The following is a 92,209-nucleotide window of genomic DNA, read 5'->3' as shown; positions in this document are numbered from 1 at the left end:
CTATTTCGAAGAGGAGGCCGTGATCAGCTACACGCATTACCTCGCCGAAATCGACGAAGGCCGCTCGCCCAACGTGCCGGCGCCTGAAATCGCCAGGCGATACTGGGGCTTGGCCGACGATGCCACACTTCGCGACGTGGTGCTTGTTGTCCGGGCAGACGAAGCGCACCACCGCGACGTCAACCATGGTTTCGCAAATGAAATCGCCGGTTTGCCACACGGTGCCGTTGCCCCGTGTCCGCCGCACGAAACGCTGGAACCGGCCTGGAAGAAGGCTGCCTGAATACGGGAGGGCGGCGGCCTCTGTCCGCCATCCACCGCCTTGGACATTGTCCATGATCCGACCGCGAATCCTTCTTGTCGACGATGATCCCGGTGTACGGGCCGCGATCACGTTTGCTCTCGAAGTGGAAGGGTTCGACGTAGAGGGTTACCCAAACGCCGAGGCGGCGCTGGCGGCGCCGCACCGACGCATCGTCTGCGCCGTACTGGATCAGCGCCTGCCCGGGATGGACGGCCTTTCCCTGCTGGCACGCCTGCGCGACAGCGAACCATCTCTCCCGGCAATCATCATTACCAGTAACACATCAAAGAGAGTTCGCGCAGAAATCGCCGCGAAGAACACCATCCTCGTCGAGAAGCCGCTGTTGCGCCATGCCATTGTCGACGTGATCCGGCACATTGCCGCGGAGATCGATTAACCTGTGTCCACGAATGACTGGTCTCGGCGTGGCCGGACATTCCCAAGAGCGGCGGCAGCTGGCAGCTTTGTCCCAAGCGCAGAGAGGATAGCCCCTCGCCGAGGCGAGGGGCCAATAGACTCAGATCTCAGTGTTCTCAGCAAGGGCAAGCGCGTCCTCCACGTCAATCCCGAGATAGCGCACCGTGTTCTCGATCTTGCTGTGACCGAGAAGGATCTGGACGGCGCGAAGGTTGCCGGTCGCCCTGTAGATGATCGACGCCTTCGTTCGGCGAAGTGAGTGCGTGCCATACTCGCTGCGCATCAGACCTACCCCAGTCACCCATTCATCCACGAGTCTGGCATACTGGCGGGTGCTCAGATGGTTGCTGCGATCAACTCGGCTCGGAAACACGTAATCGTCCACCGTTCCGCCTCGCCGATCGAGCCACGCCAACAGACTGGCACGAGCATCGGGGAGCAGCTCGAATTGAACGGGCCGACCTGTCTTCTGCTGCATGACGATTGCGCGGGTTCGGATCTGCCCGCCACTAACCAGGTCGCCGATCTTCACCTGAACGAGGTCGCAGCCGCGCAGCTTACTGTCGATTGCGAGATCGAACAGCGCTCGATCTCGCAATCGGCGGCGCTGATTGAGGTAGAACCGGATTTCCCAAATTTGCTTTGGTTTCAGGGCCCGCTTCGCGCCGACAGTTCTTCCCGCATTCCAGACCGGGCGCTTGACGGCGGTGGGTTCGGTTTCAAGCATTTCCATGATCATTCTCCGATGGCCGGAGTGGCCAACTGAAGAACGCATCGGAGCGGATGAAAGGTGATGCCCCGAGGCACCTGCCGACCAGCTCAAGACATTCAGCGTCGTTAATGTGAGCGGCGGCTCCTGCTGAAACTCGCCCTTCGTGTCGCGCAAACCAGCCGGTCGGCTTTGCGCCCTGGAGGCAGCCATTCGCGCAGAGCACTTAGTTCTTCAAAGCAGCGTTTATTCAGTCGGTTGGGCGCGGCAACTCGATCCGGAATCTAAGCCGTACAGCTCAGCTTTCCCCGCTTATCAGGAGCAGAAATTCATAATTAAGTCCTAACCGTTGGGTTTCGGATTCTTAGTCATTGAGCCACTTTGCATAAGCTCTGATGTCGATCATCGGGACCGTGGCCAGACCCTGCAGCCGCGCGATCAGTTCCAGCAGGAACGCCGTCGCGGGCTTGCCCTGATCGTTGATCACATGGCAGCCAGCGTCGTCGCAGGCGAACCAGCCGTGGGCGGCGACGCAGCCGATATCGATCCGACTATCGTCATCGGCATCCGCCAGAGCCTTGGCGAGGCTGGATCCCAAGGGCGGCGACCAAGTGCTTTCGAATGTCAGCAATCCACCGATGATGGGCTGAAGAGGCTTTGGCGGCGAACTCCCGCCGATGTGCGGTACGGGGAGGCTTGTCCGCTTCAACCCTCGCACGGATGCGATCTTCTTCGCGGCATAACCGACCTGTGCCGCATCGATCTCCTGCTTCGCTTCGAACACGGCATAGACGCTCTCGGCCGGGATGATGATCTGATTGTCCATCTCGAAGATCAACGGTGAATATTGCCGGTCGTACACCACGACGTCGAGCTGGTCGCTGAAGCGGCCTTCGCTGTCGCAGACGAACGCTTTTGCGACTTTGTAGCGCTGCGGAAGATAGCCGGCCAAAAGTTGCGCCCAGATACTCTCGGCGACGTCGCCCTTGGCAACGGGATGACCCATCGTGCGTCGGGCGCGAGCAAGCTGCTCCGTCACCGATGAATGCAGATCCGCCAGCAGCGCCTCAAGGGACCAGCTCGTCATTTGACCACCTCGCCCCAGGTCTTCGCCTTAAGCGTTTCGCTTGCGGCGCGGGCAATCGCCGTTTTGCCGCTTTCTGAAAGGTCGTCGGAGATGATGTTGTTGGTGTTGGCCGGATCGACGGCGCGGGCGTTCTCGAAGCAGTTCGACAGATAAGTCAGGGCCGTCCAGACCCGATCCGAAAAGCCGGGCTGGGTGTTTCCACTAAGGGCGGCGATCACCGATAGCTCCAGATAGAAGGACGGGAAGTCCAAGCCGCGCTGATTGCGCCAGAGTTTGATGACGCGGATTTCGTTCTGCCGTCCGGAGCGCTGAACCGCGGCGATATGAGTACCGATATTGGTCTTGGTCCATGTCTGCGCGCGATTTCGCCAGAGGCTATGATCGTTGGAATTGGCCTGCTGCTGCTTGCCCGGGACCAGATCGACCTTGAAGCTCCCGACCTTCAAGCCGATCGACACGTTCTGCTTTCTCGGTGCGTATCCCGACTGCTGAAGCTGGTTGAACAGCGTGTCGTAGATATCCTTCAAGGTGGCGGTGGTGTCGGACCGCAGCGAAAGGAAGAGGTCGATGTCGGTTCCGCTGGCGTTCGCCGTGCCCTTGGCGAACGAACCGCTAGGATGGACGCCGACAAGTAGATCGCCGGCCCATACGCGCAGCCGCGGCATCAGGGTGACAGCCACCTGTCGCAACGGCGAGCTGGCACTGGCGTCGACGGTTTCCCTTGCCAGGATCCCATAGAGATACTGGTCAGCGGTCATCGCGTGCGCCGGGCAAGCTGCCCCGAAGAGGTTGGTCGAACATGCCGATCATCCCAGCGCGCTGACGCTGGCGATGCGGACTCGGTCCTTGATCCATTTGCGTGCGGAGGCCAGGCTCTGACGATAATCGTCCGCCGCCATCGAAAGCGATTCCGGCGAAGTCGCACGCTCCAGATCCTCGGTCGACCAGTCATCCAGCATCCGCTTCGCCAAGGCAAAGCAGGTCGCCTTTCCGGCCCTGAAGGCCAGAGTTCGCTGTGACGCCTGCAACGCGGTCGCGCGCGCTTCGTCGGGATCCTCGGCATCGGAGAACTCGTTTGCCAGCTCGTCCGCCATCTTGGCGACGACCGGATACAGGCCGTTGACGAACAAGGTCTGAACTTCCGGATAGAAGCGCGCAGCCCGGCCTTTCATGTCGCGGTCGGCGATCTCGTCGGCTTCCGTGAGGATCTTGATCTCGGGAGCGCGCTCAAGCGCCCGCGCGAGCTTTGAAGCGGTCGCACCTTCCGGCGCCATGCGCACCCGCGAAGTCGATGCCCGGGGTTCTGTCCGTTTCATCGGCGGCTTGAGGCCAGGGATCTTCTCCTCGTCCTCCTCCGACTGAAGGGTTGTCGGCTCAGGTTCAGCAAGCCCGGCATCATTGGCTTCCGACCGCGTGATCTGTTCCGGCGCCTTCTTGGCGACGTTGGTCGGCACGCGAAGCTCATCGAGCAGCGACTGAAGGTCCGACTGAAGGTCGTTTAGATCATCGGTGCTGTCCGGGGATTCCGACCGAATGACGTCCTTCACCCAGTCAGGCATGAGCTGGCGGACCAGATAAGCATATTGGTCGGCAGTCAGCGGCGAACGATCGTGACGCCATGTCAGGGCATCGCGATACTGGTTCGGAAATGCCGCATCGTCGGGCAGCCGGATTTCCACCGTGAGCACCTTCGAACCGAACGGAATGCCGAACGTGGGTGCGACTGAGGACCAGACTTTCTGCGTGCGAAAGTCATACCGCTCGTCGCGGTAGACCAGCGCCAGAAACGTTGTCGAGCCGGTGGCAGCGTTGGCCCGGGCACTATAGGTATGGCTGGACCCTTCGTGCTTGGGATCATGGATGTAACGCACGGTAATGCCCGTCTCCGCATCGACGACATCTTCGTGGCGTGGAAGCCGATCGAGGATTTCATCGAGCGTGCGCAGTTGGCGAAACCTGCCGGTTTCATCCTTGCCGCCGCCCTTGGTCATCGCGACGTCGATGCGGACCTGCACGCCGGGCGAGAAAGAAACGAAGCGCCTGAAAATGGAAGTGGCGATGAAGCTGCGATCGACAGGGACGCCCGTGCCAATCGGCTCGGCGACGGTATCGTGGTCAAGGCTTTCGCCAAACAGCACGACCTCCGTCCAGTCGAAATCGGTTGGTGTCCCAGCGGCCTGGACGACAGAGGTGACGTCGTAGATCGTGTCAGTCTGGCCATCGGCCAGTTGCATGGAGAAGCGAACATAGGTCTGTTCCTCCTCATCCCAGCCGATCGTAACCTCGTTGACCTCGCCATCCTTGCAGGACCTATAGCGGATGCCGTCAGGCGACGCCGCGAGCCCTGAAACCTTGGCGCCGATGCCGAAGTTTCCATCGAGCGCCATCATCTTGTTGACCGATGAGCTGAGATCTGTTGCGCGCCGCAGCTCCGCCGCGCTCATCCCGACGCCGGTGTTCCAGAAGGTCAGTTTCCTCACGCCCTCGATCATGGTCGGGAAGATGTCGACGCGCCGCTTGCCTTCGGGGGCGAGCGCCGCGTTTTCATCGGCGTTCTTGAAGAACTCGCGGATGAGGGTGTTGATCGGCGCCTGCTGGATCAGCCGGTTGATCAGGAAGGTCTTGTCACCAATTCCGAGGTGTTCCGGCCGCATGGTATTGTCCCTGTTTAGAGCTTGAAGCTGTCCGACGGCTCGTTGGAGGACCCGAAGCGCTTCTCGAGGTCGGACACCGCCTCCTTCAGCGCTTTGCTGATCTTCCGGATATCGGCGTCGCTAAATTCGTAGGCCCGACGGTTCGAAAGATTCCCCAGCTTGCGGATCGCGTCCAACGCGATCTGCGTGCGCCCTTCCGCCAAGCGCACAAAATTCGTCCTCTTTTCGCTATCAGCCACGAGTCGTCTCCATCATGAATTTCAATGTAAGAGCGGCACGGCGTAATTGCAATAGTATCACGTATTTTGGCGAAATATTCGCGTTTTCATCGCTATGAAATTCACTAACCAATGGAATCATCGGCAAATTTCCTCTGTCGGCACATCGGTCGCTGACGCCCCCAAGGACATCTGACGGCGGCCGCGATTCTATCGACCCTGTGATCGACCCGAGTCGTTCGGGTCGGAAGAATCGCATGTCACCACCGAGCTGCTCGTCGGACCGATGTTCGTCGTATTCGCCATCGTCTGGAGGGCATGGAGTTTGAGACCCAGTGGGCTGCAGGGCAGCTCGTCGGCAGGTCTGATCTGGGTCGTTTGAAGTCCGTCGGCATGGTAGCCTTACAATTCACGGAAGAAATCGAGGCCAGTGTGTTCAAGACCGCAGTCGACAGGAAAAAGCTATCGGCGATTATTGGATCGATGTCCGACCTCGATGTTGCCCGCTTCCTCTACTGCCAGGAGATGGCCGGAGCCTATCTCGCGGTCGGCAAGTTCGAGAGCATGCTGATCTCAGCAATGCACATGTGCGACCGGGTCAAGTTGCAGAAGGCGCTCGGCCCGGACCAGGGTGCCTGGGAACGATCTGTAGCAAAAAAAGCTCTGCTTGAGGGTTCCACGTTGGGATCGTTGATCAAGATTCTCGAACGCCACGAGGTCAACGATGCCGACATCGCTTATCTGAAATGGATCAAGGATAAGCGGGATTACTTCGTCCATCGTCTCTTCCACGAGGGCGCCTGGCCAGGTGAGCTGGACGAGTATGGATGTCACCTGATGCGCCGGCGGCTCGTCGCAATTCAGATCTGGCTGGAACGCGGCGAACGAAACATTTGGCTGATCTTCGAGAGAGCTGGTTTCGTTGAGCTGGAGCGGCTTAGCGACGGCAGTGTTCTCGTGATGAATATGGGCATCTACGACGCGGTCCAACGCGACGTTGCCAGAATGAATGGCGACAATGGCGACACCACATGAATGAAGCACTGAAGGAAATACCGCAACGGATCTTAAATTTGGCCGTCGGCGCACTGGCTCAAGCCAATACGCATGCGGTGTATTTCGATCCGGGGAATGAGCATTGGGAGCACATTTGCGTCCTCAACACCGCACATGCGGGCGAGTTATTCCTGAAGGCGATCATTGCCAGAGAGCATCCATTGCTAATTTTCAAAGATGTCTTTGGCCTAGACGACAACTCGGGTAGCTTGCTGGACATCGAAACGCTCGTTCGGCGAGGACGAACTCACGACTTTGAAAGGCTGCCCCAAATCCTATGGGCTACCACGGGCACTCGACTGCCAAACCCGAAATGCTTCGAGCAGCTTCGGCAAGCCCGAAATTCGATCCAGCATTTCTGCGCACCTGAGCAGCGGGATTTCCGAAGGCTCTCGTTAGAATTTATCTACACGATCATCGATCCGTTAATCGCTGATGCTTTCGACCTTTGCGCAATAGAATATCATGAAGACCATAGCGTGAGCTATGATTACGTTGTCGGCGCGCTACTCCGGTCCGAACTCAAATTCACTGTGCCCGGTGATTTCACGGTCACCGAGATTGATATGAGCAAGGAGCTCGAAGGCGCGTCCAGTGTATACCGAAATTGGGTTAGGCAACAAATGAAGCGCGTAGGCAGAATCGATCTCATCTCTTGAGAGCGAATCGTGAGTTCGATCGAACCCGCGACATCGTCTTCAACTGCAGAGCCTCCTTCACGTTGCTAACGCGCGAGGCAATGCGCGGCGCTTTGCGCACGGACAAGCGCTGAACGTCGGCATCCGGCAAGAGCTGACGCTCAACCTGCGGCATCGGAACGACGGCTTCGTCCCAAAAAGCGACATGCGGCCTTGCTGTGGGAGCGAACGTCTCCATGCGAGGGCCTGCCCTAGATGTGCAGCTGAAATCGACCGTCAAAATTGCAGGTCAGCGCCGCGGATAGGACGGTGCACGACTTGGGTGGGAAATGCGCCAAGAGCCTGCGTCATCCCGCTCGAGAGGAACCCCGCACGAATCGCACAGTGCCGTATATCCTCCCTGTTTTCCGCGCGCGATGGAGTGCATTGAAGGCTTGTGGCGGCCGAAATAGCAAAGCAGGGACATACTTGGTCAAATAGCCGGATGCAGGCGATCCGTCACTCGCAAGGAGGCGCAAATCAGCGGGAAACCCCCGGAATTGCCAAGTGGTCGTCGCACGCGAACGAATGACAAAGCGGATAATCGCCATATATCATGAGGATGCGAAAAAGATCGAGATCAGCACGACGTCCAGCTAACTTTGTGCAATTCCGGGGATATGAGCCAAGGCCGCAGCAAGTTCGCCGCAAGGCCGCAAGCCGGCATGGTCAATTCTTAATTGTGGTGCTCGGCCTCATTGCGGGAGGCCTGATCGGTGTTGGTCTCAGCATCTGGATCGAAGCGAAGAGGCCGGGGTTTGCCAAAGTCGCCGAACCCAACGTAGCGCCATCACTCTGCATTGGCGGTGTTCATGACGGAGATACCATCCGCACGTGCGCCGGAGAACGCGTGCGGATCGAGAACATCGACGCACCGGAACTGTCCAATAGCCCTAAATGCACCGACAGGCGGCGGCAAGGATGGTGCGACTATAGCCTTGCTGTGCGCAGCAGGGATGAACTCGCTTCATTCCTGAAGGGCGGTCATGTGGCGATTTCGCGAAGCGGAACGGATAGATACGGTCGCACGCTCGCCCGTATTCTAGTCGATGGAAGGGATGTCGGCGATCATCTCGTCGAACTGGGACTGGCGAGGCCCTGGCAATGACGGGTTCGCGGAGGTTTCAATCGCGGCACCGTCACGAACAGGAGACATCGTGGAATGCCAGCATCAACCTGTCGAAGAGCAATTCAAGCCTTTCGCGGAACTCCGCAGTCAGCTGAATTCCGACCCGGCGACGATCACTTACATCAACAACGCGGACGACAAGGCCATGTTGGACCATGGCATCGATCTTCCGATGGGCACTAGAGATCGGCACGTTGCCGGCTACGCTGAGCGGCCAGATGTAGGGCAATCTGCCTTCATGGTCGGCGAGATACAGGTCAAGCAACATGTCCCACACCGGATTTGCGCACAGCATCGATCCGACAAGATCCGTCACAAGCTGTCGTTGGCGGATCAGCGCGCGGCAAAGGGGAAGGTGCCGGTTCGCCGCGTCGGGGTTATCCACCTGCTCGCTCCGTCCCGAGCGAGGCCGAACCGGAATTCAGATGCGGGGCGAGCATTGGCGGATGGCCCCCCGGTGCGTCAGCACCTTGGCGCCATGCGGCGATCAGGGCTTCCTGTTCGGGCAAAAGGGCATCGACCGCTCCGTTTGGCCTTGCAGCGTCCTCGAGCAACAGCGAAGGACAACGGCCCTCGAACGTACCGAGGTTGGGACGATGCACCTGGTACCCTGCGAGCCGCGCAAGGCTTCTGGGGAACTGCCGCGCCACCTCGGGCGGGTATGCAAGCCAGGGGAGCTCGTAAGGTTTCAGCCATCCAAGGCAGTAGCTGATGATAATGCCGCGGCGGGGAAGGGCGGTACGATTGGCGCCTGCGGCATGGAGCGTCGAGCCCAGGAATACGAGTGCCGAGCCCGGGGCCATTTCTGCAAATACGGCTTCCTTGGGGGTGATGAGCAGTTCGTCCTGCCGCTGGTGGCTCCCAGGCCAGACAAGCGTTGCGCCATTGTCCCGCGTGAAGGCCGAAAGCGGCCACAAGACGTTGATCAGGAATTCGATGTCGCGTTCGCGGTCAATGAAACCGCTGCATGGCCACATGTCCTGGTCGCGATGAGGGACCTGCTGGCTCGCCCCTGGAGCTAGCTCGATTGCCTGCGTGAGATTGAGCGAGAAATGATCGCACCATCGGCCCAGCAGGTCGTCGGCAAGCGCGAGGATCAGATCGTGCTCGACGAGATGTGCTACATGGCAGGATCGCTTGAGAAGTCCGGCAAAGCGTCGCGTTTCCGTCCCGGAAAAGTTGCCTTGCGAAAACGCGGTTGCCGCAAAGTGCTTCTCGAAGTCCGCGTTCAAGGCTTCGATCAAATCCGGCGAAACCAGATCCTCAATGATGGCATAGCCATGATCGCGCATTCGTGCTGAACACTGCGAGGAAAGTGAAATGGCGGTCATCGCAGTTTCCCCTTCGTCACTGACTGAGAGCGACAAGTGGCGCGAGCGCCTCCGACCAGATGCCGGTTTTGCCCAGCAACCGGGGTGTCTCGTCGTCGATGTGGATCATCAGGGCGGCGAGCATGCCGCAAGGCAGGTCCTGGGGCAGGCCGAGAGGTTCGCAGCGCCATCCGAACGAGAGGATCTGCGTGTACCAGGGCATGTCGGCCACACAGCAATAAGCGCGGATACCGTTATCTCGCGCGAATAGCGTCAGGGCCGTTGCCAGTTTGTCACGCACAATCCGCCGTTCGGCCGCACGGATGCCGCGTGACAAACACAGCCGTGAGATTTCCCAGACATCAGGCGAGCGTGGGCTGTCGAGGTCGCAGAGGCCGGGAAAGATATCGCCCAGGACGTGGGGCTGGGTGGTCGGCAAGAGCCGCAGCGAACCCAGATGCTTGCCGTCGGTATCGGCGATGATGAGATAGATGGTCGAGGGTGTGTCGAACTGGTCGATCTCGTAGCGCCCGTCGAGCGCGGGCAAATCCCAGCGCAGCAGATCGATGAATACGCGCTTGCGTTCCTGATACATCTGGGCAAGCAGCGGTCCCTGCGCCGCGGCCCATCCGCCTTGAATTACATGGGTCATGTTCGCCATCTCCTTTTGTGATGGCGAAAGGATCAGCGAAACGGACCTTCGCGAAAATTCCTCTATTTAGAGGATGTCCGGCGCAGGCTGTGAAAGCAGATATGGCCGTCGAACAGGGCGCGGAACACCAAGGCGGTCCGCTTGAATACGCCGCATTTGCGCATGGCGCCGGTGACGTGTTGATGAACCGTCGCTTCGGAAAGTCCCAAGGCGTGCGCGATCTGGGTATCCCCCATGCCGGTTGCGACAAGGCCCACGCAGTCTACCTCGCGCGGGCTGAGCCGGGGCAAGGACGGCGTCGATTTTTCGGCACCGAGACGAATGCGGACCAGCTTTCGCGCAGCCTCGAATCCAAAGCCGGCGACTATATGTGTGGCACCTCGAATTCTAGGGGTCATGGATACGCGCTCAGAGGTCGCAAAGGAGCAGGTACCCCGATATTCTCCTGGCGAATGCACCGGCACGGTCACGCCATCTTGAAGTCCAAAGCTGGCACCCTCTTGCATGATCGAAAGCTGGCGCTTGCTCAGCTTTACCCGCTTTTGGATTGCGTGCCATGCGTAGGGAGTGGAGCGGCCAATGCTGGCTGCATGGACGGGATCGTCGAGATAATAGCGCTCGGCAAAAATTCGTTCGACCCAACCATCCGGGTAGTTCGATATCGCAACCGCCTCGTCCGCTGCGGCTAGCAGGTCCACGTGGCTGACGAACGCAAACTGCTTGAAGCCGAGGCGTCTGGTTGTTTCCAGCAACAAATCATAGAAGTCAGCATCGGTGCGTACTTGCCCGAGGCTAAGCATGAATTCGACAAGCTCTGGACCAATAACCATCCGGCACTCCCTCAAATTCAGGGAATTGCAGACATCTGGCTTGGCCGGCTGCTCATTCTTACCAGCAGTTGTGCATGCTACGTCATTCGGTCAGGTCATATTTGTCTGCAAACCCCAGTGAATTCAGTCACGAAATCTAGCCAGTCATGCGATCGACCGTATCATGCTTGCATCCGGTTACTGGCTGTCGAGCCAAGAAGCTTACGCTAATTCGTGTCTGTATGAAGACATTTATGCTTCAAGGGACTGGTTACATTTTGGAAAGGTCTCGGGCGCTTTGCTCATTGCCGCCTCGACGGACTGCCATCTTCGATCGCCCCTTCGCGACTAACACATCAATGCTTCTCCGAGTTTTTCCGGGGGCGGGGCAGGATGCTGAATTTAACGTCGGGTCGAGCTGAACCCCCGCCGTGGTAAATGCGACAAAAGGACAATCGATCACTTGTATATCTGCCAATTGATAGCATAATCGGATATTGCGGCGGGCAGGCCTCGTGATACGAGGTTGTCCTAAATGAGCGATGCTTATCTGCGCCTGAAGACTGTCATGGCAATGACAGGAATTCCTCGGTCCTCTTTGTACCGCATGATCAGCGAAGGCCGTTTCCCCCGGCAAGTTGCTCTCAGTCACCGCTCCGTCGGTTGGCGCCGATCGGCGGTACAGCGTTGGATCGATGATCCCACCGGCTTTCGAGAAGACGATTAGGAAGCGGCTCGAAGAGGTACTTTCTTGCGCTTGGTGGCCTGGCCCATACCTGTGGCTTCGGCTTCGTCGAGATAGTCGGCCCACCACTGCATCATCTTGCGGCGGTGCTTGAGATATTTTGCAGAGTTGTAGGCTGCGCGAACTCCGCGCGGTTGGTGGGCGAGTTGGTGTTCGATCCAGTCTTCGTTGAACTCGCCACTTTCGTTGAGAACCGTACTGGCCAGCCCGCGGAACCCGTGGACTGTGGCTTTGCCGCGAAGGCCGATCCGGTACATGATATCCAGCATCCGGTTTTCGCTGATAGTCATTGAGCGTGAACCTACCACCGGAAACAGAAACTGACCGTACTGCATGTTGCCAGCCTTGAGGTAGATGTTGGCCTCGCGGATTTCTTCGAGAAGGGCGAGCGCTTGGCGGGGGAGGGGAACGAGGTGCTCACTGCGCATTTTCATGCGCTCTGGTGACAGACGCCATAGCGGTTCGGGACCGTCAAGGTCCTCGAACTCAGACCACTTGGCAAAGCGAGTTTCCTGTGTGCGGACCATGGTCAGAATGGTCCAGCGCAGGGCTAGATGGCTCATGCGCTCTCCGCCATCGCCATTCAGTTTTGAGAAGAACGAGGGCAGATCCTTGGATGCAACCTTGGCGCGGTGCTGAACGGGACGGGGTTTGGCCATGGCGGGGTTGAGGTCGCGGCATGGGTCGCTTTCGCAGCGCCCGTCGGGAATCGCATAGCGGAAGATTTCCGAACAGTGGTTCTTGAGCCTTCGGGACATCTCGATCGAGCCGCGTGCTTCGACCTTGCGGATTGCCTCCAGCATCTGGCGCGGAGTTATCTGGGAAATGTCGAGCTTGCCGACTGTCGGAAAGATGTCGGCTTCCAAGCGTCCTGTTACGAGTGCGGCATAGCGGGGCGCCCAGGACAGCGTGCGCGTTTCCAGCCATTCCCGGCCAACCTGTTCAAAGGTGTTGACGAGGCTTGAGCGCTCGCCTTGGGTTTGGAGTTGCTCTTCTTCTCTTCGTACTCGAGATGGGTCGAGCCCCAGGGCCAGCTGGTGCTTGACGGTGTCGCGCCAGGCCCGCGCTGCGAGGAGCGTGACCTTGGGGAAGGGGCCGCCGGATAGCAGCTTCTGACGGCCCTCGAAGCGGTAGGCGAGGCGCCAGATTTTCGAGCCGTTGGGCTGGATGAGGATGAACAGTCCGCCGCCATCGGAGCGTTTGTAGGGTTTGTCCCTCGGGGCCATGGCTTTGAGGGCGATGTTGGTAAGCATGTTGGTACCTCGTTCCCATTTCGCAGGTTCGAATCCCGATGCGAAAAATTCTGTTGGTAGGGGGCGATTTGCTACCAACAAAATGCCAACACTGGGCTCGGGCTGCAAGGGGGTGGCCCGGGACGTCCTGGGGCGCGAGGTTATTGAAACTATAGGAATTTAGCCACTTTCGGGGGATGCCTTGAGAGCTTCCGGGAAGGCTTGGGAAAGAGTGCTGGCTGGGGCGGCAGGATTCGAACCTGCGCATGCCGGTACCAAAATCCTTTGGAGGCCCAATTCGGGCCGCTTCAGCTTCACCGAGGCCCGCAGGAAACTGCGGACTTCAGAAGCATAAGGGTGATCTTCCACGACGCCAGTGAAAATCCTGACACAAATCCTGACACGCAATTGCTCATCGAGGTAGTACTGGTCTGCGGACGTGATCTCCGGCTTCCTCCATGAAAGTCAATCTTGCCTGTGTTCCCTGCCCGAAATTGCGTTTTGCAACCCACCCATATTGTTAGACAGAGAGACGGAGGAAACGGGCAGGAAATTGTTGTCTGGATCAGCCTGCGCCCGTCTTACCAGGCGTTGCTTCGAGCGGCGTCCGACTGGCGCTGCCAAACGCGAAACTGATCCATGAGATCGTCGGGGATTTGTGAGATAAAATCATCATCGAGCGGATAATGTGGCATGGCCTGGACAACGGCGTCGAGCAGTGCGAGCCCTTGCATTCGAGCCTCGTGATGCAGGACATGGATATGTGACCGGCAGCAGTCGCGTGCAGGCGACCAGGGGCTCGGGGAATTCCCGCCGAACGGGCCGGGCCTTGAATGGGAGCCTGCCTGACTTCGTACTCCGTCGCTCAGGGTGAAACCGAAGCGAGCTTTCCATTCTCTGCCATCGGAAAACGAGCCGTTCTCTTTGCATAAACCCAAGGCACTCACTGGAAGGGCGCCTCTTGCGAGGCGCCCTTCGTGGTTCTCCCGGCCGGCAGGGAGAGGTGTTGGGAGAGTTGCCGGCCAGGAGCAGATTGCCGGTCCAAGGGAGGAGTGTGGTGTTCCCTTGGCAGCAGCATTTACAGTGAGGAGCCGTCGTCCAGTTCGAACCCGCCGCCTGTGATCGCACGACTTGCGTCGGAAAGCAGGTAGAGGGTGATCGGCAGCAGGTCGGCCGGTTCCATCACCCGCTTGCGGGGGAACGTGTCGATTAGTTTCTGACCTGCCGGGCTTTCCAGCCACTCGGTGTTGAGCTCGGTCTTGATCCAGCCCGGGCAGATCGTGTTCACGTTGATCCCCTTGAGCGCCCATTCCTTGGCGAGGGCCTTGCCCATCATCAGGACGCCGGCCTTGGTGGTGTTGTAGGCAACGAGCTTGTCCATCACGCTGTGCGACCCGACAGAACCGACCAGGACAATTCGCCCATGGCCCTTTTCGGCGGAGCCGTCCGCGATCATCCGCTTCGCGGCCTCGCGGGCGGTGATGAACACACCGCGCACGTTCACGTCCACAACCTTGTCGAACTCTTCCATCGGGATGCCCAGTGCGGATGAAGGATAGTTCATGCCGGCGTTCGCAAGGACCGAGGTGATCGTGCCTAGTTCTTCCTGGGCGGCGTCAAAACCGGCGATGACAGAGGCTTCATTGGCGACGTCCATTTCGATCGCGGCCGCCTGACCGCCGGCTTGTTCGATTTCCGCCTTCAGATCGACAAGACGGTCCTTGCGGCGGGCCGCCAATGCAACCTTGGCGCCGGCCGCAGCTGCGGCCAGTGCGAAATGGCGGCCAAGACCGGAAGATGCACCGGTAACCAGGACGGTGCGTCCGGTAAGGTCATTGATCATTGAGTACCCCTGGGATCTTTGCGGCTTTGAGCCGCGTTGGATGTCTCGAGAAAGATGATGGGAATTCGGATTTCTGACGTGACGGGGTCAGCTTGCGGCCGGCCGCGGAGCGCTGGACCGGGCCATGTCGCCACCAGGCTCGAAGCTGCGCAAATAGCTTTCGACCCCGCGCGGGGCCTTCTTCCGTGCCGGATTGTACCAGGGCAGCAGGTTGCGGGCGAGTTTTGGCAGGAGCATCTTTTTGTATTTGCTCGACCATTCCTCAAGGTCGGCCTTGAGTTGCACCTTTTCTTCGCGGGTCATGTTCGGCCGGTCCTGCGAGATCATGTAGCGAATGAATTCGCCGGTAAATCCTCCCAGGTGCTTCATGGCAAACCAGAGGCCGTAGATGCGGTAGAAGTAGCCATTGACGATCGAATTGATGAAGCCGCGGCAGAACAGCGCCTTGTAGAAATCGAACATGACTTGCCGGTGCTCGAACTCTTCGGCCAGGTGCCAGCCCCATAGCGAGACCGCATCCGGATCGGCACCTTCGAGGAACTCGCCGAATTCGTCGAACCAGAGCTGGGCGGACACGGCGCCCATCGATTCAAAACCGTCGGCATAAGCCAGCAGAAACTTGAGAGAGCGCGTCTTTTCGAAATGCGCCAAGTCGTCGGCCAGGCGTTGTTCGATATCCGCGAGGCCCGGGTAGCCCTGTTCCTGGATCGTCTTGTTGAACAGCCGATGCTGGCGGAAGTGCTGCGACTCCTGGCCGATGAAGCCTTTGACCTCTTCCTTGAGCTGTTCATCGCCAGGGCCGAGCTTCTCGAGGGCGTCCTGGCAGATGCGGATCAGCCACGGTTCGATCGGTGTCGGGATCAAAGACGTTGCATTGCGGTCGTAAACGAACGCGCGGTTGCGAGCCCACTGGCGGGGCAACTTGCTGAAGTCGAATTTGGGAAAGCGAACGGTAATGGTCATGGCAATGTCCTCTCCGGAAGTTGTTATAACTTCTCTTGCCGATCGATGCCAGTTGGCGGCGTCTGGCGATCGCATTTGCGATTGGTCGAGGGCTTGGCGCTTTCTTCCATCCACGACGGTCGCTCGGCATGTCATGAGGTGGACATGCCTATTGCAGCGCGCCCCTTCGCAATTTCCGTTCGTCCAGCGGTGCTAGATCGCATTGCCGCTCGCCTTGCCGACACCCGCATCGGCTACGCTCCCGATGGCGGAGGTTGGCAATGGGGGACCGACCGCGACTACCTGGAGGAATTTGTCCGGTATTGGCGTGATGATTACGACTGGCGCCACCACGAGGGTGACCTCAATCGGTTCCCCCAGTTCCTGGCTGAAATCGATGGCGTCGACGTGCATTTCTATCACGTCCGGGGCGATGGCCGCCAACCCTTGCCGATCCTGCTTACGCATGGCTGGCCGGGCTCAGTGGTGGAATTCCTTGCGGTCATCCCCAGGCTGGTTGCCGCCGGGTTCGACGTCGTCGTGCCGTCACTGCCGGGCTTCGCCTTTTCGGGGCGTCCGCCGCAGCCTATCGGCCCGGTCAAGGTCGCACAGATGTGGCGCACGCTGATGACCGAGGCCCTGGGGTACGAGCGGTTCTATGCACAGGGCGGGGACTTTGGCTCCGGAATCACGCGTGAGCTGGGAATTACGCATAGCGATGTAACAGCCGCCATCCATCTCAATTTCTTCATGGGGCCGCCGCCGGCCAGTTCGGACGATCCTGAACTCGCCGAGTACTGGCAGGCTGTCGGCGCGCTTATGGAAGAGGAATCCGGCTACCACCACCAGCAGGCGACACGGCCGCAGACGTTGGGCCTTGCGCTTCACGACAATCCGGTAGGCTGGGCCAGTTGGGTGCTGGAGAAATTCCGGCGCTGGGGCGACACTGGCGGCGAGATCGAAAGCCGTTTTTCCAAGGATCATCTAATCACCAATCTGATGACCTACCTGGTCACGGATAACGTCATGTCGTCCTTCTGGATGTACTACGGCAGCCGGAAGGAACAGCATGCCCGTGCGGTTGCCGCGGGGCCGGTGCCGGTTCCCACGGCGCTCGCGCATTTCCCGGCTGAATTCTACCCGATGCCCAGCCGCCGCCTCGCCGAACAGGCTTTCAACCTTGCACGCTACACGGTGATGGAGCGCGGCGGGCATTTCGCGGCGATGGAAGAGCCGGGTCTGTTCGCCGATGATGTGATCGCTTTCTTCGCGGGGCGGCCGTGAGCGAGGCCCTGCTGATCGAGGAGCACGGGGAGGGCGTCATGTTTATGACGCTGAACCGCCCGGCTTCGCGCAATGCGATCAACCTCGACCTCGTCGATGCCTTGAGCGCGGCCCTTGCCGATTTAAACGCCAGTCCGCGCTGGCGCAGCGCGGTCCTGACGGGAGCGCCGCCGGCCTTCTGTGCCGGGCTTGACCTCAAGGACTTCTCCGCGCCCGACGCACCGCGCCACAAGGTGACCGAACTGGTCACGTCGATCCCGCATTGCGCCAAGCCGCTGATCGCCGCCGTGAACGGCGCGGCCTACACCGGCGGACTCGAGATCGTGCTCTCGTGCGATTTCACCATCGCGTCTGAAGAGGCCCGCTTCGCCGATACCCATGCGCGCATTGGCGCGCTTTCGGGCAGCGGGATGGGATCGCGTCTGCCGCGCCGCGTGGGCGGGGCCTGGGCCAAGCAGATGATGTTCACCAGCGCGCCGATCGATGCGCAAACCGCGCTCCGGATCGGCCTGGTGAACGAGATCTGGCCGCAAGAGCGTGTCGTGCCCCGCGCGCTTGAACTGGCGGAGATGATTGCCGCGCATGATCCTGAGCTCGTTGGAATCGTGAAGGCGGTGGTCGATCGAGGCATGGAAACCACATTGGGCGAAGCCGTCGCGATCGAACGCGAAGCGCTCGCCGAACGCAAACGCAAGGGAGCAATGGCATGGAAGGCGTGACAAAGGACTATGCGTTCGATCCTCTTTCGGAAGCCGCGATGGCCGATCCGGGCAAGACGTATGGCGAACTGGCACGCCGCTGCCCGTTCTATGCGCTGCAGACGGAAAAGCACCAGTTCTGGATCACCAGCGATTACGACGAGATCAAGAAGCAGGTGCTGGCCGATAACCCGCACTGGTCGTTCAAGTGGGGTAATGCCGCCAAGGACACTGCGCACGACACCGGCATCGTCACCGATCCGCCATTCCACATCGACTTTCGCAATGTGCTGCTGCCCGGCCTGACGCCCAGCGCGCTCAAGAAGTTGCAGCCGCAGGTGGAGGCTATCACTCATGAGCTGTGCGATGCCATGGCGGCGAAAACACATGGCGATTTCCATGATGACTTTGCCCTGCCGCTGCCAGCACGGGTGATGTGCGTGATGCTGGGCCTGCCCCAGGAGAACTACAAGACCTACAAGGGCTGGGCGGACGAACTGCAGGAACTCATGTTCCATGATACCGAGCGCGGTTCGCACAAGGAGATCTTCCGCAAGATTTACTCGTATTGCATGGAGCGGGTGAAGGAGCGGCGCGAGATGCTCGCGCAGGCCGGGATCGAGAACCCCGACCTCTCGCACCTGGGCGAAGTCGTTCCCGATGACTTCATCTCGCGTTCTGTGGTCTCGCGCCTGCAGGGACGGCGCCTGACCGACATGGAGATCGTCAACATCTGCACGACCTTCCTGACCGGCGGGCAGGAGACGACCACGAATATGCTGTCCAACATGCTCTGGCGCCTGCTGGAACGGCGCGAGCTTTGGGAGCAACTGCAGGCAGACCCGTCACTGTCGAAGATCGCGGTGGAGGAAAGCCTGCGCTTTGACCCGCCGGTGCTCGCGCATTTCCGCACCAGCCTGCACCCGGTCGAAATGCATGGCCACCAGCTTCCCGACCATGCCAAGCTGATGTTCTCGATTGCCGGGGCCAACCGGGATCCGGAGCGTTTCAGCGATCCCGACACTTTCCGTCTCGATCGCAAACGTTCCGAAGTGGGCAAGCACCTTTCCTTTGGTGACGGCATCCATTTCTGCATGGGCGCGCCGGTCGCGCGGCTGGAAGGCCATATCGCGCTTGCCGCACTGATCGAGCGGTTCCCGAAGCTGCGTCTGGATGGCGAGAGCGAGCGCATCGACACATGGATGTACTGGGGCCGAAAGAGCCTTCCGGTGCGGTGGGATTGAGGATCGCATGACTGACACGACACTGACTGTGGAACAGCGCCTCGCTCGCATGGAAGCGCGGCTTGAGATCGGGGAATTGCCCTGCCGCTATGCTCGCGCGGTCGACGGGCGTGATCTCGATGCATGGGTGGACTTGTTCGTCGAGGACGTTGATTGCGGCCGCTATGGGAAGGGGCGCGAAGCGCTGAAGCGCTTCATCGATCCGGCCGTGCGCACCTTTTATCGCTCGATCCATTTCGTGTGCGGGCACGTCGTCGATTTCGTCAGCGACGACGAGGCCACGGGCACCGTCTATTGCCGCGCCGAGCATGAGGATGGGGATGACTGGGTGGTCATGGCCATCGTCTACTTCGACCGCTACGTGCGGCGCGATGGGCACTGGTACTTCCAGAAACGCAGCGAAAAGCACTGGTATTCGGCCGATGCGCTGGAAAAGCTGCGGCCGCCTTTCCAGCTTTGGGACAAGTGGGAAAGCCGCCTGCCACACCTGCCGCAAGATTTCCCGACCTGGAGGGCCTTCTGGGAGCGGTCCTCGGCCGAAGACATTGCCGCGATTACCGGTCAACCCTGAGCGTTTCAGTTGTGTGAAGCGGGCGGGAACGTTACCCCCGGATCTCGTGAATTTTCCCGCCAGCGAACCGAGCCCACAGGACGCTCGAGAAGGCGGCGTACGCGAACGGCTTCGCCGATCTTTTCGATAATCATCTTGCGTTCGGCCTCGGTCATTCGCTCGCGCTGACGCAAGTAGTCATTCCACGTCGGCGTATGGAAACGTTCCAGCCAAAGTGACGGATTGGCAATGTCACGCGCGAGCGACCAACCGTAGCCCCCATTGCGAAGGCGAATGCCGCGCACCATTGTCATGCCTTCATAGAATTCGCGCGCACGCTCCGGTGCGATCTCGTATTCTACGATGACGACGATTGGGCCGCTGCGTCCGACCAGTTCAACCTCCACGTCAGGCTCTTCGAGATGAGCGGCCCCTCCATCGTCCAGTGCCGCGAAGGGAGCCAAGGGAATGAACCACCCGACCAGGGCCACGATCAGAATGGCTCCTGCAGAGCATGCGAGCGCGCCGCTCACGTTCACGGTATCGGCGGCCGTCCCCCAGAACCAGCTTCCGATGGCTAGCCCACCGGCTACCGATGCCTGGTAGGCGGCGACTGCGCGTCCAGTCACCCAACGCGGCGCACGTGTCTGGATCGACACGTTCAGGGCATTGGTGATCTGCATCCAGGCAAGGCCCCCGGCAAGCAGGCATGCCCCTGCAAAAAGGGAATTACGGGCAAGGGCTACGCCCAGGCAGGCGGCCGATAGGATCGTTAGGAATATGGAGATCTGACGTTCGGATGAAAACCGTTCGCGGGTCCATGCCACCGTTGCTGCCCCGATCACGGCACCGGTTCCAAAGATGCCCAGAAGAATGCCGTAGGTGCCCGCGCCGCCGTGCAGATTCTTGCTAGCGACGAGTGGCAGGAGGGCCTGGATAGACGCGGCGGCAAGGCCGAAGAGGATTGTGCGGATGATCGCATGGCGCAATTGTGGGGAATGCCCGACATAGCGCAGGCCCGAAAGGATCGCCGTTCCAACCTGTTCGGGGGGAAGCCTCGGTTCCTCGCGTGCGCGCCGCCAGCGGGCCTGGGCCCAGAGCATGGGAAGATAGGATGCGGCGTTGGTGCCGAATGCGGCAACGGCCCCTGCTGCAGCGACGACTACTCCTCCGACGGCCGGACCGAAAGCGCGTGCGATGTTGTAGGACATGCTATTGAGCGCAATGCCTACGGGCAGGTCTTCTCGAGGTAGCTGCTCACCTGCCGAAGACATCCAGACCGGTCCGAACATCGCGTTTGCCGCCCCATTGAGAAAGCAGAATGCAAGCAGCAGCCATGGCGTGAGAAGGCCGACCCAGGCGAAAGCGAATAGAAGCCCGCTTGCCAGTGTGGCGGCAACAAGGGCGACCATGCCGACCTTGCGTCGGTCATAGGTGTCGGCAACGGCTCCTGCGGGGATCGCGAAAAGCATGTAAGGCAGCATCAGGGCCGTCTGGACCGACGCGACCATGTCGGCACGCCCGCTCAGTTGAGTCATGGCCCAACCGGCACCGACCGCGTTGATCAGCAGGCCGAAGTTGGAGGGCACGCTTGCCAGCCAGACCCTGCGAAAGTCGTCATGCCGCAAGGGCGCAAAGAGCCCGGATGGGCTGGTCTTGGCCATGTCTTTCATGCGCAGGCCTCGATCGATGCGGACTTGAGGGAAAATGCCATCCTCACCGATGCGTAACATGTTTCATGCGGCCGCCAAGCGGGGCGGGTGCCTATCGCAGATATGATCTAGATGCCGCTTGGCTTCACCTTGGCCTCGCGGCCTGCCCTAATGGGGCATCATATCGGAGAAGGTGAATGCTCAAGGTAAAGCAGTTTGTCGAGGAGGCCCTGACGGCCCGGGCGCGCGACTACGCCCATCCTGCCGTCAGCGGGGGGTTGAAGGCGACGAACAGCAAACTGGCCGAGGTGGTGGACAAGCGTTGGCCCTTTGATGCTGAAGTGCTGAAGACCAAGGCGATCGAAAAGACCGGCCTTGATGATTTCGGGCCGGCCTATTTCGAGAAGGCACTCGAAATGATTTGCCTTTCCGCGCGCGAGGACCTGGATCTCAACCCGGTCGGTCATCGCAATCTCTGGTATCAGGTCTTCGATCACCTCGCGCAGCGCCTGCGCTTCGTGGACCTGTGGAAGCGGCATCCTGAAATTCTCGAGGAAGTCATCGAAAAGCCGATCTTCATCGTCGGCCTGCCACGCAGCGGCACGACCTTCCTGCATCAATTGCTGGCACAAGATGCGGGGATGCGAGTCACGCCGTTCTGGGAAGAACTGAGCCCGCTGCCCGATCACGATCCCGCCCAGAGACCGCCGCAGGATGAACCGCTGATCGAACGGGCGCGCCAGAACATCGAAGGCTTGCGCGAACACGCGCCGGGCCTGCTGGAAATGCATCAGCTCGCGGTCGATGAGCCGGAAGAGGAAATCTATCTGCTGGGCCCGGCCTTCGCCTCGATGGCGTACGAATGGGTCTATATCATGCCGCAATATGCGGATTGGTATGCGCGGCAGGATCACACGCAAGGCTACCTGTTCTTCCGTCAGATCCTGCAGACGCTGCAATGGATGCGCGGCGGCGGGCGCTGGCTGCTCAAGGCGCCGCAGCACATGGAGCAGATCGGGCCGTTGATGGCCGCGTTCCCTGATGCGCTGTTCGTCAGCACGCTGCGCGATCCGGTGACGGCGGCGACGTCGGTGGCCAACTTGTCAGCCTATGGCCAGCGGATCAGGACTGACCGGCCCGATCCTGTCGCGGCGGGCAGTTCCTGCACGCTGATTATCGAAAGGCTCGTCGGCGGTCTGCTCAGGGATCAGCCCGAAGGCGATCCGCGTTTCCTCGAGATCCACTTCGCCGACCTCATGGCCGATCCGATCGGCGCGGCGCGCACGGTCTTCGCTGCAGCGGGGATCGACGTGACCCCTGCCACGGAGGCGGCCATGCGCGACTATGTTGCCCGCAACGATGCCAAGCCGCGCAAGTCGAGCGATTATGCCTCGCAGGATTTCGGGATCGACGTTCCGGCCCTGCGCAAGAAGATCGAAGGCTACTACACCCGCTACGGTGTCACGCCTGATCCCCGGTTCGGTTGAGGAGGGCGATCATGAGCGAGATAACGCAGGCACCGGCCTATCCCGCCAGCTTCGAGGATAGCTGGAGCGAATACCACGCCTATGTCGAGGATACCCGCAAGCGTCTGGTCGCGCGACCGGAACTGCAGACGCCCGAGATGCAGGCGATGGCGAACTACGCCATTGCCTCGCTCGTCGCGGGCGGCTTTCAGTTCTATCTGGCGCCGCGCCCCGATTGCCCCATTTTCTACCGCGATGCCGTCTGGGCGCCGCTGATCCCCTGGGGCGGGCCGGCGTCGGACATGGTCTATCGCTGGGGCTTTCTGGACGGAAGGCACGACTACCGGATCACCGGCAAGCGCGGCACGGTGCTGTTTACCGATTTCCACTTGTTCGACGGCTATTTTGGCGCCGAGACGATGCGCGATCTCGGCAATTTCGATCTCGATGACTTCGCGTTGGAGGCGGATGGCAGCTTCGAGATCATCGCTTCCCCGCGCCCGCAGCCGGGCAACTGGATGAAGCTCGATCCCACCTGCAGCAACATCGCGATCCAGATGCGCGAAACCTGGTGGGACTGGGCCAACGAGACGGGCACCCAGCTTCACGTCGAGCGGATCGACGATGAACCCAGGACGATGCTTTGGTCTCCCGAAGAGTTCCGCCAGCGCCTGCACTGGGCAGGGCGCCTCGTCGAACAGACGATCCTGCGCGCGCTTGGCTATGGCAAAATGGTGCGCAAGATGGCGGGCGGGGAGAACATCTTCTCGCAGGTGCTGGGCGAAAGCGGGGAGAACCGCAACTTCGGTGCCTCGCCGCGGGCCGGCTATGCCTGTGCCTGCTGGAACCTTGAACCGGGTCAGGCGCTGGTGATCGAGAGCGCGGTGCCGCAGGCGCGGTACTGGTCGCTGCAATTGACCAGCCCGTTCTGGGATACGCTCGATTTCAACCATCACCAGACCGGGCTTAACGGCCATCAGGTGCGTATCGACAGCGATGGCAAGGTGCGCTTCGTGATTGCCCATACCGATCCCGGCATCCACAACTGGCTTGATCCGATGGGGCTGCCGCTCGGACAGTGCATGTACCGCTGGTACGACGGGACGGTTTCGGGCGGGCCCCAGGCCAAGCTGGTTCCCGTCTCTGAGATCGACGCCCATCTTCCGGCGGATACGGCGAGGGTGAACGGGGACGAGCGCAAGGCCGCGATCCGGGCGCGTTCCCGGGCCTCGCTCGCGCGCTGGGGGTTCTAGGGTCGGGTACCTCGATGGTGCAACTAATAGGCCCTGAACCTAGGGGCCGCCGCTGATCATCGCGCGCCGCTGGCGATGCCTGCGGCGATCAGCATCGAGGCTTCGCGGGCAGGCGGTGAAAGCGTCCGCCCGACGGCGCGGACGCGCACGATCCGGGTTGACCGGGAGGCGTCCCAGTCGAAATCCAGGGGGACGAGGCCTGCGTTTCTGGAGGCAAACCCGATCGAGGCAAGCCACATGGCATCGCTTTCGGCCACGACTTCGCGCAGGATGGTGAAGCTGTCGCAGACGATCAGGCCGCCATTCGGGGGCAGTGCTGCCCCTGCGCTCTCTTCGCCCTGATCGGGGGCGCTTCCGGTTGCCAGCGGGTAGGCGGCGAGATCCTCGGCCTGCAGGCCACGCCTGGCGGCGAGCGGATGGCCGGTGCGCACCAGCACGGCAAGGGTCTGGTTCCCGACTTCCTCGATGATGAGCCCGTCACGGTCAGCCAGGACGTCCTGCGCGATGACGGCGAATTCAAGCTCGTCGCGGCGCACGGCTTCGCCAAGCACATGGCCCGGGCCGATCGTGGCGCGTACCTCTAGGCCCGGCCGCTCGCGCGCCAGTTGTTGCAGCATTGGCGCGAAGGTGAGGGCGGCCACCAGCGGGCCCGCGCCGAACGAGAGCCTGCCGATTTCGCCGCGCGCGGAAGCATTGAGGTCGCGCTCGAAGCGGTCGGCATCGGCCAGCATGCGGCGTGCCCGGGCGATCAGCGGACGGCAGAACGTGGTGGGGATCGCCCCTTCCGCGCTGCGTTCGAACAAGCGCTCCCCGCAATGATCCTCGAGCGTGGCGATGCTGCGGCTCAGGGCCGGCTGCGAGATGTGCAGGCTGTGCGCGGCGCGCGTGAAGTTCCCGACATCGGCAAGCACGACAAGATGGCGGAGTTTGCGCAGATCCATCATAATCGCAGGTTATCATGGTACGAAGTGCAATGCATTGGATATATCGAAAGGGCTGTGGGAGATTGCGTCAGCACTGAACATTCCGACAAAGCGACGATTGGGAGCGTCACATGCCGCACGCCGAATATCTCTACGCAGCCACCTTGGTGATTTTGGTCCTCGAAATCGTCATGGGTCGGCACCGGGGCCTCTATGACCGGCACACCTCGCTGGTCACTGCCGGCTGCATGGTTGCGAGCGCCACGATGCGGCCGCTTTCGGCGATTCTGATCGCCTTCGTGGCGGCGCTGCTTCTGCCCAAATGGCAGGGCGCGCTCGAAGGTACCTCGCTGCTGATTGCCTATCCGGTGCTGTTCGTGCTCACCGAATTCTGCTTCTACTGGGCGCATCGCTGGGCGCACGAGGCGAAGAAGCATCCGCGGCTGGAATGGTTCTGGAAGCTGCACCGCACGCACCATTCGGCGAAGTTCCTCAACGTGGGTGTCACCATCCGGGTAAATGCGTTCTGGTCCTTCGTCGTGCCGACGAGCTGGATCATCGGCACCGCGACTTATCTGGGCCTCGGGCAGGCGGCCGGGCTTACGCTGGTGACGATCTACCTGTGGAACCTGATCACCCATGCGCATTTTCGCTGGGATGATGCCGTGCGCAGCCACCGGGTGTTCGGGCCCGCGTTCCGCGCGCTGGAGCATGTGCTCGTCTCACCGGGCATCCATCATACCCACCACGGCTATGGCAAGGATGGCGCGGCCTTCCGCAACTTCGCCGTCACCCTCTCCGCGCTCGACTGGATGTTCGGAACGCTCCACATTCCCGAGGGGCGTCCCTGGAAATACGGCATTCCCGGGCCCAATCCGCATTGGGCCGAGGAAGTGCTCTATCCGCTGGTGCGCATCCGCGACCAAGGGCGCAAGCCGGACGCGGCGGCAGGCATCCGGTCTTCGGAACAGCTGGCCAGCTAAGCCTGACCGAAACAGCCAGAGACGCCCCTGCCTTCGCGCGGGGGCGACGCGTGACAAGCGAGCCTTGGGCCTAGGTCAACCGGTCGAGATTGGCGTTGTCGAAGGGCAGGAACGGTTCGCCCCGGATCGCCCTGCGCACCCATGCCGGATCGTTGAGCAGCGAACGGCCTACACCGACGAGATCGAATTCGCCCTTCTCGAAGCGTGCCACCAGCCGGTCGAGGTTGTTGGACGCGGCCGAACCGGAATCGACGTGGTGGTCGCGCTGGCCCTTGTCTAGGCCGACACCGCCCACGCACATGCCCAGTTTGCCGGTCAGCTTCTTGGCCCAGCCGCCAAGGTTTAGCGGGGAGCCTTCAAAGATCGGCGTGTCGAAGAAGCGCTGGCTGCCGTCGAAGACGTCGACGCCGGCATCGGCGATGGGTTGCAGCAGCGCGCCGAGTTCATCGGGTGTTTCGGCCAGGCTGGCCATGTAGTCCTGCATCTTGAACTGCGAGAAGCGGAACACGATCGGCAGGTCATCGCCGATTGCCTTGCGAATGGCCCGCACCACCTCGGCCGCGAAAAGCGAGCGGTCCGCGCCCCAGCGGTCCGGACGGCGGTTCGTGCCGTGCCACAGGAAGTTGTCGATCAGGTAGCCGTGCCCGGCATGGATGGCGATGCCGTCGAACCCAAGCCGGGCGGCATTGGCGGCCGAACGTGCGTAGGCGGCAATGACGTCCGCGATCTGGCTGTCGGTCATCGGCGGATAGTCGGCAGACAGCCGCGCGACCTTGTCGCTTTCGAGGCTGACCTTGCCCCACGGTCCGATCACGCCCGAGGGGCGCAGAGGACCGACGTCCGGGGCAGGGCTGATCGCCGCGTCGCGCATGGCGCCCTGGTGCCACAGCTGGGGAATGATCTTGCCGCCTGCCGCGTGGACCGCCGTGACGACTTTCTCCCAGCCGGCAAGCGGGCTTTCGCCGTAGAGGTGTGGCACGCCTGCCGTGTCGACGGCTGCCGGATCATCGATGCCCACGCCTTCGGTGATGATCAGCCCCACATCGTTTTCCGCACGCCGCCGGTAGTAGGCCGCCACGTCCTGGCCCGGCGCGCCTGCGACCGATTTCTCGCGGGTCATAGGCGCCATCACGAAGCGGTTCGCAATCGTGAGCGTGCCAATGCTCAGCGGTGTGAGCAGGCCGTCTAGCCGGTGTTTCGCCAGGCTGGCGGAATGATCCATCGTCGCGTTCCTCTCAGTTGCTTTCCGGCTGGGGCAGGCGCGCGGTCCGAAGGGCGCTGCGCCGGACCTTGCCAGTATCGTCGCGAATGCGTTCACGGGTGAACTCAACGCTTCGAGGATGCTTCAGCTTGGCCAGGTGCTGGAGTGCCGGAGCAAGGAAGGCCAAGCCATCTGAGGGCTCCTGTGCGTTGTCAGCCAGTTCGACGATCGCGTGCAGGCGATTTCCCATGTCCGCCTCGGGGATGCCGATCACGGCCGCGCAGAGAACACCGGGAAGGGTTTCGATCGCGGCCTCTATTTCCGCGGGAAAGATATTGGCGCCGCCGAGAAGAACCATGTCGGTGCGCCGGTCGGCGATGTAGAGATAACCATCGGCATCGACCCAGCCCATGTCCCCGAAACTGTCCAGATCGTCGCGGATGCGGGTGTCGGCACCGATGTAGTCGTAGGCGGCTCCCGCTCCTTGCGCGTTGCGGAAGAAGATCTCTCCCACTTCGCCCGGCGGCAGGGGATGGCCGTCCTCGTCCATGACAACGATCTCGTAACCCGCGGCCGCGCGCCCGACCGAGCCAGGACGAGCAAGCCATTCCGCGCCGTCGATCACGGTGGCCCCTATGCGTTCTGTGCCGCCGTAGATTTCGAGCACGGTTTCCGGGCCGACGCGGTTTATCCACCAGCGCTTTACATCGGGCGGGCAGGGTGCCGCCATGTGCGTCAATGTGTGGATCGAACGAAGATCGGCCGCTGTCGTGACCTCTTCGGGAAGCTTGGAAATCCGGCTCATCATGGTCGGTACGACATAGGCGATATCGGGGCGGTACTGTTCGACGCGGCGCAGCCATTCTTCCGGATCGAACCGTTCCATGCACACCGCATGGCTGCCTTCCCCGATTGCGCCGGTTGTGTAAGCGAAAGGCGCCGAATGGTGTAGCGGTGCAGGGTTGAGGAAGGTGGTTCGGGGCAGGCGGCGGCGCCCTTTCTTGTCCGGTCCCCAGGATGAAGGCTCGGGATCGATGATGAGCTTGGGCCGCCCGGTGCTTCCGCCGCTGTTCATGATCTTGCCCGGCGCGGTCACGGCCGGGGGAAGGGGATCGTCGCTCAGGTCTTCCGGCAAGGGCTGCTGGAGGTCATGCGTAGGGCAATCGCAGTGGGGCAGGCTGGCCGTGCCGGCGATGCACCGGGGACCCATCAGGGCGACGAGATCGACGAATTCCTTTTCGGCGATGCGCCAGGAGACCGGGCAAGGCGTTGCGCCGAGCTTCCAGATGGCAAAGGCTACCTCGATGTATTCGACGCAATTGGGGGCGGCAATCACCACGCGGTCGCCCTGGACGACTCCGAAATCGCGGGCCAACAGCCGCGCGCGCCGGTTTGCCTGGCTGTCCAGTTGCGCGAACGACCATGTCCTGCCGCCGATCGAGAAGGCGGGGGCATCGGGCGTGACTTGCGCATGCCCCGAAAGAACTGCGCCAAGCGCGGCGCCCTTGTAGGGCTCGCCGTCCGGCCCGATCAATTCTGCGAAGTCTATTTGCATGGCTTCCGCGGTTTGCGTTGCGTGGTTCGGCGTATTGTTTCGGCGAATTCGCGCTGCGGCCATAGTCGCGCACCGACTTATCGCATTGGAGATAGATGGTGGTCATGATTGCCGATTCCTCCCACCCGCTTTTAGCGTGGAGACGAGATTGGTGAGGAACAAGGCTATGGCAGGCGAGAGAAGTGCCCCGGAAATGGAGACCGTGGAGGTCCCGCTGGGCGACAAGGTGCAGACCATCACGCGGCCCGTGGTGTCGCCGGGGGCCGACTTCTCGGAGGAGGCCGTCATTGCGGCGGCGCGCAAGAAGACAGGGCTGCACTTCTTCGGGGAAGACGAATTCCGCCAGAACCTGCGTGCGCTGACTCATTCGATGGAGACAGAGGCCGCGCTCAATCCGTTCGGGCGGGTCATGGCGCGCCAATTCCTGATCGCCCGGCTGGTCGACCGCCTGCGGGCACAGGACCTGTTCGACCGCCATCCCGAAATTCTGGAAACCAAGCTTGGTCCGATGACGGTCATCGTCGGACCCGCGCGTTCCGGGACGACGCGCGCGCATCGCCTGTTGGCGCGCGATCCGCGTTTCCTGTTCCTGCGCGATTGGGAAATCAATTTCCCGGTGCCGATGCCGGAGAGCTTCGGAGAGGGGCCGGATCCCCGGATCGGCCGGGCCAAGGGCGCGCACAAGGGGTTCCTCGCGATGAACCCGCAGAATGCTCATATCCACACGCTCGATGCCGAAGCGCCCGAGGAGGAAATCGGGCTGCTCAACATGAGCTTTACCTCGCTGATGATCGAGGCGCAGCGGTTCGTGCCCACGTATGGCCGCTTCTGCCTGGAGCGGAACCAGCGCGATGCCTATGCCTACATGAAGAAGCTGATTCAGCTCATCGCCTGGTTCCGCAAGGACGACCCGAACCGTCCCTGGGTGCTGAAGTCGCCGCAGCACATGCAGGATCTCGATGCGCTGATGGAAGTCTTCCCAGACGCGAAAGTGGTCTTCATGCATCGCGATCCGCGCAAGACGGTGGCGTCGAACTGTTCGATGTTCTGGAACATCGGCATTCTCGGCACCGACGATCACAACCCAGAGCGGCTGGGCGCCTATCTTGCCGAAAAATGCCTGCGTCAGGTCGAGAAGGTGGAGGAAGAGCGAAAGTCGATCGTCCCGCCCGACCAGCAGCTCGATGTGCGCTATGCCGACATCAATCGCGACTGGAAGCACGAGATGCAGCGCATCTACGACTTCATCGGGCTGGAGTTCTCGGAGGATGCACAAGCCGCGCTCGAAGCCGCGAGCGGGGATCGCGAGGCGCGCCACGGGGCGCATCGGTATTCGCTCGAGGAATTCGGCCTGAACGGCGAGCAGATCGACGCGATGTTTGCCGACTATATCGCTCAATACGGCATTCCGAGGGAGTAATTCGATGAACAGCCTTGCCGAGAAAATTGTGCTCGTCGTGGGCGCCAGCAAGGGAACCGGCCGGCAGATCGCGCTTGCCGCGGCCCGCGCCGGCGCCGACGTCGCGCTGGCCGCCCGCAGCGGGGAGGCGGTCAGGAACGTCGCCGCTGAAATCGAGGCGCTGGGCCGCCGCGCGTTGCCGATGACGGCCGATGTGAGTGTGACCGATGATTGCCGACGCATGGTGAGTGACACAGTGGATCACTTCGGGCGGCTGGATTCCATCATCTACAACGCTGCCTGGGAGCATCCCCGTCCACTGTTCAAAATAGACGAGGCGCACTGGGACCGGATGCTGGATACCAATCTCAAGGGCTTCTTCTTCACCGCACAGGCGGCGGCCAAGGCGATGATCGATGGCGGCCAAGTCGGCGCGATCGTCGCCATTGCCTCATCGGCTGGTACGGTCGGGTTTCCGCTCAATGCGGATTATTGCGCATCGAAGGGGGGCATGGTCGCGCTGGTCAAGGCGATGGCCATCGACCTTGCCGGCAAGAACGTGCGCGTCAATGCGCTGGCGCCAGGCTTCATCAACGGCGAGGCGGTCGCGGCGGCGGACCAGGGCGACGGTGCCAAGGTGCTTGCCGCGCTGCGCAACTTCCTGCCGCACAAGCGGTTTGCAGAGCAGGAGGAAGTCGCCCACGCCGCGCTGTTCCTCGCCAGCGATGCCTCCAGCTATTTCAATGGATCGATCGTTGCGGCGGACGGCGGGCTCACGCTCGGCAACCTGCCGCAAGCGGGTTGAGGGAAGGAACCGAAAACCATGGCAGAACTGACCCCGGCAGAGGCCCGCGAGATCGCGAAGGAAGCCTTCATCTATGCCTATTCGATCGTGCACGGATATCGTGCCCTGCATTGGCTGGGCGTGCGCAAGGGGGGCTTCAACAAGCTGGAGCACTACCGGCACATCATCGAGCCAACGGACGACCTGAACAAGGAAGTCCAGATCAATCTCGATACGCTCTACACGCTGGTTCCCTTCGATACCCGCCGCGAACCTCTGGTCTTCACGGTGCCCGCCTTCCCCGACCGCTATTTCAGCGTGCAGTTCTCCGACCTTTATATGCACAACTATGCATGGCTCGGCACGCGTACCAGCGGGCAGGGCGGCGGCACGTACCTGCTGGCCGGGCCGCACTGGCAAGGCGAGACGCCCCCAGGAATCGATGCGGTCATCCCGTGCGAAACCGACATTTCCTATTTCGTGATCCGCATCCTGTGCCGGGGCAAGGTGGACGAGCCGGCCGTCAACGCGATCCAGGATCGCTTCAAGCTGCAGCCGCTATCGGAATTTCTCGGCACCGAGGCGCCGCCGCCTGCGCCGGACCCGGAGTGGAAGTGGCCGTCGAAGACGATGTTCAAGAGCGTCGATATCTACGACTACTTCGCTTTCCTGCTGAAATTCTTCGAACTGCGCGAGGATGAGCAGCCGCTGTTTGACCGTTTCGCCAGGATTGGCATCGTGCCGGGTCAGCCTTTCGATCCCGACGCTTTCGGCCCCGAGATCCGCAAGGTTCTGGAACAAACCGCGGCGGAGACTTTCCAGCAGTTGATGGTCGATGCCCGTGCGCCGGGAACCTTGAAGAACGGCTGGTTCGTCGTGCCGCGCATCCGGGGCGACCGGAACCTGCTCTCCGGCAGTCCCGAGGCCTATTACAAGCGCGCGGTGCAGGCGGCCTTCGGCATCTATGGCGTCGATCTCGAGGAATGCGTCTACTTCCCGTCGGAGCACGACGAGAACGGGGACAAGGTCGATCCTTCGAAGGGCGATTATGTCGTGACCCTGCCCGCGCAGATGCCGGTGGAGGGCTTCTGGTCGATCACGGTTTACGAGGCGAAGAACCAGTTTCTCGTCCCTAACGAGCTCGGGCGTTACGCGCTGGGTGACCGCAGCAACCTGATTGTCGATGAAGACGGCAAGGTCCGTATCCACCTGCAGCATCGCCCACCCGTTCCCGAGCGGATGGCGAACTGGCTGCCTTGCCCTGAAGAGCCGCTGCTCGTGGTTCTGCGCATGTACATCCCGGCGCAGGACGTCATCGAGGCGAAGTGGATACCCGAGCCCATCCGCAAGGTGCGCTGAGCCGTCAGCACCGCCGCAAGAAAAACAACGAAGGCGGCAAAGTGGGAGAGAAGATGGCAAGGGATCTGCTTGAATCGGCTTCGATCATCCAGTCCGCCGAGATTGCATCCGGGACCCACGGACTGGTGGACGAAGGGCTGCGTTCGCGTGTTGAAAGCCTGATCCGGGCGCTCGATGCGGGCGACGCCGCGCCAGAGCGGCAGATCGCCACGCGTCGGCAGATTGTCAGGCTGCTCGCCCGCCGCCTGTCGATCGAAGCCGATGTCCGGCGCCATCCCGAAATCCTTGAGGAGGACATCGTGGGGCCCGTCTGCGTGATCGGGTTTCCCCGCACCGGCACCTCGATCCAGCATGCGCTGCTCGCGGCCGATCCGGCGCACCGCGCGATCGAGGCATGGCGGGTCCATGAACCTTCGCCGCCGCCGGGGGGCGCGGCCCCGGCGCCCGCGCGCAAGGCGGCGGCGGACCGGGTGGTGCAGCACTTTTGCGATCAATGCCCCGGTATCATGCCGCTCCATCCCTATTGGGATGCGCTGGGCAGCACTCTGATCGAGGATGAGGAGATCTTGACCCTCGACTTTCAGGACAATTACCCCGTCGCGCTCTGCGATGCGCCCACGCTGGCGATCCGCGAGGGAGGGGGAGACCGGCGCGATGCCTATGTCTGGCTGAAGCGCTTCTTGCAGCATCAGCAATGGCAGGCGCCGCGACGGCGCTGGGTGCTCAAGGGCGTGGAACACCAGCGCCATCTGGATGACCTGTTCGCCGTGTTTCCCGACGCGCGCTGCCTCTTCCCGCACCGAGAGCCCGAAGCGTTCCTGCCGTCGAATCTCGCGATCGCGGCGGTAGTCTATGATGGCATAACCCTGGGCGGCCTGCCGCGTCCGGTATTGGCGCAAGGCTATCTGGCCGATTTCCGGCAACGCATCGATACGCTCCTGGCCGATCCGGCAATGGACGATCCGCGCGTGACGCACATGGCGTTTTCCGCGTTCATGGCCGATCCGGTGGCGGCCTTGCGCGAATGCTACGCGGACTGGGGGCTGGACTGGAGCGAGGCAGCGGAAGCGGCGATGCGCGGCTGGCTCGCTGATCCGGCTAATTCTGGCGATCGCTATGGTCGGCACAGCTACACGTTCGAACCGTTCGCGGTCGACTGGGCCAGCCTGTCCGCCGATTTCGACGCCTATCGCGCCCGCTTCCTGGGCGGATGATAGGTACATGATGCAATTTCCATAAGCTGGGAGAGACACAATGGGCAAACTGAAAGGCAAGGTCGCGATCATTACGGGTGGCGGGCAGGGCGTTGGCCTGGGCATCGCGCAGGCATTCGCGGACCAGGGCGCGTCGCTGGTTCTCACCGGACGCAGCCGCGACAAGCTGGAGCGCGTCGTTCCCGATCTTGAGGCGCGGGGAGGCAAAGTCGCAGTCAACGCAGCCGATGTCCGTTCGCGCGAGGACGCCTTCGCCACGGTGAAGCTTGCGGTTGATACGTTCGGCGGGCTCGACGTGCTGGTGAACAACGCCCAGATTTCGCACCAGGGCGTGGCGCTTGAGGACAACACCGTCGAAGTGCTGGACGAGTCCGTGCAGTCGGGGCTCTACGGCTCGATCTGGCACATGCAGGCCGCCTTGCCGCACTTCAAGGCGCGTGGAGCTGGCAGCGTGATCAACATGGCCTCCTATCAGGGGACGCATGGCGCGGCCTATTTCACCGCCTATGCCGCGACCAAGGAAGCCATCCGGGGGCTCACCCGCGCGGCGGCGCGCGAATGGGGGCCGTACGGCATCCGGATCAACAACATCAATCCGTCCGCGATCACCGAGGCTGCCGAGCGCTGGCTGGAAGATTTCCCCGAGCAGGCGGCGGAAAACCTCAAGACCGTCGCGCTGGGCCGCTGGGGGAACGCTTACGAGGACATCGGCCCCGTTGCGGTCTTCCTTGCCAGCGAGGACAGCGCCTACATGACCGGCCAGACGCTCGCCGTCGAGGGCGGCATGATGATGCTCTGAGGCGCGCACCATGTCCAACCCCCTTGCCAATCCGGACCAGTTCGCCGCCGAGGCGGATGTTCGCGCGATCCTTGCAAGCGATGCGATCGAGGCCGCCGTTGCCATAGTCGGCAATCGCTTTCGTCTGGCCTATGGCACCGATGTGCTGGACGGGGCCGAACCGCACTTCGAGGCGGCGATGCGCGAGTTCGTCACCAACTATGCCTTCAAGGCTGCGGCCAGCGAAAGTGCGCATCCCCGCTTCGTGCGCGATTTCATGCCGGCTTATGACTGGCATGGCACGCACGTTCCCGGCGCCCGAATGGGGGGCGACAATCCCGACAACTGCTATCGCCTCGCGGGGATCGCGCATGGCGGCCACTACCGCGTGACGGCGCGGCCGGTCGGGCCCGTACCGGCGAACACCAGCTTCACACTGGTGGGCAACTTCGGCACGTCAGACACGATCCAGACCATCGAGACCGCGCAGATCGTATGCGAGGCGGACGGGTCGTTTGTGCTCACCATCGACGGTACGCCCGCTGATGGTCGGGACAACCACCTGACCACGGCACCGCGCGCAAAGTTCCTGTTCGTGCGCGAATCCTTCGAGAATTGGGCGACCGAAACGTCGTACGACCTGTCCATCGATCGTCTCGATCCGGTGGATGCCGCGCCGCTGACGCGTGCGGAGATGGCGGAGCGCGCGGCCTTTCGCGCGGTCGAGGATGTGCCGCTCTACTACTGGTTCCACCGCCTGTTCAGCGGATTGGAGCGGAACACGATCCGCCTGCCGTCACCTGCGGGAAGCGTCGGCGGGCTGGTCACGCAGGCGGGCGTGCAGGGCTGGTTTACGCTGGCTGATGACGAAGTCGTGCTGGTGCGGGCGAACACGGCCGGGGCGGCCTATGTCGCGTTCCAGTGCACGGACTGGTGGTTCCGCTCGATCGATGCCCACGAACGAAGCTCGAGCCTGACCCGGCAGCAATGCCAGCCCGATCCCGACGGGACGCTCAGCGCCGTTATCGCGCCTCGCGATCCCGGCGTGGTGAACTGGCTGGATACCGGGGGCCTTGCTACCAGCCTGTTCCTGGCGCGCTGGCAAGGGCTGCCGTCAACGCCGGTCGATGGCGGGCCTACGATTACCGCACGGCTGTTGAACCGCCGCGATCTGCCGCAGGACTTTCTGGCACGGCAGGCGATCGACGACGCCGGGCGTGCTGCCTTGCTGGCTGAACGAAAGTCTGCTTGGTCGAGACGCATAGAGATCTAAATTATTGGCGTCAGCGTGCGCCGGCGCGCTGTGCTTGCTTCCAGGCAAGGGCGATGAGCTCGGGGAGGGCGGCAACCCTTTCGCGTGCGCGGCTGTTGGTGGCAGTACCCCGGATAACCCGGCCCTTGACACCATGAAAGATGGCCGCGAGCCGAAAGAAGTTGAATGCGACATAATAGTCGTAACCCGGCATCGAAGCTCGGCCCGTTCGCTCGCAGTAACGGGCCAGGTATTCGTCCTCGGTGGGGATGCCCATTTGGATAATGTCGGTGCCGAGGAGTCCCGCGACGATATGAGGAGGCATGCGGTACATCATAGCATGGTAGGCGAAATCCGCCCCCGGATGGCCGAGCGTCGAGAGTTCCCAGTCAAGCACGGCGAGGACACGTGGTTCGTTCGGATGGAAGATCAGGTTGTCGATGCGGAAATCACCATGGATCACACTTGTTTCGTCATCATCGGCGGGAAGGTTGGTTTCGAGCCATTCGATCAGCCGATCCATCGTATTGTCCCGGCCGGCTTCCTCGTCTTCGCGGTATTGGCTCGACCAGCGCGCTATCTGGCGTCCGAAGTAGTTGCCGGGGCGACCATAGTCACCCAGTCCGGCAGACCGGTAGTCGATGCTGTGGAGCTGTGCGATCGTGGCATTCATCGCATCGAAGAGTGCGGCTCGTTCGCTGTTGTCGGCATCGGAAATTGCCGCATCCCAGAAGATACGGCCCTCAACCATGTCCATGACATAGAATGGCGTGCCGATCACATCGGCATCCTCGCACAGCCCGTGAACATGAGCGACGGGGAAACCCTGGCCATCAAGCGCGGTCAGCACTTTCGCCTCACGTTCAACAGCATGCGCGCCTTTAAGAAGCTGCCCCGGCGGCTTGCGCCGCATGACATAGGCCTTGGCTGGCGTCACCAGCTTGTATGTCGGGTTGGAAAGGCCGCCTTTGAACTGCTCGACCTCAATCGGGCCGACAAACCCTTGAACATTTGCGCCCATCCAGGCCGCGAGGGCCGCTTCGTCAAATTCGAGCCCTGTGCGGACTGGGGTGGTACCACTGTTCGAAGCTGCGTCCGCCGCCCCGCTCACGGCTTAATCCGTTTGAGCGTTTGGCGTTTGATCTTCTTGGCGAGCGACCATTTGTGAACTTCCGTCGGGCCGTCGTAGATGCGGAAGGCGCGCACCTCGCGGAAGATCTGTTCGACCACCGTATCGCCGGTGACGCCGGTTCCCCCCATGACCTGCACGCAATTGTCGGCGATCTTCATTAGCGCTTCGGAAACCGAAACCTTGGCCATGGAACTTTCTGCAGTACCGAGGCTTCCTGTGTCGAGCACGCTCGCGGCCCAATCGATCATCAATTCACTTTGTTTGATCAGGATGCGGTTTTCCGCGAGCATAAAGCCGACGCCTTCGTGATCGATGAGCGACTTGCCAAATGCTTCGCGGCGGCACGCATATTCGCTGGCGATTTCCTGCGCGCGGATGCAGCTGCCAAGCCAGCGCATGCAGTGCGACAGACGCGCGGGGGACAGGCGAACTTGCGCATAGGAGAAACCTTCGCCGGCGTGCCCGAGCATTTGGCTTGCAGGAAGGCGCAAGTTTTCGATGGCCAGTTCTGCATGACCACCAGGCATCGAACTGTCGATGGTGTCGGGAACATCCGTTATGGAAATCGCGTCATTGGGCAGATCGAGCAGGAACATGCATGCGCCTTCTGCGGCCTTGGCCATGACAATCCCGACCTTTGCGCCTTTGTATCCGGTAATGAAGCGCTTGCGGCCATTGATGATCCAGTGATTGCCGTCCTGTTTGCAGGTTGTCTTCATCATCATCGGATCCGAACCGGCGCCGTTTATGTCGGCTGGTTCGGTCATCAGGAATGCCGAGCGCGCTTCTCCGCTGACCAGCGGGGCGAGGAAGCGCTGCTTTTGGTCCTTCGATGCGACATGGCCGAGCAGGTACATGTTACCTTCGTCAGGAGCCATGGTGTTGCACGCCAGAGGTCCCAGCGGAGAGAGGCCGGAGCGGATCAGAACGATCGCCGTTTCGCGCTGAGAGAGGTGGGTTCCGTCATCAAGGATGTGCGGAGTCAGGACACCGGCTTCCCGTGCTTTGGCCCGCATTTCATGCACGAGCGCATCATCCGGACCATGGCCATCGCCTTTTGTGCGCGGGTCCTTCTCGTATGGAATTACGGTTTCGCGGACAAAGGCTTCTACTTTGTCCGCGATAGACGTTGCGCGGTGCGTCATGCGTTGTCCTGTCTGGTTGAACTGGTAGTTGAAAGTCTGCTCCCATCAATCCCAGGCGGCGGGAAAGTGCCTGACGATCCAGAAGTTGATCGCCTCGTAGTGGGTGATGGGCCCGGCCAGCCGCAGCTTTGGCAACCGCTCGATGAAGATGCGCAGGACGATGCCGGCCTCCATGCGCGCTGTCCATGCGCCGGGGCAGAAGTGTGCGCCTGCGCCGAAGGCCAGGTGTGGATTGCGTTTCCGGTCGAGCCGGAAGGTTTCCGGATCCTCGAAGTGGGCGGGGTCGCGGTTGGCGCTGAGGATCGAATAGAGCACGCGCTCTTCGGCTGGTATCGTCTCGCCTGCCATTGAAACCGGGCATCGCGTGCCACGGAACATGCCCAGTGTCGGCGGCGTGATGCGCAGCGCTTCCTCGATCGCGGTATCGACGAGTTCGGGATCCGCCTTGACGCGGTCCCACAGTTCCGGCTGCTCCAGCAAATGGCTCAGCGTGTTGAGCATCAGCGCGCCCGTGGTGTCCACTCCGCCGATGAAGAAGCCACGAACTGTACGGCACAGTTCGTTGGTGGTGAGATACCTGCCGCGATAGAGCGTCGTCATCAGGACCGACGTGAGGCTGTCGTCGATAACCGATCCGACGTGGTCGCGGGTGGGGGCCTCGATTCCGGCGTCGCGCAGCTGCTGGCGCTTGCGTTCGAACTGTTCCTCGAAGAACGCATTCATTTCGCCGATGATGCGGACCTGTTCTTCCGGGTCACGGATCATCGCGTCGAGGAAGGCGTCGGTCCACCGGCGGTAGCGATCGACCGCGTCTTCCGGAAAGCCCAGCGCGCGCGCGGTGACCTTGGCCGGAACCGGCTTGGCGAACAGCTCCTGCAGGTCGCCGGAGCCCCTTGCGACGAAGCTGTCGATCACTTCATGGGCGATCCGCTCGCAGTCCGCAGCCCAGCGCTTGACCCCGGCGGGCGACATGTAGGCAGTGTAGATGCGGCGGAAATCGTCGAAATGGGGCGGGTCCTGGTTGAGCGCGACCCCCCGTTCCATGCGGACGAGCTGACTACCCCATTCCTTGGTGAAATGCGCGTTGTCTTCCAGCACCTGTTTCACATTGTCGTATCCGGCTACGGAATAGAACTGGCCATCGGCCGACCGGGCGACCGGGCACTCCTCGCGCAGCCGGTTGTGGAAGGCGGCCCGGTTGGTCAGGGCCTCGGGCGAATTGGGATCGACAGTGATCATTCTTGCTCTTCCGTTCGGGGGCAGGCGTCCGGGTGTCAGGCCGTTTCGCGCCGGGCCAGCATGTCCGACCAATCGGCCACGCGCTGCCAGAGCAGGCGGCGAGTGGGCGCGAAGTTGTGCATGTGGGCCATGCGCTTGACGACGAACACAGAGATGTCGTCACTGTTGATGAAAGCGGTGGGCTCGCGCCGCACGTCGGGCATCACGTCCCGCTCGCCGCCCGCGACGAGGACCGGAACTTTCACCCGCGCGGCATCGGGCGTGAGGAAGGCAGGCGACATCATCGCCACGGCATAGGCGGGCGTGGTAGCGCTGCCGAACTTCGGCGGGTTCTCGCGCAAGGGATAGCCGCCTTCCATGTCTGCGGCCACGACACCGGGTTCTTCCTCTGGCCAATGGAAGGGATAGAGGAAGTCGGGGATCTTCTCGGATGTGAACTGGACCGATAGCTCGTCGAGAGGGGTCGTCCGCGTGAAGTAGAAGATCGAGCGCTGGACTTCGAACAGCTCGAATGTCGGCTGCGGCAGAGTGGTGTGCAGCGCGCTCTTGCCCAGCACGGCGATCGCATCGAAAGTTGCGTTGCGGCTCTGCATGATGATGGTCACGCCGCCGCCCATCGATTGCCCGATGCCCACGACAAACGGATTGGCGAGGGCCGGAAGCTCTTCGCTCAAGGTGCCCGCCTTCAGCCTGCCCAGGACTTCGCTCACGAACATGTGGTTTGAATCCGCGGCCTGCTCGATTGTCAGTGCGTTCTGCAGATCCAGGCTGCTCTCCCCGACGCCGAGATGGTCCATGCTCACGAACACCGTGCCCCGGGCCGTGTGGTATTCGGCTTCCGAATAACCTTCGTGCCCCTCGATCTGCATGTTGTAATAATGCTGGCTATAGCCGCCGCCAGGCGCGGCGAAGATGACGAGAGGCCGTTCACCCGGCTCGAAGCCGTCCGGGAAATAGACAGTGCCCGCGATTTCCTGAGGGCTGGCCGCGCCGATGGACGTGGCGACATCGATGCGGACGGACTGTTGTTTCATCATATTCTCCTGACCGGGGCGATTTGCAGGCTCGCGTTCGGCGCAAGGCAGCACGGCATAAGTGCTGTTTGCGCTTTATCGAGCTCTCTTCGCCAGAACCTGCGGTGATCTATCGCAATGATGATCGCCCCGGGTTCGGGTGGGTTGACTGTGCGGTTCAGGAGGTGAGCAGGCCGGTGGCCTTCAGGTCCTCCAGATACCGAGCAATCAATGCCGGCGTGAGATGAGGGATCGCGCCGTCTCCGTTCACTTGCGATTCGGCAACCGCCTGGCGGAAGTTAGGTGCCTGATCGCGGAAGTCGGGGATCGCCGGGGACGGGTGCTTGTACGCGTCCATCAACGGCAGGATCGAGGCTTGCCGCTGCTTTTCAGGCAGGGCGCGCAGGGCCGTCCCGAAACGCGTGACCCATTCGTCGTAGTCCGCGATCCGTTCGATCGGAATGCCCGCTTCACCGATCCAGTCGACGAAAGTGTCGGTCGAGATCCCGTCATCGTGCGGGTTGATCGTGTGGAAGGTATGGAACCCCGCGCGGTTGTCTTCGGCAATGGTCACGATGGCGCGGGCCAGGAAATCGACCGGCAGGCCTTCGTAATGGGCCCGCGCGGAATCGCCCGAATAGAAGCTGGCGGGGGCCAGCCGGGTCAGCGCCAGGCTCAGCAGCAGGCGAGTGAAGATATCGGGCACATTGAGCTGACCGGAGAACTCGCCGGGTGCCATGATCATGTTCGAACGGTAGACCGAAACGGGTAGGCCATATTGCTCATTGGCTCTGGCCAGCAGCACTTCTGCGGCCCATTTGGACGACCCATAGCCGTCGGCGTAGGCGTCGCTTACATGCCATTCGGGAATGGCGCTGTCGATGTAGCCGTTTTCATCCGCGCGATGACCATCGTTGTATGTCGTGGCGATGGTAGAGACATGGGCGAAGCGCTTCTTGCGCGTGGTGAGAGCCAGCGCGATCAGTTCGGCCGTGCCTGCTGTGTTGGCTCCGAACAGCTGGCGGTAGGGCAGCTTGTGGTTCACGAAGGCGCCAGGGTGAGCAATGAGGTCCACCTGGTCGCACAGCGCCTGCCAGCATGTCGCGGTGAGACCCAGCCGGGGTGCGGCAAGATCGCCTGCGAAGACGGCCAGCCGGCCTTCGCCCAGCCGGGCCACTTCCGCCGCCAGTGCGCCATCACCGCCTTCAAAGCCTGCCAGGACGCGGCGGCGGGCATCGTCGTCATCGGCACCGCGCGCCACGCAGACCACCTTGCCCTTGCCGTTGCGCTCCAGCCGACGCAGCCATTCCAGGCACATGAAACGGCCTAGGAAGCCGGTGACACCGGTGAGAAGCACCACCTCTGGTTCAGCGTCGGGCGGCGCGGGCAGGCCGGTGGCGGCGCCAAGGATCTCGGCGTCTATGAACTTGTCGAGCGTCAGGTCGGCCGCCTTGAGCACGGTGAGGTCCGCGCCATGAACGGCCACGGCGTCGCGTCGCTTCGCACCGCCGCCCAGCTTCTCCTCGATTTCCGCGGCAAGCAGCCCGTACGTGCCCGAGGGATGGAGGATCGCGCTGACTTCGACGGGCAGTTCGTAGATGTCCTCCAAAAGCAGCGAGAGGGACAGTGCTGAAAGCGAATCCCCACCCGACGACGCGAAGGAGCCTGTCTCGGAAAGGGCAACGGTCTTGCCGCCCAGTACGGCGCCGGCCGCCCGGCACACGGTTTCGAGAACTGGGAAGGTGCGGCCGGTTCTGCGCAATTCCTGCAGCTCGCGGTCCTGACTGCGAGCGATTTCTTCATAGAGCGCTTCGAGCTGCTCTCCGTATCGCGCCTTGAAGGCGGGGCGCATGTACTTGCCGACGCCCGCAAGCAGGCCGTTTTCGGGAGAGAACGGCTCATGCTCTATAATCAGGTCGCGCGGGACTTCGTAGGAATGGCGTTCGTTGGCCCTGGCGATGCGTTCCAGAGCCTGGAGCATGCGGGCCTTGATTTCCTCATCACCGATTCCCTCGGGCAGGGCATCCATGTTGGGCACGGCCACGCCGAGCAGGAAAGCCCGCGTCGAATTGCCATAGAGATAGATCTGGCGGATCACCGGATCACCGCCCGCATAGAGCGATTCCAGCAACGCGACCGGTACGAATTCGCCCTGCGACAGCTTCATCACGTTGTTGGTGCGGTCGAGGTAGACGAGGTGGTCGGGTTCGATCTCGGCCATAATGTCGCCGGTATGGTAGAACCCCTCGTCGTCGAAGGCCTTTGCCGTGAGGTCCGGACGCGCGAAGTACCCGGCGAACATCGCATCGCTCTTGAGGATGAGCTCGCCGCGCGGATGGGGCGTATCGGTAGTGAAATAGCCGAGCTCGGGCACGTCGATCAGGCGGTATTCGAGCACGGGCGGGCGCATCACCCGGTCGTTGAAGGTGATCGAGCCGCCTGCTTCGGTGCAGCCGTACCCTTCCATCAGTGTGAGACCGGTCATCTTCTCGATGAAGTCGCGAAGTTCCGGCGAAGTAGGTGCGGCCCCGGTGACGATGTCGGTCATCCGCCCCCCGAGAACGTCTTCGCGGAACCGCGCCATTGCGGCATCCTCGTCGCGTGCGATCTCGTCGGCGTAGTCGGCATGGAAACGCTGGAACAGCATTTCCGATATGCGCGGGACGAGAGCCATGGTCGTCGGGCGGACCATCTTCATGTCGCTCAGCAGCGTCGACAGGTCGCTCTTGGCGGTAAAGTAGGACGTGCCGCCGCTGGCGAGGGCCATGGCGATGAAGGACATCCCGAAGGAGTGGTTGAGCGGCTGATAGTGCAGGACGATCGGGGCATGGTCGCGGGCTATCGAATAGCCCAGCTTCACCAGCTTCTGCGTGTACATAACGCCCTTTGGTGTGCCGGTGCTGCCCGAGGTGTAATAGATCAGAGCCAAGGGGTCCTCGCCCGGCGCCGGAACGAAGGGATCGAGCGGCGGCAGCTTTTCGCCGCGTGCGATCACTTCGGAAAACGGCAGGATCAGGCAGCCGGGCTTTTCCGCGTCTAGGCGTTGCTGGGCGGCGGCGATCGCGGCCCGGGCATCTTCGTCGAGGCCATCGTGGTCGAAGATAAGGATTGCGCGCGTTTTTTCGCTTGCGATGGCGAGCGTGGTGATCGCTTCGAGATGTTCGAGCGATGCGGCGAGGCAGGGCGCTGCCAGTTCCCTGACCAGCCCGGTCAGTGCTTCCATGCTGGCGGAGGTCTGCAGCGGCGCGATAACGCCACCGCAGAGGCCCAGCGCGAGATTGAGGGTGACGAAGTCGACGTTGGCAAAGGCCATGATCCCGATCGGGTCGCCGGCTTTCAGACCCAGATCGGGGTCTTTGGCGAGCGCCGTCGCCACGGAGCGGACGCGCCTTGCCAGGTCCTTGTAGGTCATGACTTCGAAGGTATCGCTCAACACGCCTGAACGCGTGGGGCGCCAGGCTAATGCATCGCGCCCGGCATAGGAATCGAGCGCTTTCTCGATCATCGCGCTAAGGCACGTGTCCGGCCGGCGGACGAAGGCAACCACATCGGGATCGCTCGGCATGACTCCGCTCTCGGCATCCATGACTTCCATGGCTTCTCCCCTCATTTGAAATTCGTTGTCGGAGGGGGAGAGTGTGTGCCGTGCATGGGGCAGTTGCAACATTGAACCGACGATTTTTGCAGGCCAACATGTTTGTGCAAGATTATGAATATAAATAATAAAATTTACACGAACCGTGATGGATCATGGGTATCGCCAATGTGATCGGTTGTGGTTTTTCATGCGGCCCATCGGCAGGTTCGCCTACAGAATTTTCTAATCCGTAGTTTGTAGAGAAACATCCGTTTCAAGAACGCCGGGCGGGAGCAATATCGAATCCAGATTGTGATCAACGAGGAGCGAGAGGATGGTTGAAGCAATGAAATACACCACGCCGAATGGCGAGGGATCGATCAACCGGCCCGATGCGGTCGATATCGACACCATGGCGATCCGGCCTTCGCGCGAATACGAAGTCTGCAACGGCCTGCTGGATGATTTCGACGCGCTCAACGCCTTCTACGAAAAAAATGGCTATCTGTTCTTCCGCGATGTGCTCGATCCCGACTCCGTGGTGGAAGCGCGCGATGCGATGCTGGCGATTGCCGCCGACGATTTCGGCCTGATCGACAAGGGCGATGTCGAGGCCAAGTGGACCGGCAAGCCGACGATTCGCGGGCAGGAAGAGCTGCCATGCTTCGCGGGCATTTCCCAGCGCCTGATCAATTATCCGAAGAACCAGGAACTGCTTACCAAAATCCTGGGAGACAAGCCCGCGATGGTCCCGGTGGTGCAGTATCGCCTCTATCCGCCGCAGACCGCGGTAACCCCGGTTCATCAGGACGGTTTCTTCTCGCCGGGAATTCAGGATTATCGGCCCTTGTGGATTCCGCTTACGCCTTGCCCGCGCGAGGTTGGCGGGCTGACGATCGCGGTGGGCCACAACAACAAGGGCTGGCTGCACAATCTGGCGCGCGAAACGCCTTGGCCGATCCCCGATGACGAGATCGATCCTGATAGCTGGGCAACCGCCGATTTCGAGCCGGGAGACCTGCTTGTCGTCCACCCTTATGCCCCGCATGCTAGCATGCCAAACATGTCCGACCGTTTGCGCGTCACTTTCGACACGCGCGTGCAGTCGGCCAAGAACCCCACGACGTTCATGGCGAAAGTGGACTCGGCGTTGCAGGACAGCGTGACGGTGACCTCGCCCGATCCGGCCGTGGGGCAGGTCACGCTGTCGCTCGACCGGGATAGCTTCGTACGCACCCGCCATCCCGGCAAGCGCGAGGCTTTCGAGGACTATGCCGATGCGATCCAGCCGGGCCAGCAACTGGTTGTCACGCGCGTGGGTGATCGCGCCGCGATGCTGCGTATCGGTTCCAATCCCTGAACCTTCGCGGGGTTTGAAAGTCTCGCAACCGGGGGCGCATCCGATCGTGGTGCCCCCCCGTTTCGTATTGGCGGCGACGTGCCATCGCAATTCCGATCGTTTGCCGTTCGGTTTGACCGCCAGCGAGGTGCACGTAGCCTCACCGAATACTAAAGCCGTGCATGGGAGAAAGGCAGTCATGACGCTGAAGGTCGGGATCATCGGCGCGAACTGGAGCCTCAAGGTACACGGGACGATCTGGCGCCGCATCGAAGGCGTCGAAGTCGCCGCCGTATGCACCGCGCATCAGGAAACTGCCGAGAAGGCGGCGGCGGAATACGGCATCCCCAAGGCCTACTGGAACCATGAGGAGATGGCCGCCGATCCCGATATCGACATCATCGACGTTGGCACGCGCCCTGCGTTCCGTTATCCCATGGTCATGGCGGCGCTGAGGAACGGCAAGCACGTCTACAACTCGCTGCCCTTCGCGGTCAACTTGGCCGAAGCGGAAGCAATGCGCGATGCCCAGCTTGCCGCAGGTGTTGTCGGCGTGGTCGATGCCCAATTTCGATGGATACCCGAAGCGCAGAAGATGAAGGCGATGATCGATGAGGGTTTCATCGGCCGTCCGCTCGGATTCAATGTGCAGCTAATGCAGCCTTTGTGGGCGGAAAACGGACGGTGCTACAGCAACTGTGTCTGGTCCGGTGCTACCGATCCCTACTTTTGGCTCGCCGACAGGAACAGCGGCGGAAGCGCCTGGCGGAACTTTGCTAGCCACGCAATGCTGTTCGTGACGCATCTGCTGGGCCCGGTCGAAGAGGCGACGGGCATACTCTCCACAGGGGTGCCCGAATGGCACCTGCCCAACGGCGATGTCCTGCATCCGCAGACGCACGATCTCGGCACGGCCAGCCTACGTTTGAGGAACGGCGCGATCGGCAGCCTTCAGGCGGGCTGGTGCGTGCCGGATACGGAGGGGTGGCGCGTTGAGGTATGGGGAGACCGTGGGCGTCTGGTCCTGACCGACAACACTTTCGGCAATGCACCCCTGGCGCAGTTGTTCGCAGGCGATGCCCGTCCGATGGCGCTTCCTGAACGCACCTGCCACAGGATCGAGATCCCGCCCGAGGCTTACGATCTTCCCGGGTGCATCGCACCGGAACCGGGACCGCGCGCGCTCTTCGCCTACGACGCGATGTTCGTGAACATGGCGCGCGCCATCCGTGAAGGCAAGCAAGGCACGCCCAGCTTTTCCGAAGCCGCCGCAGTGCACCGCTTCGTCGAGGCCGTGGAACTCGCCAACACGGAACGCCGCTGGGTTCGCATGGAAGAGATGGGCTAAGGGCGCGGGGTGATGGCGGGTTTCCTTGAGCAGCGCGCGAACCTTTCAGGCAGGACTGCCGTGGTCATCGGCGGTGGCGGCGGGATCGGCGCCGCTTGTTCCCTTGCACTTGCCCGGGCGGGCGTGAATTGCGCGATCTGCGATCTGGATGGTGACGCCCAGAAAGTCACGGCGGCGAAGCTGAACGAGATGAACGGTCTCATCACAGACGAGGTTCTTGATGCGGCACAACCCGACCAGTTGGACGCATTCTACAATCTGGTCGGGGAAACGTGTAATCGTCTCGACATTGTGGTCAACGTGGCCGGTCGTACCCGGCGGCGGCAATTCATGGATGTCGACCGGGACGAGAATGCGCGTGATATCCAGCGCAACTTCGGTTACGTGATCCAGTCTGTCGAACGCGCGGTTCCGCTCATTCGCCGCAGCGGGCGGGGTGGCAGCATCGTCAATTTCACGACCATTGAGGCGCATCGAGGAGCGGCCGGTTTTTCCGTCTACGCCGGGGCCAAGGCCGCTACGGCGAACTTTACCCGGGCGATGGCTGTCGAACTGGCGGCAGAGCGTATCCGGCTGAACTGCGTCGTGCCGGACACAACGTTCAGCAAGGGCAACTTCGATGCTCTTTCGGTAGAGGATCATGCGCTCCTTGCCGAAGTCCGGGAGGATTGTCAGGGAAAGGGGCTGGAAATCTACGTGCCCCAGAAATCCCCGCCGCCGGCAGATGCGTTGGCCGATGCGGTGCTGTTCCTCGCATCGGACATGGCGGCATGCGTCACCGGAACTTCGCTTCATGTTGACGGTGGGACAATGGCGGCGGCCGGATTCCTCGACTGGCCGTTCGGGGACGGGTTCGTTCCGAGCCCGCTCGGCGGCACGCTGGCCGCGCTTTACGGTCGCAAGGACTGACGCGCGTTCAGCCTTCCGGCGTATCGACTCGCAACCGGGTCAGGCACCAGGAGTCGATTTTCCAACCACCGGAGGTATGGCGATAAGTCTCGTGATAATGGCCAAATCCATTGAGCCACCGCGCCCCATCCGTTCCGGTTTCGGGCCAGAGCAGGCGATCCTCCATGGCCCAGATGCCCCTGGCGCTGGCCGGTGAGGTGATCTCGATCTCCGGGCAGTGCCCGTGGTGAACGGTGACCGCATCCATGAGCGAGGCGCGTGCCCAGGCGACGAACTGATCGGGCCCTTCCAGGGGTTCCGGGCTGAGCCCGGCATCGAAGGTGGCATCGTCCGTGAAGAGGGAACGCAGGCCAGCCCAGTCCTTGGTGTCGACGAACCGCATGTAACGGGCCTTGAGCGTCTTGATTTCCTCGATCGCGAGCAAATTTTCGAGGTTCGCCATGCCATCGTGCTCCGGCTTGCTGTCAGTTGATCGAGCGGCACTGGCCGCCGTCGACACGGTAGTTCGCACCGGTCATGTAGGCCGAAAGCGGACTCGCCAGCAACGCCACCATGCGCCCGATGTCCTCGGGCCGGCCGAAGCGGTCCGCCGCGATCGGGATCAGTTCGCGCGTCATGCGCCGCTCTATCTCGTCCCAGTCCTCGCTGTCCCATCCCAGCCTGGCGGCAAGATCGGTGAAGCTGCGGCGGAGCGACGGAGTTTCGACGGCGCCCGGTGAGATCGTGTTGACCGTGATCCCGGTATGGGCAAGCGTCTTGGCAAGCGAAGAGGTGAGGTTGACCATTGCTGCTTTCGCGGCGGCATAGTCGGCAAGGTCGGGCTCGGTCTGCGTCGCGGCGGCGCTGGCGATGTTGATGACCCGTCCCCAGCCTCGTTCTTTCATGCCCGGCACGTAGCTCTGGATCAGGCGGACAGCGGCGCCCACGTTCTGTTCGTAGGTCCAGACCCAGTCGGCCCAGGGCGTTTCCAGCCAGCCGGGGTTTTCCGGCCGCTCCACGCCATCGTTGCGGTGGGAACTGGCCCGGCCCCCGGCGTTGTTGACCAGAATGTCGATGCCGCCAAGCTGGTCGTGCAAGGAGGCCGCGACCCCGGCGCAGCCAGCTTCGCTGGCAAGATCGCCGGTGGCCGAAACGGCCTTGCCGCCCGCCGCGACGATTTCGGCAACCGCGTCTTCGCAGCGGGCATGGTCGCGCCCGTGAATGGCCACCGTGCATCCCTCGCCGGCAAGAACCTGCGCTATCCCTTTGCCGATGCCGGAATTGCTTCCGGTGACCAGCGCACGTTTTCCGGCGAGATCAAGGTCCATCGGTGTGCGCCCTAGTCGACGATGCGTTCGACTTCGCGTTCCCGGTCCAGCGCATCGTCGAGGTAACGGCCGACGTTGTAGTCGCCCGAAATCGTTGTGCGCCGAGCCGAGCGGGGGCAATCGAGCGGCACGCCTTCGGCGCTGTGGATCATCCGCCAATTGTCCCAGACCAGCATGTCGTTGGTCTGCCAGTCGTGGAAGTAGGTGTGGCCGGTGTTGACGAGGCGGTCGGCGACTTCGGCCAGCAGGGCATCGCTTTCGGCGCGGTCCATGCCCAGGATGTAGCGGGCATGCATGGGCGAGAGCTTGAGCACCTTGCGCCCCGTTTCGGGCTGGCGGATTACCAGCGGGTGAATCACCGGTGGGAAGCGCATGGCCTTTGCAGGATCATCTCCGGTCACCACCAGCTTGCGGATGTCCTCGGGAAAGCCGAACTGGCCCGAGGCGAAATCGGGGTTGAATTCGTAGACTACCTCGAGATCCTCGATCCGTGTCTTCAGCATGTCGGGCAGGCGATCATAGGCGGCGATGGCGTCGATGAAGCCCGTGCGTCCCATGAGCTTTGCCGGGGACGTCATGCGCAGCACGGCGCCGCGCACGATGGTGGGCATGAACGACTGGTCCCAGTGCCAGCCAAGCCAGCCCGCGCGCTCGATGCCGCCGATCGCGTAGTGCTGCTTGAACTGGCCCTTGGGATCGCCGGGCTCGTAGGCCAGCGTCATCATCACGTCGTTGTAGGGATCGTTCAGCTGCGGCGTCGCGGAAGGCTCTGGCTTGCCGAACAGGTTGGACAGGCGCAGCTGGGCCGCGTCGTCCGCCCGCGGATCACGCACGAGCAGCAGGCCGTATTCGGTCCATGCGGCCATGACCGACTGCCGCTCTTCGTCGGTCAGTTCGCGCGACAGGTCCAGGCCGACCATTTGCGCCCCGATGCCCCCGGGCAGGGGAAGCACTCGCACCATCCTCAATCCTCCTCGATCCCAAATTGTTCTTCGGCCGTGTGCCGGCGCGGTTCAGTCCTCGTCATTCACCCAGCGGATGAAGCGCTGAAGCGGCAGGAAGCCGTCGTGCGGCAGGCCTGCCTGCACGTTTCCGGCGCTTCCGATCGCCGTCACGCGCTGCACGCCTTGCGCGGCAAGCACGTTGCGCAATGCCCTGCGGCGGCTTTCCGGAAACACGCCGACGGTCTGCGTCGCCACATTGGCTTCCAAAATCGCATCCTCCAGCCGGTCGACCCGCACCACGTTGACGACCTTGCCGTCGGGGTAGAAGTCCACCGGCACCTCGCTGCGGATCACGATCCCGCGGCCGTCGAAAGTTCCGAACACCTTGTAGTCCGGTTCGAGCATTTCGAGCGCTTCGATCTCCTCGCGGATCTCTCCGGAGGGCGGGGTGGTGCATGCCGAACACATCGCCCGCTCGACGCCAAGCCGGGCCTGCAGGGCCGCGGCATAGGCTTCGACCTCCTCCATGCTTCCCTCGACGAACTGGAAGCGACTGGAGCAGCAGGCCTGCTGGTCCATCACCGTGGCATCTGCCGCAGCCTTGTCGGCGACTTCGGCGCGAAGCGCGTCGCTGGCGTGGACTTCGCGCCCGATCATCGAGATCGACGTCTTCGGATCGAACGCGACGAGCTCGAAGCCCGGGCCGATGTATTCCTTGGCCGAGCGCAGCGCGGATTCGCCGCCCCATGCCACAAGCTTGTCGAAGAAGATCGGCCGGAACAGCATCGATTCCACGTGGCGGTCCCCGCCGCGCCAGTAGGCGGCTGAAAACGAGCGCGAGAGCGGGTGGCCGGGGGCGACCGCCGACAGACCGCGCAGCACGGCGCTGGCGGTGTAGAGGTCGTTAGAGGGCAGCTTGAGCAGGTGGACGCCCTTGGTCAGCGCCCCACGCGCCACGGTCATCGCGGTAACGCCGGGTGCATTGCCCGCGACGATGTGGATCAGCCGGGGCGGAAAGGCCCTGATCCGGGCTGTCGTGCCATAGGGCGTTCGCACCTCGCGCCAACCGTCGAGCACATCGGCTCCGCCCAGTTCCTGCTCGACCTGGAATTCCAGCGAGGCACGCTCGAAGCACCGCGGAAGCGAGCCGTAGCTGCGTTCCAGCACACCGCGTTCGAGCGGATTGGTGCCGGCACTCGCCAGCATGGCGCGCTCCAGCGCGCCTTCGGGATCGCGACCAATCCAGTCGCCCAGCTGCACCAGGATGTCGATGATCTCGGCCACGGGCACATCTGCCGCCGGCGGCGCATCGCAGCGCGGCCAGACGAGCGCGTCGAGGTCCAGCCTGGGCGTACGGAAGCGGCCATAGTCCTCGTCGGCTCCTTCGACCACTTCACCCTTGATTACATGCGGGACTGCGCCCGTCAGCGGAGAAGTCTGCGTGTTCATTGCGCCATGGCTCCCTTGACATAGCCGTCTATCGTCCCGGCACAGCCGATGTGGTCTTCCTCGCCCGCCTGGGCGTAGCGCACGATCGTATCGAGAATGGTCGGCCCCGGGCGACCGCAGGGGCAGGTATCGCCCCAGTCGATCTCTACCTTGTCGCCAGTGATGCAGCCGCCCCAGCGGCCGGTGTAGATCAGGTCAAGGAAGGCGAAGCGGCCTTCGACCACACCTTCGCTGGCATTGATCAGATTCTCGCCCGGCTGGTCGAGCTGCAGCCAGATCAGACCAGGCGGGCGATGGTAGCGCCCGGCTTCGCAGCGCGGCATCACTTGCGCCATTTCAGTCATGCCGTAGGCACCGGGGCGCACCACGTCTCCGTAGAAGGCTGCAACCTGTTCCTTGTAGTCATCGGGCAGGGCGATACCCTTGATGCCGCCGCCGGCATTGATGACGCTGTCCGGGTGGAAATCGCCGTCGGGGATGCCCTTGGAGCGCGCCCTCTCGATGATCTGCATGTGCTGCGCCCAGAGGCCGTTGACGTAGACCGGCTGGTGGCGCTTCTCGAGCAGGGTATCGATGAATTCGATGATGCCCGCCGAGATCCGCTTGCCCGCCTCGGCATTCTTCTGCTGGAAGGCCTCGATTTCCGAAGGGCTGGCCTTGCCCTCGCGCATGCGGCGATTGAGCGCGGCTGTCTCCGCGACATCGGTGATGCGCAACGGCTCCTTGATCAGGTTGTGGAACGCGCCGGCCCTGGCCCAGTGATCGCGTGACATCTGGCCTGCCTCGATGGCGCTGTTCGGGCCTTCGATCGGGCCGGTCCAGAACACGTCGTACTGGTTGCCGGCCTTCACGAACGGCCAGCCGACCGCGTTGCGGAAATGGCGGTGCTTGAGTTCGCGGTCCTTCATCGATGCGGGAAGGAACGAGCATTTCCCGCTCGACCCGCTCGTGGCGAGCACGGTGCAGCCCGCGGCCTTGAGGCGATCAAGCCACTCGTCGGCGTCCTTGACGCCTTCGACGTCGACGTGGGTCCAGTCGTCCGCCGAAAGTGTCGTGAGCCAGGCCAGCATCCTGTGCCAGCGGCCCTTCTCGATGAAGCTTTCGGGATAGGACTTGTAGACGGTGTGGGCGAAGAGCAAGGGCACGATGTCCTCGAACCGCTTGATGCGTTCGATGCCCGCTTCGCGGGCGCGTCGGTCAAGCACGGGGATCTTTCCGCGCAGGTCAAGAAACAGGGCATTGGCCGCTTCGATCTGCATCGGCTCGATTTCCGCGCCGGTGTGATCGAACTTGTCCTCTTCCAGAATCATCTCGATCAATTGCTTTCGGCAATCCGGCATTCCTGGCTCCCGATTTCTGTCATCGTCCCTGGCCGGGACCTTTCCGTTGGCATTGGGATACAGCCGTGCCGCAAAAATCGACAATTGGGGGTTGAGACAATAAACGAGTCTTATGAGACTCGAGCACTTACCCCAGGTCGCACGTGTGGCGATCGTCGTGCCACCGGGCGCGCGAATGGGCAGCGTTGGCGCTGTTGTCGATGGATTCGAAATGGCCCGCAGCTACGTCAGACGGCAATACGGCGCGGTGGACATCCTGCCCGCCTCTGACCGGTTCGACGTGGTCGATCTGCGTCTCTTGGCGCCTGGCAAGGACCGACCGGCAACCGAGGGGGGGCATTTGCTGCCCATGACGGGCTCCCTCGACGAGACGCCGTGCGACGTCGTTTTCGTTGCCGATTGTGCTGCCGATCAGGCCGACCGCGAGGATCGGGAACGCGGACATGGCGGTGAATTGGGGCACTGGCTCAAGGCGCGCAGGGCGGAAGGGGCGATCATCGGTGCGAGCGGGGAGGGGATCGCCTTGCTGGCGGCGAACGGCCTGCTCGAGGCGATCAAGGCGACGGCACCGGTCGGGAAACTGGCCGAGTGGCACATGCGCTGGCCGCGCGTTCGATTCGAGCCGGGCAAGGTCCTGATCGAGGACGCGAACATAGTGACCAGCCAGGGCGGTGTGTACGATCAGGAACTGGCCGTGACGCTGGTGACGGCGGTCACCTCGGCCAATACCGGGCGTTGGCTGGCCTCGCGGCTGGGGATCACGCGAACGGCGCTGGCAGGGGACCTGCACACGCAGGACTACCTCATCGAACGGGCCAAGGACTGGCTGGTGACGCGCTTTTCGCAAAAGGTCTCCATCGAAGATCTCGCGTGTGCGATGGGGGTTCACCGGCGCACGCTGCACCGGCATTTCCAGGCGGAAACCGGGATGAGCCCGGTCGAGTACCTGCAGTCGCTGAGGGTCGAGGCGTCAAAGCGAATGCTGGAGCGCTCGCCCTTCACGATCGAGCGGATCGCAGCGCTCGTCGGCTACAGCGACGCGGGCTTTTACAGAACCGCGTTCCGGCGGGCGACAGGGACCAGCCCGAGGCACTGGCGCGCTCGGCACCGGCAGGATCAATCTTCTGCCGGCGAGGCGGGATAGCGCCCCATCGCCAGGTAGGCGATAGCGGCAAGGCCGAAGCTTGCAGCGCAGCAGAGGATAGCCTCGTCGTAGCCGCCGAACAGGTCATAGGCCGAGCCGATGAGCGGGGTTCCGATTGCTGTGGCAAGGGCAATGCAGGTGGTCGACAGGCCGTAGATCGTCGAATAGTCGGCAAGACCGAAATAGCGCGCGATCATGTAGGCCACGACGTCGATCTCCGCGCCCTGTCCGATGCCGATCAGAAACACTGCCAGGTAAAAGGCCGTGGGCGAGATCGAATGGCCCGCGAACACGAGGAAGACGCAGCCGAGCCCAGCGATGAGATTCAGCGTGAAGGCGACTGCCGGAGCCCAGAAACGGTCGACGAGGACACCGCTCAGGATGGCGCCGGTCGCGGCCGCCATGCCCAGAATGCCCACGGCACCTGCCGCGACGCCCTCGGAAAGGCCGCGGCCGATGCCTATCGGCTGAAGCTGCGAGACGATGGCAACAACAGGAGCATAGTTGAGGGCCGCAGCCAGGCAGATGATCCGTACCTTGGAGCGGGAAAGCAGAGCCAGCATCCGGCTGGGTGGCGCACCTCTGCCCGCGATCGGTTCCCCTCCGCCAGCCCTGTATCGGGGCACGAGGAATGCGACGAGGGGCAATGCTACGAAAAGTGCAAGGGCTCCAAGCGTAAGGAAACCGCCAGCGGAGCCATAGCGTTCAATCGCAGGATGGATCAGAAGGGGCGTCAGCGCAGCCGAAATCCCAAGCATCGATCGCGCTATCGCCAGCGCGGTTCCCCGGCTCCTGTTGAAATACCCGGCGACAATGCGCGTAACAGTGATGCCGGTAGTTGCCATGCCGAACAGATTGAGAAGGAAGTAGAGCAGATAGTATATGGGCAGGTAGCCCGTGAGCAGGGCTAGCATCCCATAGAACGCTGCGACCAGAATGAGCCCGGTTACGAGGACTGGCTTGGCGTGCAGCCGGTCGACGATCCGGCCGACAACAGGGGCTGCGAACGCGGTAATCAGTCCGGCGTAATTGGCCGCCGCGATTTCGCCGCGGCTCCACCCGAACTCCTGCTGCAAGGGGATGACGAAGAGGCTGGAGACTGCTGACCACAGCGAATAGCCGAGCGAGCCCCCGACAATGGCTCCGATTCCCGGTCGCCAGGCGGTGCGCCATTCGCGCAACAGGATATGCAATTGGCCGTCGGGATTGTTGCCGTCTGCGGCCATCTGCCTGCTCTCCACCTTCTCCACAGCGTCTCGGGGCCTCCGTGCTGCCGGAGGGACCTTGGGGCCTGAGGATCTTGTCATCTGGAAGGGGAGCCTATCGCCGCTATGGCCGCTGCCGGAAGCGGGGTGGGCGCGCTATCACACCTGCGATTGCAACGTGCCGTTCGCCTCACCCAGAACCGGAGCTGCTTCGAGCGGGCCGGCCCCTGTGGCAAGCTGACGCGCGATCGGCAATGGCAAGGGATCAGCTTCCAGCAGGCGCTGCATGCGGGGGGTCGCCAAGGCCTCCCCGACGGTCAGGACAAGGCTGCAGCACAAGTCCGCACCGTCGAAACTGTCGATCCATTCCTGCCCGCCGCGCTCCAGCAGTCGCGCTGCGATGGTCTCGCGGCCGGCGTCGAGCGGCAGGCCGGTCCTTTGGCAGAAGGCCTTCCAGAACTTTTCCTCGGGTGATGCGAGCGCAAGATAGCGGCCATCTCCGGCACGATAGATGCCGTAGCGCGGCGAACTGCCGGTGGCGGGGCTGTAGCCGGGGTGCACGGACTGGCCTGCGGCCGAATGGGCGAGGGGTTCCGCCAGAAAGGCCAGCAGGCCGTTGAACATCGGCACCTCGATCCGGGCTCCCTCTCCGGACTTTTCGCGGCGGTAGAGGGCTAGGGCAATGTTGGCGAAGGCGGCGTGGCTTCCGGCGGCGATGTCACCGACCATCGCGGCCGGCAGGACCGGCGCGCCATTGGCATCGACGTTGAGCGAGAGCAGTCCGCTTTCGGCCTGCCACGTCAGGTCATGGCCTGGTCGCAGCGTGTCGGGGCCTTCCGACCCGTAGCCGTTGAGTGAAACATAGATCACAGAAGGATTGACAGCGCGCACGGCTTCATAGCCAAAGCCCAGCCGGTCCATCACGCCGGGACGGAACTGCTCTATGATCACGTCGGCGCGGGCAGCGAGGCCGGCCAGTTTTGCGCCATCTGCCTTGAGATCGATCGCGATCGAGCGCTTGCCGCGGTTGAGGATTTCGAACACGGGGAGATCGGAGCGCATGGGCTCGCCCTCCGGCCGTTCGATCTTGATCACCTCGGCCCCGGCGCGCGCCAGCATCAGCGTTGCCAGCGGGCCGGGCAGAAGCGTGGTGAAATCGAGGACGAGAAGGCCGCCGAGGGAACCGGTGGAGGCGCCGTCGCGGCTCATGACCCGCAGGCTTCCAGAACCAGCGGGCGCAGCACTTCCTTGCGGATCTTGCCGCTGGCCGTCATCGGCATTTCGTCGACCAGCAGAACCGCTTCGGGGTACTTGAACTTGGCGACGTTCTTGCCGGCCATGTGCCGGACGAGGTCCGCGACCTCGGGCTTTTCCGAACCGGCAGGCAGGATCACGGCACAGGCCCTTTCGCCCAGCCGTTCATCGGGGAAGCCGATGACCGAAATCTTGTCGATCATCGGGTGATCGAACAGAAGCCCCTCCACTTCGGCGGGTGATATGTTTTCGCCGCCGCGGATGATGATATCCTTGGCCCGTCCGGTGATGCGCAGATAGCCGTTCGCGTCCACGCGGCCCAGATCGCCGCTGTAGATGTACCCGTCCTCATCGAAGGCCCGGGCCGTATGCGCCGGATCGAGATAACCGAGGCAGACGTTCGGGCCGCGGTAGGCAATCTCTCCTTCCGCGTCGCGTGGGAGAGGCTGTCGGTTGGCGTCGACCAGTTTCCAGTCGATCCCGTCATGGAAACGGCCGTCCGAGCCGAGCAGCTTTTCGATCGGGTCGTCAGCCCGGGTAATGGTGATGTTCTGCCCTTCGGATTGGCCATAGGCCGCGATCAACGTGGCCCCCAGCCGTTCGGAAACCAGCGCGGGCAATTGCTGGGGCACTGGCGCGCCCGCGGTGAATGCGTAGCGGAAATGCTCCAGTGGGGGGGCACCTTCGGCCGCCCGGACAAGGTCCGCATAGAAGGTCGTGGCGCCCCACATCATGGTCGCACCGTGCTGGCGCATGACGTCGAGGCCGGATGCCGCATTCCAGCTTTCCATCAGCACCACGGTCGCGCCCAGATGGATGGCAAATTCGATCCCGTTCACCGCGCCCGTTCCGTGCCCGACCGGCGAGACGCACATGACGACATCGTCGGGCCCGAGTCCGAAGTACGTGACATGCCGCTTCAGCCCGAAATACTGGGTGTTGTAGCTATGGAGCACGCCCTTGGGCTTGGATTCGGTTCCGCTGGTGAAGAGCACCACGCGCAGGGCATCGGGATCGACGGCTAGGGCGGCGAGCCTGGCGGCCTGCGCGGAATTGTCCTCCGCCAAAGCCATTTCGAAACTATCGCCGACGACGAAGACATGCTCCACCGGCATGCGCTGCGCCATCGCCGCGTGGTCGAAGCCCTTGAAGATGCCGGGAACGACCAGCGCGCGCGCTTTGGATGCGGTCAGCGCATATTCCACATCGGCATCGCGCAGTTGCGGCAGCAGCGGCACATAGGCGGCGCCGATGCGCAAGGCGGCCTGCTGGGCTATCGCGAAGGCGCGCACATTGGGCAGCTGGATGGCAATCCGGTCGCCCGGTCCCAGTCCGCGCGTGAGCAGAGCCAGCGCGAACTGGTCGACGAGACGGTCGAGCGCCGCGTAGTTCAGAGCGCCATCGCGATCGATCAACGCGGTCTTTTCAGGGCTGCGTTGGGCTGCCAGTGCCAGGGGATCGGGCGCCGGTCCAGAAATCCAGTACCCCTTGGCAAGATAATCTGCGGCACGCGGGGCGTGATGGGCGGGTAGGATCGCCATCACATCCCCTCGAACCATTCGGGCTTGCCCAGCGGCCAGTTGGTGCCGAGCAACTGCATGCCGCCGTCGATGTGCAGGAACTCGCCGGTCACGAAGTCCGCCGCGGGGCTCATTAGCCAGACGACTGCCTCGGCAATGTCCCACGTGTCGCCCATCTTGCGCATCGGATTGCCCTGACCCATGCGGCCGAGCAGGCTTTCCGGGTACTGGTTGAGGCCCTCGGTCTCGATCGTGCCGGGGGCCAGACAATTGAGGCGAATGTGGTGCGGGGCCCATTCGACTGCGAGCGACTTCGTCAGCCCGAGCACCCCGGCTCGCGCGGCGCAGCTGTGCGCGGATTGCGGCACGCCGCGATCGCTCACCATGGTCAGCGTGACCACGTTGCCCGGTTCGTCCCGTTCGACCCAGCGCCTGCCGAATGCCGAGATCATCCAGTAAGTGCCATTGAGGTTGGTATCGACGACCGCGTTCCAGCCTTTGGGCTTGAGATCGAGCACGTTGATCGGGAACTGGCCGCCGGCCGAATTGACGAGGTGGTCCACGCCGCCCAGCTGCTCGAAAGCCGCGTCGGCAAGGCCTTCGACCTGATCGGAATCGCGGATGGTCATGGAATGGGTCAGGGGGCGGCGGCCAACAAGGCGCTCGGCATCGTCCGCGGCGCGATCCAGCTTTTCGCCGTCGCGGCCGCAGATGAGCACGTCCGCGCCCAGCCGCAGCAGCAGGAACAGCGTCGCCCGGCCCATGCCGCTGCCGCCACCCGAAAGTACGACCTTCTGTCCCGCGAACAGGTCATCTCGATAGATAGTCGGCCTGGTGGCCAGCTCTTCGGGCTGGATGCCCCAGATACGCTTTTCCATCCGGTCCTTGGGGGTGGTATCGCTCATCGTCCGAGAATCCCCCGTGCAATGACCAGGCGCTGGATTTGCGAGGTCCCGTCCCAGATTTCGGTAACACGCGCTTCGCGGTACATGCGTTCCACCATGCTGCCCGACCGGCAGCCCTCCGCGCCCCAGATCTGCTGCGCCTTGTGCGCCACCCGGGTGGCGGCCTCGGTCGCGAACAGCTTGGCGGCGGCGGCCTGTTGCGGAATGGCCTGGCCGGAATCGAGGATCGCGGCGGCCTGCGCCACCATGGCCTGCGCGGCCTGGATATCGACGGCCATGTCGGCAACCATGAAGCCCAGCGCCTGATGCTGGCCGATCGGCTTGCCGAACGCGGTGCGGGTCTTCGCGCGCTCGACCGCGGCATCGTAGGCGGCGCGGGCAATGCCAATCGCATGAGAGGCGGTGATCAGGCGGACGAAATCGAGGCTGTGCATCATCTGCGCGAAACCGCGCCCTTCGGTGCCGAGCAGGGCACTTGCGGGAAGGCGTACGTCCTCCAGCAGCAGGTCGCCGTGGATCGTGCCGCGTGCGCCCATCTTGGAATAGATTTCGGGGATCGAGACGCCTTTGGTGCCGCGCGGGATCAGGAAGGAACTGATGCCTTTGGCACCGGCGTCCGGGGCGGTCTTGAGTGCACAGACCACATACGTTGCGCGTGCGGCGTTGCCGATCCACACCTTGCGGCCGTTGAGTATCCAGCCTTCGCCATCGCGTTCGGCCCGGCCGGTGATCGCGGCGGCATCGGACCCGGTGTGCGGTTCGGTCAGCGCGAAGCTCAGAGTGACGCTGCCATCGGCCACGCCGGGCAGGACGGCCTGTTTCTGCGCGTCACTACCATATTCAGCGATCGAGAGGACGCTGCCGCCCCAGGTGAGCATCAAGGCGGCCGTGGAGGGGCAGCCCCAGGCCAGTTCCTCGACGATCTGCGTGGCATCGACCGCGCTGACCTGATGCCCGCCGAATGCACGGGGAACGGTCATGCCGCAAATGCCCGTATCAATCAGGGCCTGAAGTCCCTCTTCGGGATAGCGTTCGTTCTGGTCGACATCCTCGGCATGCTGCCTCAGGACATCGCGTGCGATGGTGCGGGCCGCGCCCACGAGTTCGGATTGGTTTTCAGCCATGCTGCATCCTTTTCCCAGCCTTGCCCCGGCCGCAAGTTGCCCAGGCAAGGTATCGCAGATTTGATATAACAACTCAGGCCCAAACGGGCCGGGCGTCAATCACCACTTCGCCATGAAGGTCTTGTAACCCCAGAAATTGAATGGCTCGATCCGTTCGGGCGGCTCGGTCAATTCAAGATCGGGCATGCGGTCGAGCACTCTGTTGAGTGCAATGTTTGCTTCGAGGCGGGCGATGCTGGCCCCCGGACAGAAATGCGGGCCGAATCCGAAGCCGAGATGACGCTGCATTTCCTCGCGCGGGCGGTCGAGGCGGAATTCGTCCGGCCTGTCGAACACGGCAGGGTCATGGTTGGCGCCGGGAATCGCGAAGAGCACGCGGGAGTGCTCTGGAATCTCGACACCGTGCAGCTCGATCCGGTGGGTAGAGAGGCGGAACATGCCGATCGAGGGCGGATCGAGCCGCAGCGATTCCTCGATCGCGACATTCACCAATGAGCGATCGGCCTTCACCGCTTCCCACAGGCTGCGGTTTTCGAGCAGCCGATAGAGCATGTTCAGGAACAGCGAGGTGAAGGTGTCGTTGCCGACGAAGAAGCCGCGCGCGGTCCGGTGCCGTTCGTCCAGGGTCAGCAGGCGGCCGCCCAGGCGCGCGACGACCAGGAGCGAAATGAGGTCTTCGCTCAGCACAGGGCCCAGGGCGTTCTCAGTTGCGTCCGACGGGTCGATGCCCGCTGCACGGAGCACGGCTTCCCGGTGCGCGAATTGCTCGTCAAAGAATGAATAGAGCCCCTCGATCATGCGCTTGCCAACGGCGGGATCGGGCTCATTGAACTGGCTCGTCAGAAAATACTCGGTCCAGGACTGATAGTCATCGAGCCGGTCCATGGGCAGGCCGACGACCGTAGCCATGACCCTTACTGGAAGCGGCCGTGCGAAGTCATCATGCAGATTTGCGCTTCCCCGCGACACGATGGCATCGAGGTATTCGTCCACGTAACGGTGCATGGCGTCCGACCAGCGTAGCACTCCTCGCGGTCCGACGAAACTGGCGTAGATCTTGCGGAAGGCGTTGAACGCCGGCGGATCCTGACTCATGCCGACGTCGCGTTCCGTGGAGCGAAGCAAGGCACCTTCACGCTTTGTCCACTGATGGTGGTCGCCCATTACCGATTTCACGTCCTCGTAGCTCGAGACGATGTAGAAATCCTGTTCGAAACGCCCGCTCACTTTCAGGATTTTGCCTGCGTCGCGCGCCGCGCCGTAGGCCGCCGCGGGATCACGAAGCACGTCCGGTGCCATCGGGTCGAAAGTCGTGGGTTTAGCCGGACCGGTCATGCTTCCTCCAGTTATCCTTGCAGCCAGCCTTAGGACATTGTCCGCGCCGGGGCTTTATGCGCAGGCAAGCAATCGCAAACGCGATGGCCTTGCTCGATCTGCCGATGAAGCCGCGCGGTGGGCGCCTCGGCCATCGTAAATGCGATACGATGCCCTTGGGCAATTGCTTTGTCTGACAGGCTCTGGCGATAGGGGAAGGACACCTATCAACTACCTTGGACGGGGCTTAAGCATGGCAGACAATATTCTTATCGATGAGCCGGTCGAAGGGGTGAAGCGGCTGACGCTCAATCGCCCCGAGGCCATGAACGCGTTCACGAACGCGATGTACCTGGAGTTCATCGCGATCCTCGAGGACATCAAGTACGATCCCGATTGCCGCGTGGTCATCCTGACTGGCAACGGGCGTGGCTTCTGTACTGGGCACGACCTGCGTGACAAGGAGCCGCCGAGCTGGGTGAAGTCGGGCGTGGGCAAGGCCTACAACACCAAGTACTCGATGGAAGTGATTGCCTCGATTCCCAAGCTGCTGCGCAACCTGCCGCAGCCGGTGATCTGTGGCGTGAACGGTACCGTCGCGGGCATGGGCTACGCTTTCCCGCTGGCCGCCGACATGGCGATCGCCGGGCAATCGGCCAAGTTCATCAACGCAATTCACAATGCTGCGACCGGCGCCGAACTGGGCATGAGCTACATGCTGCCGCGCGCCGTTGGTGCACAGAAGGCCGCCGAGATTCTCTACACTGCACGCCGCGTCTCGGCCGAGGAAGCCGCCGAGATCGGCCTCGTGCTCAAGACCGTGCCTGATGACCAGCTGCAGGACGAATGCGTTGCCCTGGCCAAGGACATCGCGGTCAACGTGCCGATGGGCATCTGGGTAACCAAGCAGTCGCTCTGGCACAACATGAACGCGGGCAGCCTGGAACAGGCGATGGAGTTCGAGACTCGCGGCGTGTTCATGGCCCAGTCGACTGAGGACGCGAAGGAAAAGCGCGCGGCCTTCCTCGAAAAGCGCGAACCCAAGTTCAGCGGCAAGTAAGGGGGGTGGCCATGGCTTTTGAAACGATCCTGTATGACGTCGAGGATGGCATTGCGACGCTTACGCTGAACCGGCCCGACAAGTTCAACGCCATGAGCCCGCTCATGCAGCAGGAAATCGAGGCGGCTCTGGACCTTTCGGATCAGGATGACGCCGTGCGCGTTCTCATCGTGACGGGTGCCGGCAAGGGTTTCTGCGGCGGCGCGGACCTCTCAAGCGGTGCCGACATCTTCAACAAGGACAAGAAGGTCGAAGGGCGCGAAGGCGGCGGCGCGCGCAACCCTGACGGCAGCTTCAACTATTCGTCCGAGGTCGCGCGCGATGGCGGCGGTAAGCTGGCGCTGCGCATGTTCAATTCGCTCAAGCCCATCATCGGCGCCATCAACGGTACCGGCGTCGGTGTGGGCGCCTCGATGACGCTGCCGATGGACATCCGCATCGGCAGCGAGAAGGCGCGCCTGGGTTTCGTCTACGCGCGTCGCGGCATCGTGTTCGAATGCTGTTCGAGCTGGTTCCTGCCGCGCGTGGTGGGTATCGCCAAGGCGCTCGACCTGGCTCTGACCGGACGCCTGCTGCAGGCCGAGGAACTCAAGGACTATGGTCTGATCCGCGAGATCACCACGCAGGAGAACCTGCTGCCTCGCGCCCGCGAGATCGCGCGCGAGATCGCCGACAACACCGCGCCCGTCTCCATCGCGCTGATGCGGCAAATGGCGTGGCGCAGCCTTGGCTGGGATCACCCGATGGAGGGGCACCGCTGGGAAAGTCGTGGCATCACCAATCGCGGCGCGTCGCCTGATGCAAAGGAAGGTGTCGCCTCGCTGCTCGAGAAGCGCCTGCCCGAGTTCCCCGGCAAGGTTTCGGAGATGCCTGACTACTTCCCATGGTGGGAAGAGCCGGAATTCAGCTGAGGAGCGAACCAATGCGTACCGCGATAACCGAACTCTTCGGCGTCAAGTATCCCATTCTCAACGCGGGTATGGGCCGCGTCGCCCTGCCGAACATGGTGGCCGCGGTTTCCAACGCCGGCGGTCTCGGCGTGCTCGGTGCGGGCACGGCGCCGCCCGAGCAGGTGCGCGAATGGATCCGCGAAGTCCGTTCGCTTACGGACAAGCCCTTCGGCGCTAATGTCCCGCTGGCGCTGCCCAACGCGATGGATAACGCCAAGATCCTGCTTGAGGAGAAGGTGCCGGTCATCAACTACTCGATGGGCAGCGGGCGCTGGATCTGTGACTGGGCCCACAAGTACGGCGGCAAGGTGATGGCTTCCATCACCACCAAGAAACTGGCCCTGAGCGCGCAGAAGCATGGCTGCGACGCTGTAATTGCGGCGGGTACCGAGGCCGCTGGACACTCAGGCCCGTCCTCGACGATGGCACTGATCCCGGAACTGCGCGAGGCGCTTGACATCCCGATCATCGCGGCGGGCGGCGTGTCGACCGGCCAGGCGCTGATCGCGGTTATCGCGCTGGGCGCCAGCGGTGCCTCGATGGGCACGCGCTTCTGGACTACCGCGGAAGGCCCGATGATGCCGGCGTGGAAGGAAAAGGCACTGGAACTTGCCTCGACCGACACGCTCTATTCCGAGAAGTTCGACGGCTGGATGAACCGGCAGATGGATGTGCCGGGCGCCCGCAAGATGATGAACGCCAAGACGCTCAACTACTTCTCGGTGCTGCGCGAGAGCTTCAAGATATCCAAGGAGCTCGACATTCCCTGGATCAAGCTGTCGTTTGACACCTTCAGGAAGGGGCCAAAGGAAATCCAGTCGATGATGCGCATGGCGGAAATGCTCAAGGCGCACACGCATACCATGACGAGCAACGACACTTCTATCGGTTTTACCGCCGTAGGTCAGTCGGTGGGCATGGTTCACGACGTGCCGACGATCGCGGAACTCATCCCGCGCCTTGTCGCGGAAGCCGAAGAAGCCAAGCGCCGGGTTCTGGAAACGAGCAACATCGGCGCCTGACGCCGAAGCCATTCCTCCCCCGGCCGCGACTGGTTCTGGGGACAAATGAAGAGGGCAGCGCGGATCTGATCCGCGCTGCCCTCTCGTTATGATCTGCAGTGTGTTTTGGAGCGAGGAAGCTGCAAATTAATCCTCGCGGAAGTGGACGTATCCGTCGCCGAACGGCGCATCGCGGTTCTTAAGCGCGACCTTCATGCCGTGCTCGGCCATGTCCGCCTTGAACTGCATGCGACGCGGCCCGGTCGAAAGGTGCGCGCGGGCATCGATTTCCGCCGCCATTCGCTGGATCTGCTCCGCGCCCATCTGTTCGAGCGCCAGGTTGACGATACGCTTGTGGGCGGAGAGCAGTTCGCTGTCCACGGCACCAACCTTGTCGGCCATTTCCTTCACGCGGGCATCGAGTTCCTCGACCGGCCAGGATTCCAGCACCAGTCCGATCTTCACGGCGTCGCGGCCGCGGATCTTGTCGCCGGTGAACAGCATGCGCTTCGCCCACTGCGGACCGACATGATAGGTCCACATGTGCGCTGGCGGGGAGCCGTTCGCGCGGGTCGCGGGAAAGCCGAACTTCGCATCGTCTGCCGCAATCACGAGATCGCAGGCGAGCGCGAGATCGTTGCCGCCGGCGAGGCAATTGCCGTGCACCTTGGCGATCACCGGCTTGTGCAGCGAGGGCATGACCAGCGCCCAGCGCTGGGTCTTTTCCATCGACCAGCAATCGTCGTCGTACCGCTTGGTGGCCTCACGGTACTTGTAGTCGCCCATCTCGGTCTTTTCGCCGCGGCCCTGATAGGACAGCTTGAGGTCGTAGCCCGCGCAGAAATCCTTGCCCGCGCCCTGCAGGACCATCACGTTGATGTCGGTGCGGTCGTCCGCCTCGAGCATGGCGTCGTGCATCTCGGACAGCATCTGGCCGTTGAGCGCGTTGCGCGCCTCGGGGCGGTTGAGCGTGATGTAGGCAACCGGTCCATCAACCTCGAACAGAACGGTTTCCGGCTCGTAGAGCCACTTGCCTCGATAATCCTTCATTGAACTCTCCAGTTGCGGGCCCTCGCTGCGCGCGTGGGCAATAGAATGGATATGGCGCAGACCCTATGGGCCAACCCCCGGGCTGCCAAACGGGCCGCGCCAAGTATCGCAACAATGATCGTAGGGCCCGCGAACCGGATGGCGCGAACCAGGTCAGAACATACCATTTACCTGTACGACAGGGCCTCCCCCCGCAAGAGCCGGAAGAGGCCCTTTCTCAGCTGGAAAACCGGATCTGGCGGATCAGGCCTGTTCGACCATGCGCGTGTCGCTCGAACCCGCATCCGATCCTTCGCGTCGGGTAGCCCCGAGATCGTCGCCTAGTGCGTAATGGCGTACCCAGCGATGGAGGTTCGAGACTGAACTTTCCTGAAGCGGACTGGTGCGGGACCCTTCGAAGGCGGTACTCTTCATCCCCTTTTGCACCTGCTCCATGTTGTCGAAGTCTTGCTGCAGGATGATGCTGACGGCCGAGAAGCCCTTCCAGTCTTCGTCACCAAGGAATTCCTGCCGCTCCAGTGGCGGCTCTGCTCCCGGAGCATAGCGTACGAGTGACCAGATGTCGTAGAGGCAGCTGTCAGGATCATCGCCGTGCGGACGGGCCCGGTAGCAAAGGGCGCCATCGAAATACATCAGGAACACCTGGTTCGGGAAAACATGCCAGTTGACTCCGGCCTGCCCGACTTGCTCCAGGCTGACCTCCGGCCATCCGGCGCCGGAGGCCTCTGCGGCCTGCTTCTGAAATTCGATCATCGGGCCGATCAGCGTGCCGATATCGTCGGAAGGCTGGGTTTCGGACATCAGGCGACGCGCGGCTTCCGTGTCGCGCTCGGTATAGATCGCCCGCAGCGTCGTGTTCATCACGTCGAAGAAGCGGATGATGCCCGGCCGCAGATCTTCGGGCATGGGTTTGCCGGTGCGCGGGCTTGGGGCCCCCCAAGGTCGAGAGGCAGTCGGGTAACCGAACATGCCGTGCTTTCCGTAAGTGTAGCTGCGCGTGACATCATCGCCCATGTTGTCGAGAAGCTGCGGGTGCGTGGCCGCGACATGGTAGCCTTCGTTGAAGGCTTCGAGCGCGACCTTCCAGTTGCACGGCAGCTTGACGGTCACGTACCAGCGGTAGCGCATCTTCTCGAACTCGAAGGGGTCGATGAAGTCCGGCATCGGGGCGAGATAGTCCGCGAGCGGCTCGGCATCGGGATCGGGGTTGATATAGACGAACCCGCCCCAGGTGCCGACCTTGACGTCGCGCAGCTTGAAATCGTCGTCCGAAACGTTGGGGCAGCCCTGCCAGTCGGTGCGGTCGAGGATGCGGTTGACGCTGCCGTCGAGGTTCCAGCGCCAGCCATGGTAGTTGCAGTGGAACTTGCGCGCGTGACCGCATCCAGCCGTCAAGCGGCGGCCGCGGTGCATGCACACATTGTGGAAGGCCTCGATCTTGTCTTCGGCCGTGCGCACGACGATGAAGCTTTCATCGTGAATGTCGTAGGTGACGTAGTCGCCAACCGCTTTCAGCTCTTCCTCGCGGCAGGCGACCTGCCAGACGCGCGACCACATATTGCGCTTTTCCTGTTCGAGGAACTCGCGAGAAATGTACGCGTCCTTCGGGACGAAATCGTCGCGGACCTGCGCGCCCTTCGTTTCATTGCCACTAGTCATTCTCATCTCCACTTCGTGTGTGCTCGGTCAGGGCAGGCGCTCCCAATCGAACTGTTGATCAAGGTCATAAATCTCGCCGTTCGTGACCGGGTGCCAGACGTCGATCGCGCCCGAAGGGCACTCCTCGACGCAGGTCCGGCAGAAGCGGCAGAGTTGGGGGTCGATGGCGACGCGCCGATCCTGAGCGACGATTGCCTGCTCGGGACAGACCGCGAGGCACGATTGGCACGCCGAGCAAAGCTCGGGGTCGATCAGGTGCTGGGTCGCCGCGTTCCGGCCAGGGCAGGGACCATGCTGGGCGGCGGGGACCTTCACGATGCGTCCCCATGCCGACACTGCAGGCCGGGGACACGCCTACGGACGGCGGAGGAATTGTTGGTCGGGGCAAGGGTGGTGCGATGCGCCATCGGACAAGTTTCATTGCGTTCTGAATGGGTCTAATTGTGTGGTATCTGCTGCACAGCTAAATTGACCGGAATCAATCGTTCCTGGCGCGACAGGGAAAACGCGGCACACCCGGCCGACAATCGCAATTGCGATTGATCCCTTCGGGTCGCCGCAAATCGATGACACCGTGAAAGCACTTTGCCACAGCAGGGCGCAGTAATTTTCCAAACGCAGAAGGATTTCGGAACCCATGTCCGTTACGCCCGAGACCGCTGTCAGCTATGACGTTCGCGACGAAGTCGCCGTCCTGACCATCGATTTCCCGCCCGTGAACGCGCTTGGCGAGCCAATGCGACGTGGCCTTGCAATGCGGCTTGAGCAGGCGGCCGAGGATCCTGCCGTGAAGGCCATCGTATTGGTCGGCGCGAACGATCGCTTCGTGGCTGGCGCCGACATTCGTGAATTTGGCAAGCCCAAGCAGGGGCCGGGCCTGCTCGAACTCCAGTTGATGATGGAGGCTAGCGAGAAGCCGATTGTTTCAGCCGTCGACGGTCATGCCCTCGGCGGCGGACTCGAGCTTGCGCTTGCCGGGCCGTTCCGGGTCGCGGCCAGCCGCGCCAAGATCGGCCTTCCCGAAGTCAACCTCGGCCTGCTTCCGGGGGGCGGCGGGACGCAGCGCACCACCCGCATCGCCGGCCCGGAGGTCGCGCTCGATCTGATCCTCTCCGGCAAGCATATTTCCGCCTCGAAGGGCAAGGAACTAGGCCTGATTGACGAGGTCACCGATGGCGACGTGACTGAAGCCGCCGTCGCCTTTGCGAAGAAGAAGGCCGCGGAGGGCGGTCCCTACCCCAAGCTTGTGGAGCTTACAGACAAGGTCGAGAAGGTCGATTTTGCGATCTTCGAAGACGTGCGCAAAAAGAATGCCCGCAAGTGGAAGGGGATGGTGGCGCCGTTCAAGATTGTCGACTGCGTGGAAGCTGCATGCAAGCTCGGCCCGCGCGATGGGCTCAAGTTCGAGCAGGATGCCTTTCAGGAATGCCTTGAGGCGCCGAGCCGGGCTGCGCAGATACACCTGTTCTTCGCGGAGCGAACCGCGGCCAAGGTCGAGGGGCTGTCGCCGGACGTCAAGCTCAAGAAGATATCGAAAGTCGGCGTTATCGGCGCGGGTACCATGGGCGGCGGCATCGCCATGAGCTGCATCAATGCCGGTCTTCCTGTTACCATCCTTGAAGCGAAGCAGGAGGCGCTCGATGCCGGCCTTGCCAAAGTCAAGGGCAACTATGATATCTCGATCAAGCGTGGTTCGCGTTCTCAGGAGCAGGTGGACAAGGCGCTTGCGCTGCTGACCCCGACGCTCGAATATGCCGACCTTGCCGATTGCGACATCGTGATCGAGGCCGTGTTCGAGAACATGGCGATCAAGAAGGAAATCTTCGGCAAGCTCGACGACGTGATGAAGCCTGGCGCGGTCCTCGCATCGAATACGTCCGCTCTCAGCATTGACGAGATCGCGTCGGCGACGAAGCGTCCCGGTGACGTGATCGGCACCCACTTCTTCTCGCCAGCCAATGTCATGAAGCTGTGCGAAGTCGTTCGCGGCGATCTTGCATCGGACGAGACGATTGCCACAGCGATGGCCTTCGCCAAGCAGATCGGCAAGGTGCCGGTTCTAGCGGGTAACTGCGAAGGCTTTATCGGCAACCGCATTTTGCGCGTCTATGGCGGCGAAGCGGACATTCTGCTCGAAGCGGGGGCGACACCCTGGCAGATCGACCAGGCGCTCAAGGACTTCGGCTTTCCCATGGGCGTGTTCTTGATGCGCGATATGGCGGGTCTCGATGTCGCTTGGCGCATGCGACAGGGCCGCATCGAGGCCGGGACCCTGGATCCCGACAGCCCGGAATATACGCCGCTCGCGGATCGCTTGTGCGAGGCTGGCCGCTTCGGCCAGAAAACGGGGTCGGGATACTACAAGTACGAAGGTCGCGACGCCACGCCCGATCCCGAGATCGTGGCTATGTTGGAAGAGATATCGGCCAAAAAGGGGATTACCCGCCGCGAACTGAGCGACGAGGAAATAGTGGACACGATCCTTGCCTCTATGGTGAACGAGGGCGCAAAGATCGTCGAAGAGGGCTATGCCCAGCGTACCAGCGACATCGATGTGACCTACGCCTTCGGCTATGGCTTCCCGAAATATCGTGGCGGTCCGATGTTCTGGGCGCAGCAGAAAGGTCTCGACAAGGTCCTCGAGATCATCAACGCCAATTACAAGCGTTACGGTGATCGCTGGAAGCCGGCCAAGCTGCTCGAGGATCGCGTGGCAGCAGGTCAGGACTGGGAGGGCAAGCCTGTCGCCGGGTGACCTCGGCCGCGATGAAGTGAGACCTGGACAAATTCTCGGGGCGCGGACGTCTTGTTCGCGCCCCGTTGCTGTGCTGCGCCCGATGGAAAATGGAGAGTGATGCCGCCGGGCTGGAGATTTTGAGCCCGGCTGGCAGCAAGGGTTGTGGGACGCCGTTTTCGAAGCGCGCTGCGTCGCGCCGATGGGATGTGGCTGGCGCTCAAGATGATAGGGGCTACCACCTATCAGCAGTACTTGTTATACCATTATAAAGTCTATTTTTACCTGTCGGCTCATACGGACAGCGCGATCTTTTAAATGAGGGAAAGGGTCGCGAATGAAGTTTTCTTACTTGTTTTGTACTGCAGCTGCACTTGCTTATGGTCATCCGGCTTTTGCCGCGAGCGCTGATGGCGCACAGACGGGGGCAGCCGAAGAGGTGGCATCAGCGGATGAATCCGTGAAGCCCGCACGTCGACCGGCTTTCAATACCGGTGTGGCCCGCGCGCGCGATGCCCTCGACACAGCGGTCTCCACCAGCACCGTAGTCGAAACCGAGATCAACAAGGTAGCGCCCCGTTCGCTTGCTGAACTGTTCCGTCTCATTCCGGGCATCCGCTCGGAAGCCTACGCCGGCGATGGCAACAATGCCTACACGGTTCGTGGACTGCCGCTCGTTTCTGACGGCGCCAAGTATATTCAGCTGCAGGAAAATGGGCTTCCCGTTCTTGAATTCGGCGATGTTCAATCTTTCGGCCCGGACAATCTCATGCGCGTCGACCTGAACCTGGCGGGCGTTCAGGCCATCCGTGGCGGTTCCGCTTCCACATTTGCATCGAACGCCCCAGGCGGCATTATCAATCTGATTGAAAAGACGGGAGAAGTCGAAGGCGGCTCGGTCCAGTTGAGCAGCGGCCTTGATTACGAAATGTACCGGCTGGACGTAGATTACGGTGCGCGCATCAGCGACACGCTGCGTTTTCACGTGGGCGGATACTTCCGTTCGGGGGAAGGGCCACGGAGCACCGGATACAATTCCTATCGTGGCGGGCAGGTCAAGTTCAACATGACCAAAGAGTTCGCGGCTGGCGGACATCTGCGCATTTACGCCAAGATGCTCAATGACAGATTTCCGCAGTATTACCCCAGTCCACTTGTCGTTAATGGTACGAATGAAAATCCGAGCTTCAAGAGTGTTGCGAATATGAACGTCAAGAATGACAGTTCCTACTCGCAGTACCTGTCATCGTTCGTTTCTTTCGATTCCAACAATAACCTCAAGCGCTTCAACATCCACGACGGCAACCGAGTCAAGTCGAATTCCCTGGGGTTCGAGACCAAGTTCGGCGTGGACGGCTGGACCTTTACGGATAAATTCCGCTATTCCGACACCGCCGGCGACATCAACGGCGCTTCCCAAATTCTCTACCTGCCGGCTTCTGCACTTGCTGCAACCTTTGGCGGACCGGGCGCGACCGTCAGCTATGCACAAGGCGAGAATGCGGGCGAGGTGATCGCCAACCCGAGCGCGCTCAACGGTAATGGCTTGCTTGCATTGACTGTTCCCAGCGACCTTGTTCTCAATGACTTTTCCAACGCGATAAACGACTTCCGCGGCAGCAAGGTCTGGGAGATCGGCGGCGGACGGCTGACGCTAACCGGTGGCTGGTATCATTCCTGGCAAGCGCTGAAGTATGACTGGCTGCTGACATCGGTTGTTCAGGACGTCGTTGGCGGCGGCGATTCGCGGCTCGTAGACATTACTGCGGCGAACGGTTTCCCGGTTACCCAAGGCGGGATTCTTGCATATGGCTCCCTCACGCCAGGATACCAGCGTTCCTATGATGTCGAATATAGCGTGAATGCGCCCTATGGCTCGTTCAACTTCCACAAGGGCCGCCTCGCGGTCGGCGGCAGCATTCGCTATGACATGGGAAAAGTGCGCGGCACCACATCGGCTGATGGCTCCAGCGACGCGTACTTCGTAGACATCAATGGCGACGGCGTGCCGTCATCCTACGCCGAGACAGTGGTGCGCCATTTTCCGACATCGAGCGGGGATCCTGTCGATTACAAGTACGATTACCTCTCCTATTCTTTGAGCGCGAATTTCCGCGTCGCCGAGACCTTCTCCCTGTTCGCCCGCTACAGTCGCGGTGCCAGGGCCAGTGCCGAACGCATCCTGTTCTCACCGGCCATCAATGCCGCCGATGGCAGCCTGGCTGAAAAGAGCGCAGCCTATAACCCGGTTCGTCAGCTGGAAGGTGGCTTCAAGTACCGCACCGGGAGTGTATCGCTGAACCTGACGGGTTTTCTCGCCAATGTAGACGAGACGAATACCCAGCTGGTCAATGATGCATCGGGAACCTACTTTGAGCTCGTTTCGCGTTCCTACCGGGCCTATGGCGCGGAGCTCGAAGGCAGCTGGCGGCGGGGGGGCTTCAGCGTCAATGCCGGGGCGACCCTCACGCATGCGGAGATTACCGCCGACAAGAACCATCCCGACTTCGTCGGCAATACGCCGCGACATCAGGCAAAGTTCATTTATCAGCTGGTGCCGCAGTATGATTCCGGCAAGTTCGTGGTCGGCGCGAGCGTCGTGGGAACTACCGGCAGTTACGCGCAGGACGTGAACAAGCTTCGTCTGCCTGCATACACGACCGTGGGGGCCTTCGTGCAGTATCGACTGGCCGAAAACATCGTATGGTCCATGAATGCCAGCAACCTCTTCGACGTCCTGGCGATAACGGACGTGCTGGAAGGCTCGATCCCTGCAACGGGAGTGGTGAGCGCTCGTACTCTCTACGGTCGCACCATTTCCTCGTCGCTCCGCTTTAATTTCTGATCATGCGTTGATCGTTTGCCCTCCTGCCTGCCAGCAGGGGGCAAACGTCGCGGTCGTCTGCCGGATTCTCCACGCCCGTCGTCGGGATGGCCGCTGCTCGCTCAGTGGATTAAACCATGCAGCTCGAACCCGGTGCGGAAAGTTGGCCGCGTGTCTGCAATCGACAGTTGCCCATGGGGTTCTGCAGAGGATACCAAACCTTTCATGACCTCAGGTTCGCGCAACACGGCAATCGATGCCATCCGGCACTACCGTGACGTCTTCAAAGCCGATGAGCGGGGCATTGACACCATGCATGCCGGTGTCATGTGGTACATTGTCGCGCTGTCGCATATGATAATGGCCGATCTCGAAGATTTGCTTAAGCGCTACGATCTTACGCCATCCGACCTCTTTGTGATTGCGGTCGTCCTGATCGAGGAGGGTAGAAACCTGCGGCCTTCGGACGTGGCGCGCATTCTCTTGGTGTCCCCGGCAGCCGTGTCGCTCAAGGTTGCAAAACTGCAGCAGCGTGGACTGCTGATGCGGGAAGAGGATGCAAAGGACAGGCGGATCGTGGTCTTGCGGCTGACACCGGACGGAGCGGAACTGGCGCACCGGATTTTGGCCATGGTCGCAGCAAAGGGCAAGTTTGCCCGTTCCTTGCGAAAGCTTCCGGTAGAGGACCGCAATGCGCTTGAGTCGCTGCTCGGGAATTTGAGCGTGGAAATGAGAAGACACTTCGCAAAATATTGATTTTTAAACTTGCTTTAGGGTTTAAAGGAAAACTCCTTCCTGCTGCAGGAGCCTCTGGATTATGATGATCGCAAAGGTCGTACTGGAGGAGGCATTGTCCATGGGCATGATCGTTCGCTACCCGAAATTCGATTTCTCGGACTTCAAATTCTACTGGTCACACAACATGGCTTTCAGCCAGGACAGGAATGCGACGGCAATCATTCCGTCTCCTGTCGAACCATGGCTCATAAAGCTGCTGCGCGAAGCCATGCCGAAATTGCCGCAGAAATATGCATGGTTGAAAGCGGACGCTGAAAAGTTCATTGCGCAGGAATCGCAGCATTTCCGCCAGCATCGCACATTCAACAAGCTCATGGTCGATGCCGGGTTCCCGAAGCTCGCGGAACTTGAAGCGGGCCTGGCCGCTGACCTTGAACGGTTCAGGAAGACCAAATCCCTCAAATGGTGTCTTGCCTATGCCGATGGCTTTGAATCGCTGGGCGCGGTCGCGGGCAGCCTGTGGTTCGAAAAGAGCGAGGAGATGGTCGGTGGCCTCGACAATGCCGCGATCCGTCTGTGGAAGTGGCACATGGCCGAGGAATTCGAGCACCGCGAGGTCTGCTACCAGTTCTTCAAGGCGATCTATTGCCAAGGGTTCTGGAACCGCATCTTCAACGGCTATTTCTACCGGTTGGGCGGCCTGATCTTCGCGATGTGGCACTTGCGCGGGTTCTCCAGCAAGGCGGTCAAGTACATGCGCGAGGTGGAAATGGAGCGCATGTCTCCCGCCGAGAAGGAGCAGCTTCGCAAGGACACGAAGGCCTTCAACAAGTTCAACCGCCGGGCATTTGTCGCGCCGCTTCTGGCGAATTTCCTGCCTTGGTACGATCCGGCCAAGAAGCCCGAACCCAAGGGCCTCTACGAATATCTGCGCCATTTCGAGAAGGGTGGCGACTGGGCTGCCGGCGGATCGCAGCAGGCCGCCGGCGCCTGATCCACGCGGGCGGGCACGTGACCGGGCGTTACGTGCCCGCCGGCATGTCCGGGGTAAGCAGGACCTTCAAGTCGCTCCCCGGCAACTTCAGAGCCTCGAACCGATCGGGGAATTCGTCGAAGCCGATTTGCGCGGTGACGATCGGGGAGGGATCGATGACCTTGCGCTCGAGCAGCGAAATGATGTCGATCCAGTCCGCCCGGTCGTAACCCATGCAGAATATCAATTCGACGGCCTTGCGGATGGCCGTGGCCGGTTTGAACGTGTCGGGATGCATGCAGACACCGACAACGGCGATGCGCGTGCCGTAGCCGGCAATGTCGATGCAATGCTGGATCATCCCGGGCGCGCCGACTGCCTCGATGATGACGTCGGGCGCTGCCTTGCCCGTCGCGCGTTCGAAGGCCGCGCTCACGCGTTCCTCGCGCTGGGGGTTGATCACCGCCGAGGCGCCGACCTGCCTGGCCACGTCGAGGCGGGCGTCCACCAGATCGCTAACCACCACGTCCGCCGCGCCCAGATGGCGGGCCCACAACGCGATGGTGAGGCCGATCGGGCCGGCCCCGGCGATAAGGACGCTGTCCTCCGGCGTGATGCGCGCGCGGCGGGCGGTATCGTATCCCACCGCGAGAGGTTCGATCATGGCGGCATCGCGCGTGGATACCGTCTTGCCCACCGGCACGCTGCAATCGGCCCGGACGCGCACGAACTGGGCATAGGCACCGGCGGTATCGAGCGTGAACCCCAGGTAGCGCAGGTTTCTGCAGCGCTGGAATTCCCCTTTCGCGCAGGCTTCGCATTGACCGCAACTGGCGTGGGGCATGGCCGTGGCGCGCTGCCCGATCTGCCAGCCCGAGACACCGGGGCCGATCGCCACGACTTCGCCGACGAATTCGTGGCCGAGGATAGTGCCGTCCTGCAGGTATCCCGGCACGGCTGCGGCATGGGTGTCCGAGGCGCAGACGCCGCAGGCCTCCACCTTGAGTAGCAATTCGCCGCTGGCGGGTTCGGGCATGGCGACGTCTTCGATCGAAAGGGGGTGTCCTACCTTCTTGAATATGGCGGCTTTCATCCCGTTTCTCCCTGAAATGCCGGTCGGGAACCGGCTCGGTCAAGGCCGTTTCCGTTCGGGTCTGCCAACTGACGAATATGAAGGCATCGCCCCGGAGCAAGCCGCAGCGCATCCTATCGCATAAACGATAAGCGCCTTGGGCGCGGTGCTTGCGGTTGCCCTGCGCTTCGATCGGTCAATAATTGCGGGCTGAAAAGCAGGGGGTGAGCGCCTGTGCATTCGCAGGGGCGACGCCTTGTCCGTGATCCCGTGGCGCTTGTCCGGTTTCTAGGTCGGGCCGCTGTCGGCAAAACCAAAAGATGCCGTCTGGACGGATGGCCACAGGGGAAGTTGGATATGGCGAGTTTCAGGAAAAGGCGGATGGTCTGCGCCACGGCCTTCGTTGCCATCGGTGCGATCTTGAGTGGCGCCGCGCCGGCACAGACCGATGTCGGCTTGACTTTCAAGGACAGTGGTCCTTCCCATCCTCCCGTTGCCCCGCACCCGTCCAGTGATGCGCCCAACATCGTGCTGATCATGCTCGACGACGTGGGCTACGGCCAATTCGGGACGTTTGGCGGCGCTGTGCCGAGCCCCGCGATGGACGCGCTGGCAAAGGAGGGCCTGCGCTTCACCCGGTTCCACACGACAGGCATTTGCTCGCCCACGCGTGCCGCGCTGTTGACCGGCAGAAATCACCACAATGCCGGTTTCGGCATCAACGGTGAAATGGCCACCGGCTATGACGGTTATACCGGCGTGATCCCGTCTTCAACGGCGACATTCGCCAAGGTGCTGCAGGAATCGGGATACGCTACTGCGTGGTTTGGCAAGAACCACAATACCCCGGTAAGCGAGGCCGGGCCCGCCGGGCCGTTCAATCACTGGCCCACGGGAATGGGCTTCGATCACTTCTACGGCTTCAACGGCTGGGGCGCGGATCAATGGTCGCCGGTCCTCTACAACGACACGACCCCCGTGCCGCCGTCCACGGACCCCGACTATATCCTGAACACGGACCTGGCGGACAAGGCTATTGCATGGATGCACAAGGTGCAGTCCACGGCACCCGGCAAACCCTATCTGCTCTATCTGGCGACCGGCGCGACCCATGCGCCGCATCATGCGCCGCCGGAGTGGATCGCCAAGTTCAAGGGCAAGTTCGACGATGGCTGGGATGCCTATCGCGAGAAAGCCTTCGCCCGCCAGAAGCAGCTCGGCGTGATCCCGCAAACGGCAAAGCTGACCCCGCGGCCCGATGCCATTCCCGCCTGGGATACGCTGAGCGCCGAGAAGAAGCGGATCTATGCGCGCGAGATGGAAGTTTTCGCGGGCTTTTCGGCACATACCGACTACGAAGTCGGCCGGGTCATCAAGGCGGCCCAGGAGCAATCCGGTTCGCGCGACACGCTCGTCATCTACATCCTGGGTGATAACGGGGCGAGCGCCGAAGGGGGGCTCGACGGGACGATCAACGAACTGGCGCCGGGCAACTTCCTGGCAGCGGAAGCAGCGGTCACCACGGAGAATTTGCCCAAGCTCGGCGGGCCCGATTACGACAATCACATGAGCTATGGCTGGGCGTGGGCGGTCGATGCGCCGTTTCGCTATTACAAGCAGGTTGTTTCCCACCTCGGCGCCATCCGCAATCCAATGATCGTCTCGTGGCCCTCGCACATCAAGGATCCCGGCGCCGTGCGTTCGCAGTTCCTCCACGTTATCGACATTGCGCCGACGATTCTCGATGCCGCCGGAATGAAAATGCCCGAAAGCGTAGACGGGGTACCGCAAAAGCCGCTCGATGGCGTGGATGCCCTTCCGGTGGTCCTCGATGGCAAGACCCCGGAAGTGCGCAAGATTCAGTATTTCGAGATGATGGCCAATCGCGGGATCTTCGCGAACGGGTGGTTCGCATCGGCGAAAATCTCCGACCCGTGGATTCCCTATCGCGCCAACCTCGATCCATTCGCCGTGAAGTGGGAACTCTACAATCTCGACAAGGACTTCACGCAGGCCGATGATCTGGCCGACGTGATGCCCGGCAAGCTGCAGCAGATGAAGGACCTGTGGTGGGCGCAGGCGGGACGCAACAATGTCCTGCCGATCGATTGGCGCGTGGGCACTCGTATGAATCCCAAGCCGAAGGATCGCAACCACTACGTCCTCTATCCCGGCACGATCAATTACCCCGAACTCATCGGCCCCGACGTGCGTAACCGCACCTGGACAGCCACGGCGAAAGGAACCTTCAACGCTTCCGACAAGGGCATGATCGTGACCCAGGGCGGTGTGTCGGGCGGCTGGGCGTTCTACTTGCGCGATGGCGTCCCGGTATTCGACTACAACCTGATGGGCATCCACCGCTATCGGGTCACGGGAAGCCACGCCATTCCGGACAATGCCAAGTCGCTGGAAATGCGCTTTGCCTATTCGGGCAAGGCCAGCGAACAGGGCGCCGGAGGTGTCGTCAGCTTCTACGCCGATGGCAAGCCGGTCGGCAAAGGGACGATCGAGCGGACCTTGCCAAACTTCATTTCGCTGACCGAAGGCCTGGATGTGGGCGCCGATTACGGTTCGCCGGTTGCCGACTATCCCTTCCCGGCGCCTTTCTCCGGCGACCTGCAAAGCGTGACGCTGGACATGCGGTAAGCGGCGGCACGGCGGGCTGGATTGAAACCGCGTTGACCGCGAGGCGCAAGTAAGGCTCTTGCGGCGCTGCGGGTTGATGCGAACGGAAGGCTGTCATCATGATCCAGTTGGCCATGCTTGTCCTTCCCGGGGCTTTTCATGGCGGCGTGGCCGCGCTGCTGGATGGCTTCGCCCTTGCCAGCGAGCGGCGTGACCGCGTCGTGCTGGGGGAGGGACCGGTCAACAGGGACATGCAATTGACCCTGCTTTCCAGCGACGGGGGCGAAGTCCGACTGGACGAGCACGTTACCGTGCAGGTGGATCGCGCCATTGCCAGCAACGACCGTTTCGATTTCGTCTGGGTGCCGAGTTTCCGGACCGGAGGAGGTTCGCTCCTCGCCAAGCGGCTGCAGGAACTGCGGCCCGTTGTGGACTGGCTTGCCGGTCTTGGCGGTTCGGGAAGCCTCATCGGCGCCAGCGGCTCGGCGATCTCTCTTCTGGTATCGGCCGGGCTGGTGCGCGATTTCGCCTTTCCGGTCGTTCCTGCGCTTGCGCCCACGCTGCGCGAAATCTTCCCGCGCGCGAAGCAGGACGATCATCGCGAGATCGTGGAACGGGGCAATATCCTGCTAAGCCGCGGCACCGCTTGCGACGACGAACTTGTGGCCCGCGCATTCGACCGGGTTCTCTCGCCCGCTGCGGGGCACTGGTTGCGCTCGGTTATGGGGCAGACCGTCGAATCGCGTGAGGCCGTCGCCCGCGACCCGCTGGTGGAATCCGCGCGCCTCTGGCTGGAGCAGCGCTTTACCGGACCGGTCTCGATCGCCGGGCTGGCGCAGGAACTCAGTGTCAGTCAGGCCATGCTGACGCGACGCTTCAAGGCCGAGCTGGGGCGCACGCCGAGCGAATACGTCAGCGATCTGCGCTTTACCACGGCCAAGCGCATGCTGGCGCAATCCAACCGCAGCATAGAGAGCATCGCGGCTGCCGTGGGATACAACGATGCGCGCAATTTTCGCGAGGCGTTCCGCCAGCGGGCCGGGGTGAGTGCGAGTACCTGGCGGACTGATAATAATTATCCGTAAATTGTCGAATCTAATCCGTTAATGCCCTTCGTGATCGTGGCAATATGGTGTCAACAACACACTGGGAGAAAACGACATGAATGCCCCCCCAAAGATATTCCCGCCGATTGACCGGCCCGATGCGACCAATCTCGATACGCTGTCCATCGATCCGAAGCGCAAGTTCGAGGTCTGCAACGACCTGCTTGACGATCACGACGCGCTCGAAGCGTTCTACGAGAAGAACGGCTACCTCTTCTTCCGCAACGTGCTCGACCCGGATTCGGTCAAGGAAGCGCGTGAAGCGATGCTGGCCGTGGCCGCCGACGAATTCGGTCTGGTCGAAAAAGGCGATGAGACCGCGAAGTGGACTGGCAAGGCCTATCCCCCGGGCAGCGAGGAGAAGCCCTGCTTTTCCGGCATCTCCAAGCGGCTGGTCAGCTACCCGCGCAATCAGGAAGTTCTCGCCAAGATCCTGGGCGAGGAGCCCTCGATGGTTCCGATCGTGCAGTACCGGCTCTATCCGCCCAACGGCCCGGTGACGATGGTCCATCAGGATGGTTTCTATTCGCCCGGTATCCACGACTACAAGCCGCTCTGGATTCCGCTGACGCCGTGCCCGCGCGAAGTGGGCGGCCTGACCATTGCCGTCGGCCAGAACCACAAGGGGTACTTTCATAACCTCGGCAAGGGCGGGAATTTCCCGATCCCTGACGACGTCATCGACCCGGACAGCTGGGCGACCGTCGACTTCGAGCCGGGCGATCTGTTGGTCGTGCATCCCTATTCGCCGCATGCGGGCCTGCCCAACACCTCGGACCGCCTGCGCGTTACGTTCGACACGCGCGTGCAGTCGGCCCGCAACCCGACCACTTTTGCGGCAACCGTGAATTCGGTCACATCCGACAGCATTACGCTGACGTCGGAAGACGAGAACGTGGGTACGGTGACGCTGTCGGTCGATCCTTCGACGTACATTCGCGTCCGTGACCCCGGGCAGAAAGAGAAGTTCGAGGAATTTGCCGATGTGACGAAGCCGGGCATGGACCTGTGCGTCGTTCGCGAAGGCGATCGCGCGGCGATGCTACGGATGGGCTCGCGGCCCTGAACCTGCTCCCAACCGGGCGCTATTCCGTTCTTGAAACGGAATAGCGCCCAAGTTGTGGTCCCACTGGGGGCGTTTTATTCCTCGACCAGCAATGGTGATAGGGCTTCGCGTTGGGCCGCTGTCAGTTGAACTGGCTTGCGTGTGTGACGATCGACGTAGACGTGCACGAAATGGCCGGTAGCAGCCGGCTCCTCGATTCCATCCTTGAACAGCCCTATCTCGTAACGGACGCTTTTTTCCCCAATCCGGCCAACGCGTAACCGCGCGTCGATGATTTCGGGAAATTCGAGGCTCTGGTGAAAATCGCACGCGCTTGACACGCAAAGCCCGATCGAGGGCGACGTATTCATGGCAATCACACCCGTTTCTACGATGTAGACGGTGACAATCTGGTCCATCATTGCATAATAGATGGCATTGTTTACATGGCCGTAGGCGTCGCAGTCCGCCCAGCGCACCGGTATCGCGAGGGAATGGCGATAGTCGTCTCTTTTCGGCGGTAGCGCCTTGCTCATGGTTGTCCCTTTCGTTTGTACACTCCATGAGGCTGGCGATGGCAGCGGACAATTGTTGACCTGGGACAATCGCAAATGCGATGGGATTTTGGGAGGCTCTCTTCTAAAGGGCTATTCGCATCGCCATCTCGATAAGCGCGCGATCGCGCTTGCCAAGAGAACCGGTCGCAGCTTCGATGGATGGCCGCGAAATTTCGGCAACGGTCGAATTCCTGCATGAGTTCGTCATAGAAACGAGATAGAGACGCTGTATGGCTTCGAGCATTCCCCAGACAGTTGGCGACGACAGCCCATACGTCCCGCGCGAAGCGCTCGAAGCGGGGCCTGTTCCGCTTTACTATCAGCTGGAGCAGCGACTGCGTGACCGGATCCATGACGGGGAATTCGCAAAGGGCGATCCGCTGCCGACCGAAGATCGGATCTGCCACGAGTATGGCGTCAGTCGCATCACCGTACGCCGTGCGCTTGCCGGTTTGCAGCAGCAGGGGCTGATCGAACGCCGACGCGGTGTGGGATCCTTCGTTTCGGAGAAGCCGCGCGGCATCAACAGCCATTTGACCGGCTCCTTGAACGAGTTTCTTGCGGTTGCCGGTTCGCTCACCACGCGTCCGATCTCCTTCGAAGAGAAGGTGCCGCCCAAGGATATCCAGCACAGTTTCAGCCTCGAAGATGGGGAGAAAGCTGTTCTACTGACCACCGTAGGTTCGCTCGATGAAGGCCCTACCGCATACTTGGAGATCTGGTTTCGCCCGGAGATCGGCCTTCAGCTATCGCCGGACCAGTTGTGCGGCAGAGTTCCGGTGGTGCGCTTGGTGGAACAGGTCGCCAACGTGCAGATCACCCGTGCGGAGCAGACGATCAAACCGGCGCGCGCGGGTAAGCAGGCCGGCAAGCACCTTGGGATCGATGCCGATTCGCCAGTGCTCAAAGTCAAGCGTTCCTACTATGCGGGCAGCAGGCTCATCGAAGTGGCGAACGTCGTTTATCATCCGGAACGTTACAGCTACGCCATCGAGTTCAAAGGCTGACGCTTTGGAGCCGGCATGGCCGGCGTAAACGGCTTGCCTGCTGCGTCTTGATACAGGTCAAGACGGCCCCAGCAATCATATCAACGATACCTCGCTCGGATCGCTGCAGAACGATTGCGGGCAAGGAACTGGCCGATCAGAAGGACCGGGAGGAGCGCCGCGTGCGCTAGAAAACCGAAGAGGCCTTTATGAACTTCGTCCCGGTCAATCCCGCCCTCCATGCCGAAATGGCAACTGCCTTACCGAAGGCCAAACTGGTGATCGGGGATCGTCAGCTCGATTCAGGTTCGCGGGGAACCATCGAGCACATCAACACGACGACCGGGCAGGCGCAGGGCGAAATCCCGCTCGCGGGCCCGTCAGACGTCGACGCTGCTGTCGCTGCCGCTCGTGCTGCACTGCCGGCCTGGCGTGACATGAAGCCTTTTGATCGGGCCGTCATCCTTCAGCGTTTCGCCGCGATGGTCGAGGATAATGCGGAGCGTTTTGCCAAGATTTCGGTCGTCGAAAACGGTATTCCCCGCACGTCGTGGGCTGGGATGTGGCCGCGCATCGTTGGCTGGACCCGCTACTATGCGGGCTGGGCCGACAAGATCGAAGGGCTGGTCACCAGCACCTGGCCCAACGACCATTTCGAATACACCGTTCCTGAGCCCTACGGGGTAATTGCCCATATTATCACCTGGAATGCGCCGATGCTGTCGCTGGCGATGAAGGTGCCGCCATCGCTGGCGGCGGGTAATACCGTGGTTATCAAACCCGCTGAATTTACGCCGTTTTCTGCTCAGCTGTTCGTTGAACTTGCACTTGAGGCGGGGGTTCCCCCGGGCGTGATCAACGTGGTACCTGGGGCCGTCGAGGCCGGTGAGGCTCTGGTCCGGAACCCCGGCGTGGACAAGATCTCCTTCACCGGGGGGCCCGTTGGCGCTCGGGCGATCATGCGTTCGGCGGCGGAGACACTTAAGCCGTGCGTCTTCGAGTTGGGTGGAAAATCAGCAAATCTGGTATTTCCTGACGCGGATTTGGCAGAAGTGGTGCCCTACAGCGTGGGCTTTGCTTTCAGTAACAGCGGGCAAGGATGTGCCATCCCGACACGGGCGATGGTCCACGAGGATATCTACGACCAGTTCCTGGAAATGGCTCAGGCAACGATCGAGCAGCTTCCCTACGGAGATCCGGCAAACGACGATGTGCTTGTCGGGCCAATGGTCAACCAAGTCGCCTATAACCGTGTGCAGGCCATGATCGAGGAGGCGCGCTCCAGCAAGGCGGGCCGTTTCCTGACCGGTGGGCAGGCCGTCGGGGAAACCGGACACTTCGTCGAGCCCACGCTGATCGCCGATGTCGATCCCAATTCGGAGATTGCGCAAAAGGAAGTCTTCGGACCGGTGTTGTGCGCGTTCAAGTTCCGGACCGAGGATGAGGCTGTCGAGCTTGCCAACGCTACCGAATACGGTCTGTCGGCCTATGTCCAGACGCACGACCTGGACGTGGCGCAACGTATGGTCCGCCGGCTCCATGCCGGCACGGTCTATGTGAACCAGGCAGGACCGGCCTACTCCGCCGGTTCCCCCTTCGGCGGCCTCGGTAATTCAGGTTTCGGACGCGAGGGCGGCAAGGCCGGGCTTGAGGAATTCATCCGCATCAAGGGTGTCGGGATGAGTATCCGAGTCTGACCGGCCCCGCCCCCCTTCGCAGGGGGGCTAGGCGCCGGTAAACGTCGGCGTGCGCTTTTCAAGGAAGGCGTCGACGGCCTCGGCGTGGTCTGCTGTTTCATGGGCAATCGCCTGCATTGCAGCCGACATTTCCAGGACGGTGTCCAGATTGGCATCCTGCGCCGTCATCAGCAGGCGTTTGGCCATGCGCAGCGAGCGCGCCGGATTGGCAACAATGCGTTCGGCGAGGGCCATCGCGGTGTCCATCAGCTCTTCGGGCTCAACCACACGGGACACCAGTCCGCATTCCAACGCTTCCTGTGCGTTCAGGACGTCTCCGGTCAGGATCATCTCGGCGGCCTTGGAATAGCCGACAACCCGCTGGAGCAGCCAAGCGCCACCGTCGCCTGGGATGAGGCCCATCTTGATGAAACTGGCGGCGAACTTGGCCTTGGCGCTGGCGATGCGGATGTCGCAAAGGCAGGCCAGATCATTGCCGACGCCGATGGCGTGTCCATTGATGGCTGCGATTATCGGAACTTCGAGCGCGCGGAAGGCGCGAGGCACCTGCTGGATTGCCCGGCGATAGTTCGTCCGGGTCGATGCGGGGTGCTCAAGCGGGCCGATCCCGTTGCGGTCCTTCATGCCCTGCAGATTGCCGCCGGCGCTGAAGCCGCGTCCTTCTCCGGTCAGGATTGCGGCGCTGATTTCCCGATCTTCGCCGATCTTGGCGACAGCGTCGATCAGATCGAAGCAGTCTTCCGCTTCGCCGATGGCATTCAGCTTGTCCGGACGGTTGAGCGTTATGATTGCAATCCGCCCGCGCTTTTCGAATTTGACGTAGTCGCCCATTGTTCGGTGTCTCCGCTTCTGGCGCCTTGCGGCGCTGATGTCCTGAACCTGATCCTGCCATTGCTCGGCGCGGCTCGCGATAGAGGCGGGGACTTATCGCTATTTCGATAAAGTGCACCGGTGCATTTCGGTGGCCACGGCAGGGCTCCCTCCTGCTAGGTCAGACTTGGCGCACATGAACCGCAGCACGGGAGGAGAGGGCATGAACCGACGCTTTGAAGGCAAGATTGCAATTGTGACAGGCGGTGCGTCGGGAATCGGCGCGGCCTGCATTGAACGCTTGAACGGCGAAGGTGCGAAGGTCGTGTGCTGCGATCTCCAAACCCCGCAGCGTGTGGTGCCGGACGTGGAGTTTCTCTCCTGCAATGTTGCCGACGAGGTTGCCGTGGCCGCTCTCGTTGCGAAAGTCGTGGAGGAGCATGGGCGCATTGATGTCCTGGTCAACAACGCCGGTACGGCGGGGCGCGAACAGGTGCGAATCCACGAGCTGAGCTTCGCGACCTGGGATCTTGTCCAATCGGTAAATGCACGCGGTACCTTTGCCATGATGCGCGCCGTGATCCCACACATGCTGGCGGCAGGAGGGGGCAACATCGTCAACGTCGCGTCGATTGGGAGTTTTCGGGCGACGCCGATGGCCGCCTCCTATCTCGCCTCCAAGGGGGCGATGATGATGCTCACGCGTGCCGGTGCGGTTGAATATGCAAAAGACAACATCCGCATAAACGCGGTCTGTCCCAGCACCACCGAAACGGCGATCCTCGAGCACACCTCGCCCGAGGCGCTTGAGCGGCTCGTGGCACGCCACCCGCAGGGACGACTGGGCAGACCAGAAGAAGTGGCAGCCCTCGTCGCGTTTCTCGCGTCAGGTGAGGCGCCGCACATTACCGGTGGCGCCTATCTTATCGACGGCGGGCGTTCCGCCGCCTAGCAGAAATACGCCTGCGCCGTGCTAAGGCGTTCGCGGCAGTCGCTGACGATACGCGTCACAAGTTCGGCGCACGAAGGAATGTCGTCGATCAGGCCGACCACCTGTCCGCCCCAGACAAGCGCATTCGCGAATTCCCCGCTGTCGAGCGTCGCCTTACCGCGCGCGCCCGAGGCAAGGTGGCGGATGTCCTCGAACGGTGCGCCTTGACGTTCGTGGGCGACCACTTCCTCCGAAATGGGGTTGGTCAGGACGCGTCCCGTGTTGCGATAGCTGCGAAATACCAGCGTGGTGTCGCGTTCGCTCGCGTCGACCATGGCCTGCTTGATCGCCTCATGGACCGGCGCTTCCCGGGTGGCGCAAAATCGCGTCCCCATATTGATACCTTCGGCGCCCATGGCCAGCGCGGCAGCCATGCCGCGGCCGTCGCCAATGCCCCCGGACGCGACGACCGGAATGGAAAGCGCCCGCGCTGCAGCCGGGATGAGGACAAGGCCGCCCACATCGTCTTCACCAGGATGACCGGCGCATTCGAAACCGTCGATCGAGATGATGTCCACACCGATCTTCTCGGCGGACAACGCATGACGCACCGACGTGCATTTGTGGATCACCTTGGCCCCTGCTGCCTTCATGGCCGGAAGATATGGGCCGGGCGAAGTCCCGGCAGTCTCTATTATCCGCACGCCGCTGTCCAGCGCTGCAGCCAGATATTCGGCATAGGGCGGAGGAGAAATCGAAGGCAGGATCGTCAGGTTCACCCCGAACGGCTTGTCCGTGAGGTTGCGCGTGCGTGCTATTTCCTTCGCCAGTTCTTCCGGCGTCGGCTGTGTCAGGGCGGTGAGAATGCCAAGGCCTCCAGCATTCGAGACGGCCGAGACCAGAGGAGCCTTCCCGTACCACATCATGCCGCCCTGAATGATCGGGTACGCAATGCCGAGTAGCTCGGTAACGCGGTTTTTCATGGCTGGAAGTGCGAGTTTCATAAAGGCCTTTCCCTGATCCGCAACAGTCGCTTTCGGGTGGCCGATTCTCCTCCCGAGCGCCTTATTGCACTGCAACATATTCTATAACTATATGAAATATAGTGATATAAACTTTTTCAGCGGCTGCTTGCCTCATTGATCATAGTTGTTATAACAATCTAACAGCAATGCAATATGCTATGAGAGGAGAGACTGATGGCGACGGTGCTGCACGACAAGAAAATCAAGTCTGCGGATCGAGTCTTGGAAATCTTCGAGATGTTCAATGCCAACCGCCAGGCCGTGACAGTCATGGAGGTCGCTCGAGAATTGCAGGCACCGCAGTCCAGCACGTCTGAACTGCTCGGCAGCCTCGTTCGTCGCGGGTATCTGGTGAAGGAGCGCGGGGCTCGTCTGTTCCGTCCTACTAGCCGCGTGGCACTGCTCGGCGCCTGGGTCCATCCCACCCTGTTCCGCCACGGGAATCTGCTTTCCATGATGGACAAGCTCGACGAGGAAACGGGGCTTGGCGTGGTGTTGGGTTCCATGCTGGGCGTTACTCTCAAGCATATTCACACCGTGGGCGATTTGCCGGAAGAAATTGGCACCGGTTCCAGCCATCACGTTCTGCACTCACCGATGGGGCATGCTCTGCTGACCACGATGTTCAGCGACGATTTGCGATTGCTGGTTCATCGCCTGAATTCGGAAAGCGACGCCGAGCAGCACGTGAAGCTGAGCGACATGTCCGATCGTCTTCGCGCTGTTTCGCGCCAAGGTGCGGCCATCGGTGAAGTGACGCCTGGCTGGACGGGGATTGCTGTACTGCTTCCGCAAAGCCATGGCGAAGAGCAGCTGTCGCTTGGTGTCGTCGGTCCGACCGAGGATATCGAAGATCGCAAGGAAGAATTGATCCGACACCTTCGACAAGCCATTTCCGGCGAAGTCGGTCCGCGCGTTGCCCGCGGGGATAGCCGCCCCGCACGACCGCCCCGCTACGTCAGCGCCGCCTGATTTCGATCTCCGGCACGCCGCCGGGGCCCTCCCTGCCATCGCTGGCCCGCAGACGGGACGTCGTGTCTCGTGTGCTCACAAATAGGAATTTTCAGTGACCGAACATATCAAGACCCGCAAGGACGGTGCCGTCGGGCACATTATCTTCAACAAGCCCGAAAAGATGAACGCCATCTGTCTTGATATGTGGCAGGGCATGGGCGACGCGATGGAGATGTTCGAGAACGACGACGACGTGCGTTGCGTCGTCTTCTCGGGTGCAGGCGACAAGGCATTTGTGGCCGGTGCGGATGTCGGTAAGTACGAGCAGGAGCGTGGCGACAAGGATTCTCAGGAACGTTACGCCAAGACCGGCGAAGACGCGATGCAGAAGATCTACCGTTCCAAGAAGGTCACTGTAGCCGCGATCGACGGTTACTGCATCGGCGGCGGCGTCTCGGTCGCGCTTGTGTGCGATCTGCGCTATTGCTCGGCCAAGTCGTCGTTCGGCCAGCCGGCGATGAACATCGGCATCGGCTACCGCTATTCCTCGCTGCGCCGCATGGTCGACATCATGGGCTATGGCGCGGCCAAGGATATGTTGCTCGGGGGCCTGCGTCTCTCTTCCGACGAAGCCTACGTGAAGCACCTCGTGGGCCGAGTTCTGCCCGACGAGGAGTTCTGGCCGTGGATCGAGAAGGTGACCAAAACTATTTCTGTCGGTGCGCCGCTGACGGCCGAAGACATCAAGTACACGCTCTGGACCTACGCCCAGGACGAATCCAAGCGTGACACCGATCGGTGCGAGGAACTTTTCCAGATCTGCTACGCCTCGGAAGACTACAAGGAAGGCATTCGCGCCTTCGCCGAAAAGCGCAAGCCGGTCTTCACCGGCAAATAAGCACCAGCAGACATGGACCTCAGTTTCACGGCGGAGGAGGAAGCCTTCCGAAAGGAAGTGCGTTCCTTCATCCGCGAGAATCTCGATCCCGTCACGCACCGCAAGGTAGCGGACGGCCGCATTCCTTCGAAGGACGAAATTGTCGCCTGGCAGCGCACGCTCAACGCGCGCGGCTGGGCGACGCCGTCCTGGCCGAAGGATGCCGGAGGTCCGGGTTTCTCGGCGGTTGAGCGCTATATCTTTCTCGATGAACTGCATCAGGCACCGGCTCCCGAGCCGGTGTCGTTCAATGTCTCGATGATCGGGCCGGTCCTGATCCAGTTCGGGACGGACGCGCAGAAGGATCGCTTTCTCACGAAGACGGCGAACAACGACATCTGGTGGGCCCAGGGTTTCTCCGAACCCAATGCCGGCTCGGACCTCGCGGCGCTGCGCACTTCGGCACGGCGCGAGGGCGACCACTTCGTCGTGTCCGGCCACAAGATCTGGCAGGGCATGGCGCACCATGCGGACTGGATGTTCACGCTGGTCCGCACCGATCCCTCCGCACCCAAGAAGCAGATGGGCATCAGCTTCCTGCTCATCGATCTGCGTCTGCCGGGCGTGACGATCCGCCCGATCATCACGGCAGACGGCCGCCACGAAGTCAACGAAGTGTTCCTCGACGAGGTGAAGGTGCCGGTCGACTGCCTCGTGGGAGAGGAAAACAAGGGCTGGGACGTCACCAAGTTCCTGCTCTCGAACGAACGCACCGGCATTGCCCGTATCGGCATGACCAAGCACCTGATCCGCCGTATCAAGCGCCTTGCCGGCGATGATCAGGCGGTGATGCGCAAGGCGGCCGCGATCGAGGCGGAGCTCAAGATCCTGGAGATCACGCAGCTGCGCATTCTCGATGCCCAGCGCAAGATGACCGGGCCCGATCCGCGTTCCTCCGTGCTCAAGCTCAAGGGCGTCGAGCTGCGCCAGGCAGCCTCGGAACTCCTGCTTGAAGCCGCAGGGGGGCAGGCGCTGGAAGAGCGCACTGACGAAGATCCCCTGGGGCCCGAGAATGAGGAATGGCTGGGCACGATCATGCCCAACTATTCCATCCTGCGCGCAGCCTCGATCTATGGTGGGTCGAGCGAGGTGCAAAAGACCATCGTCGCCAAGACGCTGCTTGGTCTGAATTAGGCATACTACGATGGACTTTGAACTTTCCGACGACCAGCGCATGCTCAAGGACAGCGTCGAGCGCCTCATCAGCGATCGCTACGGTCTCGAGCAGCGGTTACGTTACCAGAGCGAACCGTGCGGCTGGTCCAAGGCGATCTGGAACGATTTCGTCGAACTGGGTCTGACCATGCTGCCATTTTCCGAGGAGCACGGCGGGCTCGGGCTCGGCGGGGTCGAGACAATGATCGTGGGAGAGGCCTTTGGGCGCGGTCTGGTGGTCGAACCCTATTTGTGCTCGATCGTGCTCGCGGGTGAGGCGATTGCGCAGGGCGGCGGTGAAGGCGCCGGCGACCTGCTCGGCCCGATCATGGGTGGTGAGATCATCGCGGCACTGGCCGACCGGGCGGAAGTCGTGACGGAAGGCAGCACCCTTTCGGGCTCTGCGACAGTCGTTCTTGGTGGCGATACCGCACAGCTCTTCGTCATCCCGGAAGGCGAGGGGGCTTGGTTACTCCCCGCCGATGCGCGGGGCCTTGCCGTGCGCCCTTACAGGCTGCACGGTGGCGGCGGCGCTGCCGACCTGTCGCTAGACTCGGTCCCGCTTGAAGACGCCCAGAGGTTGGCCGACGGGGCCGTGGCGCGCGCGATCGAATGCGGCATCGGATTCCTCGCTGCGGAGGCCACGGGGGCGATGCAGGCGGCGCTTGACGGCACAGTTGAATATCTCAAGACGCGCGAGCAGTTCGGCAAGCCGATCGGCAGCAACCAGGCGCTGCAGCACAAGGCTGCCGAGATGCTGGTCGAAGTCGAACAGGCGCGCTCCGCCGCGATCTATGCGGCGATCCTGTCGAACGAGCCCGACGCGGCCGAACGCGCGCGCGGCATGGCGGCGGTCAAGGCGGTGATCGGCAAGACGGGCCGGTTCGTGGCGCAGAACGCCGTTCAGTTGCACGGGGGCATCGGCGTGAGCGAAGAGCATATCGTGAGCCACTACTTCCGCCGCCTGACGGCGATCGGCATGCTGCTCGGCGGAACCGACATGCAGCTCAAACGACTGGCGGAACTCGGCGGGTTCACCGGGCCGGAAGACCACCTCGCCGCCTAAGGCAGGAGCAGGAAAATGTCACATCCCGCACCATCGACGGTCGCTATCGAGGGCGATTTCTATCAAGTCGGCGTCGTCGTGCGGGACATCGACGAAGGCATGGCGCGCTACAGCCAGCTCTTCGGTCTCGGCCCGTTCTGGCGCCTCGATACTCATTACCGTGCGCGCTACCGCGAATGGGAAGGCATTGTCGCCAACCGCAATGCCTTTGCGCGGTGGGGCGATCTCTGGCTCGAAATGGTCGCGCCGGGGGAAGGGCAGAGCAATGCCCGCGAATGGCTTGAACAGCGCGGTGAAGGGATCTTCCACCTGGGCTATGCGGTCGACGACGTGATGGCGCATCCGGCGCGCTGGCCGGTCTGCTTCCAGCCCCTCGAAACGCGCACCAAGGACGGCCATCCTGCGCTCGTCCATCTCGATACGGTCAAGGAGTTCGGGTATTTCGCGGAGCTGACCGAACGAAGCCTGGCGCAGCGCATCAACGAAGGGATCGCAGCTGCCCTCGCCGATCCCACCGCCCCCGGACACGTTGCCTGCCCATGACCACAAGCCTTGATATCCTTGCCGGCCGTCGGGCCCTGATCACCGCTGCGGGCAACTACATGGGGCCCGCCATTGCGAAGAAGTTCCGGGCTGCGGGCGCAGACGTCATCGAACATCGCGGGGATTATCGCGATGATCCGTCGCAGCCTGCGTCGGTCGTCGATGCCGCCGGGCACGTCGATATTCTCGTCGTCAATCTTCCGGGCGGTCACGAAGAACTGCGCGACCACTTGCGCACGCCGGCTCATGAGCAGGGCGAGGAACACTGGCAGCAGATGTTCGATCTCATCGTCCATCCGACGATGCGCTTCGTTTCCGCAGTCTTGCCCCAGATGATCGAACGCCGTGCGGGCAAGATCATCGTCGTTACCAGCGCGTCCCCGTTGCGCGGCTCACCGCTGCTCGGAGCCTACTGCGCGGCACGTGGGGCGCAGAATGCCTATGTGCGTGCGGTCGGTACCGAAGTCGCGCCGCACAATATCCAGATAAACGCCATTGCCCAGCACTTCACCATTGGCGGCTTCAGCGAGGAAAGCGCGGAAGACCCGCAGGTGCGCACATGGGTGGAGAAGGTGGTGCCCGCCGGGCGTTTGGCCCGCGGCGAGGAGCAGGCAGCGCTGGCCCTGTTCCTGGCTTCGCAGGACAGCAATTTCTTCGTCGGCCAGACCTTCCCGTTTGCCGGGGGCTGGGCCGTTACCTGAAACGCGCTGGCGCTGGACCAAGGCGTCTCGGCTGACTCCGCCACGAACGGACGGTGCGTAGCGCACGGGCTATCAGCCGCTAAAAGCAAACGCCCCCGGGATTGTATACTCCCGGGGGCGTATCGGTCCGGCGCGACCCGCCGGGCTCAGTGCCTCAGAGCTTGCTGGTAAGCTCCGGCACGGCGTTGAAGAGGTCCGCCACGAGGCCGATGTCTGCGACCTGGAAGATCGGGGCGTCCTCGTCCTTGTTGATGGCGATGATGGTCTTGGAGTCCTTCATGCCGGCAAGGTGCTGGATCGCGCCCGAGATGCCGATGGCAATGTAGACTTCCGGGGCGACGATCTTGCCGGTCTGGCCGACCTGGTAGTCGTTGGGCACGTAGCCTGCGTCCACTGCGGCGCGGCTGGCGCCGACGCCAGCGCCGAGCTTGTCGGCGAGCGGCATGATGTACTCTTCGAAGGTCGGGCCGTCCTTGAGGGCGCGGCCCCCCGAGACGATGATCTTCGCGCTGGTCAGTTCCGGACGCTCGCTCTCGGCGATTTCGGCGCCGACGAAGCTGGACAGACCCGCGTCACCCGCACCGGCGACATCCTCGACCGTGGCTGAACCGCCGCTGGCGGCTGCCTTTTCGAACGCGGTACCGCGCACGGTGATCACCAGCTTGGCATCGCTCGATTCGACGGTGGCGATCGCGTTGCCGGCATAGATCGGACGGGTGAAGGTCTTTTCGCCCTCGACCGAGATGATGTCCGAGATCTGCATGACGTCGAGCAATGCGGCGACGCGCGGGGCGATGTTCTTGCCGGTGGTGGTGGCCGGAGCCAGGAACGCGTCGTGATGGCCCATGAGATCGGCGATCAGCGGCGCGACGTTTTCGGCCAGACCGTGTTCGTAGGCGGCATCGTCGGCGAGGTGAACCTTGCCCACGCCGGCGATCTGCGCGGCGGCGTCCGCCACGGCGCGGCAGCCCGAACCGGCGACCAGCAGGTGTACTTCACCGAGCTTCGAAGCGGCGGTGACGGTGGCGAGAGTGGCGTCCTTGAGGGACGCGTTGTCGTGTTCGACCCAAACGAGCGTCTTCATCAGGCGACTCCCATTTCCTTGAGCTTGGCGACGAGGGCGTCAACGTCCTCGACCTTGATGCCGGCCTGACGCACCGGCGGCTCGGAGACCTTGAGGGTCTTGAGGCGCGGTGCGGTTTCGACGCCGTAATCGGCGGGGGCCTTGGTATCGAGCGGCTTCTTCTTCGCCTTCATGATGTTGGGCAGCGAAGCGTAGCGCGGCTCGTTGAGGCGCAGGTCGGTGGTGACGATCGCCGGCATGGCGAGCTTCACGGTCTCGAGACCGCCGTCGACCTCGCGGGTGACCGAAACGCTGTCGCCGTCGATCTCGACCTTGCTGGCGAAAGTGCCCTGCGGG

84 protein-coding genes are annotated in these 92,209 nt (G+C 62.1%); 42 read left to right on the top strand and 42 right to left on the bottom strand.

Annotated features, from left to right (window positions below):
* Both LK12_RS22080 and LK12_RS22075 read left to right on the top strand, forming a co-directional pair.
* A partial coding sequence (locus LK12_RS22080; protein WP_039289915.1) for an alternative oxidase occupies window positions 1-283 on the top strand: 283 nt, incomplete at its 5' end.
* A gap of 52 nt (window positions 284-335) precedes the next feature.
* A complete protein-coding gene (locus tag LK12_RS22075) occupies window positions 336-701 on the top strand; it encodes a response regulator (protein WP_039289911.1) in 366 nt (121 codons plus the stop codon).
* Window positions 702-821: 120 nt separating this feature from the next.
* On the opposite strand, the gene LK12_RS22070 is transcribed toward LK12_RS22075, so the two are convergent.
* The 5 genes from LK12_RS22070 to LK12_RS22050 all read right to left on the bottom strand — a co-directional run bounded on the left by LK12_RS22070 (window position 822) and on the right by LK12_RS22050 (window position 5,410).
* Window positions 822-1,454: a tyrosine-type recombinase/integrase gene (locus LK12_RS22070; RefSeq protein ID WP_039289908.1), complete on the bottom strand. Its 633-nt coding sequence runs from the start codon at window positions 1,452-1,454 to the stop codon at window positions 822-824.
* A 340-nt stretch (window positions 1,455-1,794) separates the two neighbouring features.
* Window positions 1,795-2,517, bottom strand: a complete 723-nt coding sequence (locus LK12_RS22065; protein ID WP_039289906.1) for a DUF6602 domain-containing protein — start codon at window positions 2,515-2,517, stop codon at window positions 1,795-1,797.
* Window positions 2,514-3,275, bottom strand: a complete 762-nt coding sequence (locus LK12_RS22060; RefSeq protein ID WP_039289903.1) for a nucleotidyltransferase family protein — start codon at window positions 3,273-3,275, stop codon at window positions 2,514-2,516. Before LK12_RS22060 ends, LK12_RS22065 begins: the two co-directional genes overlap by 4 nt.
* A gap of 48 nt (window positions 3,276-3,323) precedes the next feature.
* A complete protein-coding gene (locus LK12_RS22055) occupies window positions 3,324-5,171 on the bottom strand; it encodes a hypothetical protein (RefSeq protein ID WP_039289900.1) in 1,848 nt (615 codons plus the stop codon).
* Window positions 5,172-5,185: 14 nt separating this feature from the next.
* The gene (locus tag LK12_RS22050; RefSeq protein WP_039289897.1) at window positions 5,186-5,410 is read right to left on the bottom strand and encodes a hypothetical protein; all 225 of its coding nucleotides are present in this window, start codon (window positions 5,408-5,410) and stop codon (window positions 5,186-5,188) included.
* A 297-nt stretch (window positions 5,411-5,707) separates the two neighbouring features.
* Between LK12_RS22050 and LK12_RS22045 the strand changes: the two genes are divergently transcribed.
* The 3 genes from LK12_RS22045 (at window position 5,708) to LK12_RS24380 (ending at window position 8,230) form a co-directional block, all read left to right on the top strand.
* A complete protein-coding gene (locus LK12_RS22045; protein WP_052223693.1) occupies window positions 5,708-6,424 on the top strand; it encodes a hypothetical protein in 717 nt (238 codons plus the stop codon).
* Window positions 6,421-7,104 carry a hypothetical protein gene (locus tag LK12_RS22040; RefSeq protein ID WP_039289895.1) on the top strand — a complete coding sequence of 228 codons (684 nt, stop codon included), beginning with the start codon at window positions 6,421-6,423 and terminating at the stop codon, window positions 7,102-7,104. Before LK12_RS22045 ends, LK12_RS22040 begins: the two co-directional genes overlap by 4 nt.
* Window positions 7,105-7,852: 748 nt before the next feature.
* The gene (locus LK12_RS24380; RefSeq protein ID WP_082010695.1) at window positions 7,853-8,230 is read left to right on the top strand and encodes a thermonuclease family protein; all 378 of its coding nucleotides are present in this window, start codon (window positions 7,853-7,855) and stop codon (window positions 8,228-8,230) included.
* 31 nt (window positions 8,231-8,261) lie between these two features.
* Here the strand turns inward: LK12_RS24380 and LK12_RS22030 are convergent, their stop codons facing one another.
* The 4 genes from LK12_RS22030 to LK12_RS22015 form a co-directional block, all read right to left on the bottom strand.
* Window positions 8,262-8,636: a hypothetical protein gene (locus LK12_RS22030; RefSeq protein ID WP_039289890.1), complete on the bottom strand. Its 375-nt coding sequence runs from the start codon at window positions 8,634-8,636 to the stop codon at window positions 8,262-8,264.
* Window positions 8,629-9,582 carry a phytanoyl-CoA dioxygenase family protein gene (locus LK12_RS22025; RefSeq protein WP_039289888.1) on the bottom strand — a complete coding sequence of 318 codons (954 nt, stop codon included), beginning with the start codon at window positions 9,580-9,582 and terminating at the stop codon, window positions 8,629-8,631. The genes LK12_RS22030 and LK12_RS22025 overlap by 8 nt, the downstream gene beginning before the upstream one ends.
* A gap of 16 nt (window positions 9,583-9,598) precedes the next feature.
* Window positions 9,599-10,213, bottom strand: coding sequence for an acyl-homoserine-lactone synthase (locus LK12_RS22020; protein ID WP_039289886.1), 615 nt, complete (start codon window positions 10,211-10,213; stop codon window positions 9,599-9,601).
* Window positions 10,214-10,275: 62 nt separating this feature from the next.
* Window positions 10,276-11,043, bottom strand: a complete 768-nt coding sequence (locus LK12_RS22015) for a helix-turn-helix transcriptional regulator (RefSeq protein WP_039289884.1) — start codon at window positions 11,041-11,043, stop codon at window positions 10,276-10,278.
* Between the two features lie 514 nt (window positions 11,044-11,557).
* Here LK12_RS22015 and LK12_RS24375 point away from each other — a divergent pair.
* Window positions 11,558-11,749: a helix-turn-helix transcriptional regulator gene (locus tag LK12_RS24375; protein WP_082010692.1), complete on the top strand. Its 192-nt coding sequence runs from the start codon at window positions 11,558-11,560 to the stop codon at window positions 11,747-11,749.
* Here LK12_RS24375 and LK12_RS22010 read toward each other — a convergent pair.
* The 3 genes from LK12_RS22010 to LK12_RS22000 form a co-directional block, all read right to left on the bottom strand.
* Complete coding sequence (locus LK12_RS22010) at window positions 11,746-13,128, bottom strand: tyrosine-type recombinase/integrase (protein WP_197063621.1); 1,383 nt, start codon at window positions 13,126-13,128, stop codon at window positions 11,746-11,748. The two genes, LK12_RS24375 and LK12_RS22010, sit on opposite strands and share 4 nt — an antisense overlap.
* A gap of 949 nt (window positions 13,129-14,077) precedes the next feature.
* Complete coding sequence (locus tag LK12_RS22005) at window positions 14,078-14,842, bottom strand: SDR family NAD(P)-dependent oxidoreductase (protein ID WP_039289882.1); 765 nt, start codon at window positions 14,840-14,842, stop codon at window positions 14,078-14,080.
* A gap of 87 nt (window positions 14,843-14,929) precedes the next feature.
* The gene (locus LK12_RS22000; RefSeq protein ID WP_039289879.1) at window positions 14,930-15,805 is read right to left on the bottom strand and encodes a metal-dependent hydrolase; all 876 of its coding nucleotides are present in this window, start codon (window positions 15,803-15,805) and stop codon (window positions 14,930-14,932) included.
* Between the two features lie 144 nt (window positions 15,806-15,949).
* Here LK12_RS22000 and LK12_RS21995 point away from each other — a divergent pair, with 144 nt between their 5' ends.
* From LK12_RS21995 to LK12_RS21980, 4 genes are read left to right on the top strand one after another with little or no spacing between them, the layout of a single operon-like run.
* Entirely contained in the window at window positions 15,950-17,068 is a 1,119-nt protein-coding gene (locus LK12_RS21995; protein WP_039289966.1) for an epoxide hydrolase family protein, read from the top strand.
* Window positions 17,065-17,787, top strand: coding sequence for an enoyl-CoA hydratase-related protein (locus LK12_RS21990; protein WP_039289876.1), 723 nt, complete (start codon window positions 17,065-17,067; stop codon window positions 17,785-17,787). Before LK12_RS21995 ends, LK12_RS21990 begins: the two co-directional genes overlap by 4 nt.
* A complete protein-coding gene (locus tag LK12_RS24370) occupies window positions 17,775-19,010 on the top strand; it encodes a cytochrome P450 (protein ID WP_082010690.1) in 1,236 nt (411 codons plus the stop codon). The genes LK12_RS21990 and LK12_RS24370 overlap by 13 nt, the downstream gene beginning before the upstream one ends.
* A gap of 7 nt (window positions 19,011-19,017) precedes the next feature.
* Window positions 19,018-19,581, top strand: coding sequence for a nuclear transport factor 2 family protein (locus LK12_RS21980; protein ID WP_039289873.1), 564 nt, complete (start codon window positions 19,018-19,020; stop codon window positions 19,579-19,581).
* Window positions 19,582-19,586: 5 nt separating this feature from the next.
* On the opposite strand, the gene LK12_RS21975 is transcribed toward LK12_RS21980, so the two are convergent.
* On the bottom strand, window positions 19,587-21,233 hold the full coding sequence (locus LK12_RS21975) for an MFS transporter (protein ID WP_039289961.1): 1,647 nt from the start codon (window positions 21,231-21,233) through the stop codon (window positions 19,587-19,589).
* 176 nt (window positions 21,234-21,409) lie between these two features.
* On the opposite strand from LK12_RS21975, the gene LK12_RS21970 reads away from it, so the two are divergent.
* Together LK12_RS21970 and LK12_RS21965 are read left to right on the top strand one after the other, a co-directional pair.
* Entirely contained in the window at window positions 21,410-22,699 is a 1,290-nt protein-coding gene (locus LK12_RS21970; RefSeq protein WP_052223691.1) for a sulfotransferase family protein, read from the top strand.
* An 11-nt stretch (window positions 22,700-22,710) separates the two neighbouring features.
* Window positions 22,711-23,931 (top strand): DUF1214 domain-containing protein, encoded by a 1,221-nt coding sequence (locus LK12_RS21965; protein ID WP_039289870.1) that lies wholly within the window; start codon window positions 22,711-22,713, stop codon window positions 23,929-23,931.
* A gap of 56 nt (window positions 23,932-23,987) precedes the next feature.
* On the opposite strand, the gene LK12_RS21960 is transcribed toward LK12_RS21965, so the two are convergent.
* Complete coding sequence (locus LK12_RS21960) at window positions 23,988-24,872, bottom strand: LysR family transcriptional regulator (protein WP_039289869.1); 885 nt, start codon at window positions 24,870-24,872, stop codon at window positions 23,988-23,990.
* A 113-nt stretch (window positions 24,873-24,985) separates the two neighbouring features.
* Here LK12_RS21960 and LK12_RS21955 point away from each other — a divergent pair, with 113 nt between their 5' ends.
* Window positions 24,986-25,837 carry a sterol desaturase family protein gene (locus LK12_RS21955; protein ID WP_039289866.1) on the top strand — a complete coding sequence of 284 codons (852 nt, stop codon included), beginning with the start codon at window positions 24,986-24,988 and terminating at the stop codon, window positions 25,835-25,837.
* Window positions 25,838-25,907: 70 nt separating this feature from the next.
* Here LK12_RS21955 and LK12_RS21950 read toward each other — a convergent pair whose 3' ends face one another.
* Both LK12_RS21950 and LK12_RS21945 read right to left on the bottom strand, forming a co-directional pair.
* Window positions 25,908-27,059 carry an NADH:flavin oxidoreductase gene (locus LK12_RS21950; protein ID WP_039289863.1) on the bottom strand — a complete coding sequence of 384 codons (1,152 nt, stop codon included), beginning with the start codon at window positions 27,057-27,059 and terminating at the stop codon, window positions 25,908-25,910.
* Between the two features lie 13 nt (window positions 27,060-27,072).
* The gene (locus tag LK12_RS21945) at window positions 27,073-28,593 is read right to left on the bottom strand and encodes an AMP-binding protein (protein ID WP_039289956.1); all 1,521 of its coding nucleotides are present in this window, start codon (window positions 28,591-28,593) and stop codon (window positions 27,073-27,075) included.
* Between the two features lie 166 nt (window positions 28,594-28,759).
* Here LK12_RS21945 and LK12_RS21940 point away from each other — a divergent pair, with 166 nt between their 5' ends.
* The 6 genes from LK12_RS21940 to LK12_RS21915 are packed head-to-tail and all read left to right on the top strand — an operon-like array spanning window position 28,760 to window position 35,400.
* Window positions 28,760-30,013: a sulfotransferase family protein gene (locus LK12_RS21940; protein WP_197063620.1), complete on the top strand. Its 1,254-nt coding sequence runs from the start codon at window positions 28,760-28,762 to the stop codon at window positions 30,011-30,013.
* A 4-nt stretch (window positions 30,014-30,017) separates the two neighbouring features.
* Window positions 30,018-30,797: an SDR family NAD(P)-dependent oxidoreductase gene (locus tag LK12_RS21935; RefSeq protein WP_039289861.1), complete on the top strand. Its 780-nt coding sequence runs from the start codon at window positions 30,018-30,020 to the stop codon at window positions 30,795-30,797.
* 18 nt (window positions 30,798-30,815) lie between these two features.
* A complete protein-coding gene (locus tag LK12_RS21930; protein WP_039289858.1) occupies window positions 30,816-32,135 on the top strand; it encodes a DUF1254 domain-containing protein in 1,320 nt (439 codons plus the stop codon).
* 53 nt (window positions 32,136-32,188) lie between these two features.
* Window positions 32,189-33,349 (top strand): sulfotransferase, encoded by a 1,161-nt coding sequence (locus LK12_RS21925; RefSeq protein ID WP_156135581.1) that lies wholly within the window; start codon window positions 32,189-32,191, stop codon window positions 33,347-33,349.
* Window positions 33,350-33,389: 40 nt separating this feature from the next.
* Complete coding sequence (locus LK12_RS21920; RefSeq protein WP_039289855.1) at window positions 33,390-34,148, top strand: SDR family NAD(P)-dependent oxidoreductase; 759 nt, start codon at window positions 33,390-33,392, stop codon at window positions 34,146-34,148.
* 10 nt (window positions 34,149-34,158) lie between these two features.
* Entirely contained in the window at window positions 34,159-35,400 is a 1,242-nt protein-coding gene (locus LK12_RS21915) for a hypothetical protein (RefSeq protein WP_039289852.1), read from the top strand.
* A gap of 10 nt (window positions 35,401-35,410) precedes the next feature.
* Here the strand turns inward: LK12_RS21915 and LK12_RS21910 are convergent, their stop codons facing one another.
* From LK12_RS21910 to car, 5 genes are all read right to left on the bottom strand, one after another.
* Entirely contained in the window at window positions 35,411-36,490 is a 1,080-nt protein-coding gene (locus tag LK12_RS21910; protein WP_039289850.1) for a phosphotransferase, read from the bottom strand.
* Entirely contained in the window at window positions 36,487-37,656 is a 1,170-nt protein-coding gene (locus tag LK12_RS21905) for an acyl-CoA dehydrogenase family protein (RefSeq protein WP_039289847.1), read from the bottom strand. The genes LK12_RS21910 and LK12_RS21905 overlap by 4 nt, the downstream gene beginning before the upstream one ends.
* A 45-nt stretch (window positions 37,657-37,701) precedes the next feature.
* The gene (locus LK12_RS21900) at window positions 37,702-38,895 is read right to left on the bottom strand and encodes a cytochrome P450 (RefSeq protein WP_039289844.1); all 1,194 of its coding nucleotides are present in this window, start codon (window positions 38,893-38,895) and stop codon (window positions 37,702-37,704) included.
* Between the two features lie 35 nt (window positions 38,896-38,930).
* Window positions 38,931-39,929: an alpha/beta fold hydrolase gene (locus tag LK12_RS21895; protein WP_039289841.1), complete on the bottom strand. Its 999-nt coding sequence runs from the start codon at window positions 39,927-39,929 to the stop codon at window positions 38,931-38,933.
* Between the two features lie 157 nt (window positions 39,930-40,086).
* Entirely contained in the window at window positions 40,087-43,503 is a 3,417-nt protein-coding gene (car, locus tag LK12_RS21890) for a carboxylic acid reductase (RefSeq protein ID WP_052223688.1), read from the bottom strand.
* Between the two features lie 316 nt (window positions 43,504-43,819).
* Between car and LK12_RS21885 the strand changes: the two genes are divergently transcribed.
* From LK12_RS21885 to LK12_RS21875, 3 genes are all read left to right on the top strand, one after another.
* A complete protein-coding gene (locus LK12_RS21885) occupies window positions 43,820-44,845 on the top strand; it encodes a phytanoyl-CoA dioxygenase family protein (protein ID WP_231568448.1) in 1,026 nt (341 codons plus the stop codon).
* A gap of 178 nt (window positions 44,846-45,023) precedes the next feature.
* Complete coding sequence (locus LK12_RS21880; RefSeq protein ID WP_039289838.1) at window positions 45,024-46,172, top strand: Gfo/Idh/MocA family protein; 1,149 nt, start codon at window positions 45,024-45,026, stop codon at window positions 46,170-46,172.
* Between the two features lie 12 nt (window positions 46,173-46,184).
* Window positions 46,185-47,081: an SDR family oxidoreductase gene (locus tag LK12_RS21875; RefSeq protein WP_231568447.1), complete on the top strand. Its 897-nt coding sequence runs from the start codon at window positions 46,185-46,187 to the stop codon at window positions 47,079-47,081.
* Between the two features lie 7 nt (window positions 47,082-47,088).
* Here LK12_RS21875 and LK12_RS21870 read toward each other — a convergent pair whose 3' ends face one another.
* The 5 genes from LK12_RS21870 to LK12_RS21850 are packed head-to-tail and all read right to left on the bottom strand — an operon-like array spanning window position 47,089 to window position 52,100.
* Entirely contained in the window at window positions 47,089-47,523 is a 435-nt protein-coding gene (locus LK12_RS21870; protein ID WP_039289832.1) for a nuclear transport factor 2 family protein, read from the bottom strand.
* 22 nt (window positions 47,524-47,545) lie between these two features.
* On the bottom strand, window positions 47,546-48,388 hold the full coding sequence (locus LK12_RS21865) for an SDR family NAD(P)-dependent oxidoreductase (RefSeq protein WP_039289829.1): 843 nt from the start codon (window positions 48,386-48,388) through the stop codon (window positions 47,546-47,548).
* 11 nt (window positions 48,389-48,399) lie between these two features.
* On the bottom strand, window positions 48,400-49,350 hold the full coding sequence (locus LK12_RS21860) for a TauD/TfdA dioxygenase family protein (protein ID WP_039289826.1): 951 nt from the start codon (window positions 49,348-49,350) through the stop codon (window positions 48,400-48,402).
* Window positions 49,351-49,401: 51 nt separating this feature from the next.
* Window positions 49,402-50,781, bottom strand: a complete 1,380-nt coding sequence (locus tag LK12_RS21855; protein WP_039289823.1) for an acyl-CoA reductase — start codon at window positions 50,779-50,781, stop codon at window positions 49,402-49,404.
* Complete coding sequence (locus LK12_RS21850; RefSeq protein ID WP_197063619.1) at window positions 50,778-52,100, bottom strand: hypothetical protein; 1,323 nt, start codon at window positions 52,098-52,100, stop codon at window positions 50,778-50,780. Before LK12_RS21850 ends, LK12_RS21855 begins: the two co-directional genes overlap by 4 nt.
* Window positions 52,101-52,233: 133 nt before the next feature.
* Here LK12_RS21850 and LK12_RS21845 point away from each other — a divergent pair, with 133 nt between their 5' ends.
* Window positions 52,234-53,265, top strand: coding sequence for a GlxA family transcriptional regulator (locus LK12_RS21845; RefSeq protein ID WP_082010686.1), 1,032 nt, complete (start codon window positions 52,234-52,236; stop codon window positions 53,263-53,265).
* On the opposite strand, the gene LK12_RS21840 is transcribed toward LK12_RS21845, so the two are convergent.
* The 6 genes from LK12_RS21840 to LK12_RS24995 all read right to left on the bottom strand — a co-directional run bounded on the left by LK12_RS21840 (window position 53,238) and on the right by LK12_RS24995 (window position 60,608).
* Window positions 53,238-54,491, bottom strand: a complete 1,254-nt coding sequence (locus LK12_RS21840; RefSeq protein ID WP_039289815.1) for an MFS transporter — start codon at window positions 54,489-54,491, stop codon at window positions 53,238-53,240. The two genes, LK12_RS21845 and LK12_RS21840, sit on opposite strands and share 28 nt — an antisense overlap.
* 138 nt (window positions 54,492-54,629) lie before the next feature.
* Entirely contained in the window at window positions 54,630-55,679 is a 1,050-nt protein-coding gene (locus LK12_RS21835) for a CaiB/BaiF CoA transferase family protein (RefSeq protein WP_039289812.1), read from the bottom strand.
* Entirely contained in the window at window positions 55,676-57,265 is a 1,590-nt protein-coding gene (locus LK12_RS21830; RefSeq protein ID WP_039289809.1) for an AMP-binding protein, read from the bottom strand. The genes LK12_RS21835 and LK12_RS21830 overlap by 4 nt, the downstream gene beginning before the upstream one ends.
* Window positions 57,265-58,149 carry an SDR family oxidoreductase gene (locus LK12_RS21825; RefSeq protein ID WP_052223687.1) on the bottom strand — a complete coding sequence of 295 codons (885 nt, stop codon included), beginning with the start codon at window positions 58,147-58,149 and terminating at the stop codon, window positions 57,265-57,267. The genes LK12_RS21830 and LK12_RS21825 overlap by 1 nt, the downstream gene beginning before the upstream one ends.
* Entirely contained in the window at window positions 58,146-59,273 is a 1,128-nt protein-coding gene (locus LK12_RS21820; protein ID WP_039289806.1) for an acyl-CoA dehydrogenase family protein, read from the bottom strand. The genes LK12_RS21825 and LK12_RS21820 overlap by 4 nt, the downstream gene beginning before the upstream one ends.
* A 99-nt stretch (window positions 59,274-59,372) precedes the next feature.
* Window positions 59,373-60,608: a cytochrome P450 gene (locus LK12_RS24995; RefSeq protein ID WP_197063618.1), complete on the bottom strand. Its 1,236-nt coding sequence runs from the start codon at window positions 60,606-60,608 to the stop codon at window positions 59,373-59,375.
* Window positions 60,609-60,840: 232 nt separating this feature from the next.
* On the opposite strand from LK12_RS24995, the gene LK12_RS21810 reads away from it, so the two are divergent.
* The 3 genes from LK12_RS21810 to LK12_RS21800 are packed head-to-tail and all read left to right on the top strand — an operon-like array spanning window position 60,841 to window position 63,619.
* Window positions 60,841-61,647 carry an enoyl-CoA hydratase-related protein gene (locus LK12_RS21810; protein WP_039289803.1) on the top strand — a complete coding sequence of 269 codons (807 nt, stop codon included), beginning with the start codon at window positions 60,841-60,843 and terminating at the stop codon, window positions 61,645-61,647.
* An 11-nt stretch (window positions 61,648-61,658) separates the two neighbouring features.
* A complete protein-coding gene (locus LK12_RS21805) occupies window positions 61,659-62,558 on the top strand; it encodes a crotonase/enoyl-CoA hydratase family protein (protein WP_039289801.1) in 900 nt (299 codons plus the stop codon).
* 11 nt (window positions 62,559-62,569) lie between these two features.
* Complete coding sequence (locus tag LK12_RS21800; RefSeq protein ID WP_039289798.1) at window positions 62,570-63,619, top strand: NAD(P)H-dependent flavin oxidoreductase; 1,050 nt, start codon at window positions 62,570-62,572, stop codon at window positions 63,617-63,619.
* A 126-nt stretch (window positions 63,620-63,745) separates the two neighbouring features.
* Here the strand turns inward: LK12_RS21800 and LK12_RS21795 are convergent, their stop codons facing one another.
* The 4 genes from LK12_RS21795 to LK12_RS25230 form a co-directional block, all read right to left on the bottom strand.
* Window positions 63,746-64,648, bottom strand: coding sequence for a crotonase/enoyl-CoA hydratase family protein (locus LK12_RS21795; RefSeq protein ID WP_039289795.1), 903 nt, complete (start codon window positions 64,646-64,648; stop codon window positions 63,746-63,748).
* Window positions 64,649-64,891: 243 nt separating this feature from the next.
* Window positions 64,892-66,307, bottom strand: a complete 1,416-nt coding sequence (locus tag LK12_RS21790) for an aromatic ring-hydroxylating oxygenase subunit alpha (RefSeq protein WP_082010683.1) — start codon at window positions 66,305-66,307, stop codon at window positions 64,892-64,894.
* 27 nt (window positions 66,308-66,334) lie between these two features.
* Window positions 66,335-66,643 carry a 4Fe-4S binding protein gene (locus tag LK12_RS21785; RefSeq protein WP_082010682.1) on the bottom strand — a complete coding sequence of 103 codons (309 nt, stop codon included), beginning with the start codon at window positions 66,641-66,643 and terminating at the stop codon, window positions 66,335-66,337.
* Window positions 66,644-66,724: 81 nt separating this feature from the next.
* On the bottom strand, window positions 66,725-66,946 hold the full coding sequence (locus LK12_RS25230; protein ID WP_231568446.1) for a hypothetical protein: 222 nt from the start codon (window positions 66,944-66,946) through the stop codon (window positions 66,725-66,727).
* Between LK12_RS25230 and LK12_RS21780 the strand changes: the two genes are divergently transcribed.
* From LK12_RS21780 to LK12_RS21765, 4 genes are all read left to right on the top strand, one after another.
* A complete protein-coding gene (locus tag LK12_RS21780; RefSeq protein ID WP_039289790.1) occupies window positions 66,945-69,062 on the top strand; it encodes a 3-hydroxyacyl-CoA dehydrogenase NAD-binding domain-containing protein in 2,118 nt (705 codons plus the stop codon). The two genes, LK12_RS25230 and LK12_RS21780, sit on opposite strands and share 2 nt — an antisense overlap.
* Before the next feature lie 316 nt (window positions 69,063-69,378).
* Window positions 69,379-71,886: a TonB-dependent receptor domain-containing protein gene (locus LK12_RS21775; protein WP_039289787.1), complete on the top strand. Its 2,508-nt coding sequence runs from the start codon at window positions 69,379-69,381 to the stop codon at window positions 71,884-71,886.
* 204 nt (window positions 71,887-72,090) lie between these two features.
* Window positions 72,091-72,621, top strand: coding sequence for a MarR family winged helix-turn-helix transcriptional regulator (locus LK12_RS24020; RefSeq protein WP_052223686.1), 531 nt, complete (start codon window positions 72,091-72,093; stop codon window positions 72,619-72,621).
* Window positions 72,622-72,682: 61 nt separating this feature from the next.
* Complete coding sequence (locus LK12_RS21765) at window positions 72,683-73,597, top strand: metal-dependent hydrolase (protein WP_052223685.1); 915 nt, start codon at window positions 72,683-72,685, stop codon at window positions 73,595-73,597.
* A gap of 28 nt (window positions 73,598-73,625) precedes the next feature.
* Here LK12_RS21765 and LK12_RS21760 read toward each other — a convergent pair whose 3' ends face one another.
* Window positions 73,626-74,669, bottom strand: a complete 1,044-nt coding sequence (locus LK12_RS21760) for a zinc-dependent alcohol dehydrogenase (RefSeq protein WP_039289785.1) — start codon at window positions 74,667-74,669, stop codon at window positions 73,626-73,628.
* 360 nt (window positions 74,670-75,029) lie between these two features.
* On the opposite strand from LK12_RS21760, the gene LK12_RS21755 reads away from it, so the two are divergent.
* The 3 genes from LK12_RS21755 to LK12_RS21745 all read left to right on the top strand — a co-directional run bounded on the left by LK12_RS21755 (window position 75,030) and on the right by LK12_RS21745 (window position 79,448).
* On the top strand, window positions 75,030-77,297 hold the full coding sequence (locus LK12_RS21755; RefSeq protein WP_052223684.1) for an arylsulfatase: 2,268 nt from the start codon (window positions 75,030-75,032) through the stop codon (window positions 77,295-77,297).
* A gap of 98 nt (window positions 77,298-77,395) precedes the next feature.
* Window positions 77,396-78,361: a helix-turn-helix domain-containing protein gene (locus LK12_RS21750; protein ID WP_039289779.1), complete on the top strand. Its 966-nt coding sequence runs from the start codon at window positions 77,396-77,398 to the stop codon at window positions 78,359-78,361.
* A gap of 76 nt (window positions 78,362-78,437) precedes the next feature.
* A complete protein-coding gene (locus LK12_RS21745; RefSeq protein ID WP_039289776.1) occupies window positions 78,438-79,448 on the top strand; it encodes a phytanoyl-CoA dioxygenase family protein in 1,011 nt (336 codons plus the stop codon).
* A 74-nt stretch (window positions 79,449-79,522) separates the two neighbouring features.
* On the opposite strand, the gene LK12_RS21740 is transcribed toward LK12_RS21745, so the two are convergent.
* The gene (locus LK12_RS21740) at window positions 79,523-79,963 is read right to left on the bottom strand and encodes an acyl-CoA thioesterase (protein ID WP_039289773.1); all 441 of its coding nucleotides are present in this window, start codon (window positions 79,961-79,963) and stop codon (window positions 79,523-79,525) included.
* A 251-nt stretch (window positions 79,964-80,214) separates the two neighbouring features.
* Here LK12_RS21740 and LK12_RS24015 point away from each other — a divergent pair, with 251 nt between their 5' ends.
* Complete coding sequence (locus LK12_RS24015) at window positions 80,215-80,991, top strand: GntR family transcriptional regulator (RefSeq protein WP_052223683.1); 777 nt, start codon at window positions 80,215-80,217, stop codon at window positions 80,989-80,991.
* Window positions 80,992-81,179: 188 nt separating this feature from the next.
* Window positions 81,180-82,667 carry an aldehyde dehydrogenase family protein gene (locus tag LK12_RS21730; RefSeq protein WP_197063616.1) on the top strand — a complete coding sequence of 496 codons (1,488 nt, stop codon included), beginning with the start codon at window positions 81,180-81,182 and terminating at the stop codon, window positions 82,665-82,667.
* Between the two features lie 27 nt (window positions 82,668-82,694).
* On the opposite strand, the gene LK12_RS21725 is transcribed toward LK12_RS21730, so the two are convergent.
* The gene (locus LK12_RS21725; RefSeq protein WP_039289770.1) at window positions 82,695-83,498 is read right to left on the bottom strand and encodes a crotonase/enoyl-CoA hydratase family protein; all 804 of its coding nucleotides are present in this window, start codon (window positions 83,496-83,498) and stop codon (window positions 82,695-82,697) included.
* Between the two features lie 175 nt (window positions 83,499-83,673).
* Between LK12_RS21725 and LK12_RS21720 the strand changes: the two genes are divergently transcribed.
* On the top strand, window positions 83,674-84,429 hold the full coding sequence (locus LK12_RS21720; protein ID WP_231568445.1) for an SDR family NAD(P)-dependent oxidoreductase: 756 nt from the start codon (window positions 83,674-83,676) through the stop codon (window positions 84,427-84,429).
* Here the strand turns inward: LK12_RS21720 and LK12_RS21715 are convergent.
* Window positions 84,426-85,412, bottom strand: a complete 987-nt coding sequence (locus LK12_RS21715) for an NAD(P)H-dependent flavin oxidoreductase (protein WP_231568444.1) — start codon at window positions 85,410-85,412, stop codon at window positions 84,426-84,428. The two genes, LK12_RS21720 and LK12_RS21715, sit on opposite strands and share 4 nt — an antisense overlap.
* Window positions 85,413-85,607: 195 nt before the next feature.
* On the opposite strand from LK12_RS21715, the gene LK12_RS21710 reads away from it, so the two are divergent.
* From LK12_RS21710 to LK12_RS21685, 6 genes are all read left to right on the top strand, one after another.
* Window positions 85,608-86,405 (top strand): IclR family transcriptional regulator, encoded by a 798-nt coding sequence (locus LK12_RS21710; RefSeq protein ID WP_052223682.1) that lies wholly within the window; start codon window positions 85,608-85,610, stop codon window positions 86,403-86,405.
* A gap of 94 nt (window positions 86,406-86,499) precedes the next feature.
* The gene (locus tag LK12_RS21705; protein WP_039289764.1) at window positions 86,500-87,285 is read left to right on the top strand and encodes an enoyl-CoA hydratase; all 786 of its coding nucleotides are present in this window, start codon (window positions 86,500-86,502) and stop codon (window positions 87,283-87,285) included.
* A 12-nt stretch (window positions 87,286-87,297) separates the two neighbouring features.
* Window positions 87,298-88,458, top strand: a complete 1,161-nt coding sequence (locus LK12_RS21700) for an acyl-CoA dehydrogenase family protein (protein ID WP_039289762.1) — start codon at window positions 87,298-87,300, stop codon at window positions 88,456-88,458.
* Window positions 88,459-88,468: 10 nt separating this feature from the next.
* Window positions 88,469-89,545: an acyl-CoA dehydrogenase family protein gene (locus LK12_RS21695; RefSeq protein WP_039289759.1), complete on the top strand. Its 1,077-nt coding sequence runs from the start codon at window positions 88,469-88,471 to the stop codon at window positions 89,543-89,545.
* 15 nt (window positions 89,546-89,560) lie between these two features.
* Window positions 89,561-90,088 (top strand): VOC family protein, encoded by a 528-nt coding sequence (locus tag LK12_RS21690; protein WP_052223681.1) that lies wholly within the window; start codon window positions 89,561-89,563, stop codon window positions 90,086-90,088.
* On the top strand, window positions 90,085-90,789 hold the full coding sequence (locus LK12_RS21685) for an SDR family NAD(P)-dependent oxidoreductase (RefSeq protein ID WP_039289756.1): 705 nt from the start codon (window positions 90,085-90,087) through the stop codon (window positions 90,787-90,789). Before LK12_RS21690 ends, LK12_RS21685 begins: the two co-directional genes overlap by 4 nt.
* 154 nt (window positions 90,790-90,943) lie before the next feature.
* Here LK12_RS21685 and LK12_RS21680 read toward each other — a convergent pair whose 3' ends face one another.
* Entirely contained in the window at window positions 90,944-91,873 is a 930-nt protein-coding gene (locus LK12_RS21680; RefSeq protein WP_039289499.1) for an electron transfer flavoprotein subunit alpha/FixB family protein, read from the bottom strand.
* Window positions 91,873-92,209, bottom strand: a 337-nt coding sequence (locus LK12_RS21675) for an electron transfer flavoprotein subunit beta/FixA family protein (protein WP_039289502.1), incomplete at its 5' end; no start/stop codon positions are given. The genes LK12_RS21675 and LK12_RS21680, both read right to left, overlap by 1 nt.

The sequence above is a fragment of the Novosphingobium malaysiense genome, from assembly GCF_000802225.1.
Taxonomy (GTDB): domain Bacteria; phylum Pseudomonadota; class Alphaproteobacteria; order Sphingomonadales; family Sphingomonadaceae; genus Novosphingobium; species Novosphingobium malaysiense.
Note: the sequence above shows the minus strand (reverse complement) of the source record. Positions and strands in the feature narration are given on the sequence as shown.

Excerpts from the sequence above, each read along its gene's own strand:
- LK12_RS21755 (WP_052223684.1), top strand. The coding sequence starts at position 75,030 with ATGGTCTGCGCCACGGCCTTCGTTGCCATCGGTGCGATCTTGAGTGGC.
- LK12_RS21775 (WP_039289787.1), top strand. The coding sequence starts at position 69,379 with ATGAAGTTTTCTTACTTGTTTTGTACTGCAGCTGCACTTGCTTATGGT.
- LK12_RS21745 (WP_039289776.1), top strand. The coding sequence starts at position 78,438 with ATGAATGCCCCCCCAAAGATATTCCCGCCGATTGACCGGCCCGATGCG.
- LK12_RS21915 (WP_039289852.1), top strand. The coding sequence starts at position 34,159 with ATGTCCAACCCCCTTGCCAATCCGGACCAGTTCGCCGCCGAGGCGGAT.
- LK12_RS25230 (WP_231568446.1), bottom strand. The coding sequence starts at position 66,946 with ATGGGTTCCGAAATCCTTCTGCGTTTGGAAAATTACTGCGCCCTGCTG.
- LK12_RS22025 (WP_039289888.1), bottom strand. The coding sequence starts at position 9,582 with ATGACCGCCATTTCACTTTCCTCGCAGTGTTCAGCACGAATGCGCGAT.
- LK12_RS21695 (WP_039289759.1), top strand. The coding sequence starts at position 88,469 with ATGGACTTTGAACTTTCCGACGACCAGCGCATGCTCAAGGACAGCGTC.
- LK12_RS24020 (WP_052223686.1), top strand. The coding sequence starts at position 72,091 with ATGACCTCAGGTTCGCGCAACACGGCAATCGATGCCATCCGGCACTAC.
- LK12_RS21685 (WP_039289756.1), top strand. The coding sequence starts at position 90,085 with ATGACCACAAGCCTTGATATCCTTGCCGGCCGTCGGGCCCTGATCACC.
- LK12_RS21805 (WP_039289801.1), top strand. The coding sequence starts at position 61,659 with ATGGCTTTTGAAACGATCCTGTATGACGTCGAGGATGGCATTGCGACG.
- LK12_RS22075 (WP_039289911.1), top strand. The coding sequence starts at position 336 with ATGATCCGACCGCGAATCCTTCTTGTCGACGATGATCCCGGTGTACGG.
- LK12_RS21905 (WP_039289847.1), bottom strand. The coding sequence starts at position 37,656 with ATGACGCACCGCGCAACGTCTATCGCGGACAAAGTAGAAGCCTTTGTC.
- LK12_RS21895 (WP_039289841.1), bottom strand. The coding sequence starts at position 39,929 with ATGAAACAACAGTCCGTCCGCATCGATGTCGCCACGTCCATCGGCGCG.
- LK12_RS21750 (WP_039289779.1), top strand. The coding sequence starts at position 77,396 with ATGATCCAGTTGGCCATGCTTGTCCTTCCCGGGGCTTTTCATGGCGGC.
- LK12_RS22040 (WP_039289895.1), top strand. The coding sequence starts at position 6,421 with ATGAATGAAGCACTGAAGGAAATACCGCAACGGATCTTAAATTTGGCC.
- LK12_RS21930 (WP_039289858.1), top strand. The coding sequence starts at position 30,816 with ATGGCAGAACTGACCCCGGCAGAGGCCCGCGAGATCGCGAAGGAAGCC.
- LK12_RS21940 (WP_197063620.1), top strand. The coding sequence starts at position 28,760 with ATGGCAGGCGAGAGAAGTGCCCCGGAAATGGAGACCGTGGAGGTCCCG.
- LK12_RS21730 (WP_197063616.1), top strand. The coding sequence starts at position 81,180 with ATGAACTTCGTCCCGGTCAATCCCGCCCTCCATGCCGAAATGGCAACT.
- LK12_RS21810 (WP_039289803.1), top strand. The coding sequence starts at position 60,841 with ATGGCAGACAATATTCTTATCGATGAGCCGGTCGAAGGGGTGAAGCGG.
- LK12_RS21980 (WP_039289873.1), top strand. The coding sequence starts at position 19,018 with ATGACTGACACGACACTGACTGTGGAACAGCGCCTCGCTCGCATGGAA.
- LK12_RS24370 (WP_082010690.1), top strand. The coding sequence starts at position 17,775 with ATGGAAGGCGTGACAAAGGACTATGCGTTCGATCCTCTTTCGGAAGCC.
- LK12_RS21790 (WP_082010683.1), bottom strand. The coding sequence starts at position 66,307 with ATGACTAGTGGCAATGAAACGAAGGGCGCGCAGGTCCGCGACGATTTC.
- LK12_RS24995 (WP_197063618.1), bottom strand. The coding sequence starts at position 60,608 with ATGACCGGTCCGGCTAAACCCACGACTTTCGACCCGATGGCACCGGAC.
- LK12_RS21960 (WP_039289869.1), bottom strand. The coding sequence starts at position 24,872 with ATGGATCTGCGCAAACTCCGCCATCTTGTCGTGCTTGCCGATGTCGGG.
- LK12_RS21820 (WP_039289806.1), bottom strand. The coding sequence starts at position 59,273 with ATGGCTGAAAACCAATCCGAACTCGTGGGCGCGGCCCGCACCATCGCA.
- LK12_RS22055 (WP_039289900.1), bottom strand. The coding sequence starts at position 5,171 with ATGCGGCCGGAACACCTCGGAATTGGTGACAAGACCTTCCTGATCAAC.
- LK12_RS21765 (WP_052223685.1), top strand. The coding sequence starts at position 72,683 with ATGATGATCGCAAAGGTCGTACTGGAGGAGGCATTGTCCATGGGCATG.
- LK12_RS22020 (WP_039289886.1), bottom strand. The coding sequence starts at position 10,213 with ATGACCCATGTAATTCAAGGCGGATGGGCCGCGGCGCAGGGACCGCTG.
- LK12_RS21955 (WP_039289866.1), top strand. The coding sequence starts at position 24,986 with ATGCCGCACGCCGAATATCTCTACGCAGCCACCTTGGTGATTTTGGTC.
- LK12_RS22070 (WP_039289908.1), bottom strand. The coding sequence starts at position 1,454 with ATGGAAATGCTTGAAACCGAACCCACCGCCGTCAAGCGCCCGGTCTGG.
- LK12_RS21710 (WP_052223682.1), top strand. The coding sequence starts at position 85,608 with ATGGCGACGGTGCTGCACGACAAGAAAATCAAGTCTGCGGATCGAGTC.
- LK12_RS21975 (WP_039289961.1), bottom strand. The coding sequence starts at position 21,233 with ATGAAAGACATGGCCAAGACCAGCCCATCCGGGCTCTTTGCGCCCTTG.
- LK12_RS21830 (WP_039289809.1), bottom strand. The coding sequence starts at position 57,265 with ATGGCGATCCTACCCGCCCATCACGCCCCGCGTGCCGCAGATTATCTT.
- LK12_RS21945 (WP_039289956.1), bottom strand. The coding sequence starts at position 28,593 with ATGCAAATAGACTTCGCAGAATTGATCGGGCCGGACGGCGAGCCCTAC.
- LK12_RS21720 (WP_231568445.1), top strand. The coding sequence starts at position 83,674 with ATGAACCGCAGCACGGGAGGAGAGGGCATGAACCGACGCTTTGAAGGC.
- LK12_RS21860 (WP_039289826.1), bottom strand. The coding sequence starts at position 49,350 with ATGGTGCGAGTGCTTCCCCTGCCCGGGGGCATCGGGGCGCAAATGGTC.
- LK12_RS21760 (WP_039289785.1), bottom strand. The coding sequence starts at position 74,669 with ATGAAAGCCGCCATATTCAAGAAGGTAGGACACCCCCTTTCGATCGAA.
- LK12_RS21825 (WP_052223687.1), bottom strand. The coding sequence starts at position 58,149 with ATGAGCGATACCACCCCCAAGGACCGGATGGAAAAGCGTATCTGGGGC.
- LK12_RS21865 (WP_039289829.1), bottom strand. The coding sequence starts at position 48,388 with ATGGACCTTGATCTCGCCGGAAAACGTGCGCTGGTCACCGGAAGCAAT.
- LK12_RS22065 (WP_039289906.1), bottom strand. The coding sequence starts at position 2,517 with ATGACGAGCTGGTCCCTTGAGGCGCTGCTGGCGGATCTGCATTCATCG.
- LK12_RS22060 (WP_039289903.1), bottom strand. The coding sequence starts at position 3,275 with ATGACCGCTGACCAGTATCTCTATGGGATCCTGGCAAGGGAAACCGTC.
- LK12_RS21935 (WP_039289861.1), top strand. The coding sequence starts at position 30,018 with ATGAACAGCCTTGCCGAGAAAATTGTGCTCGTCGTGGGCGCCAGCAAG.
- LK12_RS21835 (WP_039289812.1), bottom strand. The coding sequence starts at position 55,679 with ATGAGCCGCGACGGCGCCTCCACCGGTTCCCTCGGCGGCCTTCTCGTC.
- LK12_RS21845 (WP_082010686.1), top strand. The coding sequence starts at position 52,234 with ATGAGACTCGAGCACTTACCCCAGGTCGCACGTGTGGCGATCGTCGTG.
- car (WP_052223688.1), bottom strand. The coding sequence starts at position 43,503 with ATGGAAGTCATGGATGCCGAGAGCGGAGTCATGCCGAGCGATCCCGAT.
- LK12_RS21870 (WP_039289832.1), bottom strand. The coding sequence starts at position 47,523 with ATGGCGAACCTCGAAAATTTGCTCGCGATCGAGGAAATCAAGACGCTC.
- LK12_RS21795 (WP_039289795.1), bottom strand. The coding sequence starts at position 64,648 with ATGAAGGATTATCGAGGCAAGTGGCTCTACGAGCCGGAAACCGTTCTG.
- LK12_RS21855 (WP_039289823.1), bottom strand. The coding sequence starts at position 50,781 with ATGAACACGCAGACTTCTCCGCTGACGGGCGCAGTCCCGCATGTAATC.
- LK12_RS21780 (WP_039289790.1), top strand. The coding sequence starts at position 66,945 with ATGTCCGTTACGCCCGAGACCGCTGTCAGCTATGACGTTCGCGACGAA.
- LK12_RS21970 (WP_052223691.1), top strand. The coding sequence starts at position 21,410 with ATGCTCAAGGTAAAGCAGTTTGTCGAGGAGGCCCTGACGGCCCGGGCG.
- LK12_RS24015 (WP_052223683.1), top strand. The coding sequence starts at position 80,215 with ATGGCTTCGAGCATTCCCCAGACAGTTGGCGACGACAGCCCATACGTC.
- LK12_RS24375 (WP_082010692.1), top strand. The coding sequence starts at position 11,558 with ATGAGCGATGCTTATCTGCGCCTGAAGACTGTCATGGCAATGACAGGA.
- LK12_RS21690 (WP_052223681.1), top strand. The coding sequence starts at position 89,561 with ATGTCACATCCCGCACCATCGACGGTCGCTATCGAGGGCGATTTCTAT.
- LK12_RS21875 (WP_231568447.1), top strand. The coding sequence starts at position 46,185 with ATGGCGGGTTTCCTTGAGCAGCGCGCGAACCTTTCAGGCAGGACTGCC.
- LK12_RS21700 (WP_039289762.1), top strand. The coding sequence starts at position 87,298 with ATGGACCTCAGTTTCACGGCGGAGGAGGAAGCCTTCCGAAAGGAAGTG.
- LK12_RS21680 (WP_039289499.1), bottom strand. The coding sequence starts at position 91,873 with ATGAAGACGCTCGTTTGGGTCGAACACGACAACGCGTCCCTCAAGGAC.
- LK12_RS21880 (WP_039289838.1), top strand. The coding sequence starts at position 45,024 with ATGACGCTGAAGGTCGGGATCATCGGCGCGAACTGGAGCCTCAAGGTA.
- LK12_RS21965 (WP_039289870.1), top strand. The coding sequence starts at position 22,711 with ATGAGCGAGATAACGCAGGCACCGGCCTATCCCGCCAGCTTCGAGGAT.
- LK12_RS21950 (WP_039289863.1), bottom strand. The coding sequence starts at position 27,059 with ATGGATCATTCCGCCAGCCTGGCGAAACACCGGCTAGACGGCCTGCTC.
- LK12_RS21840 (WP_039289815.1), bottom strand. The coding sequence starts at position 54,491 with ATGGCCGCAGACGGCAACAATCCCGACGGCCAATTGCATATCCTGTTG.
- LK12_RS21995 (WP_039289966.1), top strand. The coding sequence starts at position 15,950 with ATGCCTATTGCAGCGCGCCCCTTCGCAATTTCCGTTCGTCCAGCGGTG.
- LK12_RS21740 (WP_039289773.1), bottom strand. The coding sequence starts at position 79,963 with ATGAGCAAGGCGCTACCGCCGAAAAGAGACGACTATCGCCATTCCCTC.
- LK12_RS22015 (WP_039289884.1), bottom strand. The coding sequence starts at position 11,043 with ATGGTTATTGGTCCAGAGCTTGTCGAATTCATGCTTAGCCTCGGGCAA.
- LK12_RS21715 (WP_231568444.1), bottom strand. The coding sequence starts at position 85,412 with ATGAAACTCGCACTTCCAGCCATGAAAAACCGCGTTACCGAGCTACTC.
- LK12_RS21800 (WP_039289798.1), top strand. The coding sequence starts at position 62,570 with ATGCGTACCGCGATAACCGAACTCTTCGGCGTCAAGTATCCCATTCTC.
- LK12_RS22045 (WP_052223693.1), top strand. The coding sequence starts at position 5,708 with ATGGAGTTTGAGACCCAGTGGGCTGCAGGGCAGCTCGTCGGCAGGTCT.
- LK12_RS21725 (WP_039289770.1), bottom strand. The coding sequence starts at position 83,498 with ATGGGCGACTACGTCAAATTCGAAAAGCGCGGGCGGATTGCAATCATA.
- LK12_RS22000 (WP_039289879.1), bottom strand. The coding sequence starts at position 15,805 with ATGACCATTACCGTTCGCTTTCCCAAATTCGACTTCAGCAAGTTGCCC.
- LK12_RS21925 (WP_156135581.1), top strand. The coding sequence starts at position 32,189 with ATGGCAAGGGATCTGCTTGAATCGGCTTCGATCATCCAGTCCGCCGAG.
- LK12_RS21920 (WP_039289855.1), top strand. The coding sequence starts at position 33,390 with ATGGGCAAACTGAAAGGCAAGGTCGCGATCATTACGGGTGGCGGGCAG.
- LK12_RS22005 (WP_039289882.1), bottom strand. The coding sequence starts at position 14,842 with ATGATCAATGACCTTACCGGACGCACCGTCCTGGTTACCGGTGCATCT.
- LK12_RS21900 (WP_039289844.1), bottom strand. The coding sequence starts at position 38,895 with ATGATCACTGTCGATCCCAATTCGCCCGAGGCCCTGACCAACCGGGCC.
- LK12_RS21885 (WP_231568448.1), top strand. The coding sequence starts at position 43,820 with ATGGTTGAAGCAATGAAATACACCACGCCGAATGGCGAGGGATCGATC.